The organism is Pontibacterium sinense (assembly GCF_015209595.1).
GTDB classification, from domain to species: domain Bacteria; phylum Pseudomonadota; class Gammaproteobacteria; order Pseudomonadales; family Balneatricaceae; genus Pontibacterium; species Pontibacterium sinense.
The window spans coordinates 1-115,343 of sequence record NZ_JADEYS010000016.1 but is presented as its reverse complement, the minus strand read 5'-3'; the positions used below and the strand labels follow the sequence as shown (position 1 = coordinate 115,343).

Below are 115,343 nucleotides of genomic sequence, written 5' to 3'. Positions count from 1 at the left end.
TTGCGCGGACGACCGGTAGCCGGATTGGTTTTGGAGATCAGTGGCGGTGCCAGATTGAATTCCAGCTCAAACTCACCTTCAAACTGCGCTGCCAGCTGCTGCTGAAAGGTTTCTGAGGTCAGCTGACGTGCCACTTCGTACTCGTCTTTGTAAGCCAGCAGTTTGCTGTAGTTCTCAGCCACCGCCATGGTCAGTTGATTGCCTTTCGACAGGGACTTTTCGGCGTTTTGTACCTGATCCACCAGCTTTTTATAACGCTGTGCCAGTCCATCATTTTGGTAGTCGGTCAGATGCTGCATTTCGCGCTGGATCACGTCGTTCAGGCTCGGAATCATCTTCACCACCTGCACCGCTGAATCCGGTGTTACAACGGCTTCGACCGCAGCCTGATCAAAGGCAGCACGACGACCCCAGAGGAACGCCTGTTTGTTGCTCTCCACCGATACACCATTCAGCTCAATCGCTTTGATGATCGCTTCGCGGCTCAGAGGAATCAGCCCTTTCTGCCAAGCAAAACCGATGCAGAACAGGTTCACCGCCATACCATCACCCAGCAACGCCGTTGCCAGATGAGTGGCATCCAGACAGTGGCTCCCGCCTTCAATCGCGGTATCTACAATCACCTGCTGCATCGCATCAGTCGGCACCTGCAGATCAGGATCACGGGTAAACGCGGCAGGCATGGTTTCGTGGTTGTTCACCACCACACGGCTGCGGTTACGATCCAGTTTGCCGAGGGCTTCTTCACTCGCGCCCACCATCAGATCAAAGCCGATCATCAGATCGGATTCGCCTGCAGGAATACGTACGGTGTGGATCTGATCTTGTGTATTCGCGATACGGATATGGCTCATCACCGCACCGAATTTCTGTGCCAGACCGATCTGATCCAACACCGCTGCGCCTTTGCCTTCGATATGTGCCGCCATGCCCAACAAGGCACTCACGGTCACGACTCCCGTCCCACCCACGCCGGTCAGCATGATGTTGTATGGCTGTGAACAATCCGGCAGCTGTGGCTGTGGCAGTTCAGGGAATGAGATGTTGCTCGCCATCGCTTCGGGCTTGCGCAGTGTGCCGCCTTTGACAGTGACAAAACTAGGGCAGAAGCCACGTACACAACTGAAGTCCTTGTTACACGCAGACTGATCGATACTGCGCTTGCGACCACGTTCGGTCTCTTCCGGCAGTAGGGACAGACAGTTTGACTGCACGCCACAGTCACCGCAGCCTTCGCAGATCTCGGTATTGATCACCACGCGCTGTTCAGGATCGGTCATGCTGCCACGTTTACGACGACGGCGTTTTTCAGCAGCACAGGTCTGATCAAAGATCATCACGGTGCAACCGGGAATCTCACGCAGCTCCATCTGGACGGCATTCAGGTCGTCACGATGATGAAAAGTCACACCGTCCGCGAAGTCGGCACGGCTTGGGTATTTATCCGGCTCATCGCTGACAATCGCGATACGGCGGATACCTTCGCCATACAGCTGATGAGTGATCTGCTGCACGGTTAACGTGCCATCAATCGGCTGACCACCGGTCATCGCTACCGCATCGTTGTAGAGCACTTTGTAGGTGATATTCACATCCGCCGCGACAGAGGCACGAATCGCCAGCAAGCCGGAGTGGAAGTAAGTACCGTCACCCAAGTTCTGGAAAACATGGTTGTTATCGGTAAACGGTGCCTGACCGATCCAGGTAGCCCCCTCCCCGCCCATCTGGGTAAAGGTGTCAGTGCCACGATCCATCCAGGTCGCCATGTAGTGACAGCCGATGCCACCCAAGGCACGACTGCCATCGGGCAAAGTGGTGGAGGTATTGTGCGGACAACCGGAACAGAAATGCGGGGTACGTTCCAGCAACGCACGGGGCTGAGCCAGTTCAGCTTCTTTATCGGCCAAAAAGACCAAACGCTGGCTGACCTGATCACTGGTGTAAAACGGTGCAATACGGGCTGCAATGGCACGGGCGATCATCGCCGGAGTTAACTCACCCAACGAGGTCACCAGCTCGCTGTTCTGGTCGTCTTTTTTACCCACCACACGCGGCCGCTTGTCATCCTGCCAGCTGAACAGCTGTTCTTTGAGCTGGTCTTCAATCAGGCCACGCTTCTCTTCGATCACCAGAATTTCATCCAAACCCAGTGCGAATTCGCGCATGCCTTCCGGTTCCAGCGGCCACGGCATCGCGACTTTGTAGAGACGAATACCGAGAGACGCAGCCAGCTCGTGGCTGATACCCAGATCTTCCAAAGCCTGCAATACATCCAGATAGGATTTACCGGTGGTGACAATACCCAAGCGCGGCTGTTCAGGCTGAATGATAATGCGGTCCAGTTTGTTGGTACGGCAAAACGCCTGCGCTGCGCGAATCTTGTACTTGTGCAGGCGGATTTCCTGCTGCATCGGTTTATCCGGCCAACGCGCGTTGACACCGTCTTCTGGCATCTCAAAATCGGTTGGGATGTTAATCTCCAGACGATCCTGATCCAGATTGGCGGAGATCGCCGAGTCCATCACTTCAGCCAGCGCTTTAAAGCCCACCCAGCAGCCGCTGTAGCGGGACATCGCCCAACCATAGAGTCCGTAATCGAGCATCTCCTGAATACCGGAGGGATAGAGCACCGGAATCATCGCGTCCATAAACGCGTAGTCACTCTGGTGTGGCAAGGTGGAGGATTTACTGGCGTGGTCATCACCCGCTACGGCGAGTACACCACCGTGCGGCGTGGTGCCAAAGGCATTGGCGTGTTTCAGTACATCGCCGGTGCGGTCAACACCCGGACCTTTGCCGTACCAGAGGGCGAATACACCGTCGTATTTCGCGCCTTCGAAGATGTTGACCTGTTGTGAACCCCAGACAGCGGTTGCGCCCAGATCTTCGTTCACACCCGGTTGAAACGTGATGTTGTTTTGTTTGAGGTAGTCACGGATCTGCCACAGGGTCTTATCAAAATTGCCCAGTGGTGAGCCACGGTAACCGGAGATAAAGCCGCCGGTATTCAGTCCAGCCGCGCGGTCGCGCTCGGCCTGTAACATGGGTAAACGTGCCAACGCCTGACTGCCGGTGATATAGACACGGCCGGACGTTTTCTCCCACTTATCCTGGAGGGTAATAGCTTCTTGCATGCGGATTGCTCCCAGCCCGAACAGGTACAGATCATTCGCCTGTATCAGGAAAAATCAAAACGAAATTTGAATGAACGGAAACGCGAACGGATTAACGTCGGGCGCTGAATTCAATCTGGGAAAGTGGTGTTCCGGTGGAGACCGGTTGAGCAAAACGGCACGCAGAACGCGCGCAAACAGCGAAGTGATTTAGCATCATAACAAATTACCTTTAACCGCAGCTGGATCGCAGCCTGGGTTGAATCTTGTTTTTATTGTGCCGGCGGATGAGCCGATCAGTAATTTTTCGAACGCCTTTTTGGGGCGATTCGGCGATCAACATTATCGACGGTTTTAAGGCAAGTCAAGATCAAAAAACACACAAAGGTGGATACGGGTTTTCCCAAGCTGATGCTGTCAGTGCGGAAAGACAAACCGATACAGAATGAAAACAAACACTCACAAAATAAGTAATGGTTTTAAATTAAAGGGATAGAGAGGAAGGATCAAACAATTGAGCAGCCGCACAAAAGACCACCCAATTGGTTGATTATTTACCCGCAAAAAACATTAAAAATATTGATCAGGATGATGTCTGCATTCCCACGCGGGAGCGTGGGAACGAGAAAATCCAAACACCCTCTGGTTCCCATGGTCCCCCGTGGGAACCCATACAGCGGGTACAGATCAGAACAGGGGTTGTAGACACTCAGCGTTACAGCAGATGAGATAAACCGCCATCGGTGTTCCCATTGTAGGAACGTGCAATTTACCGTTGTAGCAGCCCTCTCTGAGGGCGACATACCTCTTATCTGGTTCCCATGGTCCTCCGTGGGAATCCATACAGCAGGTACCGATCGGAGCTGGGTTTGTAGGACACCCAGCTCTAAAGCAGATGAGATAAACCGCCGTCTGCATTCCCACGCAGGAGCGTGGGAACGAGTAACACATTGCCACTTCGGATAAATCTGCATGTTGGGTATCGCGTTGCTCAACCCAACCTACAGGGTATTGAAGTGATCCCCGCGTAGGTTGGGACGAGCGCAGCGATTCCCAACAACATATCCATAGACGCTTATACCAATGCTTCGGCCATCTCCCGCGCCATGCTGAAGTTGGTTTTACCGCTGCCCAACACAGGTACGGTTTCCACTGCATGTACCGCTGCAGGCACCATCAGGCCGGGCATGCCACCTTTGATCAACTGGTCACGCAGGCTATCGGCTTCTTCACTTTCCACCAGCAAAATCACCTTCTCGCCTTTCTTCGCATCCGGCATGTTCACGGCCACCAGCGGCAGTTCCGGCTGATCCAGAATACGGCGGACTTCGCCTTCGACAGCGGTCAGACTGACCATCTCTCCACCCAGCTTGGCAAAGCGGGAATAACGATCCACGATGGTCAGGAAGCCGTCTTCATCCAGATGACCTTTGTCACCGGATTTATACCAGCGCACGCCTTCCATCTCGACAATCGAATCCGCCGTCTTCTCAGGGTTATTAAGATACCCTTTCATGATCTGTGTGCCACCAATCAGTATCAGTCCATCTTCACCGGTTGGCAGTTCTTCCAGGGTATCAGGATCAACGATACGGAAAGTCGAACCCGGCAATGCTAAGCCCACAGTCCCCTGCTTCGTACCGACCTGAACCGTCCAGCCATCGGTGACCAGATGATCCGGCAGATTCACACCCGCCACCGGAGTGGTTTCCGTACAACCGTACCCTTCCTGAATCGGCACACGGAAACGCGCTTCGAAAGTATCCCGTACTTTCGGGTCCAGCTTTTCAGCACCGGCCACCACCACACGCAAGGTTTCCAGCATCATCGGATGCAGCTTGCTGTTGCGGCTGTAGATACGCAGGAAGGTCGAAGTGGCGCACATAATGGTTGCGCGGAAACGGGCAACGCCTTTACCGATATTCTGAGCATCCGTCGGATCGGGATGACAGATCACAGGGATACCTTCGATCAGCGGCATAAAGCAGGTCACTGTGAGGCCAAATGCGTGGAACAGCGGCAAAGTCGCCATGATCTTGTCGTAATCGCGCACGTTAAGCACATCAGAGATCTGACGCAGGTTAGCCATAATATTACGATGGCTAAGCATCACGCCTTTCGGTGCACCTTCGCTGCCGGAAGAGAACAGAATTGCGGCGGTATCTTCCAGATCAGTTCGTTTACACAGCATCCACTGCAACAGGAAGGTCGGCAGAAACTTCACCATCCCCAGTGTCATCAGGCCTTCGGCTTTACTTACACCCTCCTTGATATCTTCCATGTAGAGGACATTTCGACCGGCGAACAGCGGCTCCACATCGATACCGCGCAGCTTCAGCTTGGCGACAAACTTATGTGCCGTAACGATGGTCGATACTTCTGCCTGCTCTAACGCCGATACCATGGAGTCAGACGGAGACGTGAAGTTGATATTCACAACCGTTTTACCCGCCATCAGCGACGCCATGTTCGCGATAGCACCAGCGTTCGTAGTGGGCATTAACAAACCGATGTTCTGTCCTTCAGTTTTCTTGATACGGCGGGCAAAGATCGTACAACCCGTCAGCAAGCGCAGATGTGTCAGCGGTGTATCTTTGACCTCAGTGATCGCCCACTCAGTCGGCTCCTGCTTGGCTGTACGGATAAAGGCTTCCGGGATCGTTTCCATGCCGCGGGTATGCTCCTCCCACGCATGGATAGACAACTCGGCAACCTTCTTCTTCACCATCTCGGCGTTCGAGCTGATCGGCAGCTGCTTACCAAAGGCCACGATCACATCACGTTGCAGACCGCTGTTACGCAGGGTTTTCATCTTCTCAGTGGAGCGTGAGAAACGGCTGCCCCACAAACCGCGCAGGTAGAACGGGATGATCACCCCTTCCGCACCTTCACACGCACGCTCAAATCCACGGCGGAACTCCGCAATCTGGCCGGTATGACTGATTGAACCCTCAGGGAACAAACAGACCACTTTACCTTCGTTTAATAGCTCGGTGACTTTCTTCAGGGCGGTACGGCTCTTGGCACCGGAGATCGGAATCACGCCGTAGATATCGAGGAACCATTTCAGATACCAACGCTCATAGATGCTGCGATCCATCACAAAGTGCACATGACGCGGACACGCCATCTGGATCATCGCCCAATCCAACCAACTGATATGGTTACCCAGCAGCAATGTGCCTTTGCCATCTTCCGGCAGGTTCTCAAAACCCAGCACCTGCAATTTGTATTTGCGCTTCATGAGACCCAGCACGATCAAGCGCAGGGAGGCTTCCGGTACCGAAGTAATCGCCAGTACGGTGCCCAACACGGCAACGACTGCCAGTGCCCACAGCAACCAACGACCATCTACACCCACGTAGGCACAGCCGACAGTGATCACCAGAAAACCAAACATGGTCAGGTTCTGGATAAAGTTGTTACCCGCCAGCACACGCCCGTTTTCATTCTCTCCGGCGTTAAACTGGATCAATGCATTCAACGGTACATTGAGCATCGCGCCAAACAGACCGATCATCAGGAACATCACACCCTGCCACGCCATTGATGGCATTTGGGGCAACAGGATCAGGCCGGTAGCAACACCTGCTGCACCCAGCGGGATCAATCCGACATTGATATGTTTCTTCGACAGTTTGCCCGCCACAATCGACCCCAGCATGATGCCGATCCCGGCCAGCGCCATGACACCCTGAATGACAAACGTGTTGTGCTGATCTAAGTGCTCTTCCGCAAACGCCGGGAACACCGCCAGCATCACCTGACTGATTGACCAGAACAGCGCCAGCCCAATAATCGCCAGAAAGATCGGACGATGGCTCAGGATCATGCCCAAATTGGATTTCAGTGTTTTACCTTTGCTATACGCGCTCCAGTCGAAACGGGATTCGGCATTGGTCTCCTGTGTCCGAGGCAAACGATACGCCATCGCCAGCTCCAGCAATGCACCGGCCACCAGCACCCAACCCAAAGGGGCAACACGCAATAAACTCTCTTCCGGGCTCATCTGCTCTGCACCCTCTAAGCGCAGTTCAAACATCAATGAGAACACCACAATACCGCTCAGGATCGCGATCATGGTGGTCGCCTGCACCCAACCGTTACCTTCACTGAGGTTATCCGCGCCTAGCAGCTCTTTGATGTAGCCGTACTTCGCAGGCGAATAGAACGCACTCTGTACCGCCAGAATAAAGGTCAGACCGAAGGCCACGATAAATAAACCCTGGTAGTAACAGAGCGTGATCAGCAAGGTGATCGCCACCGCAGCCCAGGCGGATTTCCGCATCACCTCGTTCTTCGGATACTTATCGGCTATATAACCACAGGGTGTGAATAACATGAAAAATGGCAGCAGAATCAGGCCGTTAACAACCGCAGTCAGCAGGATCTGAACCTCTCCGTCATAGGCCTTAAACAAGGTGTTCTGAATAACGATTTTGTGGCCCAGATCGACGAAAGCGTTGATAAACGCCATGGTAATAAAGGCTAGAAAACCTTTGTGCTTAATCAGGTCTTTCACTTTGTCACTCCTCCTACAGATGCATCAGACGGCGTCCAGCCATCCAGATAACGGTCGATCAGACTGTCGGTCATCTGCTGTGCCGCAGACTCTCCACCAAAAAACAGTTTGTCGCGCAGTTTTAACTGGGTAATACCATGCACACTGCTCCACAAGGTACGTGCTGCCAGCGTAATGTCTTCTGGCGTTTCCTCCGGATGAAGTTCAGCCAGATCCGCTTCGATACGAGTAAACAGTTCAGCGATTGTGGCCTGAAGCCATTCCGGTGCTTCATCCCCTTCGCTGGCGCTGTGATCAAACAACAACGCCCAACGATGAGACCATTGCTGGGCATAACTCAGATACGCAGAAGCATAGCCTTTCAGACGCGCGCGTGGTGTAGGTGCATCGACCTGCTGATCCAGAGCATTCATCAGACCACGCAATGTACGGGCATTGATCTGCCAGCACAGGTCATCAAGGTTTTTAAATATAAGGTAGAGCGCGCCAACCGAGTAACCAATCGCCGCAGCGACTTTACGCGTACTAAGCGCCGCACCACCCTGCTCGTCCAGCAAAGTTTCGGCGGCGGTTAATGCCATCTCCTGCAGCTCCTCGCGGGAATGATCACTGCGTCTGGCCATGAGACTATCCTCGTTGAAATATTGGAATAACCAACAGTTAATGAACACTGTTCAGTTAAGTTACAGACAAGGATAGTGAACAGTGTTCAGAATGTAAAATATTATTTATCTTTTGATGGTTTTTCAGACAGCTGTCTACTACTGATACTGGAGTTACCCTGTTGATTCTCACTGAAAATTAACCAAGATATAAACATCTCAACAGGTCTGACCACCTGTACTATTTGCTATTTGAACCTACTCCCAATTTCAGGGCACAATACAGTTTCCTGTAGCTCTCGAACGAGAAAAATAATTATGAAAAGTTCGATCAGGCGTTTTCTATTCGCGTGCGCACTGTTTTTAATTTCCGGCACCACTCAGGCAATGAGTGTGACATTCGTAAATCCCGGCAAGGAAGGTGAACGTTTCTGGGACATGGTCACCGAAACGATGCGGGCGGCGGCGGATGACTTCGAGATTGATCTGGAAGTGGTCTACGCTCAGCGCAATAGAATTCGTATGGCAGAGTTGGGCATCGAAGTGACGGAAAGGGAAGTCCCCCCCGACTATCTGATTCTGGTGAACGAAGAGCAGGCCGCAGAGAAGATTTTGGTCGCAGCCAGTCAAAAGAACATCCGCACACTGATGCTACTTAACGATTTTTTGCCGAAGCAGCATGAGCGCATAGGCGAGCCGGGTGACAACCCCAACCTGCTGGGCGCTATTATCCCCGACAACTTCGGTGCGGGCCAACGTATGATGACGGCACTTCTGAACTGCGCTCAAGATCAATCATCACCCCAGCCATATCACTTTCTCGCCATCGGTGGAGATCAGACAACCCCTGCCTCCATTGAGCGTAATGAGGGTGCACTGTCCGTGCTCAAAGCGCACAGCGACACAATCACGCTGGATCGCTTCCTCTACGCGAACTGGAATCAGCAGGAAGCCGAGTCCCTCACCGATAGCTACCTGAGCTGGGCGCAACGCAATAACATCAAACTTTCAGCGATCTGGTCTGCCAATGATCCCATTGCCCTGGGTGCCCGCAAAGCGTTAAAGAAAGGTGGTCTCCAGCCGGGTAAAGATGTCTGCATGGTGGGTCTTAACTGGTCAGCCGAAGCACTCAAGCTCGTGAAACGTGAAGAGCTTTTGCTATCGGACGGCGGCCACTTTCTGGCAGGTGCCTGGTCAATGGTCCTGTTGCACGACTATCACAATCGCATCCGCAACGGTTTCACCGGTCCCGTTGGCCATGTTCACTTTCAGATGCAAAGCATTACCTCCGACAACGTTGATCGTTACCTCACCTATCTCGGCGATGAGAATTGGGGAAAAATTGACTTTACACGCTTCGCACTCGGCGACAGATCATCACACAGCGACTATGATTTCTCTTTGAAACATGTGCTTAACAACATTTCGCACTGATCGTCGGAGATATTGATGCTGAACAAGTTTTGTTCTCTCCGCTTCAAGTTACTGATAGTACTGATCCCTGCTGCCCTCATTGCGCTGATGCTTTCGTTTGGCTACTCGGCCCACAGTGCACAAAAGCAGTTTGATGAGAATCTAGAGCAAAAACGAGAAAGCCTGAAGCGATACCCATCAGTTCTGGTTGAACCCCTTTGGAATTTCAATACGGACGCCTTAAAAAGCATCACTCACGCGATGATGCTGGACCCGGATATTTTGCAGGTTTCAATCCACGATGAGGGCAATAATCTTGTCCATCAAGTCCATTCTGAAAATTTTAATAACGTTTCAATCGCATTCACACTGGAAGAACCGCTGATCTACCAGAACGCCCATATCACCCAACATGCTGGAACATTGCAGATCATCGTCGGCAACACCAGTCTGCTGAAAGAACAAAAGGGCTACTTTCAGGAAACATTGTTGTCGCTGCTACTGGTCGCAATTACGATGCTGTTATCAGTGTATGTGATCTATGCCCGCTTATTGGGTGGCCCTATCCAGTCTCTGATGCAGGCGATCAATCGTAGCCAGGGAGAGCTGGACTTTGCCAAGGTCAAACACTGCTCCAATGATGAACTGGGCGAAATCACCCGTGCGTTTAACGAGATGCAGTGCAGAATCGAACAGGATCATACGCACTTAAAAAGCAGCGAACACCGTCTGCGTACGCTGTATCACTCAACCCCTTCCCTACTCTTTAGCCTGGATGCTGACGGCAACATCTGCGACGCCAGTGATTACTTTCTGAAAGCACTGGGATTTGCACGCTCGGACATGATCGGTAAGACCTTGTCCAACCTGATTGCCAAGGATCACTCTCCATCGGGTGCGGAAAGACTGGTACACACACTATTCAAACAAGGATCTGTCACAGATTTTTCATTGGTTATTGAGGACGCTGTAGGAAAACATAGAAATGTTGTGATTAATGCAACACTCTCCGCTTTCGACTCCTACCCCGGAGCACTCGCCGTCATGACTGATGTCACGAGCCTGACACAGGCGCATAAGGAGCTGGACCGACAGGCGAATACCGATATGCTTTCGGGCCTCCCCAACCGTAATCAGTTCCAACAGTATCTGGAACTGATGGTGGACACCCGAAAGCAAACCCAAACACCGTTTGCTGTTTTATTTATCGATCTGGACAGATTCAAATCGATTAACGATACCTTTGGCCACCATGTCGGTGATGACCTGATCCGAGCCGCTGCCCAACGTATTCGTAACGAACTGCGTGATGCCGACAAAGTAGCCCGCTTAGGAGGTGACGAGTTTGCTGTGGTGTTGGAACATATCGAATCACCAGAAGATGCGGCAGAAACCTCGCGCCGAATCTTGAAGAAACTCGAGGGCAGCTTTCATCTGAACGATTGCAGTATTCACGCCTCTGCTTCCATCGGGATCGCCTGCTATCCCAGCGATGCAGACACCCCTACACGCCTGCTACAAAACGCCGATGTTGCGATGTATCGCGCCAAAGAGGATGGTCGATCCTGTTATGCGCTGTACTCTCCAGAGCAAAACAAAGATACACCTGAGCGCGCACGGATTGAGGAATTGCTACGCTGCGCTATTGATGATGACCTGCTAGAACTGCACTACCAACCCATTATCAACCTCACACAAAGCCGGATCACTGGTGCCGAGGTATTACTGCGCCTGAAAGATGGCGAATCGCTGGTGCCCCCGTTCCGCTTTATCCCTCTGGCTGAAGAAACCGGATTGATTGTGCCCATTGGGGCCTGGTGTATAGAACAAGCCTGTGCACAGCTGGCAAAATGGCGAAAAACGCTGGACCCGGACTTTTATCTGTCGGTGAATGTATCGACCCGTCAGTTTCAGTCAGACCAACTGCTCAACACACTGAAAAGCGCTCTTCACCAGCATCAGATACCCCCTAAAAGCCTGTTGATCGAGATTACTGAGAGCCTGCTGCTGCACGACAATCATAATAATATACAGGTTATTACACAGCTGGATGAGCTGGGCTGTCAGATCGCCATTGATGATTTTGGAACGGGTTATTCAGCCCTGAGCTATTTGATGAAATTCCCGCTGGACGTGCTCAAAATTGACCGCTCTTTTATCACTAACTGTGCCAGTCAAAAAGACAGCAAAAAGACGGGCCTGGTAGAGGCGATTATTCAGATGAGCCACAGTATGAATCTGAAGGTTATTACTGAAGGGATAGAAACACGCGAACAGATGGACTTCGTTCTGGATCAGGGCGGCAACTGCACACAAGGATTCTACTTCGCAAAACCCATGACCGCAGCAGCACTGGATGCAAGCTGGGAGTCTCTCTGTGAAGAGGTGCGCATCAAGTGTGCACACCCCGAAAGACTCCTGCTGGACGAGAAGCTGGGATAAGCCCGTGTCGGGCGACGACCCGACCTTAGATCAGATGCGGGTCAGATACACACCACATTCCAAATGATGGGTGTAAGGGAACTGATCAAAGATCGCAAAGCGTTCGATCTTATGGGTCTGGGTGATGACCGCCAGATTCTCTTTTAAGGTTTCCGGATTGCAGGAGACGTAGATGATGTTGTTGTATTCCTGCACCTGCTTCACCGTATCATCATCGAGACCAGCACGTGGCGGATCGACCAACACGGTGGTGAAATCGCAGCTTTCCAGATCCAGATCTTTGGTACGACGCTTCTGAACCTGACCACTCAATACTTGTGAGAACTCTTCTGAGCTGATGCGGACAACATCAACATTGTCGATCTTGTTCGCTTCGATGTTGTACTGCGCAGCATAAACCGAAGATTTGGAGATCTCAGTTGCCACAACTCGGCGGAAATTCTGCGCCAGCGGCAGGGTAAAGTTACCGTTACCACAGTACAGCTCCACCATATCGCCACCGGCATTTTCGCTGGCAGACAACGCCCATTGGATCATGGAGCGACACACTTCACCGTTTGGCTGGCTGAAGGCGTTTTCAACCTGTTTATAGATATAGTCGCGGCCGTTAATGTCCATCGTTTCGATCACGAAGTCTCGATCCAGCACGACCTTTTTCTTGCGCGAACGACCGACAATATCGATACCAAACTTGTCTTTCAGTTTGCGCGCTTCCTCTTCCCATACCTCATCAATCGGGCGATGGTAGAGCAGGCTGACCAGCAGTTCACCACTCAGGGAACTCAGGAAATCAACCTGAAACAGACGACGGCGCAACGCTTCGATGCCACGAATCTCATCCAGTAATTTAAACATCATGTCATGGATGGTTTCAGACACCATCGGGCAGCTGGTCAGCTTGGTATGCTGGTGTTTGCTACCCGGCTCGAACATGATGTAGTCGAGGTCATCACCGTCATGCCAGGTGCGGAACTCCGCACGCAATCGATAGTGCTCTTTTGGCGATTCAAAAAGCTCGATCTCTGGTAGCTCAAACGCCGAGAACTCGCTCTCGACCCAGGCTTTTTTCTCAGCCAGAAGTTCGTCGTACTTTTCCGGTTCCACCTTGGGAATCGCCATCGTTACCTCACCTGTTCGTACATTAGTGCTAAAAGTCGCGCGATTCTATCAGCCACCGCGTTGGACGAATAGCTACCCGATGCTCAAAAGCAGGGATATTTTACCGTAAGGTTACCCTTTCGGTTCATAAACCGTTGTAAACAGCGTAAAATTGCCCGCTTTCAAGCGAATCATAATATTCAGGTTTATAACGCCCACCATGACTGAACAGCGTAAGATTCTTGTTACCAGCGCTCTGCCTTATGCCAACGGCCCGATTCACCTGGGTCACCTGGTAGAGTACATCCAGACCGACATCTGGGTTCGTTTCCAGAAACAACGTGGCCACAACTGCACCTATGTGTGTGCGGATGATGCGCACGGCACCCCGATCATGCTGAAAGCAGATCAGATGGGTATCGAACCGAAAGAACTGATCGATCAGGTAAGTGCTGAGCACCAGCGTGACTTCAGCGGCTTCATGGTGGGCTTTGATAACTACTACTCCACGCACTCTGAAGAGAACCAGCACTTTGCGTCGCTGATCTACACCAGCTTGCGTGACAAAGGTCACATCGCACAGAAAACTATTACTCAGGCGTACGACCCTGAGAAAGAGATGTTCCTGCCCGACCGTTTCGTTAAGGGTGATTGCCCGAAATGTGGCGCGGAAGATCAGTACGGTGATTCTTGCGAGAAATGTGGCGCGACCTATAGCCCGGTTGAGCTGAAAAACGCTTACTCGGCGGTATCCGGTGCGAAGCCGATCGAAAAAGAATCCGAGCATTACTTCTTCAAGCTGGGTGATTTCGAAGCGTTCCTGCGTAACTGGGTGGATAACCACGTGCAGGAGCACATGATCCACAAGCTGAACGAATGGTTTGAGTCTGGCCTGCAGAACTGGGATATCTCCCGTGATGCGCCGTACTGGGGCTTTGAGATCCCAGATGCGCCGGGCAAATACTTCTACGTATGGCTGGATGCACCGATCGGTTACATGGCCAGCTTCAAAAACTGGTGTGACAAGAACGGCGTTGATTTCGACGAGTACTGGAACGAGTCCTCTAATACCGAGCTGTACCACTTCATCGGTAAAGATATCGCGTACTTCCACACCCTGTTCTGGCCTGCCATGCTGGAAGGTGCGGGTTTCCGTAAGCCAAACGGTGTGTTCTGTCACGGCTTCCTGACGGTTGAAGGCCAGAAGATGTCCAAGTCCCGCGGGACGTTCATCATGGCTGAGACCTATCTCAAGCACCTGCGTCCAGAGTACCTGCGTTACTACTTCGCTGCGAAACTGGGTTCCGGTATCGATGATATCGACCTGAACCTGGAAGACTTCCGCATGCGTGTAAACGCGGATCTGGTGAACAAGGTTGTGAACATCGCCTCTCGCTGTGCGGGCTTCATTAAGAAGAAGTTTGACGGTGAACTGGCGTCAGAACTGGCAGTACCGGCACTGTACGAAGAAGCGGTTGCAGCGGGCGAACTGATCGCAGACGCTTACGAAAATCGCGAATTTTCCCGTGCGATGCGTGAAATCATGGCGATTGCTGACAAAGCCAACCAGTACATCGATGCAGCTGAGCCTTGGGTACTGGCGAAACAGGAAGGTAAAGAACAGGAAGTACAGGATTGCTGCTCTATGGGCATCAACCTGTTCCGTGTGATCATCACCTACCTATCTCCGATCTTGCCGCAGGTTGCGGAAGATGTGAAAGCGTTCCTGAACGTTGATGATCTGGCATGGGATGCAATTCAGACCCCACTGCTGTCGCACAAGATCAACAAGTTCAAACCGCTGATGCAGCGTGTTGAAGAAGACAAAGTCAACGCGATGATCGAAGACAGCAAAGCTACACTGGCAGCGCTGGCAGCAGCGGCTCCAGCAGTAGTGGACAACAAACCGTCCAACGCACAGAGCGAGCTGGATAAAGAGCCAATTGCTGACGAAATCACCTTTGATGATTTTGCAAAGATTGACCTGCGGGTCGCACGTATTGCTAAAGCAGAACACGTTGACGGCGCGAAGAAACTGCTGCAGCTGACATTGGATCTGGGCGGTGAAACCCGCAACGTCTTTGCAGGTATCAAGTCTGCATATGCACCGGAAGATCTGGAAGGCAAACTGACGGTGATGGTTGCCAACCTGGCGCCACGCAAGATGAAGTTTGGCATGTCTGAAGGCATGGTGCTGGCAGCAGGTCCGGGTGGTGAAGACCTGTGGATTCTGGAACCACACGAAGGCGCACAGCCGGGTATGCGGATTAAGTAATCCGTTTTCCTGAAACGCACGTCATAAAGCCCGGTCACTGCCGGGCTTTTTTGTGCCTGAATCCCACCGCAACTCTCTTACTTCTGGCTCCCATCATCCTCCGTGGGTACCCATACGTTACTTCCCGACTAGCAGAATACTTTAGCTGCGCGGTAACGTTGACCGCTGTATACATTCCCACGCGGAGCATGGGAACGAGATATATTGTAGCTATGTCTGGTTCTCTGGTTCCCATGGTCCTCCGTGGGAACCCATACAATGCGCCCCGGCTGGCTGAATGCTTGAAAAATACGCGGTAACGTTGACCGCTGTATGCATTCCCACGCAGAGCATGGGAACGAGATATATTGTAGCTATGTCTGGTTCTCTGGTTCTCTGGTTCCCATGGTCCTCCGTTGGAGCCCATACAATGAGTCCAGGCTAGCTGAATGCTTGAAAAATACGCGGTAACATTCACTGCTTTATGCATTCCCACGCGGGAGCATGGGAACGAGATATATTGTGGCTATGTCTGGTTCTCTGGTTCCCATGGTCCTCCGTGGGAACCCAGACGGTGCGTACCGGTTAGCTGAATGCTTGAGATACGCGGTAACGTTGACCGTTGTCTGCATTCCCACGCAGAGCATGGGAACGAGATATATTGTAGCTATGTCTGGTTCTCTGGTTCCCATGGTCCTCCGTGGGAACCCATACAATGCGCCCCGGCTAGCTGAATGCTTGAGATCCGCGTTAACATTAGCTGCTGTATGCATTCCCACGCAGAGCATGGGAACGAGATATATCGTAGCTATGTCTGGTTCTCTGGTTCCCATGGTCCTCCGTGGGAACCCATACAATGCGCCCCGGCTGGCTGAATGCTTGAAAAATACGCGATAACATTAGCTGCTGTATACATTCCCACGCGGGAGCATGGGAACGAGATAAAACCGTAGGTTGGATCGAGTAAAGCGATACCCAGAAAAGCCTAAGCGTTAGGACCTCCCCCAAGAAACTCAATCCTCGGGCCATACACTTAGACCGCACCTGCTATTCTGAAACCAATAGCCGCAATCACCGGGACGCCACTATGAAACTCCTGCTAACACTAATAGCAGTCTTAATCATCGCCGCTCTGATCGGCTTAAGTGTTATGGGTATGATGTCTAAATCAGGCGGGGCACCGGGGTTAATCTCCGGCAAACTCAGCCAATGCCCTGAGTCTCCGAACTGTGTCTGCACTGAATTCCAGATCGATACAGACCACTATCTTCCACCCGCCACATACAACAGCAACGAGATAAGCACCGTACGCAAGCAGGTACGTGCAGCGATCAATGCATCGGGCGGTGAGCTATTAAGGGAGCGGGACAACTACTTCGTCGCAACGTACACATCCGGCACGTTTGGATTTGTAGATGACCTTGAAGTGCGGATTGAACAGGATACCAAACAGATCCATATCCGTTCTGCATCAAGGGTGGGTTACAGCGATCTCGGCGCCAATCGTGAGCGGGCGAGTAAACTGAAATCATTGCTAGGCGGGGTATAGCGGTTGGGTGAGGCAGAGTACAATTTACTCCGCTCATCCCAACATTCTAGCGGATGCTACTTTTGGTCCTGCTTACGGCGGGCTTTCTCTTCCTGTGCTTTGATGTATTCGCGGTCCATCGCTCCATACTGGCGTTCATACGCATCAGGGTCTGAACGCCACAAACGGTAGAGTTTACGGTCATTATTCGCCATCGGTGGTGGTGTTTCACGATAGCGGCGAATGGCGTTCAGGGTTACCGGTGTAAACACCAGAACAACAAACAACAGCACCAGCAGATATTTATACTCTTCAAACATTCAGGCCACTTCAATCAATTATGTTTTATGCCGGTGGCCACAACCCTGTTACCCAACCCAGCTTTTTATTAATGGTAGCAACAATGCCAAGGTTATTAACGACAGCACCGTTGTAGAAAGAATAGTACTGGATGCTAACTCTACCCGCTTCTCATATTGTTGTGCCAGAACATACACCATTGATCCGGCAGGCAACGCAGCCAGCAATACAGCCGATGCCGCCCAGAACGGGTCTAAGCCCATAACCAGCACAATCCCCCAAGTCACCAGCGGTTGTACCAGCAGTTTCATGACCGTCATCCAGCTTAACTGCAGCATATTACCCTTCAGGGACAGACCATACAAAGACAACCCCATCGCAAACAGCGCAACGGGCGCGGCCGAAGGCGCAATCATATTGAGCAGGTTGTCGATCGGGACCGGCACGGTCAGAGAATAGTGTGACACCAGCATCCCCAATACCGGTGCCAGCATCACCGGATTGGTCAGAAAGATGCTTTTAAACAGCCCAAATATCGAACGACGTTCCTGCCCTCCCCCATCCATATTGGCACAGAGCGCCAGCACAAAGATCATCACCATATTGGTGGTCAGCGTTACAATCACTACGGGCAAGGTGCCTTTATCGCCAAACAGGAAATAAAACAGCGGAATACCCATGTAGACCGTGTTGCCCCAGCTCCCAATCAAGCCAACAACGGCACTGTCCAGCGGGCCGGATATTTTCATCCAGCGGGTTCCCAAAAACGCGATCACGATCACCGCTGCAGTACCGGCAAAATACGCAGCAAGAAACGGCCAGTTGATAATATCGGCAATGGCGACACGAGCCGTGGAGGTAAAAAGCAGCGGAGGTATTGCGATATAAAAAACGTACTGGTTCAGCGCCTTTGCCGCCCCCGCATCCAACAGCCCGCTCTTGCGACAGCTCCAGCCTAATGCCATCAAGGCAAATACCGGGATCACGGTTTCCAGTAACAGTTGCATCTACACTCCCCTGTCAGTGTTCTACTGACACGCTCAACCTGATAAAAAGGTTGAAGATTCTACCTTCCATCCAGACTGGAGACTATTGCTGAATAGGCATTTCACTGTTGCGACTTTGAGGGGTGCAGTTCAACCCTATGGGGGAGAGTAAGAAGAGGAAAAACGAGGCTGGCGCAGATCCAACCTCGCTCAGGGTCAATTAACCCATTGGGATGCCGTTGACCGTGATTTGGCCTTTTACGACGTTGACCTCTGTGACGATCTTGCCGCCCTCTTTCTTCACCAGCCCATGTTTAGCGAACTGATTGAGCTGATTGCGAGGTTGTTGATCAGGCAACGCATTTACCAGCGTCTCATCAACGCTAAATTTAAAATTGCCGTCCAGCTTCTCACGAATCGCATTAGGATCTTGCATACTGCGCATCAGATCAAACGCCGCCACCTGCACACTGCCATCAGCGACCAAAACACCTTTGTCTGTCTGTACATTTAACGCATTCAGATTCAGATTAATGCCCTGAGCTGTCAGCCCGCCCATCAACCCCATCATCACAAACGGATTCTGTCGCTGTGCCGCAGGCATCTCATTGATCTGCTGAGTGAGTGTTTTGAACGCCGCATTATTGACATCAAACGTCATATCCAGCTTGGCACTACTGAGGTTAACTGGGGAGGCCTCGACCGCAGAACTAAGCTCCATGTCGCCCATGCTGTTTACAACATCCAGCAGCAAACGCTCTTCCTTTTCTGTCTGCCGTATCTCAAAGCCGAGGTCATTCAAAGTAACCTGCATCTGCTTATTCTGAGCATTGAACCAAAATTCACGCAACTTCATATCCGCTGTAAATTCAGCAAACAGGCCTTCCATGTACGATGAACCCGGTACCAGGGTGCCGCTTTGCGTCATCGTCACGCCGGACATTTTTAATACTTCTTCACCCGTAGAAGATACCGTCAGAGAACCCATCTGGCCTTCACCGGTTATCTGATCCCCGTCCAGCGAACCCGTGCTTTCCAATGCCCCTATAACTACTTCTGTATCCTTCTGTTTAATCGAGAAGGTATCCGTCATCAACGTATGATCAATCGCCAGCGTTTGATCAAAAGGGTTAAACGATGCATCCGCCAGAAATTGTATCGCCGGCTTAGCAGGATTGGCCTGAGTCGCCTTTATCTGATCCAGCAACTCACCCGGAGCGATCTGGGTAATATACTGAGCAGACAAAACACTGTTCTTCACTCTGATATCAAACGGAATACGTTCCAGCGAGAGGGCTTCGGTGATCTCCGGATCCTGCAATACCAGCTCAAGACGATAGCTGTTTTCAATAAAACTACGCTCTGACTGCAACTCAACCTTCAACACACCCTGATAATTTGGTGCTTGGTTCACCTGATCAACAAAGGCAACCATCGACTCATGTGCCTGATCACCGGTGTATTTAATACTCGCTGCACCAGCTGCTGCAACACCGACTAATACCACGGGAATAACAACGTTCTTCATCCCTAAAAACTCCTGTGAATCTACTCCATTAATGATGCCACGCAGTCTAGCACAGATTGACGACCACACAGGGTCAGGCGGAATGAGACAAACGCCCTTCTTTCAGGCACAAAAAAGCCGCACTAACTAGCGCGGCTTTTTTCGTAAGAGAACGACTTATTTTACGGAGCAAGTCAGTTCTTCTTCGATTTTCATCATGCCAGCTTCAACAGCTTCGATCGCTTTTGCGTCGTGGTCGTTTACTGGGCAGCCGCACTTGTGGTCACCGTTAGTAGCGTGCAAGCGAGCCTGTTCCAGGTGCCACTGAGCAACTTTCAGATGCTGATCTACATTCATCGTATTTTTTCCTTATCAAACCGCGAGTTTGTGAAATAATTCGCGCGAGACTTTACCACAGTTTTTTTAAAAGTTGTCCCAGATCAATGAAAAAAATCACGGATGAAAATGAGATTTATTCTTAACAATAAATCCCCGACTTTCATCCTGTGTTTTTTGATCTAATATCCATTTCATAACTTATGACCTTATAGGAAACCATCGATGGAAGACGTACTGCTTCAACTACAGGAGAACAGCGCTCAGGTTGTTGTACCTCTGGAGCTGCCGACTGAAGACCAACTTATCGAGGTTGAAGAGGAGATCCTCATCCCGATTCCGGTCGAGATGCGGGAATTTATGCTCAAAACCGGCGACATTATCTACGGTACGCTTGAGCCAGTGACGGTGGCCGATCCACAGTCACACACCTTCCTACCCGAGGTCGCAGCCAACGTCTGGGCTGACGGCGTACCTCGCGAATTCATTCCGATCTGCGTGTCTGATGGCACATACTATGTCATTTCACAGGATGGCGAAGTCCTCCTCTGGTCATTAGACCAAGGCGAAGCGACTGAAGAGTGGAGCTCTATCTGGCACTGGGCCAAAGACGTCTGGCTGGAAAGCTGAGACCAGATACAACCTCACTAAGGAAGTACTATGCATAAGCGCCGTTTAGGCTCTTTGTCTGTCTCAGCCATCGGGCTGGGTTGTATGAGCCTGTCCCATGGATACGGTCGGTGTGATCCGGCCCAAGCCGAAAAGGTGCTGCTTAAGAGCCTCGATCTGGGATACGACTTCTTCGATACTGCTGCGGTTTACGGCTTTGGCACCAATGAAACGCTGCTGGGACGCATCCTGAAACCACACCGCCAATCCATCACCCTGGCGTCAAAATGTGCGCTGTACGGCGACAGCAGCGGAAAACGGATCATCGACGGCAGCCGCCAAAACCTTCATCGCATGTGTGATGAAAGTTTGCAGCGCCTGCAAACGGATGTCATCGACCTCTATTATCTGCATCGTAAAGATCCAGATACCGAGATCGAAGAGAGCATGCATGCACTGGCAGAGCTGAAACAGCAGGGAAAAATACGCAATATTGGCCTGTCAGAAGTCTCATCTGACACGATTCGTCGCGCTCATGCGATTCATCCGGTGGCCGCCGTACAATCCGAATACTCACTCTGGAGCCGGGGTGCTGAACGCGATGTCCTGGATACCTGTCGAGAACTCGGCATCGGCTTTGTGCCATTTAGCCCGGTAGGACGCGGCATGCTGACCGGTAAAATTCGCAGCACACAAGGATTTTCGGAGAGTGATCTGCGACGTAATATGCCACGTTTCGCAGATAATGCCTTCGGCCATAACCTTGCCGTTGTGGATCAGTTTTGCACACTGGCGAAAGAACTGGGTCACAACCCGGCGCAACTGACGCTGGCCTGGCTACTGAATAAGGGAGATGACTTAATCCCTATTCCGGGCACAACCGATTTGGAACATCTGGCTGAAAATGCGTCTGCCAGCGAAATATCTCTCACATCCGCTGAGATTGAGCAGATAGAAACGGTACTGCATCCAAACCTGATCAAAGGTGAACGTTACCCGGCCGCAGGGATGCGAGAAATCGATAGCGAAAACTAACCCTGAATACTGATCTCTAGTAAGACGCGAGCAGCGTTTGACTCAGCTGCTCGCGCTGACCTTTCAGGTTGTATGCATCGTGTTCTGAAAATAGCCATTGGTGCAAGTGAGCGGTATCGTGAACATCACTGCTGCGGGCCTGAAACCGCGCCAGACTTTCAGCTTCCCGCCGACAACGCTCCGCGATCACCGCTTCATCTAACCCTGCATCCGAAACAGGTTCGAAGGCCAACCGGTATGGCAATGCAGAGAAACGATCACTAAACATAAACTCAAAAATCGCCCGAGTGCGGGGCATATGAAAGTTCGACGTAATCACCTTGAGGCGCGTTAATTCAAGCGGCTCGGTATGAAGGGTGCGCGCAAAATAGGCGTTACCGAGTGTATCGTAAGAACTTGTCTCAAATAACAAACGTTCTTCAGGGATACCGGCTTCCCGCAGATATTGTGCTGCAACAACCGATTCATAGATCGGAAAACCTTCTCGATCGGAGGGTAACGGCTTGTGGAACGTACCGGCACTCAAGCAGATATAGTAACGAGCAGGCTCAGAACTCAGGGCAGCCTCAAGGCGGCGCAATGTCCATGCGGGCAATTGCCCATCTGCCGACACACCGCCGCCAGGAATCATCACTGCATCCCACTTGTATTGCTCGCCCATCACACACCTCGTTGAATTGCCGAGAGCTATCATAACAGAGTCCAAATAACAGTATTGATCTGCTCAAAAGCTGGAACTTTAGTCTCAGACAATAAATAATCGGCACAGAATAAAAATATGAAGGAACTATGATGCGTTTTCTGATGATTGGCGCAGGTGGCATTGGCGCCTACTACGCAGCACGTTTACTGGAAGCCGGACACGAAGTTGTACTGACAGCACGCGGCCCACACCTGACAGCGTTGCAAAACGATGGCCTGACCGTTGAACATCCGGAGTTCAGCTTTCAGGGCCCCGTAACGGCAATGGATCACGCCACGCTAATCGCTACCACCGAGGCCAGCCAGTTTGACCTGATCGCGATCTCCCTCAAGGCTGGAGCAACCGAATCTGTTTTGAATGAGCTGGAAAGCTGGCTAACCGACCAGAATACTCCAATCCTGTCGTTGCAAAACGGTGTAGACAATGAGCCTGCAATCGCTAATGCCATTGGAAATCAGCGCACGATCGGCGGGCTTGCTGTGCGAATCGGTGGCCATATTATTAAACCGGGCGTGATCGAAGCCAAAGGCCCTGCACAGGTTGTAATGGGCGCCTGGCCCAACGCCAAGCAAACACCGGAGCTACAGCAACAGTTACAACCGCTGGCAGATACGTTAAACGATGCTCATATTCCCACCACATTGACTGACGATATTCAGTACCAGTTGTGGCGTAAACTGATCATCAATAACGGTGTAAATCCCCTCTCCGCACTCACGCTGCTGGACACCCAAAAGCTTACTCACCATCCGGCCTATGGCAAAGCGGTATACCGTATGATGGAGGAGACCGCTAAGGCAGCAAAAGCCGACAACGTGCCGCTGACCAAAGCGGATGTGGATGAGATGTTTGAGTTGATCAGCACCTTTGATGCGATCAAAACCTCCATGCTGGTTGATAGGGAAAAAGGTCGCCCTCTTGAACTGGAGGAGATCTGTGGTGCAGTATTGCGCCGGTGCGCCGCTTTAGGCGAAGACGCACCCACCACCGAACTGGTACAAGCCTTGTTAAAACAGGAACTGCAAAACAATGACTCTGAATGATTTCATCAGCCGTATCGGCAGCGACAGCGAACTGGATTTTGAAGACACCATGCAGGTGATCGCGGATAACTACAGCTACACCGCCACAGGCTTTGACAACGGCGACGTTCGGAATGACGCTGGCCAGAACGAAGGCAGCTGTAAGATTTTTGCCTTTGCTAAGCTGAACCAACTGGACCAGGCAAAAACATTGGCGTGTTTCGGACGATTTTATCAGGACGTACTGAACACACCGGACGGCAATGATCACGGTAATATCCGTTCGTTCATGGTTAACGGCTGGGATGGCATCCGCTTTGATGGCGAAGCCCTGAAGTAAGCACCTTATCCGCTTGCGCTAACCATCACACTTCGCATTTATGCGAGCAATATACGAAAAAGCCCCACTGATAATTTTATCCATGGGGCTTTTTATTTCGTCAAACACCACACTCAAGTACCGCTAGAACGCGGAACAGACCCTCGATCTTCTCCTATATGAATTGAGGAGACAAATACTCAACTTTGTTACTCGATATGCCTTAGAGGATAAAGTCCCACTGCGCAGTTTGCAGATACTGACCAGTCAATTCTGTGGAAGTCACAAATGCCTCTGCCATCTGCTCAATACTGAATCCCGCGTCCGCTTCAGCCACCCAGTACGCTTTACCCTCACTGTCACTGGCTCGCCCCAAGACGGCGGCATACAAGGCTTCAACTTGCTGATCCACGCCCAGGTTATCAAATGCGCTGCCACCGATTTTAGTCTGATATTCATCTGAACGCATAAACGACAGCGCTATATCGCCCACCCCCTGTCCGTTATCAACATCCTTCCCCCACCACTGGAAACCGGTCACGTCTGCCTGACGTCCCAATATCTGTTGGTACAAGGTGGCAATCGCTTCCTGATGCGTATTGGTAGATGGAATAAAGGTCTGGTCGGAAAACCGTAGAGTTTCGATATTGATCAGCACATCGCTATCACTGCTATCATCCTTGCGGGTGACGGTTATCACTCCATTCACCTGAACGACTTCATAATCGATCAAGTTGCCTTCATAAGTAGCGACATCAACTCCGACACCACCATGTAATGTGTCCTGACCGGAACCACCAAACAGAGTATCGCTGCCGTTTCCACCAAAGATTAGATTATCGCCACCCTTGGAGCCAACGGTGTCGTCACCGCTCCCACCGTGCAATTCATCATCACCATCACCCAGAACCAGGGTCTGGCTACCCTCACAGGTATACACCACATTTTGCCCATCGCCACCCGCTAACGTGACTGGACCTAAAACAACAGCAAAGCTGATATCGTTTAGCTCTAAAACGGTACCCGGTGGCAATGCATTGGCATCCACCACTAGTGCTATCTGCTGGGCATCCCCCGGCGTGACTGTATTGCTTCCTGTCGCTTGTCCGCTGATCTGTATCGGGGAATTTGGTATACCCTCACGGCCACTCGCGACACTGAGCGTTAACTTATTTACCCATAAGCTCGCGTCCGCCAACTCTGCCAAAAAATTAATTCCGCCTTCACGCATTACCACCCGATCTTCAATTTGAACAGGAACCGTATCTTCGATTAAAGCGATCAGATCATTCCGTGCGCTAACAGTGGATATTGGCGCACCGGAACCCGTCGCCGCTAAACCAACACCAACGGGCAGCGCTACACTGAGATCGGGCTCCGAACTTTCACCCTGCAGAATAGGAATATCTGCCAACCCTCTATTACCTGTACTTTCATCCTCAGTCCGTGTTGGTGTAACGGGTGCAATAACGATCGTTTGAGTGGTGCTTCCGTCCGCATTCATTTCAGTTGTTGTACTGACATTGACACCATCAACGGTTTCAGTAACGGGGGCAGGTCCGCTTGGGCTTACCGGCGGCGTGTAAATCGATACAACCACAGCGTTACCCACTGTGTCGGCGACATTAACACTGGCGTTGGCCCCTGCTGCCCAGTCCTCCGCAGCCGCCAGGTTGTAAGTGGTGCTATCAGCGGAACTGGTGCCAGCGTTGTTCAACAATGCGTTCACACCGGCTTTATCACTAGAACTTAACGTCACCGCAAATTCAGTGGCCGAGGATATTTCAACATCAGCGCTGTCAGTGAGGTTATACGTCACATTACCCTCACCCAATAGTGAGAGTTTTGAAACATCAATGTCGTTGGTCGTACCGTCAGCCTTCAGGAACCCGGTACCGGTTACCACTAGCGAGCCCTGTGTCGTATAGGTTGCCGAGGTGATGGTCGGTGCGGCGACATTGCTAACGGTGATCCCGTTGCCGGTCGCATCCACCACATTAACACTGGCATCGGCACCGGCCGCCCAGTCCTCGGCAGCGGCCAGATTATAGGTGGTGCCGGAGGTGGAGCTGGTGCCGTCTTTGTTAATGATCTGGTTGAGCGCGGCCTGGTCGTTAGCGCTCAGGCTAACGCTGAACGCGGTGCCGGAGGTAATCTCGACATCGCTGCTGTCGGTGAGGGTATAAGTTGCACCACCCTCGCCGGTAAAGGTCAGCTTGGAGACATCCACATCGTTACTGCCGCCGCTGAGCTGCAACAGCCCGGTGCCAGTCACCACCAGTGCGCCAGCAGTGGCGTCATAGGTTGCCGAGGTGATGGTCGGGGCTGCCACGTTGCTCACAGTAATGCCATTGCCGGTGGCATCGGCGGTGTCACCCGCAGTGACGCTGGTGTTCCAGTCGTCGGCAGCCGCCAGATTAAAAGTGGTGCCGGAGGTGGAGGTGGTGCCGTCTTTGTTGATGATCTGGTTGAGTGCAGCTTGATCGGTGGCGCTGAGGTTGAGCGTAAACTGCGTGAGCGAGTCCCGCTCCACATCGGCGGTATCGGTCAGGGTGTAGGTAGCGCCACCTTCACCGGTCAGGGTGAACAGTGAGGCATCGATGTCCGCACCGCCGCCGTTGGCCTGGATGTTGGTGCCGGTCACTACCAGAGTGCCAGACGCTGCATCGCAGGTCGCGGAGGTCAGGGTGGGCCCGGCGACATTGCTGACGGTGATGCCATTGCCGGTCGCATCGACGATATTGCTGGTCGCGGCCGCGCCTGCCATCCAGTTATCGGCTGCCGCCAGATTGTAGGTGGTGGTGTCATTCGAACTGGTGCCGTTGTTGTTCAGCAGGCCGTCCACGTTGGTCTTGTCCGCCCCGCTCAAGGTGACGGTAAAGCTGGTTGCGGAGGTGATCTCAACATCGGAGGCACTGGTCAGGGTATAGCTGCCGCTGCCCTCACCGGTGAAGGTCAGCAACGAGATGTCCACATCGTTGCTGGCACCGAAGTGATTAACAAAGTTGGTACCGGTCACCACCAACACACCGGTGGCGGCATTGTAGGTGGATGAGGTGATAGTCGGCGCGGTCACGTTGCTGACGGTGATGCCGTTACCGGTTGCATCCACCACGTTGACGCTGGCATCAGCCCCGGCCGACCAGTCCTCTGCGGCGGCCAAGTTGTAAGTGGTGCCGCCATCGGAACTGGTGCCGTCGGTGTTCAGCAAGCCGTCCACGCTGAGCTTGTCCGCCCCGCTCAGGGTGACGGTAAAGCTGGTCCCGGAGGTGATCTCGACATCCGAGGCGCTGGTCAGGGTATAGCTGTTGTTGCCCTCGCCGGTAAAACTCAGTTTGGAGATATCGATGTCATTGCTGGCACCGTTGAACTGCAGCAGCCCGGTGCCTGTCACCACCAGGGCTCCACTGCTCACATCGTAGGTGGCGGAGGTGATGGTCGGTGCGGCGACATTGCTAACGGTGATACCGTTGCCGGTCGCATCCACCACATTATCACTGGCATCGGCACCGGCCGCCCAGTCCTCGGCAGCGGCCAGATTATAGGTGGTGCCGGAGGTGGAGCTGGTGCCGTCTTTGTTAATGATCTGGTTGAGCGCGGCCTGGTCGTTAGCGCTCAGGCTAACGCTAAATCCGGTGCCGGAGGTAATCTCAACATCACTGCTGTCGGTGAGGGTATAAGTTGCACCACCCTCGCCGGTAAAGGTCAGCTTGGAGACATCCACATCGTTACTGCCGCCGCTGAGCTTCAACAGCCCGGTGCCAGTCACCACCAGTGCGCCAGCAGTGGCGTCATAGGTTGCCGAGGTGATGGTCGGGGCTGCCACGTTGCTCACAGTAATGCCATTGCCGGTGGCATCGGCGGTGTCACCCGCAGTGACGCTGGTGTTCCAGTCGTCGGCAGCCGCCAGATTAAAAGTGGTGCCGGAGGTGGAAGTGGTGCCGTCTTTGTTGGTGATCTGATTGAGTGCAGCTTGATCGGTGGCGCTGAGGTTGAACGTAAACTGCGTGAGCGAGTCCCGTTCCACATCGGCGGTATCGGTCAGGGTGTAAGTAGCGCCGCCTTCGCCGGTCAGGGTGAACAGTGAGGCATCGATGTCCGCACCGCCGCCGCTGGCCTGGATGTTGGTGCCGGTCACGACCAGAGTGCCAGCCGCAGCATCGTAGGTCGCAGAGGTGATCTTCGGATCTATCATCGAGACGGTAATTGCGTTGCTGGTCAGGTCTGCAATATCGGGGGTTGCCGCAGCGCCAGTAAGCCAGTTATCGGCCGTCGCAAGATTATAGGTGCTGCCACCCGAGGAACTGGTGCCGATCTGGTCCAGCAAGCCATCCACATTGGTTTTATCTGCACCGCTCAGCGTCACGCTGAAAGATGTGGCGGAGGTAATCTCTACGTCAGTACTGCTGGTCAGTGTATAAGTCGCGTCGCCAACCCCACCCGTAAAGGTGAGTGTTGAAATATCAATATCGTTCGACGAACCGTCCTCTTTGAACAGGTTGGTACCGGTAACGATTAATAAGCCGCTGTCCGCATTATAGGTCGCGCTGGTGACAGTGGGGGTAGCCACGTTACTGACGGTGATCCCGTTGCCGGTCGCATCCACCACATTATTCGTCGCCGGTGCGCCGGTCATCCAATCTTCAGCGGCCGCGAGGTTATAGGTGGTGCCGCTATCAGCGGTGGTTCCATCCTTATTCAGTAGTCCGTGCGCATTTAACTGATCTGTACTGGACAGGATGATCGTAGCCGATGTGGCCGAGCTGATCTCCACATCCGAGGAATCTGTCAAAGTGTAAGATGCGCCATTATCACCGGTAATAGTGAATAACGAGACATCTACATCGTTGGTTGCACCCGATTGGTTAACAAAGTCGGTACCTGTCAGAACCAGTTGTCCGGTACTGACATCGTAAGTGGCCGAGCTGATCGTCGGCACAGCATAATTACTCACCGTCACACTGTTGGTCGCGTCTGAAGTGTCTCCGCTGGTATAAGCAGTGATGAAATCATCAGCGGCGGCCAGATTGTAGGTGGTGCTGTCATCTGCGCTGAGACCATCCTTATTGAATAGCGCTTCAACCTTATATAGATCCAGGCCAGTGAGCGTGACAGTGAATTGGGTCGCTGAGTCGATTTCAACATCACTGCTACTAGACAGCGTATAGTTGGTACCGCCCTCACCGGTTAGCGTCAGCAGGGATACATCTACATCGGAGCCACCGCCGTTAGCGATGAAGCTTGTCCCGGTCACCACCAGCTGATTGCTGCTGTAATCATAAGTGGAGGAGCTAACCCCTGGTGCCACCTGCATTGTCACTGTTGATTGGATACTGAGGGTACTGTTGGTGTCGTCCCCCCCGTTCGCCGTACCACCACTGTCCTTCAAACTGGTCAGGGTAACAACTCGATCACTGGCTGATGGAGATGAACTGTCATTGCTGTACGACAGGTCATCAATCAGTGTTTGCACTGCCGCGGTTGTCATACCGGCTTTGGTCAGTGTGACGGTTACGGTTCCCCCACTAAGTACGACTGAGTATGCGATACTGCTGTTGGTGGTCGTGCCACTGTTGGTGTTCAGGGAAACGCTTTCACCGTCAATCGATAAAAACTCGTTCGCTCCGCCACCATCAGCTACATTGGTGACCGTGATCTTCAGCTCTTCTAACGTCTGACCACCTTCAACGGTGTCGGCAGTAACGCCACTGAACAGATCAGCCGCAGGCCCACTAAATGTCGGGTCGCTGCCTGTCGCTGTCAGCGTGGGTTCATCATTCACAGCTGTGATATCAAACGTCAGCGTTTCATCGTCAGCACCACCATTGACGTCCGTGGTCTGGATCTGGATCTTACCAGCGCCGGTGCCACTCAGTTCTGGTGTTGGGGTAAACGTCAGCGAGTCCAGTGCAGTGTTCACATTATCGCGCGCACCACTGAACGTAATGGATGCCGAACCGTTGCCAGTTAACCCGTTTAAGTCCGTCGTTGTGGTAAGAGTCGCTGTACCTCCGGTGATTGTTAAGGTAACGCTTTGGTAATCACCATCGGTGTCGCTGATTTCGATATTATCGGCGATCGCAACATTGGTATCGTCTTCATTTACAGTCGGTGCCGTGGGCAGGGTAATGGTTGGTGCGGCGTTGGTGATATTGACTGTCCAGTCACTGGTCAGCGCTCCCTGCGCCATATCATAGACCGTAGAATTGTCGCCTAACCAATTGCTGTCACTGGTGTGAATACGGGTCAACCAACTGGCTTTATCCGTTGCCCCGGTAGGTCCATCGTATCGGTAGTTATCCAGCTCGGTTATTGCAACAGTCAACATACCGTTGGCATTGGCGGTGCTTGAATTTCCGGTGCCATCCGATGTTGTCAGTACCGTCGTGTCGTCGGGGGCATCGGACTTGTTGGTACCTGGTGCTCCGGGTCCATCGTGCCAACCGTTGGTAGGAGAGTTGGATAAATTGGCATTAAAGCCATATATCATACCGGCTTCGATACCACCGTTGCCGTCCAATCGTTCGATGGTGCCATCGTCAGCATCGGTATCAGTCTGGTAGATAAAGAGCTGGTCACCCTGTGCTGACAGATCCAGATGCCCAGTAATTGAACCATGCGCAGTGTCAACCAACGTAGCAGTCATGCCGGCATTAGCAAAACGAATGATGGTACCCGCGCTCAAACCACCTGCCGCGACAGTCCAGGTGGAAGTACCTTCGTTCAAGTCAAAACCGGTACCAGCTTTATAGCCGTCATCGGTGATATGAATCACCGATGAACCGGGGATGTTCGCCAGCGCAATCAGTGCGAAGGTGTCGTCACCGTCGGAGTTATAGGAAACCACCGCCAGATCAGCAGCATTCAGTGTCGCCCCTAAACGATGGTGCCAGGAGTTCTGTGCCGCTATGGAAGTAAACACTGGGGTGGTTACTTCGCCCACCTGCTCTGATAGCTGCCACCGAGCACCCAACGAATGATGCCCCACCGGTACAGGCGAAGCGGCTACATTACACCCGCTAGCGCAAGCCAACGCTTCAATCAGTTGCCGACCAGGCTGCCCTTTACCACTTTCACAGCCGTACAGCAGTATGTCAGCATCGGGTGCCATAGCACCGGACCAACTCGTAATATGATCCCAATAGTGATTGATTGTCTGACCGGAAAGTACCGTGTTGCAGAATTGCAATTGGCCGGACACACCGTGAGTCACGATGTGTAGTGCAGAAAGCCCTTGATGGTGACGCAAGTGTGCAGTTATCTGCTCAATAGCGTCCATGCCAGAATGAAGAGAAATTGCCTTTATCGTGCCAGGCAGGTGCTGCAATAATTGCTTTATGTCGCCAAGTGCAGGGTCAAAAAACACAATTTGCGAACAAATTGCTTTCATGAGGCACCCCCTCAGACCGGACCTTACTGAAGAGGCCCACGCCTGATCCTTTTTGTTCTCGTGCGTAGTTCAAATTGTTGTGGCTGCTGAGAACAGCAAAGCAAGTACCAAACCGACAGCACTTGCCATCATCAACAGTCTCCCTGTTTCCTATCTACAAAGACCGATGAAGCCTTAAAATTAAGTGGCTAGTAAGTGGATTCAATCACCGCAATAACCACCCATGAACTGTTCCGCGAGATACATCAAGGGGCTTAGGCTTCTACCTCCTAACCTCCCCATCACGGGTTTAATGCCGCGATCAACTGAGTGACGATCCCGGCATAAACATTAATTCACGCCATTTATACAAAAATGTCCCTTTAAACTGTTTTTCGCACTTTCCCTCAGTGATGCTGGGACTTTCGGCAATCTATTTAATAATCACATCCTCTGACCTAAAGCGGCCACTGACGTAGCCACAAGCTGTACAACTGAGAATACGCGACATATCAGTCAAAAACGTGTTTAACATTTACTCTTGCCGTTCAAATCACCACTAGACCTACCATATATTTCTGCGGTCCCGCTCCGCTGGAAACAAGGCTCTGAAAGGGCCCCAAAAACTCTACTTTAACCCGTCTGCCTTCTCACCGGAGATTCTCGGTAGCACTAGAGCCAAGTCCTGTTTGAATAGTTTCTGACCAAGAATTACTTCATTGTAGACCAAGATAAAATCACCAGATCAACAAAAACTACAATTAAATGCAGATTTCAAGCCATCATACCCGCCAGATTTGATCAAAAAAGCAACTAAAATCATTGTTTTTATAGAAAAAATATGGATTCCGATTTTTTTCACATAGATGTATTAAAAGACATGAAAACTTGAGATATGGATCTCTAGAAAGAAAAGAATGAGGGGAAACATACGCGGAATGCTGATGGGGCTATCGAATAATTCTGTTTTAAAACAGTAAAATCCTACCTAAACGTATAGACATACATGCAGGGAAACATGCGAATAAGTTCAGAGGCATAAGGTCATTGTTAACGTCGTTTCGATCAGGGCTTTTATATGAATCATCAACTTACTTTTCCGAAAAAGATACGTCAGCAATCTAAGCCATCAAGCCCGTAAAAAGAACTTTTGGTCTCATGGGGCGCCTGATCTCTTCGCACCGACTTCGACACTGGTTTTAACAACGGTAATGTGCGTAATAATAAGCAACTGAATGATGGTAACTACGAGATTTTTCCCGCAGCTAAGTGGAACCTACTGGATCAAGTATAATCACTCACGTTCTTTGCCCCTTTTATCAGAATGTCCTCAAGACACCTGAAAACACCTATTTCCGCAATATCTCTTCTTCATGACATACAGCCGTGTACGGTATCAGTGTTGCTGGTGACACACTGAAATAGAACGTTGTCCACTCTCGCAAGTGATTACACTGAATATTCATGCGAAATGGATACAAAAAGCCCCCCTGATGATCCTATCAGAGAGGCTTTTTATATCACTAAGATGACACGACAAAAGTGAAGCCGACCGAAAAACCACTCTCTCCGTTACAGAATAAAGTCCCACTGTGTGGATTGCAGATACTGGCCTGTCAGTTCTGTCGAGGTCACAAAAGCCTCTGCCATCTGATCAATACTGAATCCGGCATCGGCTTCAGCCACCCAGTACGCCTTCCCTTCGCTGTCACTCGCGCGCCCCAGAACGGCGGTATACAGAGCTTCAACTTGTTGATCCACGCTCAGGTTATCAAATGCGGCTCCTCCCGCTTTTGTCTGATATTCGCTTGAGCGCATAAATGCCAGCGCCACATCACCTAACCCGTAACCATTATCAATGTCCTTCGCCCACCACTGGAACCCGGTCACATCCGCCTGACGACCCAACACTTTCTGATACAAGGTGGCAATCGCTTCCTGCTGTGTGCTGGTCGCCGGGTTGAAACTCTGGTCAGAGAACTGCAGGGTTTCCACATTGATCACGGTATCGCTGTCGCTGGTGTCAGACTTAAGAGTCACAGTGACCACACCATTCATCTGAGTAATTTCATAGTCAGCCAGATTGCCGTTGTAAGTAGCAATATCGCTATCAGCACCTCCATGCAACGTATCCTGACCCGCGCCTCCAAACAGAGTGTCGTTGCCGTTATCACCAAACAATAGGTCATTACCGCCTTTGGATCCTACGGTATCGTCACCATCACCGCCATGCAGCTCATCATCGTCGGCACCAAGAATGATGGTCTGACTGCCTTCACCGGCGTACAAGATATTAGGACCATTACCCCCTGTGACTATGGCAGGGCCCACGATCACAGCAAACTCAACATCTTTTAAATCGATCACCGTACCGGGAGGCAGCTTCGAGGCATCAATGACTAACGCTTCCCGCCCTTTACCACTCGCATCGCCCTGAATGCTAACCGGAGCATCGGGTGGGGTGTCACTATCTGAGGTCAGAGTAATCTCATTGGCCCAAAGGTCTGTACTGTCTGAGCCTAATAGCGCCAGAAAGTTTTTGCCACCCGACGACATATCATTGACTTCGCGAACCGTACTTACCTCCTGAATCATTCGAATCAGATCGCTCAGACCATTATTTTCTCTAGCTGTGTCATTGTCATACGATGAAAAACCCACACCTACAGGTAAGCTCACCGTGGTTACAATATCACCATCCCTATCAACGTGAATGGGGATATCTGCCTGGTCGCTCGTATCATCCGAATCGTTCCGGGCGTTACTAACCGGATCAACAGTCACCTTAGTTACTTGCCCACCCCTTCCGTCGGATACAGTGTTTTCTTTTACCTCCACACCATCGACTAGATTATCGGCTGGAGTGGTTGGTGCTGGTGTGCCACCGCCGCCGGAACTTGGCGGGGAGGATACGTTGATCGTCAAGGTATTGGGTGTGCTATCCGTAGCATTCGTACTGTCATCTTCTACCGTAAAGGTAAACGAATCGGCACCTGCGGCACTGGGGGTATAAACCAGATTGCCAATATCCGCCTGATTAATCCACTCGCTATCGCTGACGGCAACGTTATTCAGTTTCAACGCACCGTTATCAATATCCTGAACATTGACTTGCACACGATTTAGGGCATCACCTGTATCCGGGTCGGTAAAGCCAAAATCACTGGCACTGAAGGTATGGGTGGCACTGGTGGTGATAGAAATGGATTTGTCGGTCCCTTCAGGGTTATCCGATGTATTGGTGATATCGAGCGTATAGGTCGCCGTGGACGAGGTATGTCCACCCGCATCCGTGACTGTCCAGTCGAAGCTGGCGGCTCCGGTACCGGCCAGATCAGCCGTTGGGGTGAAATCCAGTTTGCCAATATCTGCGATATTGATATTCACCGTACCCGTTAAATTACCCGCCATTACATCGTAGGCGACGGCACCCACCGAGGAGGTGCCTGCTGTGCCGGCAGAATCCAGCGATAAAACCCCGCCCGTCACAGTGGTGGTGTCGATGGTGATATATTCAATCGCATCGACAGGGCCAACATCTTGTCCGGTAGGCAATTCCGTGGCCGACAGATTGACCGTAGTATCCTCATTAACACTGTCGGTATAGCTGGTCGCCGTCGGTTTGGTGCCATCCACCACGGTAACCGTTGAGCTAATCCCCGCTGTGGACCAGGTGTCGTCACCGCTGTTTGCGATACCACCATCATCTTTTACTTCAGTGATCGTAATAACCCGATCACCTTCAGAGAAAGTGCCGGAGGTGTTTTCATAGGTCATGGCATTAAGCACAGTTTCAACCGTGGCTTCAGCAATGCCTGCGTGGGTTAACACTACGGTGGCTGTTGTACCTGCAACCGAAACCGTATAACCAAGGCTGTTACCACCGGTTGTAGTGCCCGTTGTGGCATCGATTAGCACGACTGCAGAGCCATCAATATTGATCTTTTCATCTGCACCGTTTTGCAGACCACTGACCGTAAAGGTGACGCTTGTAACCAGATCGCCTGTATCTGGCACTGCAACATTAATTGCTGTGCTGTTGAACAGATCGGTGGCAGCGCCATTGATGGAGTTACCCCCCGTGCCCGTTGCGCTGACCGTAGGTTCATCGTTGACTGCAGTGAAGTTTACGGTAATGGTTTCTGCTGTAGCTGTACCGCCCTCTCCATCATTAACCGAGATCGCAACGCTGTCAGAGAATACGTTGTTTGCGGAGCCCGTATAGGTAACGTTCGTCGGTGTACCTAAGAAGGTATTAATCTCAGAGGCCGTACCGGTGAGGGTGATCGCATTGGTGCCGCTATTACCGACAACCACACCGCCAGCATCTGCAGACGTTAGAACAGAGGCACCATCCGCCGCCGTCAGCGTTGCCACCACATCTGCCGTAGTATCCACATCGGCAAATACCGGAGTGCCTGTGATCAGATTGGTGGCCGTATCTTCAAGCGCGGTAATGGTTGTTGTTACACCCGTCAGGGTTGGGGCATCTTCAACAGCCGCCACATTGATGGTCAGGGTGGCGGGTGCCGATGCATCACCGCCTGCATCGGTCACCGTATACAGTACAGAACCGGACGTAGTGCTGTTAGCGGTCGGGGTAAACTGGATATTGGCAATATTATCGATATGGACATGCTGCCCCGTGGTGAGCGCGGCTGCCGCATCTACCAGGGTCACCGCGCCAGATCCACCACTTGATGTGGTACCGGCGGTGGTTGCTACACCGGTAAAGGCAAGCGTACCGCCGGTAATCGTACCAAGGGTGATAAATTCCAACGCATCGGTTGTATTGGCTTCCTGAGCCAAAACAATCTCTGACGTGATCATGCTGAAAGGCGTGTCTTCGGTGGCGGCCTTGGTGGCATCGGTAGCCGTTGGCGTATCGCCGTTGACGACATTGATGGTTGAGGCAATCGAAGCCGCAAACGTATCATCCCCACCATTTAACGTACCGCCAACATCCTTAACCTCAGTTAGGGTAAACACACGGTCGCCAGTGGTGACTGCACCCAGTGTATTTTCATAGGTCATGCCATCCAGTGCGGTCTGGAATACGGTATTGGCTGCGGCGGCTTGTGACGGCCCCTTAAACGTCACTGTCGCGGTTGAGCCGCTCACGGCAACAGCATAAGAGATCAACCCTGATGTTGTTGTATCCGCATAGACCCCTGCTGTATCCGTCAGCAAATCAATTACGGTGCCATCGTAATTCAGTTTTTCATTCCCTGAATCTACAAGCCCGCTGACGGTAAAGGTCACGCTTGCAATATTCTCACCGACATCGACCGCGCTGATGGCCGTGCTGGAGAACACAGACACGGCTGAACCTGCGCCCGCCGCTGTGCTGTCATCACCGGTCGCAGTGGCCGTAGGCTCATCGTTGATGCCGGTTATATTGACCGTGATGGTCGCAGCGCTTGCATCAATGCCTGTTTCACCGTCATTGGTGCCAATGGTTAACGTGTCGGCGGAGGTATTATTACTGCTGGTCTGATAGGTAATATTGCTGGTTGTATCTAGATAGGTTGTGATATTGGCCGCGGTGCCAGCCAGAGTCACGACATTATTACCGGTCGCCGTTGCTGTCACCGTTGTGTAAGTGCCGTCGGCTGCCGTCAGAACCGCACTGGCATCTGTCGCTGTAATCGTTACGGTGATGCTAGCGGTGGTATCCACATCCGCGATCACCGCTGCACTTAAATCAATATCTGTTGCAATATCTTCGCTCACGGTGACTGACGCGGGAGCACTGGCAACCGTTGGCGCGTCTTCAACCGCTGAGACAACCAGGCTGCCTGAGGCCGTACCCGTTGAGTAAACCGTCGCATCTCCCCCCGTAGACGCATCGGCTACTTGAGCCGAACCATTGGTAGAGGCGGTGCCTGAGGTTTGGTCCCAGGCAATAAAGGTCAGGGTTGCGGTTTCACCCTCCACGCCATCAGGGATGTAACGTACATAGGTACTGTCATCTAAATGCAGGGCATTGTTGGCCGCGAGTGAACCGGCAAAATCCGTCCAGTTACTGTCATCGGTGGAAAACTGCCAGGTACCGTTACCTGTGGTGGCGGATACCGCCATGCCCAGGGTGTCACTGTCCGCATCGGCATTGGTCGTGCCGTCTAAAATCGTTGCAACGGTAACACCCGTTGTGGTGGTGTCTTCATTAACACCCGTAAAGTTGTAAGGACCCGCTGAGAGGGTTGGCGCGTCGTTTACTGCGGTAATATCAAGATTAAACGTGCCTAAAGCCACATCGCCGCTACCGTCCCCATCATTGATTTTGACGGCCACCGTTTGTGCATCTGCGCCACTATCATTTAATGCACTGGTATATTTTATAAACGTCGAGGTGTTTAAATAGGTATCAATTTCACTGACGGTGCCCGTCAGGGTGAGTGTACCCGTGCCTGTGCCACCAATCACTACACCGCCATTATCACTGGCGGCCATGGTGCCGCCTGTCGCGGTTAGGGTAAGTGTCATATCACCCGATGAATCGATATCTGCCAGGGCGAGACCGGAAAGGTCAAGATCACTGGCCGTGTCTTCTATAACAGTGATATCGGTTGGGAAGGTGCCCGTTTCGGTTGGATCGTCGTTAACGGCGGTAATATCAAGATTAAACGTACCTAAAGAAACATCACCGCTACCGTCCCCATCATTGATTTTGACGGCCACCGTTTGTGCATCTGAACCGTTCTCATTTAATGCACTGGTATATTTAATAAAGGTCGAGGTATTTAAATAGGTATCAATTTCACTGACGGTGCCCGTCAGGGTCAGGGTACTCGTGCCTGTGCCACCAATTACCACGCCGCCATTATCACTGGCGGCTATAGTGCCACCTGTTGCGGTGAGGGTAAGTGTCATATCACCTGATGAATCAACATCGGCCAGGGTTAGACCGGAAAGGTCAAGATCACTGGCCGTGTCTTCTATCACGGTAATATCGGTTGGGAAGGTGCCCGTTTCGGTTGGGTCATCATTAACCGCAGTAATCGCAACCGTACGAGTATCACTGTTCGCCCCTGCATTGGTATCAGTCGCTGTAACCGTAATGGTTCTGTTGCTGGTACCGGGGTCATCTGAGGTCGAGCTATAACGCAATGACTGCAACACTTCCTGCACATTGGCATTAGTGGCATCGGCATCAAATGTGATAGTCAGGGCAGTACCATTGGTCACCGTGCTGCCACTGGTAGAAAGGTCCCCAATATCGGTGCCGTTTGACAGAATATTGGTACCGCTGACGGTGATTGCAGTACCATCGCCATCGGTATCGGAGATACTAATCTGATCTCCGGCTTCGGCGTTCCCAGTCACCTGCGCGACTAACGTGCCGCCGTTCCAGTCGGCGTCCCCATCAGCATCACTCACTGTGGCGGCAGAATCGATCTGCGTGGAGCTGGCGTTTTCGGTATAGCTTAGATCGCTATTATCAATCGATATTGCGGGTGCAGCATTAGCAATTACCTCGGCCGCAACTGTCAAATTATCCATGAAGATGAAGTTTGTGTTGGCAGTAACCTTTACTTCATCAACAGAGTCCCAGTTCAGCGTCCAAGTTCCTCTTGTCGTGTCCGCAGCGTTAAAGCTTTGCGACTCAACTTGTGCCCCATTCCTGAATCCATAAAACGTGATAGAGGCGGTAGCAGGTGAGCCAAAAGTATCAATGTGGTAATCGATGCTTTCAAATTTGAAATTCGAGCTGTCACTGGTATACCACCGGACACCGGTAGTCCCAACATCGGCTGTTAAGTCAGATGTATTAGAGTAAACCCCTGATTCACCAATAAACCCATTGAATCTAAATCCGTCATAGCTTAAGTCCTGAATCACTGTACCATCAGGAATTACAGCTGTATCAGTGTAACCCAAGCCAGTATAATTTGTCGTTTGAGAGGATGAAATCGGTAGCGCAAGTACATGTTCATAGGCCTCGCTCTGAAGCCATGTTGTTGAAGCGCTTATCTCTCCATAGCTTTGTTCTAAGACCCAATCTCCACCTAAATTAGCTGCCCCTGTTTTATCATCAGATGCAGCAACATCTGCTCCTGTCACAGCAGCCAAATCGGAAATGAACTCCATTCCCTCATCGCCCTCCGCAACAGAACAACCATAAAGTAGGATATCGGCATCATTAGCTAAGCCAGCTTTAATGCTTAACCATTCCGCCTGATACTGATCTAAGTTACTAGCATTCAGGATTGTATTTCCGAGATGTAAAGCACCATCAGAACCATGCGAAACAATATGTACGGAATCAATTGGACCGCGCGATGAAATAGCAGCGGCAATCTGCGCGACACCATCTTGATCTACATCAAGAACCACCACTGTGACTGCAGAAGTATCGACCAAGCGCTGCCAGCCAACTACCGAACTATCAACAATGACAAGTGTATTTCCATCATTTTCCATTTCATCAACTCCAGTAATTCTTCAAAACCAGCTACTTGTAAGACGTGGTCCTACCCACAATAAGTAGACAACTCGATTTCAAACACTTATAGCATCAACCCACTGCATACAGGTGTTTTAAAAAACCGTATAAATTCAATTAGCAAGCTTTAAAATCACATAATTTATAGGAATTTCACTATAAATTAAACAAACCTAATGTAAACAAATATGTTTACAATTCAAACAATTGTTTAGCTCATCCTAATCAACTAAACGTTGCATAAACGCTATGAAGGAATCATAACTTTCAATAGACACTGATGCGTTTAGCACCCTCAGAATGCTAATCCATTGGATCAGGTCTCTCCAAAAAAAGGACCGCTTTCCTCCACTGAGTGGCTCAATTCTATAAAATTGGATGTCCGAGCACCCTGCAAAACGTCCTGCACTACCGGTGTTTTGTCCCGACAGAAAATTTATTGCGCATCCTGCTAACCTGATACATAGATTAGGTACGGCAACGTAAAATACGTGTTCAGAAACAGTGAAGACTGACGATATATAACTCATACAAATATCTGGAGCTGCTCAAACGGATTTCGATGTAAATTAGAGATCGCTCGATCAAATAATCACTGGTAGTTAAATTTATACAGTGAACGGTGTACCGGATGTATCGATTAAATAACCGCTATTTACAGTAAAGCTGTAGAGAAAAGTCTTATGGATAAGCTACTTCGATCTTCGTTCTCAACGGAAGAACTGAAAAAGGTAGATGGCATCAGCACATCTGAGGTACGGGATGCCTGGGCTGAAGCCATGTCTGTTTTTTTTACGCCTGACCAGATAACCGATAGCACTCTGGCCAACAAACTCAGCATCTCAAACGACACATCCGGGTTTATCGATAACATCCTGTTTCCCGGCATGATGTCCATCAACGTCACAGCCTCCGGCCACCGATTTTCCCGTTCGGCACAAGATATCGCTAACGATGGTGTAGACGGTATTTTGGTGCAGTTTTGGCGAGAGGGACAGCTCCTGAGTGATGAAAGCGGCGATAAGCATACCCGCCCAGGGGACATTCACCTTGTTGATTTTTCTAGAGAAACGGACGTCAGTGCATCCGATTTTGATACCTACAACCTATTGATCCCAAGAGAACTGTTAGCAGACAGCGTCGATTTGGATGGCCTTCACCTAAAGACCTTATCTGGAGACCATGCTTCGGTGCGACTGCTTAGACGCCATCTATATGATCTGCATACAGAAGCACCAAACATGACTGCGGCCGAAGGGCTGGCACTGGTTGATCCGACAATGGCGTTAATAAAAGCCACCTTGACTGCCACGCCCGGTGCACAGGAAGAAGCGGCCCAGATAATTGATCGCAACCTGCTATTGGACATCAAACGGTTCATTGATACCAATCTCAGCACTCCTACACTCAATCCCGATATGATCGCCGCATCGCTGGGCTTGTCCAGATCTCGACTATATCGTCTGGCAGAGCCTCTCGGTGGCATACAGACGTTTATCCGCAATCGTCGCTTACGCCACGCCTTTCAATTATTGGTACTTAGGGGTAACGAGATCAACTCTTTAACCGCCTTGGCGTATGCAGAGGGATTTCAATCAGAGGACACGTTTCGACGGGCGTTTAAAAATGCGTTTGGCATGACTCCCAGTGAAGTCAAAGAGCAAGGTATGAAAGCGTATACGGAATACTATTCTTCATTTCCAAAGCACAAGAAATCTATGGCAATGGGAGAACATCTGTATCAACAGTGGGTATCAGACCTGTTTTGTTAAATTTTAATGCTGAGGCTTACCGCTCACCCTCTGTTTAACTGACACCCTCAAAACCTGACGTTCTGCCCCTGCGCTCCCAAATCATGACGAGGACCGGAAAAACACATCGTATCAAATCAAAGACAGATACATAGCAGAAAGCGAATTCTGATCTTCGAATTTCTGCCCATTCTATATTTCCCAAGTATGCGTCTTTTTTTGATCTTTGCTGGTTCTGCTAGCCCCCTACGCCCCCCTACCTGCTCTATAACGCGGTCAATAAATAACGACTTTCTCCGTTCATCGGGCGCAACAGGGTTTGCCTAAACCTGTTACACTGCGCGCAAATTTTTTGACTGAGATATTGCTATGAGTTTTGCCTCATTGGGTTTGAATCAAACATTACTGGATGCAGTGGCCGAGCAGGGTTATAACGCGCCAACCCCGATTCAGACTGAAGCGATTCCGGCGATTCTAGAAGGTCTGGACGTGATGGCCGGTGCGCAAACAGGCACCGGTAAAACGGCGGCCTTTGCCCTACCGATATTGCAGTTTTTGTCTGCACAAACACGCGACTCCAGCGGAAAAATATCAGTGCGGGCGTTGATCCTGACACCGACACGGGAACTGGCGCAGCAAGTTCATGCCAGCGTGGTTAAATACGGTGCGCAGACCGATCTACGCGCGGCACTGGTATACGGTGGAGCCAGCATCAACACGCAGATTGAAAGCCTGAAAGCGGGCGTAGATATTGTTGTGGCGACACCCGGTCGCCTGATTGATCTGATGTATAAACGTGCCGTCGACCTGAGTCAGGTCGAGTATATGGTGTTTGATGAAGCGGACCGCATGCTCGACATGGGTTTTATGGACGAGATTCAGCGGATATTGAAGGTGCTGCCATCCACCCGCCAAACGCTGCTGTTTTCAGCCACTTTTGACGATGAGATATTCAAGCTCAGCAAAGCCCTGCTGAAGACGCCGAAACTGATTGAAGTGGATGCGCGTAATACCGCATCGATTCAGGTGGAACAGCGTGTTTATGCCGTGGATGAAGATCGTAAGCGGGAGTTGATTTCCTACCTGATTGGTTCACAAAACTGGCAGCAGGTGCTGATATTCACCCGTACAAAATTAGGTGCGGACGCTCTGGCAAAAGAGATGTGCAAGGATGGCCTGAAGACACAGGCAATTCATGGTGACAAATCTCAAGGCGCACGTGAACGGGCATTGGAGGAGTTTCGGGAAGGCAAAACACGGGTACTGGTTGCCACCGATCTGGCCGCACGTGGTCTGGATATTGAGGAGCTTAAATATGTCGTCAACTACGAACTGCCCTTCAAAGCTGAAGACTACATCCACCGGATTGGCCGTACCGGGCGCGCAGGCGGCACTGGTTTAGCGATCTCGCTAGTATGTGAGGACGAAAACTATCTGCTGCAAGAGGTTGAAACCAAGCTCGAAACCCAACTGCCGCAACAGTGGTTACCGGGGTTTGAACCTGACTTAACACGGGAAGTGAAGAAAGCGCCCCGACGCAACAGTCGCGGCGCCCAGAAGCAACGCGCACGCGAGCGCGCACTGGGTAAGAAGCCCACTAAACGCCGTCGTTAAGGAATACGACCCAACAGGCAGGCACCTTACTCCATCATACGGGTTGCCTGCCGTTGACCCGCAACACACTTCATTTTCCTTTCTATACCCATCCAATCTGCCCTCACTCACTGATCTTTTTCTGCACATCTACGTATAGCTATATAAATCACCCGTTCAAGCGCTATACGGAGCCTGTTCAATGCACACCTCAACACCACCCTATCTCATCCGACTTTTCAGCCTTCTGACTGCCTTATCCCTGATTACCGGTTGCAGCAGTATGCAAATAGAGGATTTTAAGGGTCAGAAACCTCAACTCAATCTGGAAGAGTATTTCCTTGGGAGCACGACTGCCTGGGGCATCTTTGAGGATCGATTTGGCAAACTAAAGCGCAGCTTTAAAGTCCAAATAGACGGAAAAATCATAGATGGCGTGCTTGTTCTGAAAGAGGACTTTATCTATAGCGATGGAGAAACTTCACAGAGGATCTGGCATATCACGCCAGAGGGTAACGGTCGGTACACAGGTCGTGCAGATGACGTCATCGGTGTTGCTCAAGGCCGCGTTGTCGGTAACGCACTCAACTGGCGATATGACCTGAATTTGCCGGTCGGAGACTCCGTCTGGCGGGTGAGTTTTAACGATTGGATGTTTCTTCAATCCGATGGCGTGCTGATCAATAAAGCGCAGGTGAGTAAATGGGGCTTACATCTGGGAACCGTGACCCTGTTTTTTCAGAGCAACAAGCCCAATAATTGAGGCCTATCCCGATGTTACTGACAACTGATCTCGAACAACTTCAATCCATCAATAAAGTCATCGTCCACGCGGTCGCTCCCATGCTGTACCTGGTCACCATTGAAACCGAAATGGGGGAGATACTACTCTACGATGAGACTCACCAACCCTACCGGGCTCAGAACCTGGAGGCGATTAAGGAGATGTTGGAGTCTGTAGATGTTCAGGCAATGACATTGCGTCAGCAAAGCGCCTACGATGAAATGATCGGCCACCCGGAAAAAGACGCCGTGAATACATTGGAAGTTGTCCTATCGCCAACACGCGCAGGATATTGATCCTACCGAGCCCCTATCAAGGTAAGAACCATCACAGGACGGTTACTTTTTTGCCTGTGTCTGTGAGCCGAAGATAAGGAAATTGGTAGTACGTGGAAGAGAAATGGATCTGATTTAAATCTGACAGTTGCGCTCTGTTCCCGCACACACTGTCAGATCAGAAAGCTGAATGTTATGCATATGAATCGGGCCTGATCGACCCGATGTAACTTTCAGGCAACTGCCGAGCTGTTTACTCCGCCGCTTCGCCAACAGTCGTCAGGCCAAGGCTTGTCCAAGCCTGCATACCACCGCGGTAATATTTCATATTGGTGTCAGGGTAACCCGCTTTCAACAACTCACGCACCAGTCGTGGAGTCTGCCCACACCAGTAACCGTTACAGAACATTGCCACTGTTTTCGCTTTAGAGAAGTCCCACGAATCGCCTTTCTTCTCAGCACCCAGCTCTTCCAATGTATCCGCAGCTGATTCAGCTTCATCCATTACCGTGTAAGGAATGTTGATGGAACCTGGAATAGTCAGACGGTAATGCCAACCTTCAGTACGGGTATCAACTACCAGCACATCTTCGTTGGTCTGAGACTCAATCATGTACTGAACAAACTCACGTTCGCCGATGGTTTCTACATCATGTGGTTCGAACGGGTGAATTGGCTGTGGCATACCACGAAATGTCGTGCTGTACAGCTCGTGAATACGGTTATCAGGGCTTTGCGCGCGCTTCACTTCCACTTTGTCGCCGTCGTGATCAACGACAAAGGAGTAAAGGTCGGGAGCGATCATTGCTCGCTTACCACCTTCTGCAAGCACTGCCGGAGAAGATACGATTGCAGCAGCCAGAGCCAGACTGGTCACAGTTCTCTTAAACATGTTCCTTTACCACGCTGTTATATGTTTATCTTTATTTGTTATAAGAAAATATATATACACCAAACGTGTTTTAAAGGCTACGCAACAGCCTATAGACTTAGGGTGGAGAAGCCCGCCCCGAGAGGCCTATACGCGAGCTTAGTCCAGCATTTCGAGACTGAAGCGATCAGCATCATGATCAAGATTATGCACTGCGCAACGTGATTCAAATCCTGCTTGTTCGTCCATCATCTCTTTCTGACCAAATTCGTTGTTCTCAAGAAACTGAATCTGCGTCACACCTGCGTAGTAAAAAGCCATGACGGTTGCGGCTGTCTGATCACCCGCTTCTACTTTGTCTTTCCAGATGTGTTTTTTGTTCTGAATTTTCAGAACCTGACGTTTAAGCTTCCAGGCATAACGAATTTCGTCAAAGAACGGCTTCTTCACTACCAAAGCGTAGATACCACCGGTAATCAGCAAACCAATGATTACCCCTGCCAGATTGACCGCCATATTTGAGCCTTCCGGGTTCCCTGCCCACGCACGCATCATTGCAGAGATAGATAAACCCAGCACAAAAAAGATGGAACAGAAAATAATCGCAACCTTGCGCTGTTTCTTTCGATAAACGGCCTTATCGATCTGCCTTAGTTTCATGATGGCTCCGCTACCTATAATTGATGAAGGCGTGTAGACTACCGCATTTTTCAGCTATAGCCAGACCGATGTACTCAATAAAAGAGATCTTTTACAGCCTTCAGGGCGAAGGCGCTCACAGCGGCCGTCCTGCCATCTTCTGTCGCTTCACCGGCTGCAACCTGTGGTCTGGCCGAGAGCAGGACCGAGACACGGCGGTCTGCGATTTCTGTGATACGGATTTTATCGGCACTGACGGCAACAACGGCGGGAAATTTGCGGATGCAGATGCCCTGGTGGATTTTCTGCTAAGCCTTTGGCCGGCTGACCAGCAACACCGTTATGTCATCTTTACCGGCGGTGAACCTGCCTTACAGCTGGATGACGCGCTGATTGAAGCGTGCCATGGGGCAAACTTTGAAGTGGCGATTGAGACCAATGGCACAAAACCTCTACCCGCGGGTATCGATTGGATCTGCGTTAGCCCTAAAGCCGACGCAAGACTCGTGATCACTCAGGGTAACGAGCTCAAGCTGGTCTACCCCCAACCACTGGCCCAGCCCGAACGCTTTGCAGATCTTGCCTTTGAGCACTTCTATCTTCAACCGATGGACGGCCCTTTGCGCCAGATGTACACCAAAGATACGGTGGAATACTGCCTCGCTCATCCCCTATGGAAACTCAGCCTCCAAACCCATAAGGCTTTGGGGATCGAGTAACGCCACGCTGCATGTAGATTCAGGCCGTCACTGTACGGGCACGTAAGTTCCGGTAAAAAATCAGAACAAAGGCTGGAACGTTCATCAACACACCGTAGGCCAGCGCGCTGGCCGACATCTCTGCGTTTTGGAGTACCGCTCCGGTCACCAACAACGCCGTGCCTGCATTTTGTACGCCCACCTCAATACCAAGCGTGAGCGCCTGCTGACTCTGCACTCCCAGCTGCTTTGCAATGCCGTATCCCAGCCCAAAGGCCAGCGAGATCAACAGGAAAACCGCCGGGCCCAGCACACCAATCAATTCAGGCAGCTGATTCCAATTGGCTTTTACAATACCGACCACCACCATCAGCAAGAATATCATCGACAGGGTTTTGACCCCGGTTTGCAGCCGTAAGCAAAAAGCAGGAAAGCGGTGATGTAAAAAGACGCCGATAACCACTGGGATGATGGTCATCACCACCAGTTTGATCATCGTGGTCAGAACAGGAAAACCGGAGAACTCCGTTTCCCCCATCCAATACTGTAAACTCAACAGGGTCAGGAATGGCAGAGTAAACGGTGCAATCATACTGACAATCGCCGTCATACTGACCGATAGTGCCGTATCGCCCCGCGCCAGATAGGTGATCATATTGGATGTTGCGCCACCCGGTGCGAACGTGAGGATCATCAGCCCCACCGCCAACGCAGGTGGTAATTCAAGCAGGCTTACCACAATAAATCCAAGCACGGGTAATAACAGCAACTGCATCGTTATCCCAAGAACAGTCATCCCTGGCCGCTTGAACACCTGCCGGAAATCCGCGATTGATAATGACAATCCAACTCCGAGCATAATGGTAAAAAGTGCAGCTGGCAGAACCACCTGAGTCATCAAACTGCTTTCCATGTTCACACCTGTCCTATCTTACAAAATGTCGATCTGGCCTGTAGAAAACCGGCGCAATCACCCGCCATAACAGGGCTGCCGAAGTATGCCCACATATACTGTGGATAACTCTGTGGGTTTAGACTCGAAAACGTCATCAAAGCCACGTAAATACTTAACACTCAGCGCATTGATCATTTTTTAACCAGATAATTTCAAACTATAAAAATCAATAAGTTACAATCACTTCAGCAGAAGATTTCTATAATTTATCGCTAATTTGTTAAAGTTCCCAGCATTCCTGAACAAAACGCTGAAACTATGAGAAAATCCCGTTTGGCAGAACCTTTTACACCCCCTGCATTCAGGGATGCACACGCTAATTAAGAGTATTCTTATACACCATGAGTAGAGAACTGAGTCAACAGCAAGCCGCAGAACGTGTCACGCTCATTGGCGCCATACTCGACTTCGTCCTTGGCATCGCCAAAATAGTGGTCGGCATCCTATCCCATTCCAGTGCTCTGGTGGTCGATGGTATCCATTCATTATCCGATTTGGTCACAGATGGAATGGTGGTGGTTGTCCTGCGCATCTCTCATCAGGAGCCGGATGAAGACCACCCTTGGGGTCATGGCCGCTTTGAAACCGTGGGTACGGTGGTATTGGGCTGTGCACTGATCGCAGTTGCCGGTGCGATGGCCTATGAAAGTATTAAATTGCTGTTTACCGATACGCAACCGCTCACACCTGAGTGGCCTGCGCTGGTGATTGCAGCCTTATCCATTGCGAGTAAAGAGTGGATTTTCCATTACACCATGCGCGTGGGTAAGGCGATTAAGTCCGACCTGGTGATCGCCAATGCCTGGCACAGCCGCACCGATGCGCTGTCATCTATTGTTGTATTGATTGGTGTTGCCGGTGCCATGATGGGCGTTTGGTGGCTCGATGCACTGGCCGCACTGGTCGTCTCTGTGATTGTCGGTAAAATCGGCTGGGAAATGACCTGGGATAGTATCAAGGAGTTGGTTGATACGGCCCTGCCGGAGGAGCGCATCGCAGCCTACCATGACGTGGTTATGCAGGTAGAGGGCATCCTTAACGTCCATAGCTTTAAAAGCCGAAAGATGGCCGGCCAGAGCCAACTGGAGATGCATATACAGGTTTCTCCGACGCTTTCAGCATCCGAAGGTCATTATATTGGTGACACTGCAATCTGCCGTCTTCAGGAGGCATTCGAAGACGTGGGCCATGTCATCTTCCATATCGATACCTACGACGATGAAACCGAGCAGGTGTGCAAAACACTCCCATTACGCGGCGAAGTTGAGCGCGAGATTCATGCGGGGCTCTCACAGATCGCACCTGATCTGGCAGCACCTATGCGGCTGGTATTGCATTACAACGATGGCATCGATGCAGAGCTGTTTTTCGCATCCGACTCGTTATTGAATCCGACGCTTGCCAGTGAGCTGAAAGCAGCTATGAATCACCCGGTCTGGCTAGAAAACGTAAGTATCTGGATCAGTAATGATGGACAACATTAATTGAGTAACTATCAACGTCCGAGCCATCGTCAACAAAGCGAACTGATCATCAAGAACAGTCGCTTTATTACGACGGTGGCACCCACCCCCGATAAAACCAGCGCCGATGCCTTTGTTCAGCAGTTACGCGAAGAACATCCTTCTGCCAATCACAACTGCTGGGCCTATGTCGCGGGTTCTCCCGATGATTCCCGACACTGGGGATGCAGCGATGACGGTGAACCCAAAGGAACCGCTGGCCGCCCGATGCTCAATGTGCTCTCGCACAGTGGACTGGGAGATATCAGTGTTGTTGTTACCCGATATTTCGGAGGCATCAAATTAGGCACTGGCGGATTGGTACGGGCATATAGTCAGGCTGTGCGCGAAGGTCTCGACATACTTGATCTGGAGAACGTGGTTGCCAAAACACCTGTACGGATCAGTGCTGACTTTTCTATGACCGGTCAGCTTGAGTACCTACTGGGCCAGTTCGATGTGAATATCACCCAACGTGACTGGCAAGCTCAATTGCTGATTGAAGGGTTGATCGAGACGTCAAAACTGGAGGATTTCCAGCAAGCTCTCCAGCCTTACCCGGCAATTACTTTATCCAAATGCGAGTAAGCCGCTTCCAGCGCGGATTCTCGCTGCTCATGTAAGCAGCGCTCAGGTAGCAACCGCAATATCTGCATCCGCGACAACACATTGTGCACAACGTCATTCGTACCAATCACATAGACTTCACGGCATGCCGCTTGTGAATCGACAATCATATCTTCGATCGCCATGGCAGTAGACACGTCAATCATTGGTACCCGGCTGAAATCCAAAATGAGTGCATCGTGTTTTTGCGCTTGCTGTAACTTCTGGATAATCCCTTTGGCGGCGCCATAACTGACAGGCCCATTGAAGTGGTAGAGCAAGATACGTCCGGCCGCCTGTCTTAGTACTTCGTTTTCACGCGCATTGAGCAGATCATGCTCATCGTCAGCATCACTGATCACCTGAACCGCCGCGATCTGCGTGTCAGCCAATCGCTTAACCGTAATGATATTCGCCAGAAACACACCTGCTAACACAGCCGTCACCAGATCAACAAATACGGTCAGACCAAACACCAGCAACATTAACACGACCACAAACATCGGAGCCCGATGTAAGCGCTGCAGGAACTTCCAATCGATGATATCGATCCCTACTTTGATCAGAATTCCTGCTAATACCGCATGGGGGATATTTTCTGCCAACGGTCCTGCGCCCAACACAATTGCTAACAAAGCCAACGCATGCACACTACCCGAGATAGGTGTCTTACCTCCGGCACGAATGTTCACCACCGTACGCATCGTTGCTCCCGCACCAGGCAAACCACCAAACAACCCTGCGACCATATTACCGATCCCCTGCCCCACCAGCTCACGGTCCGAGTTATGGTGGGTTTTGGTCATATTATCTGCAACTAAGGAGGTCAAAAGAGAATCCACAGAGCCTAATGCGGCCAGCATCAGCGCTGCCTGCACCATTTCCTGAAACAGATCTGCATTGAATGTCGGCCACTGCAACGATGGCAAGCCGGTGGGTATCTCGCCGATGACCGTCAGGGAGTCGTCCCGTAGCAAGAACAACGACAACAACGTACCGATAATCAGTGCAACCAGCGGCGACGGGATCAGCGTGGCTAACCGACGAGGCAAGAAAAAAAGGGTCGCCAGTGATAGCAAACCTAACAGCAAGGCACTGAGATTAGTTTGTTCAATAAATGCCGGGAGTGCCTCAACAGCGTCAATCACCCCACCGGGTGCGGCGTGTCCAAGCAGTGGCCCGAGCTGGAGCAGGATAATAATCACCCCGATACCGCTCATAAACCCGGATATCACTGGAAATGGCACCAGCGTGATGTACTTCCCCAACCGTAACAATCCGAACAGTGCCTGAAACGCACCGCCCATAATAACTACAGTGAAGGCCAGTATTGGCCCGCTGTTGGGATCAATCGCGACAAACTGGGTAAAAACGGCCGCCATGACAACAGTCATTGGCCCTGTCGGGCCGGATACTTGAGAGGGTGTACCACCAAAAAGCGCAGCAAAAAGACCCACGAAGATTGCGCCGTAAAGGCCTGCAATAGCCCCCACACCGGAAGAAACACCAAACGCCAGCGCCAGTGGCAAGGCCACCACAGCCGCCGTCAGGCCGCCATAAAGGTCTCCACGAATATTGGACGTACTGAACCCTGAAATCAGCTGCACCCCGAATACCCCTATCCTTTGGCGGGCAAATAAGCAGTCTACGCAGCGAAGCGGTTCACCGTAAATCCTTACATGGTCGAACATTCAGGAAACCACGAATAAGTCCGATGCTTTCTCAGCAGATGGTACGTTGTTTAGCACTTAGGACTGGATCGCACGCTCACTAGTTAGTAAGCGTATCATCTTCATCAGTGGACGGCTGTGCTGCGGAAAGTTGTGCAAGTTCATTCGGATCTCTGCGATAGATATCAGTGCGGAACTGCAATACCCCACTATCCCTATCGACCCACGCTGTCCTATACCGTGTAAAGATCTCCACATCACCCGGCAGATCAGAAATACTGGCAGCTTCTGTTTCCAGCTGAGTATCCAGATAAGACAGGGGTTGAGCCTCACTTTTCTCAAGTATCAATTGTGCCAGTAAACGCGGATCTTCAATTCGAATACAACCGGAGCTGAATGTACGTCTTGGCTCATCAAACAGGTGTTTTCCCGGCGTTCCATGCATGTAGATCGAGAAATCGTTAGGGAAAATAAACTTCAATTGGCCAAGTGGGTTGGTATTACCGGGTGGCTGCCAGAAGCGGTACTGTTCAGACAATGCACCACGATAGAAGTGGGACATATCGAGTTCCTCTACAGCCACAACATTCGGCTGGTGATGCCAGCCCTTTACTAACTTCACACCCAGGCGATCAAATTTTTCCCGCTCCTGTAATGTGGGCAGGATATCTTCAAACGCAATTCTGCGCGGTACATTCCAGTCGGGATTGAATTCCAGTGCTTTTAAGGTGCTGTTCATGACCGGAGTCGGCCGTTCCTTGCGCCCAACAATAACCCGCATCTCGACGATGAGTTGGTCATCGCGATAGTAACGTAGCTGATAGTCTGGAATATTAATTTCAATGTAATCCCGCTGCTGGGCTACCTGGTCAACCTGCTCTCTCTGCCTATTGACCAAAAGCTGCTGCCACCGCTTGCGTGGAGAGATATTCAAGGCTTTACGCGTATTCGGCCCAACAATGCCATCAACTTTCAATCCGTGCCGACGCTGAAATGCGCCCACCGCAGAGCTCAGCCTAGAATCAAAGTATTGCTTATTAGATAACGGGTGGTCATAAGAATAGTCGCCCAGCGCTCTCAGGCGTTCACGTATCTGTTCAACCTGGGCATGCCGCTTCCCTTCACGTAGCAGAAACCGGCCGGTCAGCGTTTCCCAGCGCCCGTTTTGGGCCAGACGTCTGTAGTGCTGGATAGCAGCATCCATCGTATGAAACTGCACAGAGCTGTGCGTCTGATTATCAATAATACCTGACCAGTCTGCGGTCTGACTCTGTGTTTCACATAACGCTGTCCGTTCATTAGACCCGCAAAAAACGTCTATTCCATGACCCGTTGTTGCCCAAAAAAGCAACACAAATGATGCGGGCAGATAGGCAATTTTCATTGTTCCCGTCTCCCGTAAAAAAAACCTGAAGTAATCAGATTAGCGGCCGATACACCATTTTGAGGGACTAATAGGCACCGCTGTATTCGTTCAGGGATACAAATCAGTTTAGCAAAGCCTTATTCTCTTTTTTGGCTAAGAGTTAATTTATAGGATGGCATCGCACAGGATGATTGCGGGCTTTCCAGGGTAAACGCGTTGCAGTTTTGGATTAACGCGTGAGGGGTTGTATGAAATTCGCTGAAAACACCGGTCAAGCGGCAGAATACCTGCGGCAGGCGATACCACTAATGGTGAAGCACAATATTCCACCAAATCCACTCAACTATGCGTTGTGGTATACATACGTATCCAATCGCGTACCGGAGCTGAATCAGGAGCTGGATAAGACACTGACGACCTACGGCACCTGCCCGAATCTGGTTGGCGAACAGATGTTCCGCCAGCACATGATCAAAGATGAGGTCGACAGTGCCGAGAACGTTCAAGCCGGGTTAATCGCCCTAGTGAATGATCTGCATGAACATGCATCTGTGACGGCAGAAGAAACTAAAAACTATTCCGATACGCTGCAAGATAGCCTGGAAGCCCTTCAGGCCGATGGCGGTCCGGCGTTACCTCTGGAAAGTATTATCCAGACACTGGCGCGCAAAACACAGGATATCAGCGATAGCACTCAACGCTTCCAAACACGTATCGATGATGCGCAGTCTGAGATTGAGTCCCTAAAAGCCGAGCTTGAAAAAACACGTCAGGACGCGCGCGTTGACCCACTCACAGGACTGTTCAACCGACGGGTATTTGAAACCGAGTTGGGCACCCTGCTCTACAGCGGCAATGCCGGTGCAGTCACGCTGGTCATGGTCGACGTCGATCATTTCAAGAAATTCAATGACACCTATGGCCACCTGATGGGCGACAAAGTGCTGCAATACGTGGGCAAACTGCTACGCGATTTCTGCCCTGAGCCTATGTTGGCGGTACGCTATGGCGGTGAAGAGTTTGCGGTGATTATGCCTGCGCTGACCGCAAGCAAGTCGGCTGAACTGGCAAATGCCTTACGCGAAAAGATTCAGGCGATCCGCATCAAGCAGAAAAAATCAGGCGAAGTCATCAGCTCGATTACTGCGTCATTTGGTGTCGCTGAAAGCCGTCAGGAAGATTCAATCAACACCCTGATTGAGCGTGCAGATAAAGCGCTTTACAGCGCGAAGGAAGGCGGACGCAATCAGGTCCAAATCGCGCCCTGATCAAAACGCCTACTCCACTAAATAAAAGAACGGGTAGCCTGAGCTACCCGTTTTTTTGTTCTCTGAGCGCTGAAATCTCAGCGCATCTGCAGCGTTGCCTTACTTAGCAGGCTCACGCATCGTGACAAACTCTTCAGCCGCCGTTGGGTGAATACCAATCGTAGAATCGAATACAGCTTTGGTCGCGCCCGCTTTCAGTGCAATGGCAATTCCCTGAATGATCTCACCTGCATCCGGCCCAACCATATGCACACCCAGCACTTTGTCACTGTCACGATCAACCAGCATCTTCATAAAGGTCTTCTCGTCACTGCCGCTCAGAGTGTGTTTCATGGCACGGAAGTTGGATTTGTATACATCTACGTTTTCGTACTGCTCGCGTGCCTGCTCTTCTGTCAGGCCCACCGTGCCAATATTCGGCTGGCAGAATACCGCGGTGGCAATCAGATCATAATCTACTTTCTGATCCTGACCGCCGTAGAGGTTACGCACCAACGCCATGCCTTCAGCCAATGCAACGGGGGTCAGCTGAACCCGATCGATCACATCGCCAATCGCATAAACGGAAGGCACGTTAGTCTGGAACTGGTCATTCACCACAATCGCGCCATTTTTGCCCTGCTCAATACCCAGCGCTTCTAATCCCAGTCCAATCACTTTCGGATTACGCCCGGTCGCATACATAATTGCATCCGCTTCAACAGTAGACCCATCGGTCAGGGTCGCCAGTAACGAGCCATCGGTCTGCTTTTCAATCGCGGTAATATTGGTGTTGAAACGCAGATTGATATCTTTCTTCGCGACCTCTTCTGCAGTGAACTCACGCACTTCATTATCAAAACCTCGCAGGAACATTTCACCGCGATAGATCAAATCCGTTTTTGCACCTAAGCCTGCGAAGATGCCCGCAAACTCAACGGCGATGTAACCACCACCGACCACAATGGCACGTTTCGGAAATTCGTCCAGGTAGAACACTTCGTTGGAACTAATCACATGTTCGCTACCCGGAAACTCCGGTACGTTTGGCCAGCCGCCTACCGCAACCAGAATCCGCTCTGCCGTATAGGTTTTATCACCCACGGCAACCGTGTGCGCATCCACCAAGGTGGCACGTCCGTTGATCAGCTCACAACCGGAATTGACCAATAGGTTGTTGTAAATACCATTCAGACGTTCGATCTCTTTGGTCTTGTTGTCACGCAATGTGGGCCAGTCAAATTGAGCTTCACCCGAAGTCCAGCCGAAACCACGTGCATTTTCAAAGTCTTCAGCATAGTGAGAGGCATATACAAACAGCTTTTTAGGTACACAACCTACGTTTACGCAGGTGCCACCCAAATGACGGTCTTCAGCTACGGCGACTCTTACGCCCATCGCTGCAGCCATACGTCCAGCGCGTACACCACCGGAACCGGCACCAATTACAAACAGGTCAAAATCAAAATCTGCCACAATGCGGCTCCTTCTGCTCAATGTAAGTTGCGGGGGTTACTCTAGCGTGTGACGGGACAATCTACCAATAGAAAACCGCTAACCGAAAGATTGCATCTTTCTATCAGCATCACGCTAACCACTTAAACAGCATAACTTTTTTTGTGGGTAATACTCACCAACAAACTTCATTTGATACACTGTGTTGCATCTTTTACCCCGGAGATTTACTTCAGATGAAACTCATTTGCTTCAACGTAAACGGCCTCCGTGCCCGCCTGCACCAGCTAAAAGCCGTGATCGAAAAATACCAGCCCGATGTCATCGGCATTCAGGAAACTAAGGTTTCTGATCCAGAATTCCCGGTTGCTGATGTCGAAGCGCTGGGCTATCACGTTGAGTTTCACGGCCAAAAGGGACACTACGGTGTGTGCCTGATCTCAAAAGAGAAGCCTCTGACGTTGCAAAAGGGCTTTTCCGGCGACGCCGAAGATGCACAGCGCCGTATGATCATGGGTGAATATAATGATGGAAACGGCGGCAGCGTACTCATTCTCAACGGGTACTTCCCTCAAGGTGAAAGCGTTGATCATGAAACCAAGTTTCCAGCAAAAGAGAAGTTTTACGCAGACCTTCAGGTCCACCTAGAGGAAAACTGTGATCCAACAAAACCGATTGTCGTGATGGGAGATCTGAACATCTCTCCGCAAGACATTGATATCGGTATCGGTGAAAACAACCGTAAACGTTGGTTACGGACCGGTAAAGCCAGCTTTCAACCCATTGAGCGTGAATGGCTCGGCACATTGCAAGGTTGGGGTCTGACCGATACGTTCCGCCATCTTTACCCGGACAATCATGAAACTTTTAGCTGGTTCGATTACCGCTCGAAAGGTTTTGATCGTGAGCCAAAACGCGGGCTGCGCATTGATGGTATTTTGGTCACCGACACGTTACTCGAGAAGTGTGTCGACGCCGGAGTAGATTACGAAATTCGGGGAATGGAAAAACCGTCCGACCACGCGCCTCTTTGGGCTGAGTTCAAACTGTAAACAAGCCGTCGTCTATTCTTCATAATCCGTCGGGCAGACAAAGCCCGGCGGTTTAACTACCAACAGGTCACAAGGTAACGAACCCAGCATCCGCTCCACGGTACTGCCACTTAGAATTCGCTCTAACATCCCTTTCGCCACATGCCCGACCACCAGCAGTGACACCGGAACCCTCTGAGCATAGTCAGGCAACACCTTGTGTGCCTCGCCTTCCAAAATACTCACTTCCGGACTGCCGATACCTAAACCATAAGGCTCCAACACTGTATCGATACGCTCACGGTGCTCTTGCAACACCTTGCTTTGTAACGCTTCGTAATCGGTCACAACATGTTCATCAAAAATTGCCGAATGAGGCAATGCATGAAAGCTATGAACCACCCGCATCTGGCTTCCAAGTATTAATGCCATCTGCTGCGCCATATCCAGCACCGCATTATCCAACGCAACAGGTTCCGGGCAAGGGTGAAACGGATCTATACTCGCTGCCAGACCAACCTGATCTGGCCAGCCTTGTTTCCTCGCCAACAAGAGCGGTGCAGGACACTCACGAATTAACGTCCGCTCAGCATCTGGGGAGAAGAGTTCGGTCACTATGTTGTGATGTGTCATCGACGCAATCACCAGATCCGGCTCAAAACGCTGTATTTTACGCATCACGCCTTCGACCAGATGACGTTCCCAATAGACGTCCAGGCCCACTTTGATCTGCTGTGCTTCAAGCGGTGCGGACAGCGCCTCCAGCTTTGCTTCAACACCTTTCACATAACCGTGCTCTGCGTGAAGCTCGGCTTTCTTATCAAACAAGTAGTCCCGATGCAGCTCGCGACTGTAAACAGAACAAAATAGCTCAACTGATGCGCCAGACAACTGTGCAAGTCGACCGGTCCTGGCCATTAATGACGCATTATCATCTTCCGGGCTGAGTTGAACGAGAATTCGCTGTATACCGGACATAGGCGATTCCCAGAGAATTTCAGAATATGTAAGAAAGCTTAGCTTATTCTTGTATGATCGCTCGCCATCTACATATCCCGCTCAGCCGTTCGTTTCCGTTATGTCATTTCAGAATAGAACCTACGCTATTTCTACAAAATCAGGTCTAAAAACCGACTTTATATTAGATATTATTAATATATAATATAAGACAATTCTAATTTCACTCTATGTTCTGAATTCAACAGGGATTACACAATGACTATCAATGCTGCACTTCGCCTGATGGCGGGTACCGTTATCATTGCCAGCCTGGCTCTGGGCACATACGTCAATGAATATTGGTATTACCTAACAGGTTTTGTTGGCCTGAACCTCTTTCAATCGGCATTTACGAAATGGTGCCCGGCAGTTGCTATCTTCCAGATGGTTGGCCTGAAAGCAGAGTCTTGCAGCACCGGTGGTATGACGGTCAATCAGGGCGTGCACATCATCGCAGGTCTGATTGTCATGGCAACGGTTGGCGCCGTTCTATTCGCAGGTATGACCGGTCAGTTGCTGATCGTTACCGCCGTTGTGGGTGTGAGTCTGGCTCAGTCTTCTGTAACAGGTTGGTGCCCGGCAATCATGATCGCTCGTCTGGTGGGTTTCAAACAGACAACGGTAAGCTAAGTAATCCAGCCCCGGATTCATTTAACGCCGGGGCACGCTTCAACACACTCCTCTATCCGGAGCTTTACACCGCCCTTTAGGGCGGTGTTTTTTATTCCGCTTAATGGTTCAACCACCCCTTTCCCTCTCTCTCGAAAAATTCCCGCCCAATTCATCAAATCTATCGTTCAGAAAAGGTAATTACGGCCGATGTTGTTTACAATAATCAGCGCTAATACCTTTGAATCACATAAGGAAATTCGGTTGGCCATTCGTCTTCTCAACCTACTGGCTCCGGCAACGATCCTATTTATCGCAGTAGTACTACTGATAGATCCGGTGTCTCAACTTTCTGCCGCCAACAAAACATCCTTAGGCCAACTCCCCTATGCGCTGGCTTTAGTTGTTGCACTGCTTGCCTATGGCTTTAACCGTAATCAGATTCTGTTTGCAACGCTGAACCTGATTAGCGCCTATCTGATGATTCAACTGGGATTGCAGGTCAGCCTCGATCAACCCAATGCCTACGTGCTTTTCAGCATACTCAGCATCCTGCTACCAATTAATATCACGTTTATTGCAACCTATAGTGAAAGAGGTTTGTTCACTCCCCTGGGGCTGACACGTTTGGCCGGCGTATTGATTGGATACCTTTTACTCGGACTTCTGTGGTCCAACGGCGCACTGGCAACTCAGCTTCCTAACCTACCGACCAATATGTTCGAAATGTTCTTCGCCGAACGCTTCCTAAGCAATATGTCCGCTGTGTTCTATGGTGTGGCCCTGCTGACGACGCTGATCTACTTTGTCACCCAGCGAGGCCATGGCAGTGCGGGGGTATTAATTTCGCTGGTCGCCAGTCTGTTCATGTTTATCTGGTTTGACCTGCCGAATGTATCCACGCTGCTGGTCACCGCAGCACTGATTGCAATGGGGATCGCGGTTTTGCAGAGCAGTCATAAAATGGCCTATCTGGACGAACTCACGGAAATACCCGCGCGCCGGGCCTTGCAGGATAAACTGGCAACATTAGGTAAGCGCTATACGCTGGCAATGGTCGATATCGATCACTTCAAGAAATTCAACGATACCTACGGGCATGATATTGGGGATCAGGTACTGCGTATGGTGGCAGCTAAATTGGCTTCCGTTAGCGGTGGTGGAAAAGCTTATCGTTACGGTGGTGAAGAGTTCACGTTGGTCTTTCCGGGAAAAGATGAAGCCCAAGCGCTGCCTTTCATTGAGCAGCTGCGTGAACTGATCGCCAACTATCCACTGTATATTCGTGGTGATCAGCGCCCTGAAGATGAGAAACGGGGCGCCCAGATGCGTAAACAGAAGGAAACGTCAGACCATACAAACGTCACCATCAGCATCGGTGTGTGTGAGAAAACAGACGAATACTTAGATGCTTCGGAAGTTATGAAGCAGGCCGACAAGTCTCTGTATGAAGCGAAGAATAATGGCCGCAACCAATCAGTCGCAGCCCATTATAAACCTGAGACGCCCAAACGCCGTCGAACGCGCAAAGACTACGTATAATCGATATGGTCAGAAGCTGTAACGCAGCCTCGCATACACACTACTGGCATCTTCAAACTGCCCAAAGAAGGTGTGTTCTTTTTCGCCCACAAAGATATTTGCGCCTGTTACCAGCGAGGTACTGTCGTCAAACCGATAGGTGACTGACGGGCGCAAAAACATATCCTCGTCAGATGGCGACCAATAGTTAAACCAAGACAAAATCAGGTTATCCTGCATCATCCGATACGTCAGGCGTAAGGTCCACACGTGACGCTTTTCATCTGGCCGAAAGCGAGAGTTGCCATCAGTACGTGTTAGCGCTGAATAATCCTGTATCCACTCCAGATAGTACTGGGTTGCGGCGGTCAGATTAGCCACGAGTTCCTGCTCGTATCCCACCAGCAGCCTCAGCTGATCATTCGGCAACCGCGGATCATCACCACGATGATCCTCGCCTTCATACCACCCCAGCTCGGCATTCGCGATGCCTGCTCCCAGATTCCCCCGTACACTAGCGCCATACGTGTTCAAACGGCTGAAGTAAGCATCACCCGCCGCTGTCATCGCGTTAGGCTGCTTCCAGAAGCCACGATAGGCATACAGTGCCCATTCAGTGCCCGCCTGTGTACCATGTAATCGTAAGGCCAGCTCACCGTTGTCCGGAGTCTCTTCAGGATCAAGCGGCACCAAATGCTGAGCCGTTTGCTGCCCACTCATCGCATCAAAGTACGAAAAGCGCTCTCCGTCGATAAAACGATCGCTGGTAAATAACGGTGTCCATACCAGATCTATATTCGCAGCTTCGTTGTAATAGCTGAGCTTGGCGCTGGCAGACGGCGCTTTCAGATACTGATCGTCACGACCGGAAAAATAGGAGACCCAATCTTTGGGAAACATATCGTTTATAAATAACAGATCTCCTGTCCCCCACGTCAGAATTTGCTGTCCGATACGCAGGTCGAGGTTCTGGCCCGGGCTGATATCTAACAGTGCTTCACGCAGCTCACCGTGCAGCCCATGCTCAACCCCATCCGCATAAAGATCTGCCTTCAGGCTGTAGCGGTTGCCACCGATGTAATCCGCGATCTCCAGCTGCGCCCGCATATCTGCCAAGGTCAGATCTTCGTCTGGCAACACCGGATCACTGTCTAATCGAGCTCCGGCAGACAGCTCTACAAAACCATGCCATGGGGTACTTTCCTCCTCTTCGCCCCAGCTGTCATCGCCCCACTCTTCCGCAGCCAGTAGCGGCTGACACAGGGTCGTAATGGCGAACAAGGACGGAAGCAGATGTTTAAGGACCAACATCCTACTCATGACTTAGGCCTCTTAAGCCACTCCCGTGGTAGTTTTCGCAAAGAACGCTCAGTAAACACGGAACGATCCATGCCAACATCGTATTTGATGAAGCGGAACTCCATCGTTGTCATACCACCGGAAACCAGGTCACTGACACGGGATTTCGTCACGGTTGGGTGCCCCTGAACATCTTTAACTTCCAGCACCTCTACCCGACGATAAAGACGTTCGGCGCTGTCCTTATACTCTATTTTCACAGGTAGCAGGTTGGCCTTATCGATCCACACACGGTACTCGCTGAACTCAACGCTGGCTGGGTCTTTAGGTGTGTTATCCACCACATAATGTTCATCCGTGGTATCCACCAGCGTATGCTCGTCTTCACTGATATTACGCCCGGAGACATCTTCATAGAAGTAGTGAGATCCGACAAAGCTGGTACGCTTATCCCCCGCAGAGATCCGCTTGACCAGGTCCAGACTGGGCAGGTAGAGCCAGCGATCATCATCGCTCGTGGTATGTTTCGCGACCATAAATACGGTGTTACGAACATCTGCCGGACGGCTAAAGGCCACAAGAAAGTCCTGATCACCGCCATCGTCACGGTCATACCGCAGAATCGTAAACTGACGGGTCTGCTTTCGCCCTTGCCCGTCAGTGATCACCATCCGCGCCTCAGACCGACCGTCGTTTGCTTTGTAATAGGCGGCGAGATTCGACTGACTCACAATCTCGTTTACATCCGTCATATCAGCAGCCTGAGCAGACGTCACCACAGGTGTTATGGCCAATGCGGCCGTTAAAAACAGGGAGCGAATCAGATCAGACATTCTGTTTCTCCTTCTTCATACCAAACAGAGCATTTTTGTTTCGGATGCTATCCATCACCGCAGGCAACAGCAGGACGGTAACGACAGCAGACACCGCCATGATGGTGGCTAAAAAGAATCCCACCGTGATGTATGGGACCAACGGGGCAAACAAGAGCGGTGTAAAGCCAACGGCGACAACGACCGCATTGCGGCTAATCGCCCTTGCCGGACCTTTATACACCTCTTCAATAGTGAGCTGCCATTTGCCCGTTTCACGATAAATTGCGCGGGTTCGCTCAAGGAAATGGATCGCGAAATCGACGGACAATCCCAACGTCAGCGCACTCAGCACCGCAATTGGCATATCGTAATCCTTGCCGATCAGACCAATCAGGCCATAGATGAACAGGATCGTTACCGTCAGCGGCAGCATGGACAACAGACCAATTTTCACCGAGCGGAACAAGAACACCATCATCAGAAGCACCATCGCAAAGGCACTGAGCAAGCTGCTCAACATCCCATTCACCATCTGATCCTGCCACACCACGTTGATGTAGGTGAGACCGGCCCAGTTTGCCTCAACACCTTGTGGCAACGGATTGGCCGCAACGTAGCGATCAACCAGTTCAATCACTTGGCTCATGTCCTGATTATCACCGCTTTTCAGCTGCAACCAGAGCACACTGGATCGGTAATCTGGCGTCACCATATGCCACAGGTCGTTGGGACGGTGTGAGGACTGATAGCTCAGAATCGTTTGAGCTGCCGCTGACGCATTACCCGGCAAAGTGTATTGCTCGGCATCTCCGCCGTTCAGCTCACGATATACCGTCTTTAATAACGTCGGCAGACCGTTCGATTTACCAATCAACTCCGATGCATTCAGGTGTGCTTGTAAGCTATCCAGATACTCCAGCGCTTCCGGCGTCAGAAAGTACTTGGCACTTTGCTGAGCGTCTTCGGTCACCGCCATGAGTTTCAGCCACAATGCTTCCTGCTCCGGCCGGTTATACGATGCTTCATCAAACACGTTGATCAAGTTATCGGTATAGGTCTGAAATTGCTCGTTTTCAGCCTGCGCCAGGATATCGGACAACGCCGTTGCCACGGCAGAATCACCCACAGCCGCTTCGGTCAGTGCCTGCTTAAGAGATGCACGTTCTTCGGACAGGTCCTGCTTTTCCAACACCAGATAGGCTTCATAGGTGCCAGAAAAATGAGCGTTCATCACTGTGTCTGCAACCCGCAAACGGTGATCCTCTTTGAACCAGCGAATCGGGTTATCGTTAATCTGAATCTGACTGACACCGTAAGCCGACACCATCACCAACGCGATGAAGCCAATGACCAGGCCCTTTGCTCGTGCCAGAGAGAACTGACCCGCCTTCACCAACAAACGACCCAACGCAGAGTTGTCGTCTTCTTCGATGTTGTGATCTTTGAGTGCGGCCAGACGTTTTTCAGACAAACTCACAATGTATGCCGGTACAAAAATAATCGTCAGGATAAAGGCCAGAAGAATACCCACGGCCACATGCAGACCAAAGATCTGTACCGGAGGAATCGGCGTAAATGCCAACGATGCAAAGCCGACGGCGGACGTCACTGAGGTATACAACATCGGCGTAAACAGATGACTCAACACCTCCGCCAACGCTTTGCGTGGATTTTCGCCAGGACGGTAGCGATCAGCAAACTCGGACAGGATATGTACCGAATCCACCACCGCAATGGGCATTAAAAATATCGGGATCATCGAACTCATGATATGCACGGTGTAACCCTGCCCGATCAGCAGGCCCATCGTGATTATCACCGTCGCCATCGCCACAATCATCGGTGCGGTGATCAGCAGGAACGAGCGGAAAAACACCCACATCAGGATAAAGATCATCAAGCCCGCCAGTGGCGCAGAGATCGCCATCTGGATGAACATCTCCACTCCAAAGGTATCTTCAGCCACGGGCAAACCGGCCATATAGTATTGATTCTGGCTATCCAGCGTATCAATGACCGTCTGAATCTCTTGCGAGAGCCGGTAGCTTTCTGATTTCGATTCGATCGGTATATAGATCGCCGCAGCTTTGCCATCCTCCGCCACCAAGGTGTTCTGTAACAACGGCAACCGGGCTACAGCCTCTTGAATACGGGTTACCTGGGCATCCGTTTGCGGAGCCATTTTCATCATCCATTCGAAACGGATGCTACCTGGTCCTTCCTGAGAGATGTTGTCTACGGTATCCAGTGCCATCAGGTCCTGACGCACCACACCATCCATCTTCTGAATCTCAGATGACAATGAATGCAGATCAGTCAGCGTCTGGCTGTTGTATACCCCATTGGCATTCGTTTCGTTTACCACACCGACAACGATCATATCGTGCAGAGCAAAACGCGCTTTCACTTCGTCGTGATATGCACGATCCACCTGATCATGGGGCAACATGTTTTCCGGGTCGGTATCAACCTGAATGGAAGGGATCTGTAACCCTGCCAGCACCACCAGTGCCAGCACCAGATAAAATACCTGCTTGGGTTTATCCATTGAGAATGATACGAGACGATCTCGCAATGACATGGGATCAGGCTCCTCTGAAAATCGATTACTGTCAGCTATAGAGCTCAATTATATTAGAAAAAACTAATATTTAAAGCATTAAATTAGCTATAGTTGAAATAACAGATTGCGAAAACGCAAAGCGATAACAAAGGCCGACTGAAACCTGCGAAAGATCAATGAGTGAGTAGATTGTTCAGTCGAAGGCCTCATGAAGAGGTCCTAAACGTGGGTTTCCCCGCTTTTTATGCTATTACCATATAGAGAATATTAGAAAGCGATATATTAGAGAATTGAGATGGTACGGGGCTTTCAGTAGAATCAAGCTCGATAATAATAATGCAAAGCACTTGGGTGATAGATTGAACGAACTTAACGAAGCTGCTCTCCCGCCGATGGATCCGGAAACACTGGAGATGATGAAGGAGAACGCCTGCAAAGCGGCCAAGCTGATGAAAGCATTGGGGAACGAAAGCCGCCTGCTGATTCTGTGTTATCTGGACGGCAAGGAGCTGTCTGTGTCTGAGTTAAATGCTTGTCTGGATCTAAGCCAGTCAGCCCTCTCTCAGCATCTGGCCGTGTTACGTAAAGATGGCCTGGTCAGTACCCGTCGGGAGTCACAAACCATTTTTTACTCTCTGGAAGGTGATACAGCACAGCGTATCATTCATACATTACACGAAATGTTCTGCCCGGCAGTCTAACAACCGGACCCACCCCTGAATCGACTGCTGTTGCTGCACCAACAGCAGAGATTCATATAACGGCTGCCTCACACAGACCGCCGTTGAGCATCAGTTAAATATTCCCATCTGTACCACTGCCATGTAACAGCCGGTACCGCCCAAAATACTCACCAATGCATTACGCATCGTCAGATGAAGTACCAACACCGAAAATAACCCCGCCAGCTCAGGTAAAAAATCCCGACTGATCAGGTCTTCCCCCTTGAAGGAATAGATCACCAGTAACACCATCAGCACCGGTGGCAGATATCGGCCCAGATACCGTAATACAGGGTGATCTGCCACTTTGTATAACAATACAAAGGGCAACACCCGCGTCAAAAATGTCGCCGCTGTCATCACCGCAATAACCGCGATCAGATACGGTACGGATTCCATCGTTCCCCTCCTTTATACAGCAACAACGTGGCAACCGAGATCAAAATGGAGATCAGCAACATCTGATCCTGACTGATAAAGAGCAACACCCCCACACCAATCAGCAACGCCAGCGCAAAAGGTGCGGCTTGTCGCAGGTGGCGGTATTGTTCGATCGCTAACACCATAAAGAGTGCGGGCAGTACAAACTCTATTCCCGCTGTCGATAAACTGATCTGTGTTCCCAGCCAGCCCCCCAGAGTACAACCCAATACCCAATAACTTTGATTAAACAGCGTGACTCGCAGTTGATAGTCCGTTTTATCCATCCCTTCCGGGGGCTGGGTGGAGGTCAGCAGAGAAAAGGTTTCGTCAGTCAGCCCAAAGATCAGATAAAAGCGGCGCCAGCCTTTGGCTTTCATGCTGCTTAGCAGCGAGATACCGTAAAAGATATGCCGCGAGTTCAGCAGGAAAATGGTGATAAATATCTCCAGTAATCCGGCATGGTTCGCCAATAACCCCACCGCCAGAAATTGCGCCGCCCCCGCAAAGATAAAGACACCCATGGCACACGCAAAGAGCCAGTGATAACCCAGTTCACTAAACAACACGCCAAATGCCATCCCTAAAGGGATATAACCAAACATCACCGGTAGTGTTGCTTTAAACACGATTTGATTCAGCGAAACAGACATAATAAGAGATGAGGGATTCAGAAAATGAAGCGGCATCCTAGCACCGCACTCTGCGAGAGCCAAACGGATATGCACCAGAAAGGGGCAAACCGCCAGACAATAAAAAAGCCGCTCCAAAGGAGCGGCCCAAATGCTTACTTACCTGCTACGGAGAAGATGTCCTAACCTGCTAAATGCGTCGCTAGTCGATCAGAGTAAAGCTATGTAAAACGAAACCTGATTTCAGTGTAGCAGGTATTTCAACAGTTGCAGTTCTGAGGAACCTGCGAACACAAACTTAGTGCTGCAGACGGTAAATCTGCCAGTCTTCAACCGGATCGTTCAGCATCATCTTCATATCAACAACCTCCTCTTCAGCGTTAAAGCTGTTACGGAAGCCCAGCTTTTTCGCCAGCCCCTGCATTCCCTTATTTGATGGCAAAGTTGAACCGATAATCTGCAAAGTACCGCGATCACGGCAGTAATCGACGACCTTTTGCATCAGTATTTCACCCAGGCCTTCACCCTGCAGATCATCGCGAATAACGATCGAGAACTCACTGCGGATGTTATCCGCATCCGTCACGGCCCGCACAACCCCCAGCGTTTCAACACCCTTCCCCTCTTTGACCGGTGCAGAGATGATAAACGCCATTTCGCGGTCGTAATCGATCTGCGTCCAGGTCGCCAGTTCATGGTGGGTTGGTACACCACGGCTGTAGAAATAACGTAAACGGATCGATTCCGGGCTCAGCGTATTGTAGAACTCCAGATGATTCGGTTCATCCTCACCCCGGATAGGTCGCACAACGGCAGCCCGCTTAGAACGGCGTAGGGTGATTTTTTCACTGAGGTGCTCAGGATACGGTGAGATCGCCGGTTCTACCGCGTCCCCTAAGGAAACAGTGGCATCAACAACCAATAAGCCGCGTTTGTTCAACAGCAGCGGATTGATCTCCAGACACGCCATGTTCGGCAGATCTACGATCATCTCAGACAGCTTAATCAGCAAATCACTGAGCTGCTCGATGTCACGCTCAGGCTGGTAGCTGTTCTCCTGAATCACGTTAAAGACGCGGGAATGCTTAATTAACTCCATCGCCAGAGAGGTATTCAGTGGCGGCAACATCACCTGACGGTCAGCCTGCACGTCCACCGCATAACCACCCACACCAAAAATAATCATTGGGCCAAAGGTTGGGTCACGAGTCACGCCCACGTTGATCTGCAACGACTGGAAACCGCGTTTCATCTGCTGCACGCAGAATCCCATGCAGTCCTGATCTTCGTAACGCTCACCCACGCGGTACGCCAGTTTGGTCACCGCATGCTTCACTTCGCCAATGGAATAAAGATCCATCGCCAGATCTTTCCAGCGCTGATTAGACTTTTCGTCGTAGCAGAACGGGTAAACATTATCCTTATGCAGGGCTTTTACAGCTACGGAACCACCCAGGCTTTTCGCTACTGCCACCACGCCGTTGATATCATCTGCGTAGTGAGTGTTGATTGCGGGTACATCGTAGAGATCCAACAGATCGCCCACTTCAGCGTGGGTCAGATAATCCCGTTTCTCTTCCAGTGCCTGTGCCACCATCTCGCGTGCACGCTGATGATTCGGACCGTTCTGCTCCGTATAGGGCATCGGCGTCTGACGCATCACTTTCTGATTGCGACGGTAGTCCACCATATGCATAAACGCATCAACACTCTCCTCTGGGGAGATAAACGTTGGCAGACCCGCGCTATAGAAGTGATTGCGGGATTCAATCGCGGTCGCACGCCCCATCCAACAGGTCAGCACATTACGAGGTGTTTTTTTCGCAACCTTCACCACTTCATCAGCGGTATCAACACCCGGTGCCAGACGTGTTGGCGCATGCAGCACCAAAATACAATCAACGTTTTTGTCTTTCGACAGAATACGAATGGTTTCCGAAAAACGTTCCGGTGTCGCATCTGCATGCAGATCCACTGGATTCTGGCCATCCCAGTGATCAGGTAACAGATCGTGCAGTTGATTGCTTGTCTGTTCAGTCAACTGACTCAACTCGCCGCCTTTCTTCAAAAGGCGGTCTGCCGCCAGCGCAATCGGGCCCATACCGTTGGACACAATCGCCAGACGCTCACCGCGCATCGGCTTCATACGCGACAGGGTTTCGAGCGCATTAAACAGCTCATCAGAGGTGCCGACCCTCACAGCACCGGCGCGGCGCAAAGCGGCATCATACACCTGATCTTCGTCATCGAGACCCGGAGCAACATTGTGACTAACCTTCTGATCACGAATCACATCCGATTTCAGCACCAGCACCAGTTTGTTACGGGAAGCAGAACGAATAGCAGACAGGAAGTTACGGGACGACCCTTCAACCCGGTCGATCTGTAACAAGATTGATTGTGTATAAGGATCTTGCGCAAGGTAATCGACGACGGACGGCAAATCCACATCCACCCCATCACCCAGCGTTAAGAAGTGAGAGAAGCCAATATCATGGCCGTTCGCCCAATCAATCATCGCTGTGCCCAAAAGACCGGATTGGCCAACATAGGCCACCTTCCCTTTGGCGATGTTCATGTGCGAGTAGCTGGCGTTCATCTTATGACCCGGCACCAGCATTCCCATGCAATCGGGGCCTAAAATACGGATGCCGTAGGGCCGTGCAGACTCGCGCACTTCATCATGCAATGTACGCTTGGTTTCAGCATTCAGACTGGATAAACCACCCGTCAGAATCACTGCCGCTTTCACCATATTGGCGCCCAATTTTCGAATAATACCCGGCACCGTTTCGGGTGGTGAGCAGATAATCGCCAAATCCGGCATCTCAGGCAGGTCACCCAGCGCTTTGACACAAGGAATTCCATACACCTGCTCATAGCCCTGAGAATTCACGGCCATCAGCTCACCCTGATAGCCACTCTCAAGAAGATTTTGCAGGACCGCACCCCCCATGCTGTTTACAGTCTCGGATGCACCAAAGACGGCGATGGAAGTTGGTTTAAAAAAGCGTTTGAGATACTTCGTACCCAAGTCGGACCTCGGAGCGTTCAGCTAATCTGATGACGTTATAGCAAGAAAATATTACAGCGAACAATTCTACTACCATCGTCTAAATTACGCAGGTGCAAAATTAGAACATTTTGATATTAGTCATAGTTAAGGTCATAGATGTAGAAACGCGGTATGAGCCAAGCCCATACCGCGCTTATTACTTGCACCTACCTGGCAGTTCGCCTATCAATCCCGACAGACTGTGTGACTGCGAAGTGATGCCACAGATCTCCCGTTTAAGGGAATCTCTGAAACCGCCACCTTGACGACAGTTCAGATCACTAAGTGAACAATAGTTCAAAAACCAAATAACCAAACACATTGAATCTGAATTTTTCTCATATACCTTAGGGGGATTACTGCAAAAATTCTCTCTTCACTTCGCGAAAATTTAGGCCATACTCAGCTCAGACCGGTCAATCAAACGAGGTGGTGATCATGGCAAGAGACATGCAACACGATCAGGCATCCGATCCAGTCGAAGAGGACTTTTTGGCGGATGGAGAGTTTGCAAGCGCGAGCGAAGTGGAAGACGCCCGGATCTACAAGTCATCAAGCATCAGCCCCAGCAAACGGAGGCGTATTGAGATGATGCAGGAAGAGAGAGAGTTGCAAAAAGCCTTGCGCGAGGTATTCGACGACGACTGAATTGCTTTACCCCGCCCCCTCCGGCGCTTAGAGTAATAGGATGTTAAAAATATCCAATAATGTCTCTATCCCGGACGATGAGATTGAGCTACGCGCAATCAGAGCTCAGGGGGCGGGAGGCCAGAACGTCAATAAAGTATCCAGCGCGATCCATCTACGGTTCGACATCCGTGCGTCATCCCTGCCCGACTATTACAAAGAACGCTTGCTCGCGCTCAGCGACAGTCGTATCAGTAATGAAGGAATCATCATCTTAAAGGCACAGGAATACCGCAGTCAGGAGCAAAACCGCGAGGCAGCTCTGGCACGTCTGGCCATGCTTATCAAAGATGCAACGGTTGTTCAGAAAACGCGACGTGCGACTAAACCCTCCCGGTCATCCCAGCGAAAGAGAATGGATAAGAAAACTCAGCGCGGACAAACCAAAGCATTACGTAAAAGAGTTAATCACTAGCGAGCGGTGTAGCTGGCAGCCTCTTCTCATTGAGTGATGCAATTGCCAAATAACCATCAATGCGCGCCAGATGCTTCACGACCCTGACTAACCAGCGCAATGCTTCCAGCTGCTCCGTACCCTCCTCTACATCCAGCTTTCCTGACACCATCTGGGCAATGATTTCTTGCCGGATACGGGTACGCTGGCGTGATAACCGCTCATGTAAAGACGTTAAGACTTCACTGTCCATACCTTCATTCTGCAGGTAGTGGCGCAATGCATGGAGCTGGGTATGCAACATACGCATTTTAGAGACGGCCATCCCTCGTTGCGGCTCCTCATCACAACGTTCATGCAGCCGCTGCAGGTGATCCATACAGTGCATCATTGCGGTTAACGCATCCCAATGTTGTGTTTTGTCAGGCTTTACCTTCAGTGCGTTAAGAAAATTGTGCACCTGATCCAACAAATGCTGCAACCGCGAAAGAAGCTCTCTATCCGCAGGTATCCCTTTCACTAACAAGCCGAGCTGACAGCTTATCTGGTCGCGCAAGCGTTTTAACTGCGGGAGGACGGCACGCAAAGCGATTGAGGGTTCGTTGAGTAGAAACGGATCAAGACTGAGGCTGAGCTTATCCTTACCTTCTGGGATCAGGTGTTCAATCAACCGGGCGAACTGATTAGCAAGCGGCAACAAAAGGATCACCGCAGCCAGATTAAAGCTGGAGTGAAAGGCAACCAGCGCAAATTCCGCAGTATCCTCTACATCAGCCGCCGAGAGCAGTTGCCAGAAGTAGATAAAGGGATCAAGCATCATCAGTGCAATCAACACCGTCACCGCATTAAAAACCAAATGGGAGACCCCGGTACGGCGGGCTTCCACATGCCCTCCCAAGGTAGCAATCAGCGCTTTAACCGATGTCCCCAGATCCATACCAATAACCACAGCCGCTGCCTGCGCAAAATTGATACTACCAGCGAACAACAGCGTCAACATCGCAGCAACCCCTGCACTGGAGGATTGCGTAATCAGTGTTATCAAAATCCCTAGCAATACCAGCTGTAAACGCCCGATCAGCGTATCGTCAGGAAAGGTCTGCGGTGTAATCAGGTCATCAAAGCCCTGCAGGCCCTGCTGCATCAGACTGATGCCAAGAAAGATCAGGCCAAAACCCGCTAACGCGTAACCAAGATCTGCTGTACGCCCGTTGGCAAACACCCGCAGAATCGTGCCCAGAAAGATCAGCGGTAGCAGTAAAACACCTAATTTAAGCTTAAAGCCAAGGAAAACCACCAACCATCCTGTGACAGTGGTTCCGAGATTAGCACCGTAGATAATACCCAGCGCTTGGGGGAAAGAGAGCAAACCGGCGCTGACAAACCCCACCGCGGCAATGGTTGTCGCACTGGAGGACTGTAAAACTGCGGTTGAGGCAGCGCCGGTTAGCGCCCCGGTCAGAGGGCTTCGGGTAAAGCGTGCCAGCAAACGCTGCTGACCGTCTCCGGCACCGGAATGTAAGCCATCCACCATGATGACCATGCCAAGGATAAAAACCCCAAGGCCACCCAGTGCCTGCAATACCCCCACAACCATCCCCTCAGTTCAACAGCCGCTTATTTAAAAAGCATAGCTGCTGACTGACGGAATACGGTGATTAAGAGAGTTGACGCACGGTCAAGCTGACCTGATGTTGATCATCCGCAAGGAACAGATCCCCGTCACTGATAGTTAGCGTCAGTTCCATATTGCGGTTTACCATAGCGGCTAGCTGTTCCACCTCATCCCAATTGAATCGGTAGATCGACAACTTAGGAAGCGCCTGTAAGCTCTCCTTATTCTTTTCCCACCAGATATCCGTTTCGCTGCCATAGGCATATAGCGTGACTTCTGGCGCACGGCTGATGCCCTTGCGGATACGATCCGTCGATGCCTGACCCAACTCAATCCAGTGATCAACACTGCCATCCGGACGGATAATCCAAAGATCGGGCTCATCTGTCGCAGAAATTCCGCGACTAAACACCAGATCCTGATCCTGATTCAGCCCATACACCAACAAGCGAACCATCATGCGCTCCGGGGTTTCAGATGGATGCAGCGCCAGCGTCAATTTGCACTGCTGGTAGTTGTTCCGATCCATATCGACCAGATTCAGATCCACTTTATATATCGTAGGCTTCAGCGCCATGGCAGCAGGTTTCCCGTTCAGTTCTGTTGAGTGGAGAGTAGACATGGATTATACGTGATTCCTACCAAATCTCAGGTATCGCGGAACAGGCTTAACTTAGGCTAAAATTGGCGCCCTACTGCCGAACCCATTCCGCCCTGGAGACACCATGGAACTCAAACACCTTGCTATTCGTGAGCTATTAAAAGAAGCCGACGAAGAAACCGCCCAGATCAGCGACAAAGGTGGTGTCATGGACATCCACAGCGGTATGGTGATCAATCTGTTTGAGTCTCTACTCAACGCATTTGAACGCCGCTCCTCTCTTACGCATGGTTCCTTTAACCAGGAAAATGAAGAGGGTTACCCCTTTATCTCTGCCTTTGACAAATTTCTGGTCAACGAAGAAGCACCTGAGAACTTTGCTCAGTTGATGGAAGCTGGCATGTCGCAGTTAGCCGCAGCAATTGCTGCACCTTCGGCTCGTGCTGCATCCGGGGGTTATGTGATTTTTGCGGTGTATGGCAGTGATCGGGCGGATTATATGCTGGTGGCATTGGTGCGGGACCGCAGTAGTATTGCTTTGGATGAGACCCTGAGCCCAACTGAAGTGATTGAGGTGAATCTGGAACAGTTGCATCAGGCTGCCCGTATCAACATCACCACATACAAACAGGGTAAAGACAGCTACCTAAGTTTTATCGGTAGCAAACAAAAGGGTGAGATCACCCACTACTTCTCCACAGCGTTCGGCTGTACTGACGTCACGCCGTCCCGGAAATCAACCGGGGAGTTGATCCGGGCAACACGTGATTTCTGCAGCCAGTATGATCTGGGTGAGAGAAAAGAAGATATTGTCGAAGATGTGGTCAGCTATCTGGAGCGCCAGCGTTCCGACAAACAGACCGCAAACCTTAACGATATCGAAAACCTGTTTGACGCCTACATCCCACCTGAACAGGCGGAAACAGCAGCAGGCACATTCGGTGACTTTGCGAACGGCGGACCTTATAACGTCAGCCATGAGTTTCAGCCGCACACCAGCACCATCAACCGCTTCTCTAAAGTAAAAGCCAAGTCTGACAACTGGCAGTTAGACTTCACCAAAAAAGCCTTGGGGCGGGCAAACTCCGGCAAAGAGATTGTATTCGATGAAGAAAACGGCACGCTAACCCTGAAAAAATTACCCACTAAAGTGATGGAGCAGATTCGCATCGCGCTGGAACAAGACGACAGCTAACCCCTCTGGATCACCCTCTTCTCCATGTCCGCTAGACATGCAACATTTTTACACTCTAGCGGACATCTCCCCGTCACAATCCGACCGCAGAATAGCACTAACTTCTCACGACCAATCAACGTGATTCAAGGTCTGCCAGAGGATTTTGTGCAGCGCACAAAAAAATATTGACTTGATCAAAATTAAGCCTACAATAATTCCCATATTGTGCATCGCAACAAACTTACGGAGAAGATAACGATGAACGCACCTGTAGATTTCCAGAAGCCTTTCGAAGCTGTTAAATCCCTGATGACGATTCAGGCTGAAGCAATCACTAAATCTGTTGAACAGCAGCAGAAATCCGGTGAAGAGCTGACTAACTTCTTCAAAGCTGAAGCTGAAAAAGCAAAAGAACTGAAAACCCCTGAAGACATCATCAAGTTCAACATGGATGCGAACAAAGCACTGTTCGAACTGATGAAAGCTCAGGGCGAAGCATTCACTGCAATCGCTAACTCTGCACGTGAAGCCGCTATGAGCGAAGTTGCTAGCCTGACTAAATAAGTCCGCTGAGTACTTCCAGAAACCCCGCCAACTTCGGTTGCCGGGGTTTTCTTTTGCCTGAAAATGCTATCTGCCCGTCTTGCCCCTTCACTAAGAACACACCGTTACCGGGCCAGCATGGCTTCATGCCCTCCCCCTTATCAGGCATTGACCGAAGATATAACTATTTTTGTGCACTGCACAAAAATAGTTTGACTGGCTGATTTTCAACCAGTACTATGGCCACATATTATTTTTGCACTGCAACAAAATTTATCGGAGCACTCGCTATGACTAACAACGCTGATTTCCAGAAGCCTTTCGAAGCTGTTAAAACCCTGATGACTATTCAGGCAGACGCTATCTCTAAATCTGTTGCTCAGCAGCAGAAATCCGGTGAAGAGCTGACTAATTTCTTCAAAGCTGAAGCTGAAAAAGCAAAAGAACTGAAAACACCTGAAGACATCATCAAGTTCAACATGGATGCGAACAAAGCACTGTTCGAACTGATGAAAGCTCAGGGCGAAGCATTCACCGCGATCGCTAATTCTGCACGTGAAGCTGCTATGAGCGAAGTGACTAGCCTGACTAAATAAGTCCGCCTAGCATTTCAAGAAACCCCGCCAACGTCGGTTGCCGGGGTTTTCTTTTGTCTGAAACTTGTCCCCTGTCCGTCTTATCCCATCACTAAAAACACGCCTTTACCCAGTCAGCACCGTTTCATGCCTACCCGTAATCCGAGTCTTAGGTCGGAGACAAAACTATTTTTGTGCACCGCACAAAAACATGTTGACTGGCTGATTTTCAACCAGTAATATGGCTGCATACTGATTTTGCACTGCAACAAAATTTATCGGAGCACTCGCCATGACTAACAACGTTGATTTCCAGAAGCCTTTCGAAGCTGTTAAAACCCTGATGACCATTCAGGCCGACGCTATCTCTAAGTCTGTTGCACAGCAGCAGAAAACAGGTGAAGCACTGACTAGCTTCTTCCAGACTGAAGCTGAAAAAGCAAAAGAACTGAAATCTCCTGAAGATGTAATCCAGTTCAACGTTGAAGCGAACAAAGCACTGTTCGAACTGCTGAAAGCACAGGGCGAAGCATTCACTGCGATCGCGACTGAAGCTCGCGAAGCTGCAATGAGCGAAGTAACTAACCTGTCCAAGTAATATCAGGTTTAGTTCTTCCAGAAGCCCCGCCAACTTCGGTTGCCGGGGTTTTCTTTTGCCCGAAATAAAGCGGCCTTACTTCTCATCTGCAGATTCAAGCATCCCCAGCATGGCCACCAATCCCTGATCCAACGCTTGAAGGTCACTTCCCGCCAGCGGAGCCAGAATGCCGTGGATATTATCCACATGCGCTTCGACAGTTCTATTGATCAGATCCAACCCTTTGTCTGTTAGTTTAACCAGCTTGCTACGCGCGTCGTCGGGATTTGCCTGCCGCTCAACCAACCCGGACGATTCCAGGCTTTTTAAGCGATGGGTCATCGTACCGGAGGTTATCATCAGTGTTGAAAACAACTCGGTAGGAGCCAAGCAGTAGGGCGCGCCAGAACGACGTAACGTCGCCAGTACATCAAACTCCCACAGCGTCATGCCAAACTCAGCAAAAACAACATCCAATCTTCGCTGTAACAACGCAGCACTGCGCTTCAACCGTCCCAACGTCCCCATAGGAGTCACATCCAGATCGGGTCTTTCACGCTCCCATTGATCCAGAATCAAGTCGACTGCATCTTTCTGCTGCTTAGCCTTCATTGCCACACTCTCTTCAAATAATTTATCTTGATATCAAGGTATTTACATGCAAGACTTTATTTTATCTTGAATTGAAGACAAATAACTATGCCTATCACACGCTTTTCCGATCTTTTTCTAACTGCGCTGGCGCCGATGGTCTGGGGCTCAACCTATATTGTGACCACAGAACTGTTGCCAGCAGATCGCCCATTCACTGCAGCGCTACTACGAACACTCCCTGCCGGAATTCTGCTGGTAATGTTTAGCCTACGTTTTCTTAAACACTGCCAATGGTGGCGGCTTATCATTCTCGCTGCATTGAATATTGGTGTATTTCAAGCGTTCCTGTTTGTTGCAGCATATCGATTACCTGGCGGACTTGCTGCGGTATTGGGCGCGATTCAGCCATTGATCGTGATGGGACTGATATGGGGATGTGATCAGCAACGTCCAGCTAAACTGGCGGTGTGGGCGAGCTTTACAGGTGTCATCGGCATGGCAGCGCTACTACTCGCGCCAGGAGCCGCTTGGGATCCAATCGGTATTGCTGCCGCGCTGATTGGCGCAATCTGTATGGCAGGCGGCACATATCTGACACGTCGCTGGCGCAGTGACCTGCCGGTTCTGGCAATGACAGGCTGGCAATTGTTGCTCGGCGGCTTGATGTTAATGCCGATTGCACTGATCGTTGATCCACCACTGCCAAGCCTCAACTCCCTGCAGGTCGTCGGTTATATCTATTTATCACTGTTTGGGGCGCTGCTGGCATACGCACTCTGGTTCAGAGGCATTAGCCGGGTTTCTCCCGTTGCGGTGTCCTCCCTTGGCCTGCTGAGCCCTCTCACAGCAGTGATATTAGGCTGGCTAATACTTGATCAGAGCATGAGTGGTGTTTCACTGCTTGGACTGTTCACAGTATTGGGCAGTATTCTCGCGGTGCAATGGGCCTCAGCACCTAAAACACCCCAACATACCAGCGCACCAACCTCTAAAGCTGCGCGCTGCACAGCAAAACCTTAACCTGAATTAATATCAGAGGATGCTTACATGTCCAACCCAATGACCCAATTACTTGAGACCCGAACATCCACCACGCGCTACCAGACGGACTCTCCGATCTCTGATACGCAGGTAGAGGAGTTAGTACGTTGTGCAACATTAGCCCCCTCGGCGTATAACCTACAGAACTGGAAATTTATTGCGGTGCGCTCTGATATTGCCAGAACTAAACTGCAGCAAATCGCATACGGGCAGTCGCAAGTTGGGGATGCGCCCGTAACCTTTATTGTTTGCGGCACACTAGAGGCGCATAAACAGCTGACTGAAACGCTTCAACCCTCAGTTGACGCCGGTATTATCAGTGAAAACCTGCAAGCCAGCTGGGTGTCTGCTGCCACAATGTCTCATGAGAACAATGCTCAGCTACAACGTGATGAAGCTTTCCGCTCCGCATCACTGGCCGCTATGACATTGATACTCGCTGCTCAGGGGATGGGGCTGGCAACTGGTGCGATGAGTGGGTTTGATACGGAATTACTGAGTGATACCTTCGAACTATCACCGGAAGAGGTTCCTGTTATGCTGATCACTGCAGGCTATCCAAAGGAAAGTAACTGGCCTCAGAAACGCCGCAAGCCTCTCTCAGAGGTCATGCGAACCGTATAGCAGAACGATTCTCATCTTTTATACAGACACAAAAAAGGCGACCCAAAGGCCGCCTTTTTTACTACCAGACGCGCATTAAGCCGCGTCGTGCAGATTATTTCCATTCTCAATAAGCGCCTGATGCAGAGCAATAATAGCCTGATCGTAATCATCTTCATGCACAATACACTGCATCTCGACCTGACGGATTGACTGGTGCAGGGCCTGCACATTGATGTCAGCTTCTGCCAGTGCAGTAACGGTGCGGGCCAGAATGCCTTTCACCTTCATGTGCGAACCGATAGCAGACACAATTGCCAGGTTGTGCAGCTGTACCGCACCTTCCGGGTATGTGTCTTCGATCAGACGGGTTGCACGGTTTACCATCTTGCGGGAACCCGCAACATAATATGTGATGCTGTTCGCATCCGCATCTTTGTTAACCACATACAGCTTCAGCTGACGCAGCAATGTGGAGATCTCAATATCGTATCCCGCATCACCCAGCATCTCCTGATCGAAAATTTCGATACCAAAGACATCTTTGCGTCCGGCAATGATCTCAACACGTGGGATTTCGCTGCGATATTCCTGGCTAATCAAAGTACCTTCGTCTTCAGGCTGGAATGCATTCTTAATACGTAACTGCACACCGCAGCGACGCAAGCCTTTTGCCGCTTTAGGGTGGATCGCTTCCATACCCAGATTCGACAGCTGATCGGCGACGTCGTAGTTTGTACGGCCGATCGTAACCACATTATCCGTACCCACCAGCATCGGGTCGGCAGAACTCAAGTGATATTCCTTATGAATGATCGCTTCAGTTGCACCTGTGACAGTTGCAATTGCACTGAAGGTCATCTCGCTATAACCACGGTCAAAGGTAGTCATCAGACCTTCTTCGCAATGGGTATATCCCGTTGCAATGACCAGCTCTTTATCAAACTCGATGCCATCAAATTGCTTAGCGACCATCTCTTCGAAAGGAATTGGCGTAGCCATATGCCAACCGGTCAGGTCAACGAAGCGGGCGTTAATACCTTCTTTACGCAGGGCTAATACCGAGTTGTATGCACTGTGAGCTTCACCAATTGACGCCAGCATCTCACGCACCTTCATCAGATGCTCTTCCAGCTGGAAGTGACCGTAGCTGCACAAGTGATGCAAGCTCTTCATGCAGTCACGTACATCATTCAGGCGTTCAGCAACAAAGTTGTTCGCTGAGGTCAGCTCAAACTCAGAGTCAAATAGCTCGGAGTTAATCTCCTGCATATTCACCTGAAGTTTATTCAGCGCTTCTACCCAGGCTTCTTCACTTTCTGCATTTGCAAAACGTGCGTAAACACCCGGCTCACCGGTTTTTTTATGTTCCAACAGCTGGTTGGTAATACCGCCGTATGCAGACACCACAAAAATTCGGTTATACAGCTGATCTTCGCTGCGCTTACCTATCAGAATAGTGTCCATCAATTCCTGAAAGCGGCTCATGGACGTGCCGCCAATCTTCTCAACTGTATGCATACTTAAATTACGCTTTCTCAGTGACTGCCGTTGGTCTTCGCCTGTGAACGGATCAGAACATGAAGCATTGTGCCTAACACTCCACAATAACTGGCCCTTTCCAGCGCGAAATACAGAAAAATTTGGCGCAAAATTATACACCAAAAGTATGAACTTGTGTGCAGAACATCGTTAACCTATTGGCTAACATCAGCGATAAAGTGATCTTAAGCCGATCAACTTTTCCCTGCAGAAGGTCCCACTACCCGGTTGCGACCTTCATTCTTTGCCCAGTACAGACGCTCGTCGGTACGGTGCATCAGGTCAGAATAGGATTCGCCTTTACGTAACTGAGAGACGCCAAAGCTGGCAGTCACCGCTCGATCTAAACCAAAGCTCTCAGTTTCAACCTGCAATCGCAAACGATCAGCGATATTGGTAGCAACCGAACCGTCAGTTTCAGTGACGATAATCATAAACTCCTCCCCCCCGATGCGGGCGAGGTAATCGTAGCTGCGCACAAACTGACTGATACTACGAATCAGCTGCTGCAATACCCGATCCCCTGCTGGGTGACCATAGGTATCGTTGATCAATTTAAAGTGATCGATATCAAAAACAATCAGTGCCAGCGGTGAATCTGAACGATGTGAACGACGCACTTCATTCGTCAGAATTTCTACGGCCCGACGACGGTTTAGGATGCCGGTCAGCGAATCGGTGCCAGCCTGAGAGACTAGCATTTCAATCTCACGTTTGCGTCGTAAAGCAAAGATCAACAAATACAAAGGAAGGATGAACATCAGGCTGAAAACCAGATCATCCAGCTGCATACTTTCATATTGCTGCAGATATGCAAAAACATGCTCTGCTGCATCAAACTCCATATTCAGAAAGATGATGCCTAAGAACAGTGGACTGCAAAACAGCAACTCCATCCAGAGACGCCGCCTTTTCTGAAACCTGTGACTATTCAAACGCCTGACCAACCTCTATCGCAATTCCAGCCCTTATATTATGCAGGCATGGGCCGTATTCTGTTCTGACATTGTAACGTTGATCGTTCGTAACCAGAAATTTATTAACGTTCGATCTACAACAAACAGGGGTCCTTATCGGCCGCATTTCCGATTTCCAAAGTACAGATACAAAAAAGCCATCCTGGTGAAATTGACATCCATCAAACGCGCCTATTTGCAATTCAGCTAATGTAATCCGCATCAATTTGCAGCCCAGTAGCCAGGAGCAAACAATGAGCAGCTTACCCCTCGAAACGATCCCCAGCGTCCAGCTGGATTTCATGAATGACGATCACCGCGAAGCCACCCTGCTAACCAACAAAATCTATGCCATGGTGCAGGACGCTAAAGACAATTCTGAATTTGATCGGGCGGCGATTACAGAAACCATGCACGCAATTTTTGTTCATGATCAGGAACACTTTGCGCGTGAAGAAGCAGAGATGGAACGCACAGGGTTCCCGGCGTATGGATGCCACAAAGGTGAACATGAACGGGTACTGGCTGAACTGCAGGAAGTCTATCAACACTGGCAGAACGGGATGGAACCGGAAACGTTAGAGAAATATCTGACAGAAACGATGACTCCCTGGTTTATTAATCACATAAATACGATGGATACAGTGACCGCCATGTTTGTATCACGACACGACTAAGCCCTTAATTAAACGAACGTACGCTTTATCTTTTCTGAGTTTTACGGTTGATGGTCAGTAGCGCCCAGCGGTTAATCAAATTTAACCGCTGATCTGAACGAATTTTATTGTCGTATATTGCAACGCGCTTATATTTAGTTATAAAGTTCGTTCTCCTCATTATCAGGAACCCGGCAATACCACTTGGTATTCACTTGCCAAACGCGGTTTATTTCCGGGAAAGGGACTACAATTTAATAAGCTCACCCCTGAACTTTTATTCCTAACAAGTATCAGGCGCTTATTAGCAGTAATAAGGACGTCCTATTCATCTGCTTGGTAGTACATATTGCTCACTATGATAAACGACGAAATCAGCCAGAAGCTGATGCCCTTGAGTCTTGAACAACTCGATATAATTCAGCAAAAACTCGAACAATTGGTCGAAGAGAAAAAAGAGGCCAAGAAGCGTAAAAGCAATTTACCTCCTGTTGCCGGAGACCTCGATTCACTTGCTGCTATGCAAGATATGGATCTGAGCAGTTTGATGCGGGAAATTTCGCGTCGCTGATCGCAACCCTCGACCCATAAGATGAGAATGCACCTATAAACAGGGTATGGGCGAGCCATATTTCGCGCGTGCTTTTTTGCGGATTTCAACACTCTTCTCTGATATGCTCAGACACTATCCTGTGTCCGCGGGCACACTCCTTTTTGACAGAGAAGATAAGTCAGCGCCATGAGTAAATATTGGAGCGAGGCGGTTAACGGCCTCACCCCTTACGTTCCCGGTGAACAGCCGAAAGACACCGGTATCACTAAATTAAATACTAACGAAAACCCTTACCCCCCGTCGCCTGCTGCGGAAGCTGCTATTCGAGACTTTCCACTGGATCGATTGCGCCTCTACTCAGATCCGGATTGCGCTGAATTAAAACAGGCGCTGGCAGATCATTTCTCGCTGGAAAAGAAAAATGTATTTGTGGGCAACGGTTCTGACGAAGTATTAGCCCTTACTTTTATGGCTTTTTTCCGTCAGGAACATCCGCTCTTGCTGCCGGAAACCACCTACAGCTTTTATGACGTGTACTGCAACCTGTACGACATAGAGTACAAGCAGATTCCGTTGTGCGATGACTTCAGCATCGATCTGAACGATTACGCAGAACCTAACGCGGGTATTATCTTCGCCAATCCCAACGCCCCTACCGGGCGCGCCCTAGCATTGAGCGAGATCGAAGCGCTGTTACAGCGCAATACCGAATCTCTGGTCGTGGTCGACGAGGCTTATGTTGATTTTGGTGCCACCAGCGCAGTCGAGCTGATCAATCGCTACGACAACGTTCTGGTCATTCAAACCTTCTCTAAATCTCGCTCACTGGCGGGAATGCGGGTGGGTTATGCAGTGGGACACGAAGACCTGATTGCCGGCCTTGAGCGCGTCAAAAACAGCTTTAACTCCTACCCGCTGGATATGCTGGCAATTGCATCCTCTGTCGCTGCGATTAAAGATGACGCCTACTTCCGTGAAACCACACAGAAAATCATCGATACTCGCGAGTGGACGGAAAAAGCGTTAGCTGAGCTGGGTTTTGTGACGGTACCGTCCAAAACTAACTTCCTGTTTACCAGCCACCGCTACGTTGAAGCGGCTGAGCTCATGGGGTTCTTGCGCGCAAATAAGGTTTTGGTACGCCACTTTAGCAAACCGGGCATCGACAACCACCTGCGTATCACCATCGGCACACCCGAAGAGATGCAGCTGCTGGTAGACACACTGAAACGGCACCCTGACATTATTTCCATGGGCTAATCAGCCACTCATTTGTCGTCGCGGCAAAGCTCCGGGTAGAGCTTACTTAATCATCAAGCTCTACCCGTGATTTCGATCTGCCCCTCTTAAGCAAAGTTTCACGCATCAGTTGCCCCTCTCGCGTCACCGTATAACGCTCCAGATCCTCCGCGAGACATAGATGCCCAGCGTATTCCTTTATCGCTTCCTGCCGCAGATCATCCATTGTCAGATATTTACGCTGACCGTTGGCTGACGGAGTCGCAGGTTTATCAAGGTAACGCGGACTAAAGTGCGTCAGAATCAGATGTGGCAACGAGGCGGATTCAGCAAACGCGGCAACGTCTGCAGCCGTCGAATGCTGGGGTGCCGAACCCACCTTCTCGGCAATCGCCTGCGTATAGGTTGCTTCATGCACCAACAGATCGGCATGACAGCAGAGCCCCGCCAACAGCTCGGGTTTATCGTTGTCGCCACCGATAACGGCCACGCGTCCTTTACGGGCAGGTTGTGAATATTGCTGCCCATCCAATACCCGTCCATCGCTCAGCGTCACCGTTTTCCCTTGCTGTAACTCGCGCCACTGAGGTCCACTAGGAATACCTTCCTCTTTGAGTTTTTCTACCTGTAATGTGCGCTCAACATCTGTCTCCTCAAAACGATATCCATAGCTGGGAACACGATGAGACAACGGACAACAACTGATCTTCATACCCTGCTCATCCCACACCTGCTGCCGGCTTTCCACCGTCACAAAGTGCAGTTCATACTCCAGGCTGAGCTCTGCAAATTGCATCATTGCCTGCAAAAACGGCTGCAATGCAGCTGGACCAATCAACGTCAGTGGTTCGGTTCTCCCCGACAGCTGAGCGGATGCCAGCAATCCCGGCAACCCGTAGCAATGATCACCGTGCATATGCGTGATCAGAATCGCCCGCAGCTTCATCAAAGACAACGGAGCCCGCAGCAAACGGTGCTGTGTCCCTTCACCACAATCAATGAGATACCAGTCACGTTTACCTTCCGGATTGAGCGCGACGGCACTCACATTTCGGCTCCGTGTCGGCGTTCCGGAAGAGGTCCCTAAAAATGTAATCTGCATACCATCGGTTACCTTTTATTCTGACGGGGCCATAACGGGATCCATACAATACTGTTTGGGCGGTTTCCCTAGCGCTTTACGAAACATCGCCACAAATGCGCTGGGGCTGCGATAGCCCAGAATCAGCGCCACTTCAGTGACCCCTTTGCCTTCTGCCAATAGCTTTACAGCCTCCTGTAAACGTAACTGCTGACGCCACTGACCAAAGCTCATCCCGGTTTCGCGCAAAAACAAACGCCCTAAGGTACGGCCACTGGCCCCGACATCCGCTGCCCAATCCTCCTGTCCTCGATTGTCAGCGGGGTCTTCCCTGAGCTTTTCCATGACCCGTATGACCCTGCGATCATTCGCCGACGGTAGATAAAGAGGCGAAGGCTCCAACGCCTGCAACTCATCACCAATGACGGCCATCAAATGGGCCGCCGGACTGTCAGGCAGATATTCTCGACCATGACTGACCGCTCGGAGGATCAACTCACGTAAAAAAGGAGATACCTCCAAAACACTGCACTGTGTGGGTAACGCCTGAAACTGCCGCTGATCAATATACAGATGACGCACCTCCGCCGGAGACACCGCACAGACCTGATGCTCTAAGCCTCCAGGTACCCAAACCGCCTGGGTCTGCGGAATAACCCAAGTGCCATCGGGCGTATTCACACGTATAGCACCCACCGATGCATACACCAGCTGAGCACGCGGATGGGCGTGTGGGATCACATCCTCATCACCTCGCATCACACCGCTCATTCCAAGAATCGGTCTCAAAGGGTCATCAATCGAGCCAATCCCGCTGGGCGGTCTTCTTGTCCGTTTCACAACATTACCTGTCTATTTATCGCATGTTTACCTCTACATTAAGGCTCAGAATGATCACCTTAGCAATCGATACGATTTACACCGGACTGAAAGCCTTCCTATGCAAAAGCTTATTACCGCCCTAATTACATTACTTTGCGGCGCATTGATCATCATTCTGCAACCGGCAGGGCTCACCAGCGAACAGGCCTGGGGGGCAGCGCTGGTGCTATTTGCGATTCTGTTCTGGGCTGCAGCTCTACTGCCGGACCATCTCACCGCACTCATTTTCATGCTGGCAACAATCCTATTTGCGGTTGCGCCACCCGAAGTTGTGTTTGCGGGCTTCAGCTCTGCGGCCATGTGGCTGATTTTTTCCGGTCTCATATTCGGCATGGCGATCAACACCACGGGGTTGGGGGGAAGGATTGCCCAGACACTAAGTCAGCGTGTAAACGGCAGCTACACCCGCCTGATATTCGGCATTGTCACAGCCTCCGTACTATTAGGCTTTGTGATGCCTTCATCACTAGGCCGTGCAGTTTTGCTGGTGCCAATAGCCATCGCTATTGCGGATAGCTGCGGCTTTATGCCCGGTAGTAAAGGTCGTACAGGGACAGCGCTGGCCGTCGCGTTTGGTTGTCATGTGCCAACGTTCGCTGTACTACCTGCGAACGTACCCAATATGGTCTTTATTGGCGCCGCCGAAACTATCCACGGCATCAGCCCAGGCTACGCTGAATATCTTCTGCTGCACTTCCCGGTACTTGGCCTGCTAAAAGGACTGTTGATTATCGGATTGATCCTGCTGTTGTTTCCGGACAAACCTCAACTACACAGCGCGCCTCAAACCAGCAGCAACGACAACCATGGCCAGCGCAAACTTATTTTGGTGTTAGGCACCGCACTGGCCTTCTGGTTTACCGATTCACTTCATCACATCTCACCCGCCTGGATCGGAATGACAGCAGCTCTGTTCCTACTAATGCCCAAAGTTGGACTGGTGGATAGCAAAACCTTCAATGAAAAGATGAATTTCAACCTGATGGCTTTTCTGGCCGGAATTCTGGCGCTTGGAGCGGTCATCAATACCACCGGACTGGGCAACGTATTAGCTAATGCACTGAACAGCTGGATTCCGTTGAATCCGGACAATCCTGCACTAAACTATGCATCACTCTCCGGCACCGCCATAATGACAGCGCTGGTGGCAACATTGCCGGGCGTCCCTGCGGTACTTACGCCCTTTGCCGACCAAATGGCCAGTAACGCAGGCATGACAATTAAAGCGGTGCTGATGACACAAGTGCTGGGATTCTCCACGATCCTGATGCCGTACCAATCAGCACCCTTAATTGTTGCCATGCAGCTGTCGAAGGAGCCACTCCGCCATGCCATCCGTTTCTGTCTGATATCCGCCACACTGACGATTCTGATACTGCTACCGTTGGACTACCTCTGGTGGCAATGGCTAGGTTGGATCTGATCGTTCCTTTTCTGCAACAGACCATCGTATAAGCCAGAGGAACCTGCGAATAAGTCCGAGACTTTCTCTGCGGACGATAAAACAGCTTTATGAGCGAAAGGAAGCGCAGTGGAATGACGGGTCCTTTTCAAGCTTCCTGACAAAGCAGAAAGCTGTTTTAACGCCCGCCCAATGGGGCATTCAGAGCATTTCGATCTCTGTGTTAACGGTTTTCGCCAGGCAACCAGCATGGCTGTAACCGTCGCCTTGATCTCGCACTGCTCTGAATGCCAGAGGTGTTTCGGACTTGTTCGCAGGTTCCTTAGCGTGCAGCTTGATTGGAAAAGGCGTAAACTCGGCGCCTTTTCGTCCAATACTGAGTCCCAGATGCCACACAACACCGCTCCGCAGTCGCCCGATAAAGCTGCACAACAGGGTTTGATCTATGCCCTGTTCGCGTACGGCATCTGGGGACTGTTCCCACTCTTCTTCAAACAAGTGTCGGACTTACCGCCGCTTGAAGTGTTAGCGCATCGGGTGATCTGGGCCAGCCTGTTCACTGCGTTGATATTGACGCTGATACGCGGCTGGAAAAACAGTATCCCTCATCTTAAAAACCCCAGGATCTGGTTCACGTTAGGGTTATCAGCAATACTCATCGCGGTGAACTGGGGTGTGTTTATCTATGCGGTCACGGACGGACAGGTTCTGGCGTCCAGCCTCGGTTATTTCCTGACACCCATTATTAACGTTCTGCTAGGCACGCTGGTCCTTGGAGAGAAGCAGGATAAACTTCGTAAGATCGCTCTGGTACTTGCCGGCACGGGCGTGCTCTGGCAGATCATTGCGCTAGGCGAGTTGCCATGGATCTCTTTAGTCCTTGCCTGCTCATTTGGTATATATGGACTAATTCGCAAACAAGCCCCGGTTGATACGTTATCCGGCTTATTGATTGAGACACTGGTACTGTGCCCTGTGGCGTTAATCTACTGGTTCTGGTTAGTGGACAGCGGACAAGATCACTTTATATCCAGTGGTTCCGATGCCGGTCGTATGATCGCCATGGGCGTACTAACATCACTCCCTTTACTCGCCTTTGCAGCGGCCGCTCAACGGTTGAGCCTGACAGTCATTGGCTTTCTTACCTATCTGGCACCAACGGGGCATTTTTTGTTGGCGGTCTTCCTCTATGAGGAACCTTTCGGCATCCATCAGCTGATCAGCTTTGCGCTGATTTGGTGCGCATTATTTGTCTTTAGCAGCAGTGCACTCTTCGCCAGAAAGCCACGCTGACGCACAGTTCACGTCCAGTTTTTACTACTTTCGAACGAAATCGAAAGAAACTCACCCACAAATATTGCACCCGCACAATTTTGTACTATAAACAAAACAACTCACTACGAGTTATAGCTTTTAATCGTTAGTTACGACCCATTTAAGCGCATTAGTGCTTCTTTTCTTACCATCTGTAACGAAAGTGCAATGACTGCATCGCAATATATTCAATAGTTGAACGAGCGTCTAACTTACATTTTGCGCGAACAATAATAACGACACTGCGCTCCCTACTTATTTATCAGGAAGGACCCGTGTTATGTCTTTGTCTTATCAGCACCAAGGACGTGAAAGGAGTTATCCGGACAACGTTCGTCTCATTTCCACGACTGACCTCAATGGTCAGATCACCTACGCCAATAAAGAGTTCTGTGACGTAGCAGGCTACACCGAAGAAGAGTTAATCGGCCAACATCACAATATTGTGAGGCATCCGGAAATGCCTAAGGCCGCCTTTAATGATTTGTGGTCCCATCTAAAAAATGACAAACCCTGGATGGGCATGGTTAAAAATCGCTGCAAAGACGGTGATTATTACTGGGTACAAGCCTATGTAATGCCACTGTTCGATGAGCAGGGCCAAAAAACCGGTTACCAATCCGTACGCACCCGTCCAACCCGAGAGCAGGTTGAACGTGCTGAACAGATTTATAGCCGACTTCAATCCGGGCGCATCAAAGCCCCGGGAAGCACCACGAATTTGGCTCAGCGCTTCGTTATTGGCGTCACTGGACTAACCCTGTTGACGTTATCACTGGCTCTTATTCCCTCGGCAGAAGCATTTCGTGTGCCAGGCATTTTGCTGACAGTGTTGATGATCATGGGCTTTTCATATCACCAATATCGTGCGTTGGTCCTGCTAAGTCAGCATACCAGTGAAGTGTATGAAAACCCTCTTGCACAGATGGTTATGGCCGACCGTATGGACGATATCGGCAGCGCTCAACTGGCCCTTCAGATGATGCGTGCCCGCTTAAGAACATTGACCGGCCGTGTGGAAGACAGCATTGAGATTCTGAGTCGCGTACTCAACCAGACCGATGGTGCACTAAAACAAACCACCAGCGGTATTCAGCAGCAAAACTGTGAAAGCGATATGCTCGCGTCTGCCGCCACCCAGATGTCCGCGACCGCGACACAGGTTGCCGCCAGCACATCTCATACCTCGGATGCCTCACAACGGGCCTCATTAGATGCCCAGGATGGCAAAGAACAGGTGAGTGAGATGATCAATGCAGTGCAAAACCTCGTGGATGAAGTGCACATCGCATCTGATTCATCCGAGCATCTGCGTGAGCAAACCGTTGCGATTGGGGACATCGTTACGATGATCAGCGATATTGCGGAACAGACCAACCTATTGGCCCTGAATGCGGCAATTGAAGCCGCACGTGCCGGTGATCAAGGACGGGGGTTTGCGGTCGTGGCCGATGAGGTCCGTACACTGGCGCAACGGACCCAAAAAGCGACACACGATATTCGCAAAACGATTGAAACTATTCAGGTCCACGTCAACTCGACGGCCACGACGATGGAACGAAGCCGCAACAAGGCAGAAACCGGGATTTCTCAAGCGGTACAGGCCAGCAAAGCGTTTGACCAGGTTGTTGTATCGATGACGAGCATCTCCGATCATTCGATGCAGATCGCCAGTGCAGCAGAACAACAGAGCACCGTATCTGAAGAGATCAGCAAGAACATAGTTTCAATCAGGGAGATCGCCCAAAGCAACATGTCGGCGGCCGATGAAACCACACAGGCATCCAGAGAACTGCAGTTGCTGGTGAAAGATCTGAAATCATCAGTTCAGGCATTTTCGACCTGAATCGGGTGCAGGTTAGTGAGTTTGAGCGACGATATAGCATGCCCTCATCTGTTCGATAGGCATCCTCCTGGAAGCATTTAAAGGAGCAGACATAAAAAAGCCAGCCTGACGACAAGCGAAAGGCTGGCTTTATAAAGGATTTAGATCAACCGTCAGGCTTCATCACCTTCCGCACGATTACCACCACTTTGAGACGCAACGGCCAAGTTATCTTCCGCCCGATCCAGCATCCGCGCCGAGGTATCTTCTACGCCATTCAGAGTCGCTGCCCCGATACTCACGGTAAACGGTACGGCTGCTGCATCAACTTCAATCACCATATCCCGTGCAATTTTCAGAACCCGTTCAGACGCCAGCAAAGCTTGTTCCCGGTTAGTCTCGGGTAAAAACAGTGCTAATCGGTCATCAGAGATACGCGCCAGAAAATCGGCCGTCCGCTTGGTGGCATCCAATGTACGCACCATCTGCTGCAGAATCTGATCGCCAGCGTCCCAACCGTATTTAGTATTGATCGCCGTCAGGTCATCAACATCAATCACCAGTATCGAGCATATCCAGTCATATCGCTGAGCCTGTGCGACTGCCTGCTCAATCACCGGTATCAAGGTACGTCGGTTATACGCACCGGTTAAAATATCACGCTGAGACTGGCCACCAGACCGTCGGGATAGTCGTTTTTGTTCACTCACATCTCTTACGACCAGCACCCAGCCATCACCCGATGGGGCTATGCTCAAACGCAACCAGAGCGCCTCCTTCAGGCCCGCCTCTTTCAACAGCGGTGCGCTATCAGGACGTACCAGTTGCTCTAACTGCTGCACACCATCAGTCGCGGCTTTATCCAATACCGTGTTCAATGATGCTACTACGGTCTCCGGCAACACCTCGTTAGCCGCATGCCCCAGCAAAATCATTGGGTTTAACCACTGGTTTGAACCTACTGAATAACTTATAACTTTGGCTTCTCCATTCAGGAAAAGCACTGACTCTTCCAGCGTAGAGATCAACGCATCCAACTGGGTCACTGCAAGACTGTTGTCTTCAGACATCCGCAACACTCCGTCATCTAAACGAACAAAACATTGGTAGAAAGTTATAGCACAGATATGTTCATTTGAGGTGTGTCATCCTTCATCCGTTAGATCACTAGGGTATACTTCTATTCATGCACACACTAAAGATCGCCTGTTATTGCTTCTGTCTCATGCTCTCGACGAGCATTTGGGCTAATACATCCGATACCTTTGATCCAGAGATACGCGATGCACTGAAGAAGAGTTTTGCCACCGCAGACAGCTTTAAAGACCGCTACATTGCTGAGGTCTGGCTGGTCGATATGTCGGGCCGGATTGATCGGTACGTGAAAGATGATCTGGAGCGTGTCGAGATTTTACGTACTGCCCATGCGGAAGCGCAGCGACATGAACTGCCAATCGATCTGGTATTGGGACTCATCCACACCGAAAGTTTGTTTAACCGCTTTGCAATCTCACGGGCGGGCGCACAAGGGTTAATGCAGGTGATGCCGTTTTGGAAGAAAGAGATCGGTCGCCCGAACGACAATCTGACTAGTATTAAGACCAACTTGCGTTACGGGTGCACCATTCTCAAACATTACCTGAAAGTGGCGAAAGGGGACTGGACCGAAGCACTGGCACGCTATAACGGTTCTTATGGGAAGGTTTGGTATCCCGAGAGAGTCTATAAAAACCAAAAACGGTACAGAGAATAGCAGTACCGTTTTTATGAACGTTTGGGAGAGTGAGACTAACCTCACCTGCGATCAGATAATACTGAACGCCGCGAGATCCTCTGAGAGATCAACTGTCTCAGACTGAACATCCGCTACCGTCGCCAGCTCAGGCCCCTGCCCCAACCACGCCTCGACGTGATGCACGGCCTTTTCTTCGCCTTGCAGCATGACTTCTACACTGCCATCGGGCAGGTTACGCACCCAACCAACAAGCCCCGCACGTTCAGCTTCTTCCAGAGTAGACTGGCGAAACCAGACACCCTGCACCCGCCCTGTTACTAATGCATGTACGCAGATAGTCGCCATTGTTGTTCTTACCTCACCTTGGTCCGACGCTTGTGTCTGAATCTTCGATCACGTGTTTATTGTGATCCGACTCTGAAAATAACGCTTCCAGCGAAATATTCAATGCCTCTTTGCGCTCACTGCTTACCCGATTCAGCCGCTTGTTTAATCCTCGTTCCCAGCCTGCAATTGATTCAGCCTGCGGAGTATCCGGTAAAGGCCACGGCAATAACCCGTTGAGCTCATCCAATGAGATACGCCCCGCATCACGGCTCAACAGGAAATCACCCCCATCACTGCGACTGATCACCTGACCTTCCAGCAGGATCTGCACGTACTGATCCCAACGCCCCTGATCCAGCCCCGGTATCTCTTTCAGCAAAATACGATCCGGTATCGACTCGCCCTTCTCTTGTGCCTGCCACAGACGATGGATCACCGCCACCATGATATGCAGCTCGGATGTTCCGTTGGACACATCCAAACGCCGATACACCGTTAAACAACGCGTCAGCTCAGCACCTAACAAAATGATAATCCAGGAGATAAAAATCCACAGCAGGAACAACGGTACGGCCGCAAACGCCCCGTAGATCAGCTCATAGGAGGGAAACTGTGTCACAAACAGGGCAAAACCCCGCTTCGCCGTCTCAAACAGGATCGCCACCACCAAACCACCGTAGAAGGCGTTTTTTACCGGTACCCGACAGTTGGGTACCGCCGCATATAACAGCGTGAAAGCCGCAGCGGAGAGTACCATCGGCAGAATAGAAAGCAGACGTGCTTTGCCCACCAACTCCGTTGCTTCAGACACAACGGAGATCGACGCAATATACGAAGTAACACCTAAACCTAAACCAATCAGCACCGGCCCCAGACTCAGAATGGCCCAATACAACAGAAAACTGGAGAGCCCTTTACGCGGTTCAGTCACCCGCCAAACCTGATTGAACGCAGCCTCAATGTTTTTCATCATCATAATTGCAGTGACCGCAAGTACGGCGACACCTACGGCAGTCAGTTGGCGAGCCTGGCTGGCAAAATTGCTCAGGTAATCTTGCACCACCGCACCGGTAGCCGGCACGAAATTACTGAACACCCAACTCTGCAATTCATCTCCGACCCCCTGAAAGGACGGCACAGCGGCCAATACTGCGTATGACACAGTCATCAACGGTACCACCGCAAACAGCGTGGTATAGGTCAGGGCTGACGCATTAAGCACCCCTTTATTGGCTATAAACTGGCGAATCAGGTATCCCAAAAAGCGGATAATCGGTTTATCAAACAATTGGCGCATGACGTATCCTTTGTCGCACGGGATCAGACGTATACAATACGGGCTCAGGTTAACAGTCCCTGACCCAACATCGCATTAACATTATAAATCGGTATTAAACAATGAGTGACGTGATTATCTACCACAACCCGCGCTGTTCCAAATCCCGCCAGACACTGGCGCTGTTGGAAGAACGCGGTATCGAACCGGCCATCGTTAAATATCTGGAAGAAACGCCAAGTGCCGAAGAGCTAAAATCTGTCCTGACAAAGCTGGGTATCTCTGCGCGCGACTTGCTGCGTAAGAAAGAAGCAGAGTACAAAGAAGCCGGTCTGGACGACACGAATCTGAATGACGATCAGATCATCGCTAAAATGATCAAATTCCCTCGCCTGATCGAGCGTCCAATCGTGATCAAAGGTGACGCTGCCCGTATCGGTCGCCCACCGGAGTCTGTACTGGAGATCGTGTAAGTGTCCGCCCCTTACGTACTGGTTCTGTACTATAGCCGTCAGGGTGCCACACGCACTCTGGCACAGCATATCGCCCGCGGCGTTGAGCAAGCGGGTATTGAAGCACGTTTACGCACGGTGCCCGCCATCTCCACCGTGTGCGAAAGTACAGCGCCAGCGGTGCCCGATGAAGGCGCGCCTTATTGCAGCGAAGCAGATCTGGTCAACTGCGCAGGATTAGCATTGGGCAGTCCAACACGTTTCGGCAATATGGCCGCACCGATGAAGTACTTCATCGACAGCACCAGTTCGATCTGGCTCTCCGGTGGCCTGATCAACAAGCCCGCTGCGGTGTTTACGTCCAGCTCCAGCCTGCACGGTGGGCAGGAAAGCACCCTGCTTTCGATGATGCTGCCACTGCTTCACCACGGCATGGTGATTGCGGGTCTGCCCTACAGCGAAAGCGAGTTACTCTCGACCCAAAGCGGTGGCACGCCTTATGGAGCCACCCACGTTGCTGGCCGGGAAAACAACAACGTACCGGATGAAACCGAACTTAGCCTTTGTCGTGCACAGGGCAAACGTCTGGGCGAACTGGCCCTGAAACTGATAGAGAAATAAACACCATGGCTGAAGACTACCGTCTCAAGGCGCGCCTGAGCCGCCTGATTACCGTTTCCTGTTACGTAGGGTTACTGGCACTGTTTGCTGTCTGGCACTTGGTGATACAGCCTGTTCCAGATGCAAATCCCTGGGTGATCGTGCTGTTTAAAAGTGCTATTTTGCTGGCCTTTGCTCCAACGGTCATCAGCGGCAATCCACGTGGTCACGCATGGTTGTGCTTTGTCCTGATGCTCTACTTTATTCCGGCGGTGCTCTCAGCATTGATTCCAGAAACCTTTGCACTGGGTATGATCTCCTGTGTACTGATCGTGACACTGTTTACCAGCGCGATGATGTATGCCCGCTGGCAGAGCCGCTACAACAAACAACTGAACCAAGAGTAAGATGCTTCGCGATCAGTTTCCGCTGCTGACCCAGCAGGTCAGCGGCCAGCCACTTATCTATCTGGACAACGCTGCCACCACGCAGAAACCGCGTCAGGTTATTGATACTGTAGCGGCCTACTACCGTACCACTAACGCCAATGTGCACAGAGCCTCACACCACCTGAGTGCTGAAGCAACGCTGCGCTTTGAGCAGGCACGCGAGACAATGGCTCGCTATCTGAACGCGGCCCACAGTCGTGAAGTCATCTGGACCCGCGGCACCACCGAAGCGATCAATCTGGTCGCCAACAGCTGGGGGGTTAGCAACCTAAGCACCGGTGATGAGATCGTCCTCAGTACGCTGGAACACCACGCTAATATTGTGCCCTGGCAGATGGTCGCCGAACGCACGGGGGCGATTATTCGTGTGGTCCCATTGCTGGAGACCGGCGATCTGGATATGGACGCCTATCGCAACGTGCTTAATGACCGGACCAAACTGGTCGCCGTTGGCCATGTCAGCAATACACTCGGCACCGTTAATCCCGTTGCCGAGATTACCGCTGCGGCAAAAGCGGTTGATGCCACGGTGCTGATTGATGGCGCACAGGCACTGCCGCATTTCCAAATCGATGTGCAGGCGATAGGCTGTGATTTTTATGTCTTCTCCGGACACAAGATGTTTGCCCCCACCGGTATTGGCGTCCTGTGGGGCAAAGAAACACTGCTGGACGTCATGCCACCGTGGCAAGGTGGCGGCGAGATGATTGCGCAGGTGAGTTTCAGCGGTACAACCTACAACCAATTACCGTTCAAGTTTGAAGCAGGCACACCCAATATCAGTGGCGTGCTCGGCTTAAGTGCTGCCGTAAGCTGGCTCAACCAGCAGGATCGGCATGCTCTGGATCAGCATGAACACCAGCTCTTTCAGCATGCATTGGCGTGCTGTCAGAACGTACCCGGCTTCACCCGCATTGGCGCACCAAAACACAGCGCCAGCCTGATCTCTTTCCAGTTGGATAAGCACCATCAGCAGGATATCGGCTTACAACTGGATCAGATGGGTATTGCCGTCCGTACGGGCCACCACTGCGCGATGCCGCTGATGCAAGCACTGGGTATCAATGGCACGACGCGAGCATCCTTTGCGTTCTATAACACCTTGGCTGAAGTCGAGCTGTTTGCGACTGCGCTGGATCAGATCGCACGGGAAAATGATATTCAGGTCGCTGTCCCCAACAACAATGAACAGGCTGATCTGGCGTTCAACGATTCGCCCTACGGCTCCACAATAAAAGCCGACGATCTGCTAAGGAAACTGGTTCCACTCAAAGACTGGAACAGCCGATACCGCGAGCTGATGTTATTGGGCAAACAGCTGCCCAAACTCACCGATAACCTTAAAACTGAAGAACACCGTATTCAGGGGTGCGAAAGCCAGACATGGCTCGCATTTAAGAAAGATAACAACGGTATCTTTCATTTTCAGGCGGATTCAGATGCCCGCGTCATTCGTGGCCTGATTGCATTAGTGCTGGCGGCGTATAACCACCAAAGTGCCGGACAAATTCAATCTTTCGATATTAACAACTACTTTGATCAACTGGATCTGCAACGCCACCTGAGCCCTTCTCGGGGAAATGGCCTGCGGGCAATTGTTGAGAAAATCCGACAGGTCGCTGTCGACTCAAATGCACAGGAGCTTCAATGAGCAACTTTACCGACGTATCTTTTCTGAACACTGTTTTTGGCAACCAGAAAGGTGAATACGGAACACCAAACTGGGAAAAAGCAGCGAAACAACTGCACCTTATTCAGGAAGAACTGGCCGAGTTGGTTGAAGGTATCGAAAAACAGGATGTCACCGAAGTACGTGATGCAATCGCCGACGTTTTGGTAACAACCTACGGCATGGCACATATCCTGGGTATCGACGCAGACGCTGATATGGCTGCCGTACAGGAGAGCAACCTCTCGAAACTGTGTAAAACGGAAGACGAAATTGCCCAAACACTGGCCTACTACGAAAACGAGGTTGGTATCGAAGTCTATGCCGGAGGCGAATTACCAAAAGCCTTTATAAAATCCGCTAAAGATCAAAACGGTAAAGACAGTAAGTTCTACCCAGCTCATAAGTTCCTGAAAAACATCAACTGGCATGAGCCAAAGCTGGGCTAAGGAATTTAAGTTAACCCGTTCGTAAAAAAAGGCCTCTAATTGAGGCCTTTTTTATGCATGTTCATCACGCCGACTTAAATCAAACGTTTAATTGTTATCCGTTGACTACACCAAATAATCCACGTTAACTTTATGTCATATTCTTTAAAAAGATAAGCTCATACACCAAGCGTTCAAAAAACATAAACACTTGGCCAGTATGATTTCGGCCTAGAAAATTTTGTTACACAGGGTTCAAAACCACTGATCGAGAATCAAACAGTGGTTTTTTGATAAAGTCCGAATATACGGACAGTACATAATAAATAAACTGGATGTCTTCCATGAGTGGTTTTGTCGGTACAACGAAGTACAACTATCGACGCCTGAATGGCCTGGGGTTTATTGTCTGCGCAAGTGCGATAACCTTCACCACCGCCTATCTACAGGAACAGTTGGCTCTTGAGCCGTGTATTCTTTGTTCATTAACCCAGTTGATCACCTTGTCGGTTGCATCAATCTTTCTTCTCGCTTACCTTCACAATCCCGGCCGCACAGGTCAGCGCTTTTACGGCGTTGTGGGTTTCCTGCTGACTCTTACAGGAATCGCGACGACACTAAAACATGTCTGGATTCATCAGCAACTGATCAACTCATCAACAGTTGTAAATTGTGAACTCAATGTTGATCATCTCTTTGATACAATGCCCTCTGCTGAAACACTGATCTCAATTTTTCGAGGAGCCAGCGAGTGCAACGTAAGTCATTGGACCTTTGTCGGGCTGAGTATTCCGGAACAGGCCCTGATTCTGTTCTCAATTCTGTTAGTTATCACCTGGAAACTGATCAACAGCCGACGCCGGCCACGCGATCTCTTCCGCTGATCGCTGCACTTTTGCTCGGCAGCGCTATGCCGGCATTCGCAAATGATAGCGAGTGCCGCAATAAACTGGATAACGAAAAAGATCCATGGACTGCGAACTTTTATCTCGATAACGACCTGTTCACAGAAACCGACCGTAACTACACCAACGGTATCCGCGTTTCCCTGGTCTCTCCAAATGTAGATAACTTCCTCACGGATGACTGTCTGCCCAGTTGGGTATTAGGTGTAAACCAATACCTCCCTTTTCTGGATGCCGAAACCACAAATAACGAAAAGGTTCAGCGCAATCTGATTATCACTTTTGGTCAACAGATATACACACCAAACGACATCAATCGCACAACGATTGATCCCGATGATCGTCCCTATGCAGGCTGGTTATACAGTGGACTGGCATACCAGAGCCGCAGTAAGAATATCCTGCGTACGACCGAGCTAAACGTCGGCATTGTCGGGCCCGCGGCTTTGGGGCAGGAAGCTCAGGATTTCATCCATGATCTGCGCGGTTTCGATAAGTTTCAGGGGTGGGATAATCAGCTGGAAAACGAATTGGGCTTACAGCTTGTCCATGAGCTGAAATACCGTTATGCCCCCAAACCACTGACCGGCGTACTCTCCTACGACACCATCTTTCACGCCGGTGGCAGCTTGGGTAATGTCGCCACTTATGCCAACGCAGGGGCAGAATTTCGCTTGGGTTGGCACCTGCCAGACGACTTTGGCACCTCAGCACTGCGCCCCGGTGGCGATAACAGCGCACCAGGCCCGACGGATGCCCGCTACAACAGCAGCAGCCGCGACAACAGTATTGGGGCACACCTGTTTATAGCCGCAGATGGCCGTTACGTACTGCAGGACATCTTCTTAGACGGCAACACATTCAGCGACAGCTATTCTGTCGATAAAGAGCCATTTGTAGGGGAAGTGATTGTGGGCTGGGCAGTGTTATACCGTGGCGCAAAGTTCTCTTTCTCTCGGGTACACCGCAGTCGTGAATTCAAAGGTCAGCCGGAAGGACACAACTACGGCGCGATGTCTCTGAGCTATAGCTTTGAATTCTAGCCTTTGAGTAGGCACAAAAAAGCCGCTACCAAAAGGTAGCGGCTTTTTATAAACGGCGATGCAGCCTGGCTTAAGCCAGCGTATCGGTCGCCACTTTGTATTTTGGATCTTCGATCACATTCACTTCCACCAAGTTGCCGGCCTTGCGCAGTAGGTCACGACACTCAGGGCTCAAGTGCCGGATGTGCAGCTCTTTTCCCGCTTTCATGTAACGGTCCGCCAGTGAATCAATCGCTTCCAACCCGGAGTGATCCATAACACGGCAGTTAGCGAAATCAACAATCACATCATCGGGATCGTTAGCCGGATCAAACTGATCACGGAAAGTCTGAATGGAGGCAAAGAACAGCGGACCGTTTGGCAGATAAATCTTCTGCTTGTCGTCACCCTGAACCGTGAAATCCATCTGTTTGGCATGTTTCCACGCAAATACCAGCGCAGACATGATCACACCCACGATAACGGCAATCGCCAGATCGGTCAGTACCGTAACAACAGCAACGGTGATACCCACCAGCGTGTCGGACAGAGGGATACGACCCAACAGACGGAAACTCGCCCATTCAAACGTGCCCAATACAACCATAAACATCACGCCGATCAGCGCCGCTACCGGGATCATTTCAATCAGTGCAGAACCGACCAGAATAAAGGCCAGCAGGAACAATGCAGCAGAGATACCGGACATCCGACCACGACCACCGGAGTTGATGTTAATCATACTCTGGCCGATCATGGCACAACCACCCATACCACCAAAGAAGCCAGTCGCCACGTTCGCAACGCCCTGACCAACACATTCCTTATTACCACGTCCGCGGGTATCGGTAATCTCATCAATCAGCGTCAGCGTCAGGAGGGATTCAATCAGACCAATCGCCGCCAGAATCAACGCGTAAGGCACGATGATCTGCAACGTTTCCAGTGAGATCGGAACCATTGGGATATGGAACTCTGGGAAACCACCTGCGATTGTTGCCAGTGGGTCACCGGTCATATCACGCAGGACATCCTGAACGTTACGTGCATCCAGATCTAATCCGATGACCAGTGCAGCCACCGTCACAATCGCCACCAGTGAAGATGGCAGTGCTTTGGTCAGCTTAGGCAGGAAATGAATGATCGCCATGGTCAACGCCACCAGGCCCAGCATCAGGTACATCTGGTTACCCTGCAGCCACGCCAGTTCACCCGTGCTTTCATCCAGAAACTGGAACTGCTTCATCTGCGCGAGGAAGATCACGATCGCCAGACCGTTCACAAAACCCAACATCACCGGATGCGGCACCAGACGGATAAACTTACCTAAGCGGAAAACCCCCGCCAGTATCTGGAAAATACCCATCAGGACCACTGTCGCAAACAGATATTCCACACCATGCAAAGCCACCAGGCTGACCATAACGACCGCCAGTGCGCCGGTTGCGCCGGAAATCATACCTGGACGACCACCGATGGCTGCGGTGATCAGGCCTACCATAAAGGCAGCGTACAGTCCGACCAGTGGCTCAACACCAGCAACAAAGGCGAATGCAACCGCCTCCGGTACCAATGCCAGCGCGACCGTCAGACCGGAAAGGACATCACTTTTCAGGCTACTTGTGCGTGAAGCAATCAGTTGAAACATTGAGACTCTCTGCGCAATTTTTATGCAGTTCGGAAAAAGGGCGCGAGTATATCAGAACACCTTTGCACTCGCAGCATATCACCCACGGATTTGCTGAATTAGACGTTTTCTTTTCTCAAATAAGGCAAATTCGGCGAGTTTAGCGGCAAATTCACGTAACGGGCGACTCACGTCTGCGGCCCCGTAATCACCCAAACTGGCAAGATTTCGCCATGCGGCAGGCAGATGACGCACCCGATGCGCCATACCACCATCATTGTCTTTAGCCAGATAGCGCACCCGACCAATCCCACTGGCCAAAATTCGGGCAAAGCACATAGGACAAGGTTCGAGTGACACCACAAGCGTCAGTTCGCTGCGATCACCATAGTTCGGATATTGTGTTTCGAATGCATCCAACAGCTCCATCTCTGCATGCGCGGCAGCCCGAAAGTGTTGCTCGAAGACACGGTTATAACCTTCAACCAAAATATCACCGTGGTCATCGCTCAATACTGCTCCGATGCCATAGCTGTGATTGCGCAGCGCTTCAATCGCCAACGAACAGCATCGACGCCCCATTTGTTCATCTTTATGCGCCAGCGCGACTGGCAGAGCTTCGTACTCAGCCCGCAGATTTTCTATATCCATAGCTACATTCTTAGCCGACTCTGCCCAATCAGCAATGTCTATTAGGTGTACGGACTACAAAATCCTTGTCTATATTGATCATTAAACAGCCAGCGAAAGGAAGTCGTCATGTCCAGATCAGTTCGTCGTTTCATACTACCGTTGATTCTGAGCGTGTTTACCCTGACCGGTTGTGAACCAGTCAGCATGACATTATTTGGCGTGGGGACAGCGACAGGGGTCGGCTATACGTTAAATGGTTATGCGCATAAGACCTTTACTGCGCCAGTTTCAGGTGTACGCAGTGCGGCCAAAACGGCCCTCCGACGTATGGATATAAAGATTGAAGACCGCCAAGTCACCGATGAAGGCGAAACCATCATCGCAAAAGCAGCTGGCTGGAAAATAGAGATCTTTCTTGAACCCATCAGCAGTAAAACAACTCGGATGCGTTCGGTGGCTAAAAAAGATCTTCAGGTTGATCGCGCGACGGCAGCAGAAATCATTGCCCAAACCGAAATTGCATTAATCGGCCGAGGCTAGGGAAACATTGGGGAACACTCTCATGAAACGTACGAACATACTGTTTAGCGCATTCTGCGCTAGTTTATTACTGGCTTGGACGCAGCCTTTGTACGCAGAGGACGATTCGTCAAACAACGAGCAACCAACGCTCGATGAAGCAACCACCAAAAGCACCAATCCTCAGCATGTAGAGCGTATCAGCGGTGACTTTGATCAACTGCTTGCTTCGCAAGATGACCCCATGGCAGTGGTCACAGGGTTACGCAGTGGCAACGAGTTCGTCTATAACGGAGAAACACTTCAAGCCACGGGTGGCATGGGGTATGGCAATGTAGTGAAGGTTCTGGCATTAACTGAGCATAATGGCGGCAATATGCAGGAAATTCTAGCCATGCGAAACAGTGGAATGGGTTGGGGTGAGATCGCCCACTCACTGGATACCACCGTAGGTGCACAGATGAACCGCATCAATCATCCTCAGGTACTGCCTACCACCACCTCAACAATAGACACCCGCAATACTTCAACAAGGGTATCCACTCCCTCTCCTGCCCAGTCAAATAACGGCTATCGCCCCTCAGGCGTGGGGATCACAGATGGTTTAGGTAACAGTATCACCAGCCCGGGTGTGCAACGCGGTCACGCGTATGGTCAGAGCAAAAAACCGAGTGGCCCGCACGCTAAAGCCAGCCACAACAGTTCAATGATCAGATCCGGTGCTGGAACAGGCATCAGTTCGGGTATTTCGAGTGGCCTGAATCAAGGTTCAGCAGGCAACGGCAACGCCTACGGCCATGGTAAAAAATCAAAGTAAACTGAGCTGCTCTCCCTGTTTCTGCTGAAACTGCCCCAAGCGATAACCGACACCCAACAGGCGCACGGGCTTGTTGCCCCGCCCCCAGGCTTCGCGCATCAGCACGGCAAACAGCTCCAGATCAGGTTGATCTGACGCATGCTCAACCGTCGTTTGCGTGAAATCGGCAAACTTTACCTTAACCACCGCACCTTTCACCGTACGTTTCTCTCGGTGCTTTTCGAACCGGGACTCCAGACTCTGCATCAGTTCAGGCAGATGCTCCAAACAACTCTCCAGATCGGGAAGATCCTGCGAAAAGGTATTTTCCACACTGATTGATTTGCGCTCCCGGCTCACCTTTACTGGCCGATCATCAACCCCGCGGCAGAGTTCATATAAGCGTTTACCAAACCGCCCAAAGTGATCCACAAGCTGTGCCAGCGTGTAACTGCGCAGATCGCCGCACTGCTTTACTCCCAGTTTATGCAGCCGTGCAGCCGTTTTCTCGCCCACACCAAAAATTTTTTCAACCGGCAACACTTCCACAAACGCGTCAACCTCATGGGGCCTGATCACATAAAGGCCGTCCGGTTTATCCCAATCACTGGCGATTTTTGCGAGAAACTTAGAAGGCGCTACACCGGATGAAACGGTAATACCCACTTCCGCTTTAATACGTGCACGAATCTCTTGCGCGATCAGGGTGGCACTGCCTTTACAGTGCTCAGAATCGGTCACATCCAGAAAGGCTTCGTCCAGAGACAGCGGTTCAATAAGGTCAGTGTAGTCCCGATAGATCGCCATGACCTGTTGAGACACCTGACGATACTTTTCCATATGACCGGGGATAACGGTGAGATTGGGACAGAGTTTGATCGCACGGGCGGTGGCCATGGCGGAACGCACACCGTATTCCCGCGCTTGATAATTGCAGGTAGAGATCACGCCACGACGATCAGAACTGCCGCCCACCGCAATCGGGATATTCGCCAACGCCGGATTGTCCCGCATCTCTACTGCCGCAAAGAAGCAATCACAATCGCAATGAATGATTTTCCGCTGCACCCGCCCATCCATTTAACTGTATATTTATACAGATAATAATCAAAAGCAGCGTGTTGTCCAAATATCTCTGTAAAACAGTGCTTACTGATCCGTAGAGATAATGGCCTCGTGCATCTCTAGCCCACCTTTCTGACTGAACGCCTCTTTTGGCAGTGGGTTTGCATGAGAGCGCTTAAAATCATCGCTACCTACCCAACCGTCAAAGCTGGTCTTGTCGGCCCAATGCGTCTGCACAATATAGGGCATCCCTTCTTTAGCAGGCCTCAGCACTTCCATTCGCACAAACCCCGGCTGTTTGTCGATCTCACCCGCACGTTTGCGAAAACGTTCTTCAAAAGTGTCCTGCCATCCATCCGCCACATAAATACGGTTTGCCACTACATACTGCATCGAGTCTGCTCCTTTCAGTTTCACCTACCTGTTCATTAAACGCTTTTTACCTTGCCCCGCCAAGCGTCATCAAAGGGTAAGAATTGCGTCAACCGACAGTCACAAATCTTCCATATATTTTTCATACGAAACGACCAGATGAAGGTATACAGCGTGATCAACGTTGAAAAAGCTCTGACCCATAAATATCCCACGTTTGTGCAGAAACCCGCACCGGTAAAACGCTCTACGCTGTTTATGCTGCGTAAGCTGATCCGCGAGAACGAAATTAACGATTTTCTGCATGACAATGCCGATGCCACTGGCTTCGAATTTATTGATCGCGTACTGGATTACTTCAACTTCAGTTACACCATGAGCAACAAAGACCGCATGAACATTCCGTCCAGCGGACGCGTTCTGATTGTGGCTAATCATCCGCTGGGCGCATTGGATGGATTAACACTACTCAAGGCGATTGGTGAAGTACGTCGAGATGTGAAGATTATCGCCAACGACCTGCTGATGAATTTCGACCCGCTGAAGAATCTGTTCCTACCAGTCGATAATATGGGCAAAAACACCCGCAAGCGCGACATCGCCCGTATTGTAGAAAGCCTGCAAAACGAAGAGGCAGTGATTGTTTTTCCTGCCGGTGAGGTATCCCGCGCTGGCGTCACCGGGATCAAAGACGGTAAATGGAACAGCGGTTTTATCCGATTTGCACGTAAAGCCAATGCTCCAATTCTGCCCACTTTCATCGGCGGCAAAAACTCATCGCTGTTCTATAGCGCCTCTTATGTAAACCGTAACCTCTCGACCTTATTGCTGGCTCGGGAGATGTTTAACAAGAAATCGGTATCCATTCCTCTGAAGGTGGGCGAACCGATTCCATTCAGCCAACTGGACGCGGTTCCGGTTTCAACACCCGAAAAATGTAAGCTGCTGAAGAAACACCTGTATCGTATCGCCAAAGGCCGTACCCCACTTTTTATCACTGAAAAAACCATTGCACATCCGCAAGATCGCCAAATAATTAAGCAAGAACTAAAGTCATCCGAGTTACTGGGTGAAACCTCAGACGGTAAAAAAATCTATCTGTTTGACTACCGCGCTGATTCTGCGGTTATCAATGAAGTGGGACGTTTGCGCGAAATTGCGTTCCGTTGTGTCGGTGAAGGGACAGGCGAAAAGAAAGACCTGGATCGGTACGATCAGCACTATCGGCATCTGATTCTATGGGATGACGAAGAACTGGAGATCGCCGGTGCGTACCGTCTGGCAGAAGTGTCAAAACTGAAAAGCGAGAGCGAGCACGAACTCTACAGTTCGACTCTATTCAACTACAACGAACAGATGGATATCTACTTCGAACGCGGAATCGAGCTGGGGCGCAGTTTTGTACAACCCAAATACTGGGGCAAACGCAGCCTGGACTACCTTTGGTACGGGATTGGTGCATATCTACGCAAAAACCCAGACATTCGCTACATGTTCGGTCCAGTCAGTCTGAGCAACTCGTATCCGAAAGCCGCCAAAGACATGCTGATCTGGTTCTACAGCCACTACTTCAAAGACAATGAGCATCTGGCTCGATCCTTCTCCCCCTATCAGCTGGACGATGCGACCGCGCAGAATATGGCGCGCATGTTTAACGGCAACGACTACAAAGCCGATTTCCGGGTGATGAAAGAGCAGATGGAGTTTCTCGGGGTGAGCGTCCCCACTTTGTACAAACAGTACAGCGACCTGTGCGAAGAAGGCGGCGTTCGCTTTCTCGACTTCGGCGTCGATGCGGACTTCAACTACTGCGTAGACGGCTTAGTACTCGTCGACCTGGATTACGTTAAAACAAAGAAACGCCTTCGTTACATCGGCGAATAAACCAACTGCCGGGTCACTCAGACCCGGTATTTTTCCTCCAATTCCTCTATCCGTTTTCGCTATACTCATAAGGGTCATCACAGGATCTGAAGATGAGTAATCAAAACAACCACCCGGTAAAAACCGCGTCTAAACAAGAGCTTGATGCCTTTCTGGATCAGGTCACCCGTGCTCCAGCCACGCTAAACACTGGCGCTGAAGGACGCCTGCTATTCGCCTTAGATGCCACCGCCAGTCGTCAGCGTACCTGGGATCAGGCCTGCCACCTACAAAGCGAAATGTTCATCGAGGCCGGAAAAACAGGCGGGCTTCAGGTTCAGCTGTGCTACTACCACGGTTACGCACAGTTCGAACATACCGGCTGGTTCAGTAACACCCATGCCTTGCTTGATCGTATGAATCAGGTGAACTGCATGGCAGGTCACACACAGTTATTACGGGTACTCAATCACGCCCTGCTGGAAACCCGACGCCGGAAAATACAGGCGGTGGTATTTATCGGTGATTGCCTTGAAGAACCTGCGGATAAACTGAGCCGGTTGGCCGGTGAATTGGGTTTACTGGGCACGCCCGTGTTTATCTTTCAGGAAGGTAATGAACTGGTGGCCAAGCGCACGTTTAAAGAACTGGCCCGACTGTCCGGCGGAGCCTATTGCGGCTTTAACAGCGGCAGCGCCCGAATTCTGAAAGCATTGCTAGCAGCCGTTGCTGTATATGCCGCAGGTGGCCCAAAAGCGCTGGAGAACTTTGCCAAAGACAAACCCGGCGAGGTACTTCAGCTGACCCATCAGTTGAAAGGACATTCCAGACCTTAAGATGGAACACAACTGATCTGAACTCATCAAGAAAACAGTATACTAAGCAGTATAAAGTTATCGTCGTATCATCTGACGGTATTATCTGAACACAAGGAGTTAACTGTGCATCCACTGGGTCTGGTATTGCTTGGGACCGTCGCCATCGCCGGAATGATATGGATTCGATCCAAACCGGTGAAACAGCGTCGTGCCGCTGTCATCAAAGTGATCACCGTGATTGTGACAATGGCACTGATTTATCTGGCAATTACCGGACGTTTGCACTGGCTCGGTGTACTGATCGCCGCTGTGTTGCCCTTTATGCGTAAACTTTTGCCGTTGATCATCCGCTTCCTGCCGTTTCTCAAGCATCTCTACAATCAAAAACAAGCAGGCCAAAAAACCGCCGGGAACCACTCGGAAGTACAAACATCGATGATTCGTATGACATTGGATCACGATTCAGGAGTGATGTACGGCACCGTATTGACCGGTCCCATGCAGGGACGAGAACTGGGAGATCTCGGTGAACAGGAGTTTATTGAGTTGTTGTCACAGTGCCGCCAGCAGGATGCGGAATCTGCTCGCTTGCTAGAAGCCTACCTGGACAAACGATTTGGTGATAGCTGGCGGGAAGACGATCCGGGTCAGCAGTCTTCTCAGCAACAGCCCTCAAAGGCAAGCGGTGCCATGAGCCGTGAGGAAGCTTACAGTATTTTAGGACTCCCATCGGGGGCCGATGAGCAGACGATTATCGATGCTCATCGGCGTCTGATGCAAAAGTTACATCCTGATCGCGGAGGTAGCGACTATCTCGCCGCGAAGATCAATCAAGCCAAAGACCTGTTACTGAACAGCTGATGGATCTGAAGCCTGTCTGCTATCAAATTTATGCTCTGATGGTAGCGTTTCCTGACGACGTAATAAGACCCCGGCCTGATAAGGTTTATGGCCGGGTTTGATCCTCAGAGATCCATGACCTTCACGTTCAAGAAACAGCAGCTGCTTAGTGCCTCCGGATAACGACACCTCCAACAATACCCGCCCGCTTTCTAACACCCGCCACTCACCCTTCATATAGCTGGCAACCGTACCTTCGGCTTCCCGCCTGACATCGGTCAGAATCAATTGACCATCAGCCTTGAGATCAAGCTGTAGGGACAGTGCTGTATCTTCATAGCGGTAACGCGCCACCAGACTGCGCAGACCCAGGTTCCCCTCGCGTGCACAGCCGGTCAGATTGAACGTATTTAACGTCAATTCAGCAGAATAGGGATAGCGGGTTCCATACTGATCATGACAAACCTCACGACTCAATGTCAGTGACATCTGATAACCCTCCTGCATATTCAATTGGCTACGCCAGATCAGTAGACCCGTATCAGTACGCTCGGGTTCTACAGATGGAAAACGCAGCTGACGTAAAGAACCCCGCACTTTGACGCGAATGCCCTCGTCCCTCACATCCGCAATCCACAAAGGTTTTTCACCCGCCGCCCGGTAATGATTTCCGTTCAACTCAAAATCACAGGCGCGAGGCTGAGACCCTACCAACAACACTTGATCGATACGCTTGAGTCCGGGATCTACAGAATCGGGAAACACCATCAATTCAGCGTAGGCCTGACCCAATGCAACCGGCGCCTGATCAAACCAACGCAGGAGTTCTCCACTGTCATCTTGCAGAGGATGACCGCTGGTCCCATGACAGGGACGCAATACCAATTGCCCGGCGTCGCGAATCACCACACCGCGCTGAAATTCACTGGACGTGACGTGCTTAGCCGTATTGCCACAACCCGACAACAGCAGCCCAACACCTAAAACCACAAGAAACCTTAGCATCACGCCCCAAAAAAGATTAAATAGACTAATTATTCAACAAAAGCAGCACGAAGCTTTATTGATCGTTCCACAAAGAGAGTGAGATAATAGGCAAACTTATCAAGGAGGGAAAGACGATGGCAAGACCTGCCGAATTTGTACGTCGCGACGTGCTCGAAAAAGCCATGGAAGTGTTCTGGCGTACCGGTTTCACCGGGACATCAGTAACGGATTTGGTAAAAGCTACCAACCTTAAGCCCGGTTCTCTGTACGGTGCTTTTCACAGTAAACGCGGCCTGTTCATGGAGGTGATCGACACCTACGCTCAGAACAGCCTGGCCCGCGTATCATCCTGTTTGCTCAACAATGATAGTCCTATTGAAGCAATACAGGCATTTTTTGACCGTTTCAGTGACGACATCGCGATGGATGAAATTGGTCGCGGCTGTCTGATGGTTAACACCATGCTGGAACTGGCCACGGAAGATGATGAGATCAGGGAGAGGATCACGAATTATCTGGATCAAATTGAAAAGATGTTTGCCGATACGCTGGCCCGCGCTCAACAGCAGGGTGAGCTGACCGCAGAGGCATCACCGGAAGCATTGGCTAAATTCCTGATGGCTGGAATGTGGGGGATGCGTGTGATGAGCAGCAAACGTCCTCACGCAGAGTCCTATCAGAGCATTGTATCCAATATGCTGAACGCTCTGCCTATCGTCAAGCACTGACCGATACGACACTAAGCGTCAATCGAAGGGTTCATAATCATAAGGTTATGAACCCTTTTTCGTTTTGGCCCGACCTGGCTATTAATCTGTTCAGCCCTGTATCTACACGCCATAATGCACGAAAAGAAAAACACTGCTGCAAGGAGTTTCTATGAAACTGGCACGCTTTCGCTACAACGACCAGATTCACATAGGTGTGATCGCCAACGATCAGGCATATTCCACCGGTCAGGACCCCGCTCTTCCAACTGATATGATTACCCTATTAGGCAATCTGAACGATCTGAAGCACAACCTGCAGATACTGACAGAGAAAGGCACGGGCATCTCACTGGACCAGATACAGCTATTGGCTCCGGTACAGCAACCAGAGAAATTTTTAGGTGTCGGCCTCAATTACGCCGACCATATTGAAGAAACCGGACTGGACACTCCCGAATTTCCAACCATCTTCAATAAACAAAGCAGCTGTATCATCGGCCCGGACGATGACATTCACCGCCCACGTGTCTCAGAGAAACTGGATTACGAAGGGGAGCTGGCTATAGTCATTGGAAAAACCTGCCGCCACGTTCCTTATGAGCACGCCCACACTGTGATTGCCGGTTACACCATCGTCAACGATGTCTCCATTCGTGACTGGCAGATCAAAGCGCCCACCTGGACCTTAGGTAAGTCCTTCGATACACACGGCCCAATGGGCCCGTGGATTGTCACTGCTGACGAGATTGAGCCCCATAACCTGGAACTGAAGACATGGGTTAATGAAGAATTACGTCAGCACTCCAACACCCAACATTTGATCTTTGATTGCTACAAGTTGGTGGAAACCCTATCAACGGTATGCACACTCAAGCCCGGTGACGTGATCGCAACGGGCACGTGCTCAGGCGTTGGAGTGAAAATGAAACCCCGCGGTTATATGAAGCCGGGCGACCGGGTCACTATTGAGATAGAGGGCATCGGTCAGCTTAGCAACCCCGTTATCGAAGAACCGCAAGATACCGTTCAGTTCTAAACGGTCAGCGACGCTCTAAAGCAACTCTCAGCATTCGACAACCTCGTGAAAAGCCTCATCACTCAAGAGGTTGTCGGTGTTTCACAGACAACACCCTAAACCTGTCGCTTTTTAGCAACATCCCTAAAGGCCCATTTCTCGGTGCTTTTACATCAACTCCGTTTTCAATGTCGCTATAAGCAGACAGATTTCCAGTATTTTCAGACAATTTCGTCAGCCTTCACTACCTGCACACATTAAAGCCACCAAAACAAACACATAACCATTTGTTTTATAAAGATTTAAATAATTTTGGCACGCAGATTGATATATACATCCTGATTTTTAAATACAGTCTTTTATTTTGAAGGAATCAATTATGAAAAAGATGTCTGCAATCGCTCTGGTTACTGCTCTTCTGGCAACTCCCGTTGCTGTACTGGCAACTGAAACCACAGAAGCTGAAAAGCCTACCGCTTTCGAACAGCTGGACCAGAACAACGATGGCAAGATCAGTGCTGTTGAAGCAAAAGATACTGCACCGCTGGTTCAGCAGTTTGAAGAACTGGATGTTAACAAAGACGGTTACCTGACCGAGGCGGAGTTTTCACTCATTCAGACAGATACGGAAACAACTGCGTACCTATCTGCTAAAAACGCTGTATTTACTCTGTAAGTAATAGCGTTAGCGTCCTGAACCATATCCCTCCCAACTGATGGTTCAGAAGCGCTCTTACAGGCCATATCTCCTACCCTACCTACCTGGATATGGCCTGCCCCTTTTGTAATATGGACTTAACCTCATGGACGCTTTGGTAGATAATTCCTATAAATGTTCAACTTATTCCCAGCCGTTCATGAATCAATCACGTTTCGCTAACTGGCGTCCAAATTCGCTGAAACAACTTGTGCTGGTCGCATTTATCCTCGTGGTGATGCCACTGGGCATCCTGCTGTTTCAAGCCAGTAACGCATTAGTCGAACAGTCCGCCATGGGGCGTGATCTTGCACGCCAGTCGCTTGAGATCAGCCGTCGCGGTCAATCAATGCAACAACTGGCAGAAGACATTACCCGCGCATCCCGTCAATACAAAATCCTGGCTCGGGAAGAGATCAAACTTCGTCTGATCGATCAGATCAACAACTATCGCCAGTTACTCACAATTCAGAGCTTCGCCCTGGATGCCAGCGATCACATCCATCTGATTTACGAACATCTGGATAAATTGGCAGATTCCAACTTTGATCCAGAGGGATTGTTGCTCATCAGCCTGACACGAGACCTCAACGTCCGCCTTGATCAAGCACTGGATGTGCGTTTGAAAGATCTTAATACCGTGGCACACAACACCCAGAACGCGCTGGTTGTACAGGCATCTATTCTAATTGGCATGTCCGCTCTGATGATGGTGTTCTTTAGCCGTCGTATCAGCCGCCCCGTTTTAAGGCTTGGCAGCCGGATCAGGGCATTGGGTCAGGGTGAACGTACCTTCGGAACCCGAGTTGGTGGCCCCCGAGAACTGGTTGAACTGGACGAACAGCTCGACTGGCTAGGGCAAGAGCTGCAACAGTTAGAAGGTGAAAAGCAGCGTTTTCTTCGCCACATGTCACACGAACTTAAAACCCCGCTCACCACATTACGCGAAGGCTCTGATCTGCTGGCCGAAGAAGTCGCCGGCCCCCTGAACGACTCACAGCAGGAAATTGTTGGGTTGCTGCAGTCCAACGCGCACGAGCTGCAGTCCCTGATCGAGCAACTTCTGGATTACAATCGACTGGGGCAGCAAGAGCCTATCCAGCCACAAAAGCTGGATCTGCGGATGCTGGTAAATGAAGCGCTAACACCCCATAAATTGCAGCTGGAACAGAAAAAGATTCAGGTCAGACTACCCGAGAAAAAGGTATACTGGCATACAGATCGAGCGATGCTGCTGCGTATTCTGACAAACCTTATATCCAATGCAGCACACTACGGCACCGCAAATGGGGTGCTATCCATACAGCTGGAACCACTGAAAAATCAGCTTCTGGTTGATGTAGAAAACAGCGGTCCGGTTATCCCGGATGACGATGTTCCCCACCTGTTCGAACCCTTCTATCAGGGCAGCCATAAGCGTGTCGGTGCCATTAAAGGCTCGGGGATCGGCCTGAGTATTGCCCAAGACGCCGCACAGGCTTTGAAATCTGAACTAAGCTTGCACAGCAATCAGGAAAACAAAGTCTGTTTTCGTCTGGCACTAAGTGAATTGAGTACCTAAGAATGCGTATTGGAATCGTATTGCTGCTGACAACCCTGATCACAGGCTGTGAGTTTCAGCAACAATTGAAAGAGATGTATGAAGAAAGCCCGAACGTCGTCACCGGATGCCATATCGGCGACGCACGCCTCAGCGGCCTGCTGTTACAAGAACGCAACTACCTGACAGCAAACGGGACACAACAACAGGAAATGCTTCACAACGCAATCAAGGCTATGGACCACCCCCAAAGCGCACTGTTGTTGTCGCAGCCAAAATCCAGCGTCAGCGATCTGACAAAGTCTCTACAATACTACAGACAACAGGGCACCAATCCTTCGAAGGAATGTCCGGGTGATCGCTACCTGCTGCTCCGCCATGCTCAAGCTAAGCTACTGCTGCAAATTAATCAGTACAGCAGCAGTTTACGGAAAGAAAACCTAGAGCTGCGTAAAAAGATCGAAGCGCTGACTCAAATTGAACAGGAGATTAGCCGCGACCGGGAGATAGCCCAGTGAGTACTCACATTCTGCTTGTCGATGACGATACCTCGCTGCTTAAACTGCTCAGTTTACGCCTGACATCCAGCGGCTATCAGGTAACGTGTGCAGAAAACGGCGCACAAGCCCTCTCCCGTCTGGATGACAGCATTGATCTGGTGCTGACTGATCTCCGCATGGAGGGTATGGACGGTCTCGAACTGTTTGATCAGGTCCAGAAACGCCGCCCGGACCTGCCCGTGGTGATTATCACGGCCCATGGCTCAATTCCAGAAGCGGTGAAAGCGACTCAGGATGGTGTATTTGGTTTTCTGACTAAACCGATCGATCGTGAACAACTGCTGGAAACTATTGAGTCAGCCCTCTCCGGTACCCCCGCCAGTCCGGCAGACTGGTGCAAAGAGATCGTCACGCGTAGCGGCAGCATGTCCGAGCTTCTGGCGCAGGCTGAACGGGTAGCCCATTCAGCAGTCAGCGTTCTCGTCAGCGGGGCCAGCGGCAGTGGTAAAGAGTTACTGGCACGTGCGATTCATAAAGCCAGCCCCCGTCGAAGCCAACCCTTTGTTGCCATCAACTGTGGCGCCCTGCCCGAACAATTGCTGGAATCAGAACTGTTTGGGCACGTTAAAGGCGCGTTTACCGGCGCAGTCAGCCGCCATCAGGGCCTGTTTCAGGCCGCCGACGGAGGCACGCTTTTCCTCGATGAGATCGGCGATATGCCGATGCCATTGCAGGTTAAGTTACTGCGTGTTTTACAGGAACGTCAGATTCGCCCCGTCGGCAGTACCGAATCAATCCCTGTCGATGTGAGGGTGATCTCTGCCACCCACCGCGATCTGGAAAAGGCGATGCAGGAAAACGACTTCCGTGAAGACCTGTATTACCGTCTGAACGTGGTCAACCTGCGTCTGCCACCGCTGCGCGAACGTCCGGAAGATATCCCGTTACTGGCACGCTATTTCGTCGAACGCGCGGCAGACCGTCATAACAGCAAAGTTAAAGGCCTCTCCCCCGCAGCACTCACCCTACTCGCCCAGATGGCTTGGCCGGGTAACGTGCGCCAGTTGGAAAACATCATCGAACAGGTGACCGCACTTAGCACCACGCCGATCATCTCCGAAGGAGCCATCGCTCAGGCCCTGTCCAATCAGGATCACGTGCTGCCGACCTTCAACGACGCCCGCGCCGAGTTTGAACAACGCTACCTGACTAAAGTGATGCAGATTACCGAAGGCAATGCCAGCCAGGCTGCGCGTATTGCAGGGCGTAACCGTACGGATTTCTATAAGCTGCTGAACAAATACAACCTGGAGCCGGCGCGATTTAAGCCGGAAAACGGGAAGTTAAAAGCGGGTTGAAGCGTTTCACAAAATTCTTATCAATGCCTACATAGCACTCGGGGAAAGGGTGCTTATTTCCGCCCCATAACAGACACCGAAGTAGCAATTCCTATCATTAGGTAGTTTCTAATGGATTGGATCACTCTCATGTTCAGGCACATGTTTATAAGTAACGACCTGCCCTCTACCTGAATTTTTTGCTATGTAACAGGCTTTGTCTGCTCTTTGCAGCCAACTTTCTGTACTAGCAATATCGCCATCATACTCTGCGACTCCAATACTGACACCGATACTAAAGGAACGTTCTTCGTAATTAAATCTATAGTTAACGACCCTATTGATAATGCCACTAGCTATTTCGTGAGCTTTTTTCAGAGAACAGGACTTCAAAATTATTCCAAACTCATCCCCACCCAGCCTACCTAAAGAATCTTCTTCTCGTATTTCGCTCTTCATTGAAGCTGAAACTTCTTGTAAGATCCGGTCTCCTGCCAAATGCCCACAAGAATCATTAACTGATTTAAACCTGTCTAAATCCAAGTATAGTAAAACACTTCTTTCCTTATACTCAGATGATTCACACAACGCATTATATAGCGCACGTTCAAAGCCCTGCCTATTAATTTGACCGGTCAAAGCATCGTGATAGGCCTTATAATCGGACTCCGCTTTTCTAAGCGCAAGATCATCCGCTTTCCTTCGCTGCACATTAATCTCATTCTTTAAGCTAATATGATTTTTTTCCAGCGCCGACCTCATCTCCAGGAAGTAATAAGTAAGCTCCCCTATTTCATCATTTTTGTAGTTTGTAATAGTGAACGAATATGTACCCCTAGCCAAAGCTCTCGAAGCATTTACTAGTTTACCAATAGGTCTTCTAATAATAATTTCGACCTCTATACCTATTCCAATCAAAAAAATGCCATGATTACAGTAAATGCGATTCCAAGCTTTCGCTCAAGCTGATTGACTTCATGGTTTATGGAAGAGATATCGATGACTATTTTTAGTTCAGCTAAGTAAGGTTCAAGAAACCCAACATTTTCCTTAAGGGTTAAAGTCATAGGCTCTCCGCCTATAGACTGCGGTTCATCCAGGGGGTACAACAAATCGCCAGCAACAGACCTTAGAGTCACCTGAATCCAATGTGGATTATCTTCTTCATGAGCTTGAAGGGTTTCATATACGTTTGCAAGTCGACGCTCAAGCAGTAGTGGGACAAGCCCTTCAGCTGTCGCTTGCAGGTGGGCGTTATATTGCTTTTCAACCATAGAGACGATCTGGGATTTCATCTGTGGAAACCATATAGCGTGGATATACCCCATAACCATAGCGGCCATAGACATCATTATGATGAAGAACTTTGTTCTGAGCTTCACATCTCTATCCCCCCAAAAATCCCCACTCCATCAAACGATCAATCAACTACATAAAACTCTTCCAGCCCCAACTGAAGAATAGCTTCATAGTCCGAGAAATCTGTCGATATCGAGCGGTACATAGGGATACGTTCCAGAAGAGCCTTTCCGTGTTGACTTGAAGCAAGATCTAACCAAGCTCGCCTAAAAATTTCTCTATCTTCTTTACTTACTCTTGGATGTGCCACAACAGGATGAGTAGGCATACCTTGGGTTTCATACAGTATCCGAAGCTTATCTTTCAGTTCTTTTGGCTGCGCATTAAGCGTGCTTAACACCCCTCCACCCGCCTCAGTTTGATCGAGAGCCACGTTTAGATAAACCGAGGAGTGAGTCTGCACATATAAAGAAACGAAATTCAATCCGTGCTCTTTAACCAGATCCGCTCTCATAAGGAGCGAAGCACCAAGAGCATTTGGGGAGGGAAAGGCCAATACTTTTTTCTCAAGGTCATTAAGCGATTTAATAGGGCTATTTTTTTTAACAACCAATACGCCTTTGAGCTCACGCGAACCATCCCTTACAAGAGGAATATAACCTTGTGTTTTATTTGCTAATAGTAAGTGGTAAGGATTCATATAGGCGAAGTCATAAGCACCTGCCATAAATCTTTTTTCAAAGGCAGGGATCTTTGGGCTGCCTACTATGTGAATAGAAAAACCCGTTCTCGCTTCTAATTCCTTCACAAGGGGTTGCCAGGCTTGGAAAAGTTTCCGTTGAGCAAACTGAGGCACTATGCCAAGTGTATACTGTTTAGCTGATGGAGCATGCTCCGCCCACACAGACGGTATCGTGATTGCTACAAGGACAAATGCAATAGTTACCAATTTTTTAAGCACTACCAAATACCCCTTTTGACCAAACATCAGGTCAATTCAACACTACTCCTATAGCGCGACAAGAAAAATGCGTAAGATCAATCCGTCAGTTTTAATCGCGGAAATGGATGATAGTAGTTTAGGGAACCTTCGAGTAAGTCCGAGAAACGACTCTGGCTGACAGAGCATTTCGAGATCAAGGAAGCGAGGACAGTCATGCAGGTAGCCTAGCGAAAATTGCTAACCTAAAAGCCTCAAAGAACGGGCAAGATGAATAGATAACCAAGTGATGTACACATAGCTAATCGACCCTGTAAATAATTCTGTGTAACTGCCAGGGTTAAATGTAATCCGCCAAGCGGTCTTCAAATTCGATCATAAAT

Annotated in this window: 96 protein-coding genes (1 of these 96 running past the window's edge); 53 read left to right on the top strand and 43 right to left on the bottom strand. The window is 50.6% G+C overall.

Annotation, left to right across the window (positions count from 1 at the left end):
• The 3 genes from IOQ59_RS15315 to IOQ59_RS15305 form a co-directional block, all read right to left on the bottom strand.
• Positions 1 to 3,134 carry the 5' portion of an indolepyruvate ferredoxin oxidoreductase family protein gene (locus tag IOQ59_RS15315; RefSeq protein ID WP_193954286.1) on the bottom strand. The gene continues 346 nt to the left of window position 1, outside the view, so the window shows 3,134 of its 3,480 coding nt (coding positions 1-3,134); it begins with the start codon at positions 3,132 to 3,134; its stop codon lies off the left edge, out of view.
• A gap of 1,054 nt (positions 3,135 to 4,188) precedes the next feature.
• Positions 4,189 to 7,635, bottom strand: a complete 3,447-nt coding sequence (locus tag IOQ59_RS15310) for an acyl-[ACP]--phospholipid O-acyltransferase (RefSeq protein WP_193954284.1) — start codon at positions 7,633 to 7,635, stop codon at positions 4,189 to 4,191.
• Entirely contained in the window at positions 7,632 to 8,258 is a 627-nt protein-coding gene (locus tag IOQ59_RS15305; RefSeq protein WP_193954282.1) for a TetR/AcrR family transcriptional regulator, read from the bottom strand. The genes IOQ59_RS15310 and IOQ59_RS15305 overlap by 4 nt, the downstream gene beginning before the upstream one ends.
• A 297-nt stretch (positions 8,259 to 8,555) precedes the next feature.
• Between IOQ59_RS15305 and IOQ59_RS15300 the strand changes: the two genes are divergently transcribed.
• Complete coding sequence (locus tag IOQ59_RS15300) at positions 8,556 to 9,671, top strand: ABC transporter substrate-binding protein (protein ID WP_193954281.1); 1,116 nt, start codon at positions 8,556 to 8,558, stop codon at positions 9,669 to 9,671.
• Between the two features lie 15 nt (positions 9,672 to 9,686).
• Positions 9,687 to 12,092, top strand: coding sequence for an EAL domain-containing protein (locus tag IOQ59_RS15295; protein WP_193954279.1), 2,406 nt, complete (start codon positions 9,687 to 9,689; stop codon positions 12,090 to 12,092).
• Between the two features lie 30 nt (positions 12,093 to 12,122).
• On the opposite strand, the gene trmA is transcribed toward IOQ59_RS15295, so the two are convergent.
• Positions 12,123 to 13,211, bottom strand: coding sequence for a tRNA (uridine(54)-C5)-methyltransferase TrmA (trmA, locus tag IOQ59_RS15290; protein WP_193954277.1), 1,089 nt, complete (start codon positions 13,209 to 13,211; stop codon positions 12,123 to 12,125).
• 199 nt (positions 13,212 to 13,410) lie between these two features.
• Here trmA and metG point away from each other — a divergent pair, with 199 nt between their 5' ends.
• Together metG and IOQ59_RS15280 are read left to right on the top strand one after the other, a co-directional pair.
• A complete protein-coding gene (gene metG, locus IOQ59_RS15285) occupies positions 13,411 to 15,465 on the top strand; it encodes a methionine--tRNA ligase (RefSeq protein ID WP_193954275.1) in 2,055 nt (684 codons plus the stop codon).
• Positions 15,466 to 16,531: 1,066 nt separating this feature from the next.
• The gene (locus IOQ59_RS15280; protein ID WP_193954274.1) at positions 16,532 to 16,993 is read left to right on the top strand and encodes a DUF1499 domain-containing protein; all 462 of its coding nucleotides are present in this window, start codon (positions 16,532 to 16,534) and stop codon (positions 16,991 to 16,993) included.
• A 56-nt stretch (positions 16,994 to 17,049) separates the two neighbouring features.
• Here IOQ59_RS15280 and IOQ59_RS15275 read toward each other — a convergent pair whose 3' ends face one another.
• From IOQ59_RS15275 to IOQ59_RS15260, 4 genes are all read right to left on the bottom strand, one after another.
• Complete coding sequence (locus IOQ59_RS15275) at positions 17,050 to 17,292, bottom strand: hypothetical protein (RefSeq protein ID WP_193954272.1); 243 nt, start codon at positions 17,290 to 17,292, stop codon at positions 17,050 to 17,052.
• A 48-nt stretch (positions 17,293 to 17,340) separates the two neighbouring features.
• Complete coding sequence (locus IOQ59_RS15270) at positions 17,341 to 18,279, bottom strand: AEC family transporter (RefSeq protein ID WP_193954271.1); 939 nt, start codon at positions 18,277 to 18,279, stop codon at positions 17,341 to 17,343.
• 199 nt (positions 18,280 to 18,478) lie between these two features.
• On the bottom strand, positions 18,479 to 19,786 hold the full coding sequence (locus IOQ59_RS15265) for a DUF945 family protein (RefSeq protein WP_193954269.1): 1,308 nt from the start codon (positions 19,784 to 19,786) through the stop codon (positions 18,479 to 18,481).
• Positions 19,787 to 19,942: 156 nt separating this feature from the next.
• Positions 19,943 to 20,122, bottom strand: a complete 180-nt coding sequence (locus IOQ59_RS15260) for a hypothetical protein (RefSeq protein ID WP_193954267.1) — start codon at positions 20,120 to 20,122, stop codon at positions 19,943 to 19,945.
• Positions 20,123 to 20,326: 204 nt separating this feature from the next.
• Between IOQ59_RS15260 and IOQ59_RS15255 the strand changes: the two genes are divergently transcribed.
• Both IOQ59_RS15255 and IOQ59_RS15250 read left to right on the top strand, forming a co-directional pair.
• Positions 20,327 to 20,731: an SMI1/KNR4 family protein gene (locus tag IOQ59_RS15255; RefSeq protein ID WP_193954264.1), complete on the top strand. Its 405-nt coding sequence runs from the start codon at positions 20,327 to 20,329 to the stop codon at positions 20,729 to 20,731.
• Positions 20,732 to 20,761: 30 nt separating this feature from the next.
• Positions 20,762 to 21,745 carry an aldo/keto reductase gene (locus IOQ59_RS15250; protein ID WP_193954262.1) on the top strand — a complete coding sequence of 328 codons (984 nt, stop codon included), beginning with the start codon at positions 20,762 to 20,764 and terminating at the stop codon, positions 21,743 to 21,745.
• 16 nt (positions 21,746 to 21,761) lie between these two features.
• Here the strand turns inward: IOQ59_RS15250 and IOQ59_RS15245 are convergent, their stop codons facing one another.
• Entirely contained in the window at positions 21,762 to 22,406 is a 645-nt protein-coding gene (locus IOQ59_RS15245; protein WP_193954260.1) for a YdcF family protein, read from the bottom strand.
• 128 nt (positions 22,407 to 22,534) lie between these two features.
• On the opposite strand from IOQ59_RS15245, the gene IOQ59_RS15240 reads away from it, so the two are divergent.
• Both IOQ59_RS15240 and IOQ59_RS15235 read left to right on the top strand, forming a co-directional pair.
• Positions 22,535 to 23,491, top strand: a complete 957-nt coding sequence (locus IOQ59_RS15240) for a ketopantoate reductase family protein (RefSeq protein ID WP_228050933.1) — start codon at positions 22,535 to 22,537, stop codon at positions 23,489 to 23,491.
• Complete coding sequence (locus tag IOQ59_RS15235) at positions 23,478 to 23,810, top strand: HopJ type III effector protein (protein WP_193954258.1); 333 nt, start codon at positions 23,478 to 23,480, stop codon at positions 23,808 to 23,810. Before IOQ59_RS15240 ends, IOQ59_RS15235 begins: the two co-directional genes overlap by 14 nt.
• Positions 23,811 to 24,012: 202 nt before the next feature.
• On the opposite strand, the gene IOQ59_RS15230 is transcribed toward IOQ59_RS15235, so the two are convergent.
• Both IOQ59_RS15230 and IOQ59_RS15225 read right to left on the bottom strand, forming a co-directional pair.
• Positions 24,013 to 31,179, bottom strand: coding sequence for a DUF4347 domain-containing protein (locus IOQ59_RS15230; RefSeq protein WP_193954257.1), 7,167 nt, complete (start codon positions 31,177 to 31,179; stop codon positions 24,013 to 24,015).
• Between the two features lie 1,551 nt (positions 31,180 to 32,730).
• Positions 32,731 to 39,582 carry a DUF4347 domain-containing protein gene (locus tag IOQ59_RS15225; RefSeq protein ID WP_193954255.1) on the bottom strand — a complete coding sequence of 2,284 codons (6,852 nt, stop codon included), beginning with the start codon at positions 39,580 to 39,582 and terminating at the stop codon, positions 32,731 to 32,733.
• A 705-nt stretch (positions 39,583 to 40,287) separates the two neighbouring features.
• Between IOQ59_RS15225 and IOQ59_RS15220 the strand changes: the two genes are divergently transcribed.
• From IOQ59_RS15220 to IOQ59_RS15205, 4 genes are all read left to right on the top strand, one after another.
• Positions 40,288 to 41,376, top strand: a complete 1,089-nt coding sequence (locus IOQ59_RS15220) for a helix-turn-helix domain-containing protein (protein ID WP_193954253.1) — start codon at positions 40,288 to 40,290, stop codon at positions 41,374 to 41,376.
• A 348-nt stretch (positions 41,377 to 41,724) separates the two neighbouring features.
• Positions 41,725 to 42,969: a DEAD/DEAH box helicase gene (locus IOQ59_RS15215; RefSeq protein ID WP_193954252.1), complete on the top strand. Its 1,245-nt coding sequence runs from the start codon at positions 41,725 to 41,727 to the stop codon at positions 42,967 to 42,969.
• Positions 42,970 to 43,150: 181 nt separating this feature from the next.
• Complete coding sequence (locus tag IOQ59_RS15210) at positions 43,151 to 43,711, top strand: DUF3833 domain-containing protein (protein ID WP_193954250.1); 561 nt, start codon at positions 43,151 to 43,153, stop codon at positions 43,709 to 43,711.
• Between the two features lie 11 nt (positions 43,712 to 43,722).
• Complete coding sequence (locus IOQ59_RS15205; protein WP_193954248.1) at positions 43,723 to 44,028, top strand: DUF6482 family protein; 306 nt, start codon at positions 43,723 to 43,725, stop codon at positions 44,026 to 44,028.
• Positions 44,029 to 44,260: 232 nt separating this feature from the next.
• On the opposite strand, the gene IOQ59_RS15200 is transcribed toward IOQ59_RS15205, so the two are convergent.
• Entirely contained in the window at positions 44,261 to 44,899 is a 639-nt protein-coding gene (locus IOQ59_RS15200) for a rhodanese-like domain-containing protein (protein ID WP_193954246.1), read from the bottom strand.
• A 138-nt stretch (positions 44,900 to 45,037) separates the two neighbouring features.
• Complete coding sequence (locus IOQ59_RS15195; protein ID WP_193954244.1) at positions 45,038 to 45,538, bottom strand: DUF3087 family protein; 501 nt, start codon at positions 45,536 to 45,538, stop codon at positions 45,038 to 45,040.
• Between the two features lie 68 nt (positions 45,539 to 45,606).
• On the opposite strand from IOQ59_RS15195, the gene queE reads away from it, so the two are divergent.
• On the top strand, positions 45,607 to 46,236 hold the full coding sequence (gene queE, locus IOQ59_RS15190) for a 7-carboxy-7-deazaguanine synthase (RefSeq protein ID WP_193954243.1): 630 nt from the start codon (positions 45,607 to 45,609) through the stop codon (positions 46,234 to 46,236).
• 19 nt (positions 46,237 to 46,255) lie between these two features.
• Here the strand turns inward: queE and IOQ59_RS15185 are convergent, their stop codons facing one another.
• Positions 46,256 to 47,128, bottom strand: a complete 873-nt coding sequence (locus IOQ59_RS15185; RefSeq protein WP_193954241.1) for a bile acid:sodium symporter family protein — start codon at positions 47,126 to 47,128, stop codon at positions 46,256 to 46,258.
• 383 nt (positions 47,129 to 47,511) lie between these two features.
• Between IOQ59_RS15185 and IOQ59_RS15180 the strand changes: the two genes are divergently transcribed.
• Positions 47,512 to 48,654, top strand: a complete 1,143-nt coding sequence (locus IOQ59_RS15180) for a cation diffusion facilitator family transporter (RefSeq protein ID WP_193954239.1) — start codon at positions 47,512 to 47,514, stop codon at positions 48,652 to 48,654.
• Positions 48,655 to 49,260, top strand: coding sequence for a YigZ family protein (locus IOQ59_RS15175; protein ID WP_193954238.1), 606 nt, complete (start codon positions 48,655 to 48,657; stop codon positions 49,258 to 49,260).
• On the opposite strand, the gene IOQ59_RS15170 is transcribed toward IOQ59_RS15175, so the two are convergent.
• Both IOQ59_RS15170 and IOQ59_RS15165 read right to left on the bottom strand, forming a co-directional pair.
• A complete protein-coding gene (locus IOQ59_RS15170) occupies positions 49,227 to 50,885 on the bottom strand; it encodes a SulP family inorganic anion transporter (RefSeq protein ID WP_371871879.1) in 1,659 nt (552 codons plus the stop codon). The two genes, IOQ59_RS15175 and IOQ59_RS15170, sit on opposite strands and share 34 nt — an antisense overlap.
• Before the next feature lie 163 nt (positions 50,886 to 51,048).
• Positions 51,049 to 52,332, bottom strand: a complete 1,284-nt coding sequence (locus tag IOQ59_RS15165; protein ID WP_193954236.1) for a L,D-transpeptidase family protein — start codon at positions 52,330 to 52,332, stop codon at positions 51,049 to 51,051.
• A gap of 230 nt (positions 52,333 to 52,562) precedes the next feature.
• Between IOQ59_RS15165 and IOQ59_RS15160 the strand changes: the two genes are divergently transcribed.
• Positions 52,563 to 53,582, top strand: a complete 1,020-nt coding sequence (locus tag IOQ59_RS15160) for a GGDEF domain-containing protein (protein WP_193954234.1) — start codon at positions 52,563 to 52,565, stop codon at positions 53,580 to 53,582.
• 99 nt (positions 53,583 to 53,681) lie between these two features.
• On the opposite strand, the gene gor is transcribed toward IOQ59_RS15160, so the two are convergent.
• Positions 53,682 to 55,037, bottom strand: coding sequence for a glutathione-disulfide reductase (gene gor / locus IOQ59_RS15155; RefSeq protein WP_193954233.1), 1,356 nt, complete (start codon positions 55,035 to 55,037; stop codon positions 53,682 to 53,684).
• Between the two features lie 215 nt (positions 55,038 to 55,252).
• Between gor and xthA the strand changes: the two genes are divergently transcribed.
• On the top strand, positions 55,253 to 56,068 hold the full coding sequence (xthA, locus tag IOQ59_RS15150; protein WP_193954231.1) for an exodeoxyribonuclease III: 816 nt from the start codon (positions 55,253 to 55,255) through the stop codon (positions 56,066 to 56,068).
• Between the two features lie 12 nt (positions 56,069 to 56,080).
• On the opposite strand, the gene IOQ59_RS15145 is transcribed toward xthA, so the two are convergent.
• Positions 56,081 to 57,025 (bottom strand): universal stress protein, encoded by a 945-nt coding sequence (locus IOQ59_RS15145; RefSeq protein ID WP_193954230.1) that lies wholly within the window; start codon positions 57,023 to 57,025, stop codon positions 56,081 to 56,083.
• A gap of 237 nt (positions 57,026 to 57,262) precedes the next feature.
• Here IOQ59_RS15145 and IOQ59_RS15140 point away from each other — a divergent pair, with 237 nt between their 5' ends.
• Both IOQ59_RS15140 and IOQ59_RS15135 read left to right on the top strand, forming a co-directional pair.
• Entirely contained in the window at positions 57,263 to 57,676 is a 414-nt protein-coding gene (locus IOQ59_RS15140; protein WP_193954229.1) for a YgaP family membrane protein, read from the top strand.
• Positions 57,677 to 57,865: 189 nt separating this feature from the next.
• Entirely contained in the window at positions 57,866 to 59,197 is a 1,332-nt protein-coding gene (locus tag IOQ59_RS15135; protein WP_193954227.1) for a GGDEF domain-containing protein, read from the top strand.
• Between the two features lie 9 nt (positions 59,198 to 59,206).
• Here IOQ59_RS15135 and IOQ59_RS15130 read toward each other — a convergent pair whose 3' ends face one another.
• The 3 genes from IOQ59_RS15130 to IOQ59_RS15120 are packed head-to-tail and all read right to left on the bottom strand — an operon-like array spanning position 59,207 to position 63,871.
• The gene (locus IOQ59_RS15130; protein ID WP_228050931.1) at positions 59,207 to 60,496 is read right to left on the bottom strand and encodes a DUF1302 family protein; all 1,290 of its coding nucleotides are present in this window, start codon (positions 60,494 to 60,496) and stop codon (positions 59,207 to 59,209) included.
• Positions 60,493 to 61,308, bottom strand: a complete 816-nt coding sequence (locus tag IOQ59_RS15125; RefSeq protein WP_193954225.1) for an outer membrane lipoprotein-sorting protein — start codon at positions 61,306 to 61,308, stop codon at positions 60,493 to 60,495. The genes IOQ59_RS15130 and IOQ59_RS15125 overlap by 4 nt, the downstream gene beginning before the upstream one ends.
• Positions 61,301 to 63,871 (bottom strand): efflux RND transporter permease subunit, encoded by a 2,571-nt coding sequence (locus IOQ59_RS15120; RefSeq protein WP_193954224.1) that lies wholly within the window; start codon positions 63,869 to 63,871, stop codon positions 61,301 to 61,303. Before IOQ59_RS15120 ends, IOQ59_RS15125 begins: the two co-directional genes overlap by 8 nt.
• Positions 63,872 to 64,245: 374 nt before the next feature.
• On the opposite strand from IOQ59_RS15120, the gene IOQ59_RS15115 reads away from it, so the two are divergent.
• A complete protein-coding gene (locus IOQ59_RS15115; RefSeq protein WP_193954338.1) occupies positions 64,246 to 64,554 on the top strand; it encodes an ArsR/SmtB family transcription factor in 309 nt (102 codons plus the stop codon).
• Between the two features lie 90 nt (positions 64,555 to 64,644).
• Here IOQ59_RS15115 and IOQ59_RS15110 read toward each other — a convergent pair whose 3' ends face one another.
• The 3 genes from IOQ59_RS15110 to IOQ59_RS15100 all read right to left on the bottom strand — a co-directional run bounded on the left by IOQ59_RS15110 (position 64,645) and on the right by IOQ59_RS15100 (position 68,661).
• Complete coding sequence (locus IOQ59_RS15110) at positions 64,645 to 64,974, bottom strand: branched-chain amino acid transporter permease (RefSeq protein WP_193954222.1); 330 nt, start codon at positions 64,972 to 64,974, stop codon at positions 64,645 to 64,647.
• A complete protein-coding gene (locus IOQ59_RS15105) occupies positions 64,953 to 65,624 on the bottom strand; it encodes an AzlC family ABC transporter permease (RefSeq protein ID WP_371871878.1) in 672 nt (223 codons plus the stop codon). Before IOQ59_RS15105 ends, IOQ59_RS15110 begins: the two co-directional genes overlap by 22 nt.
• A 301-nt stretch (positions 65,625 to 65,925) precedes the next feature.
• Complete coding sequence (locus IOQ59_RS15100) at positions 65,926 to 68,661, bottom strand: bifunctional acetate--CoA ligase family protein/GNAT family N-acetyltransferase (RefSeq protein ID WP_193954220.1); 2,736 nt, start codon at positions 68,659 to 68,661, stop codon at positions 65,926 to 65,928.
• A gap of 459 nt (positions 68,662 to 69,120) precedes the next feature.
• On the opposite strand from IOQ59_RS15100, the gene IOQ59_RS15095 reads away from it, so the two are divergent.
• Together IOQ59_RS15095 and arfB are read left to right on the top strand one after the other, a co-directional pair.
• Entirely contained in the window at positions 69,121 to 69,330 is a 210-nt protein-coding gene (locus IOQ59_RS15095; protein ID WP_193954219.1) for a PA3496 family putative envelope integrity protein, read from the top strand.
• Positions 69,331 to 69,370: 40 nt separating this feature from the next.
• Positions 69,371 to 69,784 carry an alternative ribosome rescue aminoacyl-tRNA hydrolase ArfB gene (arfB, locus tag IOQ59_RS15090; RefSeq protein ID WP_193954217.1) on the top strand — a complete coding sequence of 138 codons (414 nt, stop codon included), beginning with the start codon at positions 69,371 to 69,373 and terminating at the stop codon, positions 69,782 to 69,784.
• Here the strand turns inward: arfB and IOQ59_RS15085 are convergent.
• Positions 69,774 to 71,354: a Na/Pi cotransporter family protein gene (locus IOQ59_RS15085; protein WP_193954216.1), complete on the bottom strand. Its 1,581-nt coding sequence runs from the start codon at positions 71,352 to 71,354 to the stop codon at positions 69,774 to 69,776. The genes arfB and IOQ59_RS15085 overlap by 11 nt on opposite strands.
• A 67-nt stretch (positions 71,355 to 71,421) precedes the next feature.
• On the bottom strand, positions 71,422 to 72,000 hold the full coding sequence (locus IOQ59_RS15080; protein WP_228050930.1) for a YaeQ family protein: 579 nt from the start codon (positions 71,998 to 72,000) through the stop codon (positions 71,422 to 71,424).
• 103 nt (positions 72,001 to 72,103) lie between these two features.
• On the opposite strand from IOQ59_RS15080, the gene IOQ59_RS15075 reads away from it, so the two are divergent.
• The 4 genes from IOQ59_RS15075 to IOQ59_RS15060 all read left to right on the top strand — a co-directional run bounded on the left by IOQ59_RS15075 (position 72,104) and on the right by IOQ59_RS15060 (position 74,872).
• Positions 72,104 to 73,174, top strand: a complete 1,071-nt coding sequence (locus tag IOQ59_RS15075) for a nucleoid-associated protein (protein WP_193954214.1) — start codon at positions 72,104 to 72,106, stop codon at positions 73,172 to 73,174.
• Between the two features lie 240 nt (positions 73,175 to 73,414).
• The gene (locus IOQ59_RS15070; RefSeq protein ID WP_193954213.1) at positions 73,415 to 73,720 is read left to right on the top strand and encodes a hypothetical protein; all 306 of its coding nucleotides are present in this window, start codon (positions 73,415 to 73,417) and stop codon (positions 73,718 to 73,720) included.
• A gap of 269 nt (positions 73,721 to 73,989) precedes the next feature.
• Positions 73,990 to 74,295 (top strand): hypothetical protein, encoded by a 306-nt coding sequence (locus IOQ59_RS15065; RefSeq protein WP_193954212.1) that lies wholly within the window; start codon positions 73,990 to 73,992, stop codon positions 74,293 to 74,295.
• Between the two features lie 271 nt (positions 74,296 to 74,566).
• The gene (locus IOQ59_RS15060; protein ID WP_193954211.1) at positions 74,567 to 74,872 is read left to right on the top strand and encodes a hypothetical protein; all 306 of its coding nucleotides are present in this window, start codon (positions 74,567 to 74,569) and stop codon (positions 74,870 to 74,872) included.
• A gap of 75 nt (positions 74,873 to 74,947) precedes the next feature.
• Here the strand turns inward: IOQ59_RS15060 and IOQ59_RS15055 are convergent, their stop codons facing one another.
• A complete protein-coding gene (locus tag IOQ59_RS15055) occupies positions 74,948 to 75,463 on the bottom strand; it encodes a MarR family winged helix-turn-helix transcriptional regulator (protein ID WP_193954209.1) in 516 nt (171 codons plus the stop codon).
• 87 nt (positions 75,464 to 75,550) lie between these two features.
• Here IOQ59_RS15055 and IOQ59_RS15050 point away from each other — a divergent pair, with 87 nt between their 5' ends.
• The gene (locus IOQ59_RS15050) at positions 75,551 to 76,465 is read left to right on the top strand and encodes an EamA family transporter (protein WP_193954207.1); all 915 of its coding nucleotides are present in this window, start codon (positions 75,551 to 75,553) and stop codon (positions 76,463 to 76,465) included.
• Positions 76,466 to 76,492: 27 nt separating this feature from the next.
• Positions 76,493 to 77,110: a nitroreductase family protein gene (locus IOQ59_RS15045; RefSeq protein ID WP_193954206.1), complete on the top strand. Its 618-nt coding sequence runs from the start codon at positions 76,493 to 76,495 to the stop codon at positions 77,108 to 77,110.
• 75 nt (positions 77,111 to 77,185) lie between these two features.
• Here the strand turns inward: IOQ59_RS15045 and IOQ59_RS15040 are convergent, their stop codons facing one another.
• Entirely contained in the window at positions 77,186 to 78,610 is a 1,425-nt protein-coding gene (locus tag IOQ59_RS15040; protein WP_193954205.1) for an aspartate kinase, read from the bottom strand.
• 215 nt (positions 78,611 to 78,825) lie between these two features.
• Entirely contained in the window at positions 78,826 to 79,527 is a 702-nt protein-coding gene (locus IOQ59_RS15035; protein WP_193954204.1) for a GGDEF domain-containing protein, read from the bottom strand.
• Between the two features lie 314 nt (positions 79,528 to 79,841).
• On the opposite strand from IOQ59_RS15035, the gene IOQ59_RS15030 reads away from it, so the two are divergent.
• From IOQ59_RS15030 to hisC, 3 genes are all read left to right on the top strand, one after another.
• A complete protein-coding gene (locus tag IOQ59_RS15030; protein ID WP_193954203.1) occupies positions 79,842 to 80,264 on the top strand; it encodes a bacteriohemerythrin in 423 nt (140 codons plus the stop codon).
• Positions 80,265 to 80,601: 337 nt separating this feature from the next.
• Positions 80,602 to 80,814, top strand: a complete 213-nt coding sequence (locus IOQ59_RS15025; protein WP_193954202.1) for a hypothetical protein — start codon at positions 80,602 to 80,604, stop codon at positions 80,812 to 80,814.
• Positions 80,815 to 80,982: 168 nt separating this feature from the next.
• Complete coding sequence (hisC, locus tag IOQ59_RS15020) at positions 80,983 to 82,056, top strand: histidinol-phosphate transaminase (protein ID WP_193954201.1); 1,074 nt, start codon at positions 80,983 to 80,985, stop codon at positions 82,054 to 82,056.
• 46 nt (positions 82,057 to 82,102) lie between these two features.
• Here hisC and rnz read toward each other — a convergent pair whose 3' ends face one another.
• Both rnz and IOQ59_RS15010 read right to left on the bottom strand, forming a co-directional pair.
• Positions 82,103 to 83,137 (bottom strand): ribonuclease Z, encoded by a 1,035-nt coding sequence (gene rnz, locus IOQ59_RS15015; RefSeq protein WP_193954200.1) that lies wholly within the window; start codon positions 83,135 to 83,137, stop codon positions 82,103 to 82,105.
• 15 nt (positions 83,138 to 83,152) lie between these two features.
• On the bottom strand, positions 83,153 to 83,956 hold the full coding sequence (locus tag IOQ59_RS15010) for an AraC family transcriptional regulator (protein ID WP_371871877.1): 804 nt from the start codon (positions 83,954 to 83,956) through the stop codon (positions 83,153 to 83,155).
• A gap of 100 nt (positions 83,957 to 84,056) precedes the next feature.
• On the opposite strand from IOQ59_RS15010, the gene IOQ59_RS15005 reads away from it, so the two are divergent.
• Positions 84,057 to 85,421 (top strand): SLC13 family permease, encoded by a 1,365-nt coding sequence (locus IOQ59_RS15005; RefSeq protein ID WP_193954199.1) that lies wholly within the window; start codon positions 84,057 to 84,059, stop codon positions 85,419 to 85,421.
• A gap of 180 nt (positions 85,422 to 85,601) precedes the next feature.
• On the opposite strand, the gene IOQ59_RS15000 is transcribed toward IOQ59_RS15005, so the two are convergent.
• A complete protein-coding gene (locus IOQ59_RS15000; protein ID WP_193954198.1) occupies positions 85,602 to 85,796 on the bottom strand; it encodes a hypothetical protein in 195 nt (64 codons plus the stop codon).
• Between IOQ59_RS15000 and rarD the strand changes: the two genes are divergently transcribed.
• Together rarD and IOQ59_RS14990 are read left to right on the top strand one after the other, a co-directional pair.
• The gene (rarD, locus tag IOQ59_RS14995; RefSeq protein ID WP_193954197.1) at positions 85,788 to 86,693 is read left to right on the top strand and encodes an EamA family transporter RarD; all 906 of its coding nucleotides are present in this window, start codon (positions 85,788 to 85,790) and stop codon (positions 86,691 to 86,693) included. The two genes, IOQ59_RS15000 and rarD, sit on opposite strands and share 9 nt — an antisense overlap.
• A gap of 301 nt (positions 86,694 to 86,994) precedes the next feature.
• Positions 86,995 to 88,560, top strand: a complete 1,566-nt coding sequence (locus tag IOQ59_RS14990; RefSeq protein WP_193954196.1) for a methyl-accepting chemotaxis protein — start codon at positions 86,995 to 86,997, stop codon at positions 88,558 to 88,560.
• Between the two features lie 152 nt (positions 88,561 to 88,712).
• On the opposite strand, the gene IOQ59_RS14985 is transcribed toward IOQ59_RS14990, so the two are convergent.
• Positions 88,713 to 89,609 (bottom strand): sensor domain-containing diguanylate cyclase, encoded by an 897-nt coding sequence (locus IOQ59_RS14985; RefSeq protein WP_193954195.1) that lies wholly within the window; start codon positions 89,607 to 89,609, stop codon positions 88,713 to 88,715.
• 116 nt (positions 89,610 to 89,725) lie between these two features.
• Here IOQ59_RS14985 and IOQ59_RS14980 point away from each other — a divergent pair, with 116 nt between their 5' ends.
• Positions 89,726 to 90,292, top strand: a complete 567-nt coding sequence (locus tag IOQ59_RS14980) for a lytic transglycosylase domain-containing protein (protein ID WP_193954194.1) — start codon at positions 89,726 to 89,728, stop codon at positions 90,290 to 90,292.
• Positions 90,293 to 90,343: 51 nt separating this feature from the next.
• Here IOQ59_RS14980 and IOQ59_RS14975 read toward each other — a convergent pair whose 3' ends face one another.
• Complete coding sequence (locus IOQ59_RS14975) at positions 90,344 to 90,619, bottom strand: acylphosphatase (protein ID WP_193954193.1); 276 nt, start codon at positions 90,617 to 90,619, stop codon at positions 90,344 to 90,346.
• A 13-nt stretch (positions 90,620 to 90,632) separates the two neighbouring features.
• Complete coding sequence (locus IOQ59_RS14970; RefSeq protein WP_193954192.1) at positions 90,633 to 91,898, bottom strand: YihY family inner membrane protein; 1,266 nt, start codon at positions 91,896 to 91,898, stop codon at positions 90,633 to 90,635.
• Between the two features lie 101 nt (positions 91,899 to 91,999).
• Between IOQ59_RS14970 and arsC the strand changes: the two genes are divergently transcribed.
• The 7 genes from arsC to IOQ59_RS14935 all read left to right on the top strand — a co-directional run bounded on the left by arsC (position 92,000) and on the right by IOQ59_RS14935 (position 97,423).
• The gene (arsC, locus tag IOQ59_RS14965; protein ID WP_193954191.1) at positions 92,000 to 92,350 is read left to right on the top strand and encodes an arsenate reductase (glutaredoxin); all 351 of its coding nucleotides are present in this window, start codon (positions 92,000 to 92,002) and stop codon (positions 92,348 to 92,350) included.
• Positions 92,351 to 92,950: an NAD(P)H:quinone oxidoreductase gene (gene wrbA / locus IOQ59_RS14960; protein ID WP_193954190.1), complete on the top strand. Its 600-nt coding sequence runs from the start codon at positions 92,351 to 92,353 to the stop codon at positions 92,948 to 92,950.
• Positions 92,951 to 92,955: 5 nt separating this feature from the next.
• Positions 92,956 to 93,336 carry a DUF2069 domain-containing protein gene (locus tag IOQ59_RS14955; protein WP_193954189.1) on the top strand — a complete coding sequence of 127 codons (381 nt, stop codon included), beginning with the start codon at positions 92,956 to 92,958 and terminating at the stop codon, positions 93,334 to 93,336.
• Position 93,337: 1 nt separating this feature from the next.
• Positions 93,338 to 95,029: a SufS family cysteine desulfurase gene (locus tag IOQ59_RS14950; RefSeq protein WP_193954188.1), complete on the top strand. Its 1,692-nt coding sequence runs from the start codon at positions 93,338 to 93,340 to the stop codon at positions 95,027 to 95,029.
• The gene (locus IOQ59_RS14945; RefSeq protein ID WP_193954187.1) at positions 95,026 to 95,496 is read left to right on the top strand and encodes a nucleoside triphosphate pyrophosphohydrolase family protein; all 471 of its coding nucleotides are present in this window, start codon (positions 95,026 to 95,028) and stop codon (positions 95,494 to 95,496) included. The genes IOQ59_RS14950 and IOQ59_RS14945 overlap by 4 nt, the downstream gene beginning before the upstream one ends.
• A gap of 323 nt (positions 95,497 to 95,819) precedes the next feature.
• Entirely contained in the window at positions 95,820 to 96,359 is a 540-nt protein-coding gene (locus IOQ59_RS14940; protein WP_193954186.1) for a disulfide bond formation protein B, read from the top strand.
• An 11-nt stretch (positions 96,360 to 96,370) separates the two neighbouring features.
• Positions 96,371 to 97,423: a lipid A deacylase LpxR family protein gene (locus tag IOQ59_RS14935; protein WP_371871876.1), complete on the top strand. Its 1,053-nt coding sequence runs from the start codon at positions 96,371 to 96,373 to the stop codon at positions 97,421 to 97,423.
• A gap of 70 nt (positions 97,424 to 97,493) precedes the next feature.
• On the opposite strand, the gene IOQ59_RS14930 is transcribed toward IOQ59_RS14935, so the two are convergent.
• Together IOQ59_RS14930 and IOQ59_RS14925 are read right to left on the bottom strand one after the other, a co-directional pair.
• Positions 97,494 to 99,050, bottom strand: a complete 1,557-nt coding sequence (locus IOQ59_RS14930) for a SulP family inorganic anion transporter (RefSeq protein ID WP_193954184.1) — start codon at positions 99,048 to 99,050, stop codon at positions 97,494 to 97,496.
• A 78-nt stretch (positions 99,051 to 99,128) separates the two neighbouring features.
• Positions 99,129 to 99,680, bottom strand: a complete 552-nt coding sequence (locus IOQ59_RS14925) for a nucleoside deaminase (protein WP_228050929.1) — start codon at positions 99,678 to 99,680, stop codon at positions 99,129 to 99,131.
• Positions 99,681 to 99,788: 108 nt separating this feature from the next.
• Here IOQ59_RS14925 and IOQ59_RS14920 point away from each other — a divergent pair, with 108 nt between their 5' ends.
• Positions 99,789 to 100,202, top strand: coding sequence for a DUF3568 family protein (locus IOQ59_RS14920; RefSeq protein WP_193954183.1), 414 nt, complete (start codon positions 99,789 to 99,791; stop codon positions 100,200 to 100,202).
• A 22-nt stretch (positions 100,203 to 100,224) separates the two neighbouring features.
• Positions 100,225 to 100,998, top strand: a complete 774-nt coding sequence (locus tag IOQ59_RS14915) for a hypothetical protein (RefSeq protein ID WP_193954182.1) — start codon at positions 100,225 to 100,227, stop codon at positions 100,996 to 100,998.
• On the opposite strand, the gene dinB is transcribed toward IOQ59_RS14915, so the two are convergent.
• Both dinB and IOQ59_RS14905 read right to left on the bottom strand, forming a co-directional pair.
• A complete protein-coding gene (gene dinB, locus IOQ59_RS14910) occupies positions 100,990 to 102,057 on the bottom strand; it encodes a DNA polymerase IV (RefSeq protein ID WP_193954181.1) in 1,068 nt (355 codons plus the stop codon). The genes IOQ59_RS14915 and dinB overlap by 9 nt on opposite strands.
• Before the next feature lie 69 nt (positions 102,058 to 102,126).
• The gene (locus IOQ59_RS14905; protein WP_371871875.1) at positions 102,127 to 102,459 is read right to left on the bottom strand and encodes an antibiotic biosynthesis monooxygenase family protein; all 333 of its coding nucleotides are present in this window, start codon (positions 102,457 to 102,459) and stop codon (positions 102,127 to 102,129) included.
• Between the two features lie 114 nt (positions 102,460 to 102,573).
• Here IOQ59_RS14905 and olsF point away from each other — a divergent pair, with 114 nt between their 5' ends.
• The 3 genes from olsF (at position 102,574) to IOQ59_RS14890 (ending at position 105,956) form a co-directional block, all read left to right on the top strand.
• A complete protein-coding gene (gene olsF / locus IOQ59_RS14900; RefSeq protein WP_193954180.1) occupies positions 102,574 to 104,298 on the top strand; it encodes a bifunctional ornithine lipid synthase OlsF in 1,725 nt (574 codons plus the stop codon).
• A 92-nt stretch (positions 104,299 to 104,390) separates the two neighbouring features.
• Complete coding sequence (locus IOQ59_RS14895; protein WP_193954179.1) at positions 104,391 to 105,113, top strand: VWA domain-containing protein; 723 nt, start codon at positions 104,391 to 104,393, stop codon at positions 105,111 to 105,113.
• A 105-nt stretch (positions 105,114 to 105,218) separates the two neighbouring features.
• Positions 105,219 to 105,956 (top strand): DnaJ domain-containing protein, encoded by a 738-nt coding sequence (locus IOQ59_RS14890; RefSeq protein WP_371871874.1) that lies wholly within the window; start codon positions 105,219 to 105,221, stop codon positions 105,954 to 105,956.
• Here the strand turns inward: IOQ59_RS14890 and IOQ59_RS14885 are convergent.
• Entirely contained in the window at positions 105,942 to 106,940 is a 999-nt protein-coding gene (locus IOQ59_RS14885; RefSeq protein ID WP_193954178.1) for a hypothetical protein, read from the bottom strand. The genes IOQ59_RS14890 and IOQ59_RS14885 overlap by 15 nt on opposite strands.
• Positions 106,941 to 107,056: 116 nt before the next feature.
• Between IOQ59_RS14885 and IOQ59_RS14880 the strand changes: the two genes are divergently transcribed.
• From IOQ59_RS14880 to IOQ59_RS14855, 6 genes are all read left to right on the top strand, one after another.
• On the top strand, positions 107,057 to 107,650 hold the full coding sequence (locus tag IOQ59_RS14880; protein WP_193954177.1) for a TetR/AcrR family transcriptional regulator: 594 nt from the start codon (positions 107,057 to 107,059) through the stop codon (positions 107,648 to 107,650).
• A 151-nt stretch (positions 107,651 to 107,801) separates the two neighbouring features.
• A complete protein-coding gene (locus IOQ59_RS14875) occupies positions 107,802 to 108,668 on the top strand; it encodes a fumarylacetoacetate hydrolase family protein (protein ID WP_193954176.1) in 867 nt (288 codons plus the stop codon).
• 358 nt (positions 108,669 to 109,026) lie between these two features.
• Entirely contained in the window at positions 109,027 to 109,323 is a 297-nt protein-coding gene (locus IOQ59_RS14870) for an EF-hand domain-containing protein (RefSeq protein WP_193954175.1), read from the top strand.
• Positions 109,324 to 109,504: 181 nt separating this feature from the next.
• Entirely contained in the window at positions 109,505 to 110,905 is a 1,401-nt protein-coding gene (locus IOQ59_RS14865; protein ID WP_193954174.1) for a sensor histidine kinase, read from the top strand.
• 20 nt (positions 110,906 to 110,925) lie between these two features.
• Positions 110,926 to 111,402: a hypothetical protein gene (locus tag IOQ59_RS14860; RefSeq protein ID WP_193954173.1), complete on the top strand. Its 477-nt coding sequence runs from the start codon at positions 110,926 to 110,928 to the stop codon at positions 111,400 to 111,402.
• Positions 111,399 to 112,742, top strand: coding sequence for a sigma 54-interacting transcriptional regulator (locus IOQ59_RS14855; RefSeq protein WP_193954172.1), 1,344 nt, complete (start codon positions 111,399 to 111,401; stop codon positions 112,740 to 112,742). The genes IOQ59_RS14860 and IOQ59_RS14855 overlap by 4 nt, the downstream gene beginning before the upstream one ends.
• A gap of 108 nt (positions 112,743 to 112,850) precedes the next feature.
• On the opposite strand, the gene IOQ59_RS14850 is transcribed toward IOQ59_RS14855, so the two are convergent.
• The 3 genes from IOQ59_RS14850 to IOQ59_RS14840 form a co-directional block, all read right to left on the bottom strand.
• Positions 112,851 to 113,639: a sensor domain-containing diguanylate cyclase gene (locus IOQ59_RS14850; protein ID WP_193954171.1), complete on the bottom strand. Its 789-nt coding sequence runs from the start codon at positions 113,637 to 113,639 to the stop codon at positions 112,851 to 112,853.
• Entirely contained in the window at positions 113,636 to 114,016 is a 381-nt protein-coding gene (locus IOQ59_RS14845; RefSeq protein WP_193954170.1) for a hypothetical protein, read from the bottom strand. Before IOQ59_RS14845 ends, IOQ59_RS14850 begins: the two co-directional genes overlap by 4 nt.
• A 125-nt stretch (positions 114,017 to 114,141) precedes the next feature.
• Positions 114,142 to 115,008, bottom strand: coding sequence for a phosphate/phosphite/phosphonate ABC transporter substrate-binding protein (locus IOQ59_RS14840; RefSeq protein ID WP_228050928.1), 867 nt, complete (start codon positions 115,006 to 115,008; stop codon positions 114,142 to 114,144).
• Positions 115,009 to 115,343: the final 335 nt, after the last annotated feature.

What these genes read in the sequence shown, in the direction of transcription:
- IOQ59_RS15305 (WP_193954282.1), bottom strand. Translation starts at nt 8,258, where the DNA reads ATGGCCAGACGCAGTGATCATTCCCGCGAGGAGCTGCAGGAGATGGCA.
- IOQ59_RS15300 (WP_193954281.1), top strand. Translation starts at nt 8,556, where the DNA reads ATGAAAAGTTCGATCAGGCGTTTTCTATTCGCGTGCGCACTGTTTTTA.
- IOQ59_RS15295 (WP_193954279.1), top strand. Translation starts at nt 9,687, where the DNA reads ATGCTGAACAAGTTTTGTTCTCTCCGCTTCAAGTTACTGATAGTACTG.
- trmA (WP_193954277.1), bottom strand. Translation starts at nt 13,211, where the DNA reads ATGGCGATTCCCAAGGTGGAACCGGAAAAGTACGACGAACTTCTGGCT.
- metG (WP_193954275.1), top strand. Translation starts at nt 13,411, where the DNA reads ATGACTGAACAGCGTAAGATTCTTGTTACCAGCGCTCTGCCTTATGCC.
- IOQ59_RS15280 (WP_193954274.1), top strand. Translation starts at nt 16,532, where the DNA reads ATGAAACTCCTGCTAACACTAATAGCAGTCTTAATCATCGCCGCTCTG.
- IOQ59_RS15275 (WP_193954272.1), bottom strand. Translation starts at nt 17,292, where the DNA reads ATGTTTGAAGAGTATAAATATCTGCTGGTGCTGTTGTTTGTTGTTCTG.
- IOQ59_RS15270 (WP_193954271.1), bottom strand. Translation starts at nt 18,279, where the DNA reads ATGCAACTGTTACTGGAAACCGTGATCCCGGTATTTGCCTTGATGGCA.
- IOQ59_RS15265 (WP_193954269.1), bottom strand. Translation starts at nt 19,786, where the DNA reads ATGAAGAACGTTGTTATTCCCGTGGTATTAGTCGGTGTTGCAGCAGCT.
- IOQ59_RS15260 (WP_193954267.1), bottom strand. Translation starts at nt 20,122, where the DNA reads ATGAATGTAGATCAGCATCTGAAAGTTGCTCAGTGGCACCTGGAACAG.
- IOQ59_RS15255 (WP_193954264.1), top strand. Translation starts at nt 20,327, where the DNA reads ATGGAAGACGTACTGCTTCAACTACAGGAGAACAGCGCTCAGGTTGTT.
- IOQ59_RS15250 (WP_193954262.1), top strand. Translation starts at nt 20,762, where the DNA reads ATGCATAAGCGCCGTTTAGGCTCTTTGTCTGTCTCAGCCATCGGGCTG.
- IOQ59_RS15245 (WP_193954260.1), bottom strand. Translation starts at nt 22,406, where the DNA reads ATGGGCGAGCAATACAAGTGGGATGCAGTGATGATTCCTGGCGGCGGT.
- IOQ59_RS15240 (WP_228050933.1), top strand. Translation starts at nt 22,535, where the DNA reads ATGATGCGTTTTCTGATGATTGGCGCAGGTGGCATTGGCGCCTACTAC.
- IOQ59_RS15235 (WP_193954258.1), top strand. Translation starts at nt 23,478, where the DNA reads ATGACTCTGAATGATTTCATCAGCCGTATCGGCAGCGACAGCGAACTG.
- IOQ59_RS15230 (WP_193954257.1), bottom strand. Translation starts at nt 31,179, where the DNA reads ATGAAAGCAATTTGTTCGCAAATTGTGTTTTTTGACCCTGCACTTGGC.
- IOQ59_RS15225 (WP_193954255.1), bottom strand. Translation starts at nt 39,582, where the DNA reads ATGGAAAATGATGGAAATACACTTGTCATTGTTGATAGTTCGGTAGTT.
- IOQ59_RS15220 (WP_193954253.1), top strand. Translation starts at nt 40,288, where the DNA reads ATGGATAAGCTACTTCGATCTTCGTTCTCAACGGAAGAACTGAAAAAG.
- IOQ59_RS15215 (WP_193954252.1), top strand. Translation starts at nt 41,725, where the DNA reads ATGAGTTTTGCCTCATTGGGTTTGAATCAAACATTACTGGATGCAGTG.
- IOQ59_RS15210 (WP_193954250.1), top strand. Translation starts at nt 43,151, where the DNA reads ATGCACACCTCAACACCACCCTATCTCATCCGACTTTTCAGCCTTCTG.
- IOQ59_RS15205 (WP_193954248.1), top strand. Translation starts at nt 43,723, where the DNA reads ATGTTACTGACAACTGATCTCGAACAACTTCAATCCATCAATAAAGTC.
- IOQ59_RS15200 (WP_193954246.1), bottom strand. Translation starts at nt 44,899, where the DNA reads ATGTTTAAGAGAACTGTGACCAGTCTGGCTCTGGCTGCTGCAATCGTA.
- IOQ59_RS15195 (WP_193954244.1), bottom strand. Translation starts at nt 45,538, where the DNA reads ATGAAACTAAGGCAGATCGATAAGGCCGTTTATCGAAAGAAACAGCGC.
- queE (WP_193954243.1), top strand. Translation starts at nt 45,607, where the DNA reads ATGTACTCAATAAAAGAGATCTTTTACAGCCTTCAGGGCGAAGGCGCT.
- IOQ59_RS15185 (WP_193954241.1), bottom strand. Translation starts at nt 47,128, where the DNA reads ATGGAAAGCAGTTTGATGACTCAGGTGGTTCTGCCAGCTGCACTTTTT.
- IOQ59_RS15180 (WP_193954239.1), top strand. Translation starts at nt 47,512, where the DNA reads ATGAGTAGAGAACTGAGTCAACAGCAAGCCGCAGAACGTGTCACGCTC.
- IOQ59_RS15165 (WP_193954236.1), bottom strand. Translation starts at nt 52,332, where the DNA reads ATGAAAATTGCCTATCTGCCCGCATCATTTGTGTTGCTTTTTTGGGCA.
- IOQ59_RS15160 (WP_193954234.1), top strand. Translation starts at nt 52,563, where the DNA reads ATGAAATTCGCTGAAAACACCGGTCAAGCGGCAGAATACCTGCGGCAG.
- xthA (WP_193954231.1), top strand. Translation starts at nt 55,253, where the DNA reads ATGAAACTCATTTGCTTCAACGTAAACGGCCTCCGTGCCCGCCTGCAC.
- IOQ59_RS15145 (WP_193954230.1), bottom strand. Translation starts at nt 57,025, where the DNA reads ATGTCCGGTATACAGCGAATTCTCGTTCAACTCAGCCCGGAAGATGAT.
- IOQ59_RS15140 (WP_193954229.1), top strand. Translation starts at nt 57,263, where the DNA reads ATGACTATCAATGCTGCACTTCGCCTGATGGCGGGTACCGTTATCATT.
- IOQ59_RS15135 (WP_193954227.1), top strand. Translation starts at nt 57,866, where the DNA reads ATGTTGTTTACAATAATCAGCGCTAATACCTTTGAATCACATAAGGAA.
- IOQ59_RS15130 (WP_228050931.1), bottom strand. Translation starts at nt 60,496, where the DNA reads ATGAGTAGGATGTTGGTCCTTAAACATCTGCTTCCGTCCTTGTTCGCC.
- IOQ59_RS15125 (WP_193954225.1), bottom strand. Translation starts at nt 61,308, where the DNA reads ATGTCTGATCTGATTCGCTCCCTGTTTTTAACGGCCGCATTGGCCATA.
- IOQ59_RS15120 (WP_193954224.1), bottom strand. Translation starts at nt 63,871, where the DNA reads ATGTCATTGCGAGATCGTCTCGTATCATTCTCAATGGATAAACCCAAG.
- IOQ59_RS15115 (WP_193954338.1), top strand. Translation starts at nt 64,246, where the DNA reads ATGGATCCGGAAACACTGGAGATGATGAAGGAGAACGCCTGCAAAGCG.
- IOQ59_RS15110 (WP_193954222.1), bottom strand. Translation starts at nt 64,974, where the DNA reads ATGGAATCCGTACCGTATCTGATCGCGGTTATTGCGGTGATGACAGCG.
- IOQ59_RS15095 (WP_193954219.1), top strand. Translation starts at nt 69,121, where the DNA reads ATGGCAAGAGACATGCAACACGATCAGGCATCCGATCCAGTCGAAGAG.
- arfB (WP_193954217.1), top strand. Translation starts at nt 69,371, where the DNA reads ATGTTAAAAATATCCAATAATGTCTCTATCCCGGACGATGAGATTGAG.
- IOQ59_RS15080 (WP_228050930.1), bottom strand. Translation starts at nt 72,000, where the DNA reads ATGTCTACTCTCCACTCAACAGAACTGAACGGGAAACCTGCTGCCATG.
- IOQ59_RS15075 (WP_193954214.1), top strand. Translation starts at nt 72,104, where the DNA reads ATGGAACTCAAACACCTTGCTATTCGTGAGCTATTAAAAGAAGCCGAC.
- IOQ59_RS15070 (WP_193954213.1), top strand. Translation starts at nt 73,415, where the DNA reads ATGAACGCACCTGTAGATTTCCAGAAGCCTTTCGAAGCTGTTAAATCC.
- IOQ59_RS15065 (WP_193954212.1), top strand. Translation starts at nt 73,990, where the DNA reads ATGACTAACAACGCTGATTTCCAGAAGCCTTTCGAAGCTGTTAAAACC.
- IOQ59_RS15060 (WP_193954211.1), top strand. Translation starts at nt 74,567, where the DNA reads ATGACTAACAACGTTGATTTCCAGAAGCCTTTCGAAGCTGTTAAAACC.
- IOQ59_RS15055 (WP_193954209.1), bottom strand. Translation starts at nt 75,463, where the DNA reads ATGAAGGCTAAGCAGCAGAAAGATGCAGTCGACTTGATTCTGGATCAA.
- IOQ59_RS15050 (WP_193954207.1), top strand. Translation starts at nt 75,551, where the DNA reads ATGCCTATCACACGCTTTTCCGATCTTTTTCTAACTGCGCTGGCGCCG.
- IOQ59_RS15045 (WP_193954206.1), top strand. Translation starts at nt 76,493, where the DNA reads ATGTCCAACCCAATGACCCAATTACTTGAGACCCGAACATCCACCACG.
- IOQ59_RS15040 (WP_193954205.1), bottom strand. Translation starts at nt 78,610, where the DNA reads ATGCATACAGTTGAGAAGATTGGCGGCACGTCCATGAGCCGCTTTCAG.
- IOQ59_RS15035 (WP_193954204.1), bottom strand. Translation starts at nt 79,527, where the DNA reads ATGGAGTTGCTGTTTTGCAGTCCACTGTTCTTAGGCATCATCTTTCTG.
- IOQ59_RS15030 (WP_193954203.1), top strand. Translation starts at nt 79,842, where the DNA reads ATGAGCAGCTTACCCCTCGAAACGATCCCCAGCGTCCAGCTGGATTTC.
- IOQ59_RS15025 (WP_193954202.1), top strand. Translation starts at nt 80,602, where the DNA reads ATGATAAACGACGAAATCAGCCAGAAGCTGATGCCCTTGAGTCTTGAA.
- hisC (WP_193954201.1), top strand. Translation starts at nt 80,983, where the DNA reads ATGAGTAAATATTGGAGCGAGGCGGTTAACGGCCTCACCCCTTACGTT.
- rnz (WP_193954200.1), bottom strand. Translation starts at nt 83,137, where the DNA reads ATGCAGATTACATTTTTAGGGACCTCTTCCGGAACGCCGACACGGAGC.
- IOQ59_RS15005 (WP_193954199.1), top strand. Translation starts at nt 84,057, where the DNA reads ATGCAAAAGCTTATTACCGCCCTAATTACATTACTTTGCGGCGCATTG.
- rarD (WP_193954197.1), top strand. Translation starts at nt 85,788, where the DNA reads ATGCCACACAACACCGCTCCGCAGTCGCCCGATAAAGCTGCACAACAG.
- IOQ59_RS14990 (WP_193954196.1), top strand. Translation starts at nt 86,995, where the DNA reads ATGTCTTTGTCTTATCAGCACCAAGGACGTGAAAGGAGTTATCCGGAC.
- IOQ59_RS14985 (WP_193954195.1), bottom strand. Translation starts at nt 89,609, where the DNA reads ATGTCTGAAGACAACAGTCTTGCAGTGACCCAGTTGGATGCGTTGATC.
- IOQ59_RS14980 (WP_193954194.1), top strand. Translation starts at nt 89,726, where the DNA reads ATGCACACACTAAAGATCGCCTGTTATTGCTTCTGTCTCATGCTCTCG.
- IOQ59_RS14975 (WP_193954193.1), bottom strand. Translation starts at nt 90,619, where the DNA reads ATGGCGACTATCTGCGTACATGCATTAGTAACAGGGCGGGTGCAGGGT.
- IOQ59_RS14970 (WP_193954192.1), bottom strand. Translation starts at nt 91,898, where the DNA reads ATGCGCCAATTGTTTGATAAACCGATTATCCGCTTTTTGGGATACCTG.
- arsC (WP_193954191.1), top strand. Translation starts at nt 92,000, where the DNA reads ATGAGTGACGTGATTATCTACCACAACCCGCGCTGTTCCAAATCCCGC.
- IOQ59_RS14955 (WP_193954189.1), top strand. Translation starts at nt 92,956, where the DNA reads ATGGCTGAAGACTACCGTCTCAAGGCGCGCCTGAGCCGCCTGATTACC.
- IOQ59_RS14950 (WP_193954188.1), top strand. Translation starts at nt 93,338, where the DNA reads ATGCTTCGCGATCAGTTTCCGCTGCTGACCCAGCAGGTCAGCGGCCAG.
- IOQ59_RS14945 (WP_193954187.1), top strand. Translation starts at nt 95,026, where the DNA reads ATGAGCAACTTTACCGACGTATCTTTTCTGAACACTGTTTTTGGCAAC.
- IOQ59_RS14940 (WP_193954186.1), top strand. Translation starts at nt 95,820, where the DNA reads ATGAGTGGTTTTGTCGGTACAACGAAGTACAACTATCGACGCCTGAAT.
- IOQ59_RS14930 (WP_193954184.1), bottom strand. Translation starts at nt 99,050, where the DNA reads ATGTTTCAACTGATTGCTTCACGCACAAGTAGCCTGAAAAGTGATGTC.
- IOQ59_RS14925 (WP_228050929.1), bottom strand. Translation starts at nt 99,680, where the DNA reads ATGGATATAGAAAATCTGCGGGCTGAGTACGAAGCTCTGCCAGTCGCG.
- IOQ59_RS14920 (WP_193954183.1), top strand. Translation starts at nt 99,789, where the DNA reads ATGTCCAGATCAGTTCGTCGTTTCATACTACCGTTGATTCTGAGCGTG.
- IOQ59_RS14915 (WP_193954182.1), top strand. Translation starts at nt 100,225, where the DNA reads ATGAAACGTACGAACATACTGTTTAGCGCATTCTGCGCTAGTTTATTA.
- dinB (WP_193954181.1), bottom strand. Translation starts at nt 102,057, where the DNA reads ATGGATGGGCGGGTGCAGCGGAAAATCATTCATTGCGATTGTGATTGC.
- olsF (WP_193954180.1), top strand. Translation starts at nt 102,574, where the DNA reads ATGAAGGTATACAGCGTGATCAACGTTGAAAAAGCTCTGACCCATAAA.
- IOQ59_RS14895 (WP_193954179.1), top strand. Translation starts at nt 104,391, where the DNA reads ATGAGTAATCAAAACAACCACCCGGTAAAAACCGCGTCTAAACAAGAG.
- IOQ59_RS14885 (WP_193954178.1), bottom strand. Translation starts at nt 106,940, where the DNA reads ATGCTAAGGTTTCTTGTGGTTTTAGGTGTTGGGCTGCTGTTGTCGGGT.
- IOQ59_RS14880 (WP_193954177.1), top strand. Translation starts at nt 107,057, where the DNA reads ATGGCAAGACCTGCCGAATTTGTACGTCGCGACGTGCTCGAAAAAGCC.
- IOQ59_RS14875 (WP_193954176.1), top strand. Translation starts at nt 107,802, where the DNA reads ATGAAACTGGCACGCTTTCGCTACAACGACCAGATTCACATAGGTGTG.
- IOQ59_RS14870 (WP_193954175.1), top strand. Translation starts at nt 109,027, where the DNA reads ATGAAAAAGATGTCTGCAATCGCTCTGGTTACTGCTCTTCTGGCAACT.
- IOQ59_RS14865 (WP_193954174.1), top strand. Translation starts at nt 109,505, where the DNA reads ATGAATCAATCACGTTTCGCTAACTGGCGTCCAAATTCGCTGAAACAA.
- IOQ59_RS14845 (WP_193954170.1), bottom strand. Translation starts at nt 114,016, where the DNA reads ATGAAATCCCAGATCGTCTCTATGGTTGAAAAGCAATATAACGCCCAC.
- IOQ59_RS14840 (WP_228050928.1), bottom strand. Translation starts at nt 115,008, where the DNA reads ATGTTTGGTCAAAAGGGGTATTTGGTAGTGCTTAAAAAATTGGTAACT.